Source organism: Kribbella sp. NPDC020701 (assembly GCF_055562215.1).
The window spans coordinates 55698-164794 of the sequence record NZ_JBVHFT010000017.1 but is presented as its reverse complement, the minus strand read 5'-3'; the positions used below and the strand labels follow the sequence as shown (position 1 = coordinate 164794).

Annotated in this window: 113 protein-coding genes, 4 tRNA genes and 3 pseudogenes (2 of these 120 cut by a window edge); 64 read left to right on the top strand and 56 right to left on the bottom strand. The window is 68.1% G+C overall.

The genetic code is table 11. The features are described from left to right. Nucleotides 1-274, top strand: the 3' portion of a protein-coding gene (locus tag ACZ3HV_RS34415) for a cupin domain-containing protein (protein WP_465690578.1). The gene continues 158 nt to the left of window position 1, outside the view; the window shows 274 of its 432 coding nt (coding positions 159-432); the start codon falls outside the window, past its left edge; it ends in the stop codon at nucleotides 272-274. 420 nt (nucleotides 275-694) lie between these two features. Here the strand turns inward: ACZ3HV_RS34415 and ACZ3HV_RS34410 are convergent, their stop codons facing one another. After that, nucleotides 695-1144 carry a hypothetical protein gene (locus ACZ3HV_RS34410; protein ID WP_465690576.1) on the bottom strand — a complete coding sequence of 150 codons (450 nt, stop codon included), beginning with the start codon at nucleotides 1142-1144 and terminating at the stop codon, nucleotides 695-697. Nucleotides 1145-1652: 508 nt separating this feature from the next. On the opposite strand from ACZ3HV_RS34410, the gene ACZ3HV_RS34405 reads away from it, so the two are divergent. Then, a complete protein-coding gene (locus ACZ3HV_RS34405) occupies nucleotides 1653-2045 on the top strand; it encodes a tyrosine-type recombinase/integrase (protein WP_465690704.1) in 393 nt (130 codons plus the stop codon). Here the strand turns inward: ACZ3HV_RS34405 and ACZ3HV_RS34400 are convergent. Further along, a tRNA-Val gene (locus tag ACZ3HV_RS34400) sits at nucleotides 2005-2076 on the bottom strand. The two genes, ACZ3HV_RS34405 and ACZ3HV_RS34400, sit on opposite strands and share 41 nt — an antisense overlap. A 124-nt stretch (nucleotides 2077-2200) precedes the next feature. Between ACZ3HV_RS34400 and ACZ3HV_RS34395 the strand changes: the two genes are divergently transcribed. Beyond that, the gene (locus ACZ3HV_RS34395; RefSeq protein WP_360381052.1) at nucleotides 2201-2767 is read left to right on the top strand and encodes a CGNR zinc finger domain-containing protein; all 567 of its coding nucleotides are present in this window, start codon (nucleotides 2201-2203) and stop codon (nucleotides 2765-2767) included. Nucleotides 2768-2809: 42 nt separating this feature from the next. Here the strand turns inward: ACZ3HV_RS34395 and ACZ3HV_RS34390 are convergent, their stop codons facing one another. Then, complete coding sequence (locus tag ACZ3HV_RS34390; protein ID WP_465690573.1) at nucleotides 2810-3295, bottom strand: MarR family winged helix-turn-helix transcriptional regulator; 486 nt, start codon at nucleotides 3293-3295, stop codon at nucleotides 2810-2812. Nucleotides 3296-3305: 10 nt separating this feature from the next. Beyond that, nucleotides 3306-4124, bottom strand: a complete 819-nt coding sequence (locus ACZ3HV_RS34385; RefSeq protein WP_360381054.1) for an aminotransferase class IV — start codon at nucleotides 4122-4124, stop codon at nucleotides 3306-3308. Between the two features lie 176 nt (nucleotides 4125-4300). Between ACZ3HV_RS34385 and ACZ3HV_RS34380 the strand changes: the two genes are divergently transcribed. The 4 genes from ACZ3HV_RS34380 (at nucleotide 4301) to ACZ3HV_RS34365 (ending at nucleotide 6207) form a co-directional block, all read left to right on the top strand. After that, a tRNA-Gly gene (locus tag ACZ3HV_RS34380) sits at nucleotides 4301-4373 on the top strand. Nucleotides 4374-4405: 32 nt separating this feature from the next. Continuing rightward, nucleotides 4406-4476: transfer RNA gene (locus tag ACZ3HV_RS34375), tRNA-Cys, on the top strand. Nucleotides 4477-4496: 20 nt separating this feature from the next. Then, nucleotides 4497-4568 (top strand) — tRNA-Val (locus ACZ3HV_RS34370). Between the two features lie 643 nt (nucleotides 4569-5211). Then, the gene (locus tag ACZ3HV_RS34365) at nucleotides 5212-6207 is read left to right on the top strand and encodes an NADPH:quinone oxidoreductase family protein (protein WP_465690571.1); all 996 of its coding nucleotides are present in this window, start codon (nucleotides 5212-5214) and stop codon (nucleotides 6205-6207) included. Here ACZ3HV_RS34365 and ACZ3HV_RS34360 read toward each other — a convergent pair. Further along, nucleotides 6197-6805: a formylglycine-generating enzyme family protein gene (locus ACZ3HV_RS34360; RefSeq protein ID WP_465690569.1), complete on the bottom strand. Its 609-nt coding sequence runs from the start codon at nucleotides 6803-6805 to the stop codon at nucleotides 6197-6199. The genes ACZ3HV_RS34365 and ACZ3HV_RS34360 overlap by 11 nt on opposite strands. Before the next feature lie 18 nt (nucleotides 6806-6823). Further along, nucleotides 6824-8284 carry an ArnT family glycosyltransferase gene (locus ACZ3HV_RS34355; protein WP_465690567.1) on the bottom strand — a complete coding sequence of 487 codons (1461 nt, stop codon included), beginning with the start codon at nucleotides 8282-8284 and terminating at the stop codon, nucleotides 6824-6826. Nucleotides 8285-8533: 249 nt separating this feature from the next. Between ACZ3HV_RS34355 and ACZ3HV_RS34350 the strand changes: the two genes are divergently transcribed. The 4 genes from ACZ3HV_RS34350 (at nucleotide 8534) to ACZ3HV_RS34335 (ending at nucleotide 13583) form a co-directional block, all read left to right on the top strand. Continuing rightward, nucleotides 8534-9613 (top strand): GntR family transcriptional regulator, encoded by a 1080-nt coding sequence (locus ACZ3HV_RS34350; RefSeq protein WP_465690565.1) that lies wholly within the window; start codon nucleotides 8534-8536, stop codon nucleotides 9611-9613. A gap of 47 nt (nucleotides 9614-9660) precedes the next feature. Continuing rightward, nucleotides 9661-11235: a sensor histidine kinase gene (locus ACZ3HV_RS34345; RefSeq protein ID WP_465690563.1), complete on the top strand. Its 1575-nt coding sequence runs from the start codon at nucleotides 9661-9663 to the stop codon at nucleotides 11233-11235. Then, nucleotides 11232-11897 carry a response regulator transcription factor gene (locus ACZ3HV_RS34340; protein WP_465690561.1) on the top strand — a complete coding sequence of 222 codons (666 nt, stop codon included), beginning with the start codon at nucleotides 11232-11234 and terminating at the stop codon, nucleotides 11895-11897. The genes ACZ3HV_RS34345 and ACZ3HV_RS34340 overlap by 4 nt, the downstream gene beginning before the upstream one ends. A 171-nt stretch (nucleotides 11898-12068) precedes the next feature. Beyond that, nucleotides 12069-13583 carry a MinD/ParA family ATP-binding protein gene (locus ACZ3HV_RS34335; RefSeq protein ID WP_465690559.1) on the top strand — a complete coding sequence of 505 codons (1515 nt, stop codon included), beginning with the start codon at nucleotides 12069-12071 and terminating at the stop codon, nucleotides 13581-13583. A 24-nt stretch (nucleotides 13584-13607) separates the two neighbouring features. Here the strand turns inward: ACZ3HV_RS34335 and ACZ3HV_RS34330 are convergent, their stop codons facing one another. Genes ACZ3HV_RS34330 through ACZ3HV_RS34320 form a run of 3 tightly spaced genes read right to left on the bottom strand, consistent with a single transcriptional unit; the run spans nucleotide 13608 to nucleotide 15924 of the window. Continuing rightward, on the bottom strand, nucleotides 13608-14360 hold the full coding sequence (locus ACZ3HV_RS34330) for an ABC transporter permease (protein WP_465690557.1): 753 nt from the start codon (nucleotides 14358-14360) through the stop codon (nucleotides 13608-13610). Next, nucleotides 14357-15004, bottom strand: a complete 648-nt coding sequence (locus ACZ3HV_RS34325; RefSeq protein WP_465690555.1) for a DedA family protein — start codon at nucleotides 15002-15004, stop codon at nucleotides 14357-14359. Before ACZ3HV_RS34325 ends, ACZ3HV_RS34330 begins: the two co-directional genes overlap by 4 nt. Next, on the bottom strand, nucleotides 15001-15924 hold the full coding sequence (locus ACZ3HV_RS34320; RefSeq protein WP_465690553.1) for an ABC transporter ATP-binding protein: 924 nt from the start codon (nucleotides 15922-15924) through the stop codon (nucleotides 15001-15003). Before ACZ3HV_RS34320 ends, ACZ3HV_RS34325 begins: the two co-directional genes overlap by 4 nt. Nucleotides 15925-16101: 177 nt before the next feature. Here ACZ3HV_RS34320 and thrS (ACZ3HV_RS34315) point away from each other — a divergent pair, with 177 nt between their 5' ends. Beyond that, nucleotides 16102-18123: a threonine--tRNA ligase gene (gene thrS / locus ACZ3HV_RS34315; protein ID WP_465690702.1), complete on the top strand. Its 2022-nt coding sequence runs from the start codon at nucleotides 16102-16104 to the stop codon at nucleotides 18121-18123. Between the two features lie 14 nt (nucleotides 18124-18137). On the opposite strand, the gene ACZ3HV_RS34310 is transcribed toward thrS (ACZ3HV_RS34315), so the two are convergent. Further along, complete coding sequence (locus tag ACZ3HV_RS34310; protein WP_465690551.1) at nucleotides 18138-19334, bottom strand: RNA-guided endonuclease InsQ/TnpB family protein; 1197 nt, start codon at nucleotides 19332-19334, stop codon at nucleotides 18138-18140. A 95-nt stretch (nucleotides 19335-19429) separates the two neighbouring features. Between ACZ3HV_RS34310 and ACZ3HV_RS34305 the strand changes: the two genes are divergently transcribed. Beyond that, entirely contained in the window at nucleotides 19430-20014 is a 585-nt protein-coding gene (locus ACZ3HV_RS34305) for an HIT family protein (RefSeq protein WP_465690549.1), read from the top strand. A gap of 45 nt (nucleotides 20015-20059) precedes the next feature. Here ACZ3HV_RS34305 and ACZ3HV_RS34300 read toward each other — a convergent pair whose 3' ends face one another. From ACZ3HV_RS34300 to ACZ3HV_RS34290, 3 genes are read right to left on the bottom strand one after another with little or no spacing between them, the layout of a single operon-like run. After that, the gene (locus tag ACZ3HV_RS34300; RefSeq protein WP_465690547.1) at nucleotides 20060-20374 is read right to left on the bottom strand and encodes a hypothetical protein; all 315 of its coding nucleotides are present in this window, start codon (nucleotides 20372-20374) and stop codon (nucleotides 20060-20062) included. After that, nucleotides 20374-20541, bottom strand: coding sequence for a hypothetical protein (locus tag ACZ3HV_RS34295; protein WP_465690545.1), 168 nt, complete (start codon nucleotides 20539-20541; stop codon nucleotides 20374-20376). The genes ACZ3HV_RS34300 and ACZ3HV_RS34295 overlap by 1 nt, the downstream gene beginning before the upstream one ends. A 60-nt stretch (nucleotides 20542-20601) precedes the next feature. Next, nucleotides 20602-21549 carry a hypothetical protein gene (locus ACZ3HV_RS34290; protein WP_465690543.1) on the bottom strand — a complete coding sequence of 316 codons (948 nt, stop codon included), beginning with the start codon at nucleotides 21547-21549 and terminating at the stop codon, nucleotides 20602-20604. 106 nt (nucleotides 21550-21655) lie between these two features. Between ACZ3HV_RS34290 and pgsA the strand changes: the two genes are divergently transcribed. The 3 genes from pgsA to ACZ3HV_RS34275 are packed head-to-tail and all read left to right on the top strand — an operon-like array spanning nucleotide 21656 to nucleotide 24308. After that, nucleotides 21656-22324, top strand: a complete 669-nt coding sequence (gene pgsA / locus ACZ3HV_RS34285; protein WP_465690541.1) for a phosphatidylinositol phosphate synthase — start codon at nucleotides 21656-21658, stop codon at nucleotides 22322-22324. Between the two features lie 3 nt (nucleotides 22325-22327). Continuing rightward, complete coding sequence (locus ACZ3HV_RS34280) at nucleotides 22328-23197, top strand: phosphatidylinositol mannoside acyltransferase (RefSeq protein ID WP_465690539.1); 870 nt, start codon at nucleotides 22328-22330, stop codon at nucleotides 23195-23197. 10 nt (nucleotides 23198-23207) lie between these two features. Continuing rightward, nucleotides 23208-24308, top strand: coding sequence for a glycosyltransferase family 4 protein (locus tag ACZ3HV_RS34275; protein WP_465690537.1), 1101 nt, complete (start codon nucleotides 23208-23210; stop codon nucleotides 24306-24308). Here ACZ3HV_RS34275 and ACZ3HV_RS34270 read toward each other — a convergent pair. Beyond that, nucleotides 24284-25246, bottom strand: a complete 963-nt coding sequence (locus tag ACZ3HV_RS34270) for a helix-turn-helix transcriptional regulator (RefSeq protein ID WP_465690535.1) — start codon at nucleotides 25244-25246, stop codon at nucleotides 24284-24286. The genes ACZ3HV_RS34275 and ACZ3HV_RS34270 overlap by 25 nt on opposite strands. Before the next feature lie 62 nt (nucleotides 25247-25308). Between ACZ3HV_RS34270 and ACZ3HV_RS34265 the strand changes: the two genes are divergently transcribed. Beyond that, complete coding sequence (locus ACZ3HV_RS34265; RefSeq protein WP_465690533.1) at nucleotides 25309-26451, top strand: epoxide hydrolase family protein; 1143 nt, start codon at nucleotides 25309-25311, stop codon at nucleotides 26449-26451. Here ACZ3HV_RS34265 and ACZ3HV_RS34260 read toward each other — a convergent pair whose 3' ends face one another. From ACZ3HV_RS34260 to ACZ3HV_RS34245, 4 genes are read right to left on the bottom strand one after another with little or no spacing between them, the layout of a single operon-like run. Further along, a complete protein-coding gene (locus tag ACZ3HV_RS34260; RefSeq protein ID WP_465690531.1) occupies nucleotides 26452-26685 on the bottom strand; it encodes an anti-sigma factor family protein in 234 nt (77 codons plus the stop codon). Beyond that, nucleotides 26682-27284 carry an RNA polymerase sigma factor gene (locus ACZ3HV_RS34255; RefSeq protein WP_360377505.1) on the bottom strand — a complete coding sequence of 201 codons (603 nt, stop codon included), beginning with the start codon at nucleotides 27282-27284 and terminating at the stop codon, nucleotides 26682-26684. The genes ACZ3HV_RS34260 and ACZ3HV_RS34255 overlap by 4 nt, the downstream gene beginning before the upstream one ends. Before the next feature lie 4 nt (nucleotides 27285-27288). Beyond that, nucleotides 27289-28479: an MFS transporter gene (locus ACZ3HV_RS34250; RefSeq protein ID WP_465690528.1), complete on the bottom strand. Its 1191-nt coding sequence runs from the start codon at nucleotides 28477-28479 to the stop codon at nucleotides 27289-27291. Between the two features lie 60 nt (nucleotides 28480-28539). Then, nucleotides 28540-28944: an HIT family protein gene (locus ACZ3HV_RS34245; RefSeq protein WP_465690526.1), complete on the bottom strand. Its 405-nt coding sequence runs from the start codon at nucleotides 28942-28944 to the stop codon at nucleotides 28540-28542. 65 nt (nucleotides 28945-29009) lie between these two features. Between ACZ3HV_RS34245 and ACZ3HV_RS34240 the strand changes: the two genes are divergently transcribed. The 3 genes from ACZ3HV_RS34240 to ACZ3HV_RS34230 are packed head-to-tail and all read left to right on the top strand — an operon-like array spanning nucleotide 29010 to nucleotide 31590. Further along, nucleotides 29010-29459, top strand: a complete 450-nt coding sequence (locus tag ACZ3HV_RS34240; protein ID WP_465690524.1) for a hypothetical protein — start codon at nucleotides 29010-29012, stop codon at nucleotides 29457-29459. Beyond that, nucleotides 29456-30331: a tetratricopeptide repeat protein gene (locus tag ACZ3HV_RS34235; protein WP_465690522.1), complete on the top strand. Its 876-nt coding sequence runs from the start codon at nucleotides 29456-29458 to the stop codon at nucleotides 30329-30331. The genes ACZ3HV_RS34240 and ACZ3HV_RS34235 overlap by 4 nt, the downstream gene beginning before the upstream one ends. Continuing rightward, nucleotides 30328-31590: an AAA family ATPase gene (locus tag ACZ3HV_RS34230; RefSeq protein ID WP_465690520.1), complete on the top strand. Its 1263-nt coding sequence runs from the start codon at nucleotides 30328-30330 to the stop codon at nucleotides 31588-31590. Before ACZ3HV_RS34235 ends, ACZ3HV_RS34230 begins: the two co-directional genes overlap by 4 nt. A gap of 15 nt (nucleotides 31591-31605) precedes the next feature. On the opposite strand, the gene ACZ3HV_RS34225 is transcribed toward ACZ3HV_RS34230, so the two are convergent. Then, entirely contained in the window at nucleotides 31606-33741 is a 2136-nt protein-coding gene (locus ACZ3HV_RS34225; RefSeq protein ID WP_465690519.1) for an elongation factor G-like protein EF-G2, read from the bottom strand. A 120-nt stretch (nucleotides 33742-33861) separates the two neighbouring features. On the opposite strand from ACZ3HV_RS34225, the gene ACZ3HV_RS34220 reads away from it, so the two are divergent. Next, on the top strand, nucleotides 33862-35742 hold the full coding sequence (locus tag ACZ3HV_RS34220; protein WP_465690518.1) for a DUF2207 domain-containing protein: 1881 nt from the start codon (nucleotides 33862-33864) through the stop codon (nucleotides 35740-35742). Between the two features lie 20 nt (nucleotides 35743-35762). On the opposite strand, the gene ACZ3HV_RS34215 is transcribed toward ACZ3HV_RS34220, so the two are convergent. The 3 genes from ACZ3HV_RS34215 to ACZ3HV_RS34205 all read right to left on the bottom strand — a co-directional run bounded on the left by ACZ3HV_RS34215 (nucleotide 35763) and on the right by ACZ3HV_RS34205 (nucleotide 39381). Then, nucleotides 35763-36290, bottom strand: coding sequence for a ferritin (locus ACZ3HV_RS34215; protein ID WP_465690517.1), 528 nt, complete (start codon nucleotides 36288-36290; stop codon nucleotides 35763-35765). Nucleotides 36291-36338: 48 nt separating this feature from the next. Next, the gene (locus ACZ3HV_RS34210) at nucleotides 36339-38246 is read right to left on the bottom strand and encodes a DUF2264 domain-containing protein (protein ID WP_465690516.1); all 1908 of its coding nucleotides are present in this window, start codon (nucleotides 38244-38246) and stop codon (nucleotides 36339-36341) included. Nucleotides 38247-38364: 118 nt separating this feature from the next. Beyond that, on the bottom strand, nucleotides 38365-39381 hold the full coding sequence (locus ACZ3HV_RS34205) for a hydroxyacid dehydrogenase (protein WP_465690514.1): 1017 nt from the start codon (nucleotides 39379-39381) through the stop codon (nucleotides 38365-38367). A 173-nt stretch (nucleotides 39382-39554) separates the two neighbouring features. Between ACZ3HV_RS34205 and ACZ3HV_RS34200 the strand changes: the two genes are divergently transcribed. The 3 genes from ACZ3HV_RS34200 to thrS (ACZ3HV_RS34190) all read left to right on the top strand — a co-directional run bounded on the left by ACZ3HV_RS34200 (nucleotide 39555) and on the right by thrS (ACZ3HV_RS34190) (nucleotide 42826). Beyond that, complete coding sequence (locus tag ACZ3HV_RS34200) at nucleotides 39555-40469, top strand: proteasome assembly chaperone family protein (RefSeq protein ID WP_465690512.1); 915 nt, start codon at nucleotides 39555-39557, stop codon at nucleotides 40467-40469. A gap of 56 nt (nucleotides 40470-40525) precedes the next feature. After that, nucleotides 40526-41371, top strand: coding sequence for an acyl-CoA thioesterase (locus tag ACZ3HV_RS34195; RefSeq protein WP_465690510.1), 846 nt, complete (start codon nucleotides 40526-40528; stop codon nucleotides 41369-41371). A gap of 177 nt (nucleotides 41372-41548) precedes the next feature. Continuing rightward, nucleotides 41549-42826 carry a threonine--tRNA ligase gene (gene thrS / locus ACZ3HV_RS34190; protein WP_465690508.1) on the top strand — a complete coding sequence of 426 codons (1278 nt, stop codon included), beginning with the start codon at nucleotides 41549-41551 and terminating at the stop codon, nucleotides 42824-42826. Here thrS (ACZ3HV_RS34190) and ACZ3HV_RS34185 read toward each other — a convergent pair. Genes ACZ3HV_RS34185 through ACZ3HV_RS34165 form a run of 5 tightly spaced genes read right to left on the bottom strand, consistent with a single transcriptional unit; the run spans nucleotide 42768 to nucleotide 47332 of the window. Beyond that, the gene (locus tag ACZ3HV_RS34185; RefSeq protein ID WP_465690506.1) at nucleotides 42768-43052 is read right to left on the bottom strand and encodes a GlsB/YeaQ/YmgE family stress response membrane protein; all 285 of its coding nucleotides are present in this window, start codon (nucleotides 43050-43052) and stop codon (nucleotides 42768-42770) included. The genes thrS (ACZ3HV_RS34190) and ACZ3HV_RS34185 overlap by 59 nt on opposite strands. A gap of 56 nt (nucleotides 43053-43108) precedes the next feature. Further along, entirely contained in the window at nucleotides 43109-43966 is an 858-nt protein-coding gene (locus ACZ3HV_RS34180) for a MaoC/PaaZ C-terminal domain-containing protein (RefSeq protein WP_465690504.1), read from the bottom strand. A gap of 1 nt (nucleotide 43967) precedes the next feature. Beyond that, nucleotides 43968-45314, bottom strand: coding sequence for a 3-oxoacyl-ACP reductase (locus ACZ3HV_RS34175; protein ID WP_465690502.1), 1347 nt, complete (start codon nucleotides 45312-45314; stop codon nucleotides 43968-43970). Nucleotides 45315-45323: 9 nt separating this feature from the next. Next, nucleotides 45324-46601 carry an acetyl-CoA C-acetyltransferase gene (locus ACZ3HV_RS34170; protein WP_465690500.1) on the bottom strand — a complete coding sequence of 426 codons (1278 nt, stop codon included), beginning with the start codon at nucleotides 46599-46601 and terminating at the stop codon, nucleotides 45324-45326. Then, entirely contained in the window at nucleotides 46598-47332 is a 735-nt protein-coding gene (locus tag ACZ3HV_RS34165; RefSeq protein WP_465690498.1) for a TetR/AcrR family transcriptional regulator, read from the bottom strand. The genes ACZ3HV_RS34170 and ACZ3HV_RS34165 overlap by 4 nt, the downstream gene beginning before the upstream one ends. Before the next feature lie 102 nt (nucleotides 47333-47434). Between ACZ3HV_RS34165 and ACZ3HV_RS34160 the strand changes: the two genes are divergently transcribed. The 8 genes from ACZ3HV_RS34160 (at nucleotide 47435) to ACZ3HV_RS34125 (ending at nucleotide 54731) form a co-directional block, all read left to right on the top strand. Then, nucleotides 47435-48751 carry an acyl-CoA dehydrogenase family protein gene (locus ACZ3HV_RS34160; protein ID WP_465690496.1) on the top strand — a complete coding sequence of 439 codons (1317 nt, stop codon included), beginning with the start codon at nucleotides 47435-47437 and terminating at the stop codon, nucleotides 48749-48751. A 964-nt stretch (nucleotides 48752-49715) separates the two neighbouring features. After that, on the top strand, nucleotides 49716-50165 hold the full coding sequence (locus ACZ3HV_RS34155; RefSeq protein ID WP_465690494.1) for a hypothetical protein: 450 nt from the start codon (nucleotides 49716-49718) through the stop codon (nucleotides 50163-50165). Nucleotides 50166-50190: 25 nt separating this feature from the next. Further along, a complete protein-coding gene (locus ACZ3HV_RS34150; protein WP_465690493.1) occupies nucleotides 50191-51051 on the top strand; it encodes a phosphotransferase in 861 nt (286 codons plus the stop codon). A gap of 142 nt (nucleotides 51052-51193) precedes the next feature. Next, complete coding sequence (locus tag ACZ3HV_RS34145; RefSeq protein ID WP_465690491.1) at nucleotides 51194-51892, top strand: arsenate reductase/protein-tyrosine-phosphatase family protein; 699 nt, start codon at nucleotides 51194-51196, stop codon at nucleotides 51890-51892. After that, nucleotides 51889-52557 carry an arsenate reductase ArsC gene (locus tag ACZ3HV_RS34140; RefSeq protein WP_465690489.1) on the top strand — a complete coding sequence of 223 codons (669 nt, stop codon included), beginning with the start codon at nucleotides 51889-51891 and terminating at the stop codon, nucleotides 52555-52557. The genes ACZ3HV_RS34145 and ACZ3HV_RS34140 overlap by 4 nt, the downstream gene beginning before the upstream one ends. Further along, complete coding sequence (locus ACZ3HV_RS34135; protein ID WP_465690487.1) at nucleotides 52554-53303, top strand: MIP/aquaporin family protein; 750 nt, start codon at nucleotides 52554-52556, stop codon at nucleotides 53301-53303. The genes ACZ3HV_RS34140 and ACZ3HV_RS34135 overlap by 4 nt, the downstream gene beginning before the upstream one ends. Then, nucleotides 53300-53701 (top strand): arsenate reductase ArsC, encoded by a 402-nt coding sequence (locus tag ACZ3HV_RS34130; RefSeq protein ID WP_465690485.1) that lies wholly within the window; start codon nucleotides 53300-53302, stop codon nucleotides 53699-53701. The genes ACZ3HV_RS34135 and ACZ3HV_RS34130 overlap by 4 nt, the downstream gene beginning before the upstream one ends. 46 nt (nucleotides 53702-53747) lie before the next feature. Further along, nucleotides 53748-54731, top strand: a complete 984-nt coding sequence (locus tag ACZ3HV_RS34125) for a metalloregulator ArsR/SmtB family transcription factor (RefSeq protein WP_465690484.1) — start codon at nucleotides 53748-53750, stop codon at nucleotides 54729-54731. On the opposite strand, the gene ACZ3HV_RS34120 is transcribed toward ACZ3HV_RS34125, so the two are convergent. The 3 genes from ACZ3HV_RS34120 to ACZ3HV_RS34110 form a co-directional block, all read right to left on the bottom strand. Then, nucleotides 54732-55766, bottom strand: a complete 1035-nt coding sequence (locus ACZ3HV_RS34120; protein WP_465690482.1) for an ArsO family NAD(P)H-dependent flavin-containing monooxygenase — start codon at nucleotides 55764-55766, stop codon at nucleotides 54732-54734. An 11-nt stretch (nucleotides 55767-55777) separates the two neighbouring features. Beyond that, nucleotides 55778-56257, bottom strand: coding sequence for a three-helix bundle dimerization domain-containing protein (locus ACZ3HV_RS34115; protein ID WP_465690480.1), 480 nt, complete (start codon nucleotides 56255-56257; stop codon nucleotides 55778-55780). Between the two features lie 92 nt (nucleotides 56258-56349). Continuing rightward, nucleotides 56350-56709, bottom strand: a complete 360-nt coding sequence (locus tag ACZ3HV_RS34110; protein ID WP_465690478.1) for an ArsR/SmtB family transcription factor — start codon at nucleotides 56707-56709, stop codon at nucleotides 56350-56352. Nucleotides 56710-56837: 128 nt separating this feature from the next. Between ACZ3HV_RS34110 and ACZ3HV_RS34105 the strand changes: the two genes are divergently transcribed. Beyond that, the gene (locus ACZ3HV_RS34105; RefSeq protein ID WP_465690476.1) at nucleotides 56838-58244 is read left to right on the top strand and encodes an FAD-dependent oxidoreductase; all 1407 of its coding nucleotides are present in this window, start codon (nucleotides 56838-56840) and stop codon (nucleotides 58242-58244) included. Further along, nucleotides 58244-59479 (top strand): MFS transporter, encoded by a 1236-nt coding sequence (locus tag ACZ3HV_RS34100; protein WP_465690474.1) that lies wholly within the window; start codon nucleotides 58244-58246, stop codon nucleotides 59477-59479. The genes ACZ3HV_RS34105 and ACZ3HV_RS34100 overlap by 1 nt, the downstream gene beginning before the upstream one ends. Here the strand turns inward: ACZ3HV_RS34100 and phoU are convergent. From phoU to ACZ3HV_RS34065, 7 genes are all read right to left on the bottom strand, one after another. Continuing rightward, nucleotides 59451-60101: a phosphate signaling complex protein PhoU gene (gene phoU / locus ACZ3HV_RS34095; protein ID WP_465690473.1), complete on the bottom strand. Its 651-nt coding sequence runs from the start codon at nucleotides 60099-60101 to the stop codon at nucleotides 59451-59453. The genes ACZ3HV_RS34100 and phoU overlap by 29 nt on opposite strands. A gap of 21 nt (nucleotides 60102-60122) precedes the next feature. Continuing rightward, nucleotides 60123-61478, bottom strand: coding sequence for an FAD-dependent oxidoreductase (locus ACZ3HV_RS34090; protein ID WP_465690471.1), 1356 nt, complete (start codon nucleotides 61476-61478; stop codon nucleotides 60123-60125). A gap of 77 nt (nucleotides 61479-61555) precedes the next feature. Then, on the bottom strand, nucleotides 61556-62371 hold the full coding sequence (locus tag ACZ3HV_RS34085; protein WP_465690469.1) for a response regulator transcription factor: 816 nt from the start codon (nucleotides 62369-62371) through the stop codon (nucleotides 61556-61558). A gap of 5 nt (nucleotides 62372-62376) precedes the next feature. Then, complete coding sequence (gene pstB / locus ACZ3HV_RS34080; protein WP_465690467.1) at nucleotides 62377-63276, bottom strand: phosphate ABC transporter ATP-binding protein PstB; 900 nt, start codon at nucleotides 63274-63276, stop codon at nucleotides 62377-62379. Nucleotides 63277-63302: 26 nt separating this feature from the next. Continuing rightward, nucleotides 63303-64193, bottom strand: coding sequence for a phosphate ABC transporter permease PstA (gene pstA, locus ACZ3HV_RS34075; RefSeq protein WP_465690465.1), 891 nt, complete (start codon nucleotides 64191-64193; stop codon nucleotides 63303-63305). Then, nucleotides 64193-65107, bottom strand: coding sequence for a phosphate ABC transporter permease subunit PstC (pstC, locus tag ACZ3HV_RS34070; RefSeq protein WP_465690463.1), 915 nt, complete (start codon nucleotides 65105-65107; stop codon nucleotides 64193-64195). The genes pstA and pstC overlap by 1 nt, the downstream gene beginning before the upstream one ends. Nucleotides 65108-65175: 68 nt before the next feature. Next, a complete protein-coding gene (locus ACZ3HV_RS34065) occupies nucleotides 65176-66156 on the bottom strand; it encodes a PstS family phosphate ABC transporter substrate-binding protein (RefSeq protein ID WP_465690461.1) in 981 nt (326 codons plus the stop codon). A 305-nt stretch (nucleotides 66157-66461) separates the two neighbouring features. Here ACZ3HV_RS34065 and ACZ3HV_RS34060 point away from each other — a divergent pair, with 305 nt between their 5' ends. Then, on the top strand, nucleotides 66462-68579 hold the full coding sequence (locus tag ACZ3HV_RS34060) for a PhoX family protein (protein WP_465690459.1): 2118 nt from the start codon (nucleotides 66462-66464) through the stop codon (nucleotides 68577-68579). Nucleotides 68580-68713: 134 nt separating this feature from the next. Continuing rightward, complete coding sequence (locus ACZ3HV_RS34055) at nucleotides 68714-69091, top strand: ArsR/SmtB family transcription factor (protein ID WP_465690458.1); 378 nt, start codon at nucleotides 68714-68716, stop codon at nucleotides 69089-69091. On the opposite strand, the gene ACZ3HV_RS34050 is transcribed toward ACZ3HV_RS34055, so the two are convergent. Further along, nucleotides 69088-70134, bottom strand: coding sequence for a flavin-containing monooxygenase (locus tag ACZ3HV_RS34050; RefSeq protein WP_465690456.1), 1047 nt, complete (start codon nucleotides 70132-70134; stop codon nucleotides 69088-69090). The genes ACZ3HV_RS34055 and ACZ3HV_RS34050 overlap by 4 nt on opposite strands. Before the next feature lie 62 nt (nucleotides 70135-70196). Here ACZ3HV_RS34050 and ACZ3HV_RS34045 point away from each other — a divergent pair, with 62 nt between their 5' ends. After that, nucleotides 70197-70541, top strand: coding sequence for an ArsR/SmtB family transcription factor (locus tag ACZ3HV_RS34045; RefSeq protein WP_465690454.1), 345 nt, complete (start codon nucleotides 70197-70199; stop codon nucleotides 70539-70541). Nucleotides 70542-70605: 64 nt separating this feature from the next. On the opposite strand, the pseudogene ACZ3HV_RS34040 reads toward ACZ3HV_RS34045, so the two are convergent. From ACZ3HV_RS34040 to ACZ3HV_RS34015, 6 genes and pseudogenes are all read right to left on the bottom strand, one after another. Further along, nucleotides 70606-70812, bottom strand: a pseudogene (locus tag ACZ3HV_RS34040) (YnfA family protein); the annotation flags it as partial. Between the two features lie 53 nt (nucleotides 70813-70865). Then, nucleotides 70866-71213 (bottom strand): annotated as a pseudogene (locus tag ACZ3HV_RS34035) (hypothetical protein); the annotation flags it as partial. 26 nt (nucleotides 71214-71239) lie between these two features. Then, complete coding sequence (locus tag ACZ3HV_RS34030; protein ID WP_465690452.1) at nucleotides 71240-72070, bottom strand: ABC transporter permease; 831 nt, start codon at nucleotides 72068-72070, stop codon at nucleotides 71240-71242. After that, complete coding sequence (locus ACZ3HV_RS34025; RefSeq protein WP_465690450.1) at nucleotides 72067-72726, bottom strand: ATP-binding cassette domain-containing protein; 660 nt, start codon at nucleotides 72724-72726, stop codon at nucleotides 72067-72069. Before ACZ3HV_RS34025 ends, ACZ3HV_RS34030 begins: the two co-directional genes overlap by 4 nt. Nucleotides 72727-73027: 301 nt before the next feature. Further along, a complete protein-coding gene (locus ACZ3HV_RS34020) occupies nucleotides 73028-74236 on the bottom strand; it encodes a cation diffusion facilitator family transporter (protein ID WP_465690448.1) in 1209 nt (402 codons plus the stop codon). A 23-nt stretch (nucleotides 74237-74259) separates the two neighbouring features. Then, the gene (locus ACZ3HV_RS34015; RefSeq protein WP_465690446.1) at nucleotides 74260-74646 is read right to left on the bottom strand and encodes an ArsR/SmtB family transcription factor; all 387 of its coding nucleotides are present in this window, start codon (nucleotides 74644-74646) and stop codon (nucleotides 74260-74262) included. 56 nt (nucleotides 74647-74702) lie between these two features. Here ACZ3HV_RS34015 and ACZ3HV_RS34010 point away from each other — a divergent pair, with 56 nt between their 5' ends. Next, entirely contained in the window at nucleotides 74703-75884 is a 1182-nt protein-coding gene (locus ACZ3HV_RS34010) for a trans-sulfuration enzyme family protein (protein ID WP_465690444.1), read from the top strand. A gap of 48 nt (nucleotides 75885-75932) precedes the next feature. Here the strand turns inward: ACZ3HV_RS34010 and solA are convergent, their stop codons facing one another. The 6 genes from solA to ACZ3HV_RS33980 are packed head-to-tail and all read right to left on the bottom strand — an operon-like array spanning nucleotide 75933 to nucleotide 81907. Beyond that, nucleotides 75933-77084, bottom strand: coding sequence for an N-methyl-L-tryptophan oxidase (gene solA, locus ACZ3HV_RS34005; RefSeq protein ID WP_465690442.1), 1152 nt, complete (start codon nucleotides 77082-77084; stop codon nucleotides 75933-75935). After that, nucleotides 77081-78154 (bottom strand): tartrate dehydrogenase, encoded by a 1074-nt coding sequence (locus ACZ3HV_RS34000; protein ID WP_465690440.1) that lies wholly within the window; start codon nucleotides 78152-78154, stop codon nucleotides 77081-77083. Before ACZ3HV_RS34000 ends, solA begins: the two co-directional genes overlap by 4 nt. Further along, nucleotides 78154-79626, bottom strand: a complete 1473-nt coding sequence (locus tag ACZ3HV_RS33995; protein ID WP_465690439.1) for an NAD-dependent succinate-semialdehyde dehydrogenase — start codon at nucleotides 79624-79626, stop codon at nucleotides 78154-78156. Before ACZ3HV_RS33995 ends, ACZ3HV_RS34000 begins: the two co-directional genes overlap by 1 nt. Next, entirely contained in the window at nucleotides 79623-80843 is a 1221-nt protein-coding gene (locus tag ACZ3HV_RS33990; RefSeq protein WP_465690437.1) for an aminotransferase family protein, read from the bottom strand. The genes ACZ3HV_RS33995 and ACZ3HV_RS33990 overlap by 4 nt, the downstream gene beginning before the upstream one ends. 51 nt (nucleotides 80844-80894) lie before the next feature. Continuing rightward, entirely contained in the window at nucleotides 80895-81338 is a 444-nt protein-coding gene (locus ACZ3HV_RS33985; protein WP_465690435.1) for a hypothetical protein, read from the bottom strand. Next, on the bottom strand, nucleotides 81335-81907 hold the full coding sequence (locus tag ACZ3HV_RS33980; protein ID WP_465690433.1) for a GNAT family N-acetyltransferase: 573 nt from the start codon (nucleotides 81905-81907) through the stop codon (nucleotides 81335-81337). The genes ACZ3HV_RS33985 and ACZ3HV_RS33980 overlap by 4 nt, the downstream gene beginning before the upstream one ends. Nucleotides 81908-82280: 373 nt before the next feature. Between ACZ3HV_RS33980 and ACZ3HV_RS33975 the strand changes: the two genes are divergently transcribed. The 9 genes from ACZ3HV_RS33975 to ACZ3HV_RS33935 are packed head-to-tail and all read left to right on the top strand — an operon-like array spanning nucleotide 82281 to nucleotide 91981. Further along, a complete protein-coding gene (locus tag ACZ3HV_RS33975; protein ID WP_465690431.1) occupies nucleotides 82281-83825 on the top strand; it encodes an ABC transporter substrate-binding protein in 1545 nt (514 codons plus the stop codon). A gap of 38 nt (nucleotides 83826-83863) precedes the next feature. Further along, nucleotides 83864-84538 carry a haloacid dehalogenase type II gene (locus ACZ3HV_RS33970; RefSeq protein ID WP_465690429.1) on the top strand — a complete coding sequence of 225 codons (675 nt, stop codon included), beginning with the start codon at nucleotides 83864-83866 and terminating at the stop codon, nucleotides 84536-84538. A gap of 4 nt (nucleotides 84539-84542) precedes the next feature. Further along, nucleotides 84543-85820, top strand: a complete 1278-nt coding sequence (locus ACZ3HV_RS33965) for an NAD(P)/FAD-dependent oxidoreductase (protein ID WP_465690427.1) — start codon at nucleotides 84543-84545, stop codon at nucleotides 85818-85820. A gap of 28 nt (nucleotides 85821-85848) precedes the next feature. Then, the gene (locus ACZ3HV_RS33960; protein WP_465690426.1) at nucleotides 85849-86793 is read left to right on the top strand and encodes an ABC transporter permease; all 945 of its coding nucleotides are present in this window, start codon (nucleotides 85849-85851) and stop codon (nucleotides 86791-86793) included. After that, the gene (locus ACZ3HV_RS33955; protein ID WP_465690424.1) at nucleotides 86780-87700 is read left to right on the top strand and encodes an ABC transporter permease; all 921 of its coding nucleotides are present in this window, start codon (nucleotides 86780-86782) and stop codon (nucleotides 87698-87700) included. The genes ACZ3HV_RS33960 and ACZ3HV_RS33955 overlap by 14 nt, the downstream gene beginning before the upstream one ends. Before the next feature lie 32 nt (nucleotides 87701-87732). Further along, nucleotides 87733-88461, top strand: a complete 729-nt coding sequence (locus ACZ3HV_RS33950; protein ID WP_465690422.1) for a GntR family transcriptional regulator — start codon at nucleotides 87733-87735, stop codon at nucleotides 88459-88461. Nucleotides 88462-88507: 46 nt separating this feature from the next. Next, nucleotides 88508-89506, top strand: a complete 999-nt coding sequence (locus ACZ3HV_RS33945) for an ABC transporter ATP-binding protein (RefSeq protein WP_465690420.1) — start codon at nucleotides 88508-88510, stop codon at nucleotides 89504-89506. Continuing rightward, nucleotides 89503-90543 (top strand): ABC transporter ATP-binding protein, encoded by a 1041-nt coding sequence (locus tag ACZ3HV_RS33940; RefSeq protein WP_465690418.1) that lies wholly within the window; start codon nucleotides 89503-89505, stop codon nucleotides 90541-90543. Before ACZ3HV_RS33945 ends, ACZ3HV_RS33940 begins: the two co-directional genes overlap by 4 nt. Continuing rightward, nucleotides 90521-91981, top strand: coding sequence for an aldehyde dehydrogenase family protein (locus ACZ3HV_RS33935; RefSeq protein WP_465690416.1), 1461 nt, complete (start codon nucleotides 90521-90523; stop codon nucleotides 91979-91981). The genes ACZ3HV_RS33940 and ACZ3HV_RS33935 overlap by 23 nt, the downstream gene beginning before the upstream one ends. Nucleotides 91982-92002: 21 nt before the next feature. On the opposite strand, the gene ACZ3HV_RS33930 is transcribed toward ACZ3HV_RS33935, so the two are convergent. Further along, complete coding sequence (locus ACZ3HV_RS33930; RefSeq protein WP_465690414.1) at nucleotides 92003-92980, bottom strand: cation diffusion facilitator family transporter; 978 nt, start codon at nucleotides 92978-92980, stop codon at nucleotides 92003-92005. A 243-nt stretch (nucleotides 92981-93223) separates the two neighbouring features. On the opposite strand from ACZ3HV_RS33930, the gene ACZ3HV_RS33925 reads away from it, so the two are divergent. From ACZ3HV_RS33925 to ACZ3HV_RS33910, 4 genes and pseudogenes are all read left to right on the top strand, one after another. Continuing rightward, nucleotides 93224-93562, top strand: coding sequence for an ArsR/SmtB family transcription factor (locus tag ACZ3HV_RS33925; protein WP_465690412.1), 339 nt, complete (start codon nucleotides 93224-93226; stop codon nucleotides 93560-93562). A gap of 12 nt (nucleotides 93563-93574) precedes the next feature. Then, nucleotides 93575-94597 carry a cytochrome c oxidase assembly protein gene (locus ACZ3HV_RS33920; protein ID WP_465690410.1) on the top strand — a complete coding sequence of 341 codons (1023 nt, stop codon included), beginning with the start codon at nucleotides 93575-93577 and terminating at the stop codon, nucleotides 94595-94597. Nucleotides 94598-94641: 44 nt separating this feature from the next. Further along, nucleotides 94642-95139: an ATP-binding cassette domain-containing protein gene (locus ACZ3HV_RS33915; protein ID WP_465690408.1), complete on the top strand. Its 498-nt coding sequence runs from the start codon at nucleotides 94642-94644 to the stop codon at nucleotides 95137-95139. A 162-nt stretch (nucleotides 95140-95301) separates the two neighbouring features. Next, nucleotides 95302-95538 (top strand): annotated as a pseudogene (locus ACZ3HV_RS33910) (ABC transporter permease); the annotation flags it as partial. 30 nt (nucleotides 95539-95568) lie between these two features. Here ACZ3HV_RS33910 and ACZ3HV_RS33905 read toward each other — a convergent pair. Genes ACZ3HV_RS33905 through ACZ3HV_RS33895 form a run of 3 tightly spaced genes read right to left on the bottom strand, consistent with a single transcriptional unit; the run spans nucleotide 95569 to nucleotide 97427 of the window. Further along, entirely contained in the window at nucleotides 95569-96474 is a 906-nt protein-coding gene (locus ACZ3HV_RS33905; protein ID WP_465690406.1) for a M56 family metallopeptidase, read from the bottom strand. After that, the gene (locus ACZ3HV_RS33900) at nucleotides 96471-96845 is read right to left on the bottom strand and encodes a BlaI/MecI/CopY family transcriptional regulator (RefSeq protein WP_465690404.1); all 375 of its coding nucleotides are present in this window, start codon (nucleotides 96843-96845) and stop codon (nucleotides 96471-96473) included. The genes ACZ3HV_RS33905 and ACZ3HV_RS33900 overlap by 4 nt, the downstream gene beginning before the upstream one ends. 48 nt (nucleotides 96846-96893) lie before the next feature. Continuing rightward, on the bottom strand, nucleotides 96894-97427 hold the full coding sequence (locus ACZ3HV_RS33895) for a methyltransferase domain-containing protein (RefSeq protein WP_465690700.1): 534 nt from the start codon (nucleotides 97425-97427) through the stop codon (nucleotides 96894-96896). A 508-nt stretch (nucleotides 97428-97935) separates the two neighbouring features. Here ACZ3HV_RS33895 and ACZ3HV_RS33890 point away from each other — a divergent pair. Both ACZ3HV_RS33890 and ACZ3HV_RS33885 read left to right on the top strand, forming a co-directional pair. Next, nucleotides 97936-98367, top strand: a complete 432-nt coding sequence (locus ACZ3HV_RS33890; RefSeq protein ID WP_465690402.1) for a hypothetical protein — start codon at nucleotides 97936-97938, stop codon at nucleotides 98365-98367. Nucleotides 98368-98543: 176 nt separating this feature from the next. After that, on the top strand, nucleotides 98544-98663 hold the full coding sequence (locus tag ACZ3HV_RS33885; protein WP_465690401.1) for an acyl-CoA dehydrogenase family protein: 120 nt from the start codon (nucleotides 98544-98546) through the stop codon (nucleotides 98661-98663). 524 nt (nucleotides 98664-99187) lie between these two features. Here the strand turns inward: ACZ3HV_RS33885 and ACZ3HV_RS33880 are convergent. Continuing rightward, a complete protein-coding gene (locus ACZ3HV_RS33880; RefSeq protein WP_465690399.1) occupies nucleotides 99188-99400 on the bottom strand; it encodes a DUF1918 domain-containing protein in 213 nt (70 codons plus the stop codon). A gap of 255 nt (nucleotides 99401-99655) precedes the next feature. Between ACZ3HV_RS33880 and ACZ3HV_RS33875 the strand changes: the two genes are divergently transcribed. The 11 genes from ACZ3HV_RS33875 to ACZ3HV_RS33825 all read left to right on the top strand — a co-directional run bounded on the left by ACZ3HV_RS33875 (nucleotide 99656) and on the right by ACZ3HV_RS33825 (nucleotide 108984). Then, complete coding sequence (locus ACZ3HV_RS33875; protein ID WP_465690397.1) at nucleotides 99656-100096, top strand: hypothetical protein; 441 nt, start codon at nucleotides 99656-99658, stop codon at nucleotides 100094-100096. 14 nt (nucleotides 100097-100110) lie between these two features. Next, on the top strand, nucleotides 100111-101022 hold the full coding sequence (locus ACZ3HV_RS33870) for a hypothetical protein (protein WP_465690395.1): 912 nt from the start codon (nucleotides 100111-100113) through the stop codon (nucleotides 101020-101022). Further along, the gene (locus ACZ3HV_RS33865) at nucleotides 101009-102328 is read left to right on the top strand and encodes a V-type ATPase 116kDa subunit family protein (protein ID WP_465690393.1); all 1320 of its coding nucleotides are present in this window, start codon (nucleotides 101009-101011) and stop codon (nucleotides 102326-102328) included. The genes ACZ3HV_RS33870 and ACZ3HV_RS33865 overlap by 14 nt, the downstream gene beginning before the upstream one ends. Next, nucleotides 102325-102705: an ATP synthase subunit C gene (locus ACZ3HV_RS33860; RefSeq protein ID WP_465690391.1), complete on the top strand. Its 381-nt coding sequence runs from the start codon at nucleotides 102325-102327 to the stop codon at nucleotides 102703-102705. The genes ACZ3HV_RS33865 and ACZ3HV_RS33860 overlap by 4 nt, the downstream gene beginning before the upstream one ends. Beyond that, entirely contained in the window at nucleotides 102702-102923 is a 222-nt protein-coding gene (locus ACZ3HV_RS33855; protein ID WP_465690389.1) for a hypothetical protein, read from the top strand. Before ACZ3HV_RS33860 ends, ACZ3HV_RS33855 begins: the two co-directional genes overlap by 4 nt. Then, nucleotides 102920-103447, top strand: a complete 528-nt coding sequence (locus tag ACZ3HV_RS33850; RefSeq protein ID WP_465690387.1) for a V-type ATP synthase subunit E family protein — start codon at nucleotides 102920-102922, stop codon at nucleotides 103445-103447. Before ACZ3HV_RS33855 ends, ACZ3HV_RS33850 begins: the two co-directional genes overlap by 4 nt. Then, nucleotides 103435-105162, top strand: a complete 1728-nt coding sequence (locus tag ACZ3HV_RS33845; protein ID WP_465690385.1) for a V-type ATP synthase subunit A — start codon at nucleotides 103435-103437, stop codon at nucleotides 105160-105162. Before ACZ3HV_RS33850 ends, ACZ3HV_RS33845 begins: the two co-directional genes overlap by 13 nt. Further along, the gene (locus ACZ3HV_RS33840) at nucleotides 105159-106544 is read left to right on the top strand and encodes a V-type ATP synthase subunit B (RefSeq protein WP_465690383.1); all 1386 of its coding nucleotides are present in this window, start codon (nucleotides 105159-105161) and stop codon (nucleotides 106542-106544) included. The genes ACZ3HV_RS33845 and ACZ3HV_RS33840 overlap by 4 nt, the downstream gene beginning before the upstream one ends. Next, nucleotides 106541-107152 carry a V-type ATP synthase subunit D gene (locus ACZ3HV_RS33835; RefSeq protein WP_465690381.1) on the top strand — a complete coding sequence of 204 codons (612 nt, stop codon included), beginning with the start codon at nucleotides 106541-106543 and terminating at the stop codon, nucleotides 107150-107152. Before ACZ3HV_RS33840 ends, ACZ3HV_RS33835 begins: the two co-directional genes overlap by 4 nt. Further along, the gene (locus ACZ3HV_RS33830; RefSeq protein ID WP_465690379.1) at nucleotides 107149-107589 is read left to right on the top strand and encodes a universal stress protein; all 441 of its coding nucleotides are present in this window, start codon (nucleotides 107149-107151) and stop codon (nucleotides 107587-107589) included. Before ACZ3HV_RS33835 ends, ACZ3HV_RS33830 begins: the two co-directional genes overlap by 4 nt. A gap of 237 nt (nucleotides 107590-107826) precedes the next feature. Continuing rightward, nucleotides 107827-108984, top strand: coding sequence for an ABC transporter permease (locus ACZ3HV_RS33825; protein ID WP_465690377.1), 1158 nt, complete (start codon nucleotides 107827-107829; stop codon nucleotides 108982-108984). Between the two features lie 81 nt (nucleotides 108985-109065). Here ACZ3HV_RS33825 and ACZ3HV_RS33820 read toward each other — a convergent pair whose 3' ends face one another. Continuing rightward, nucleotides 109066-109097, bottom strand: partial view of a hypothetical protein gene (locus ACZ3HV_RS33820; RefSeq protein ID WP_465690375.1) — the 3' portion only. It continues 862 nt past the right edge of the window; 32 of the gene's 894 nt are visible here — the last part of the coding sequence; the start codon falls outside the window, past its right edge; it ends in the stop codon at nucleotides 109066-109068.

Sequence of the window (109097 nt, the reverse complement as noted above, 5' to 3'; positions counted from 1 at the left end):
CACCATGCTCTTCCGCCTCGGCGACAACCTGACCACAGTGGGCAAGGGCGGCCTGGTCATCATCCCGCCCGGCACAACCCACGTCTTCGGCGCAGCAGAAGGCCAAACGGCCGACGTCTTCGTAGTACTCAGCCCTGGCATAGAACGCTTCGGCTACTTCGAACAACTAGCCGCCATCAGCCGCGGCGAAGCAGTCTTCGAGTCCCTCATTCCCGAACAAGACCGCTACGACGTCCATTTCGCCGACCTCCCCAATTGGCGCACAACCACATAACAGCCACGCCGGCCCGCGACCGCAGACTGCGCCCCCGTGGCCAACTGATCGCCGACATGCTGAACCGTTCGCGGGGCTGCGCACCCCTCCTGGTGACCAAAGACAAGCAATAACCTGTCCAAGCCCACCAGTTCCTGTCCCCTCACCCGTTCCGCGGCAGCAACCACAGCAGCCGAGCGAAGCGAAGGCCCAGGGGGTGCTGGTGGCGGAGCCCCCGCTCGCGGCAAGCGAAGCGCAGCCGCACAAATGGCGCAGGCGACCCGGTCCGAGCCGCGCCGCCTCCACCTCTTGTGCTTGCGAATAGTGCGGGTGGACCGGTTGGCCCGTGTCGGACTGGTGTCGTTCAACTCGCGGATGCGTGCTGCCACGGACGGGACTGCCTCGCCTCCATTTAGCCAACAGCCGTGGGAACTCGCCGCGTCACAGCGCGGCGGCCAGTACAGCCCGGGCTACCTCCGCGACCGGTGATTCGGCCGACACGTCGAAGTCAGCGACCCTCGCATCGTCCAGGATCCGTTCCAATTCCGTCGCGCGGCTCAAATGCCAGCGCAGGCCTGCCTCATCGTTGACATGATTGCCGTCGATGTGACGCCCGACAAGCCGACGGCGAATCGTCTCGGGCGCGGCGCGTAGCCGGCATACCGCCAATTCGACACCGAGCGCTTCGCGATATCGCAGCCGATCCTCACGGCTCTCCACCACGCCAGCCAGCACCAACCAGGCGGCGCCGGCGTCGAGGTAATTCCGGGTCACCGCGCGCAGATTCCGCAGCTCCAGCGCGAGGTTGAACCGATCGTCCGGCGGCGCGGGCCACGCTGAGGCCAGTCCATCGAGATCGATCACCGCGCCGGGGACATCGACCTCGGCCAAAGCTGCGCCCAGCGCGCCCGCGACCGCGGTCTTACCGATCCCGACCGGGCCGGTGATGAGGAGTGCACGTGGGGCAAGAGTCTCCTGTGGGGGAATTGAGTTCACATGGCATCATGGCCCGAATCTCCAGCAAGTGCTTGAGCTCTGTCGGAATTCTCGTCATCACCCATGACCACTCGAATGCGTCGGCGACGCGTTCCCCGGTTCCGCTTTCGAGCGGCGCGAGCGACTGAGCAGAGCCATCATGCGGATCGACGATGCCCACACCTGCGTACCGCAGGACCGCGAGCGACGCGAGCAGGCCGGGTGGCCTGCGAGATCGTGCTTTGCGAACGGCACCGCAATCGTCGGAGTCCGTGCGCCAAGTGCGGCGCACAGCGTGGTGAGCGATAGGTATTCGCGTTCCCATTGGCCCACGAGTTGAGGGTGTTGAAGGTGGGTGGGGACGACGGCGACGGCGTCGGCCGGTGGGGTGCGGCGTGGTTCGTCTGGGGTGCGGTTGCCGGTGATGACGGGGGCATCTCGTAGGTCCTGGTCGGCTAGCCAGGGGAGTGCGGCGTCCGTGGGGATGAGGTACGGGTCCCAGCCTGCCGCGCGGGCGGCGCGGACGCCGTCACCGGCCCGGGAGGCTAGGGGGTCGTATGCGTCGTGGCTGATCACCTCGGCTGTGCCGGTTCCCGACGTACAGCGGGTGATGGGGCACGAGCGGCCGACGACGACGCCGGCGATCTACACACACGTCCAGGGAGGCTCCCAAGGGCGGCTCTTGCTGCCCTTTCGCTGGCTGACGAGGACTGAAACGACGAGAGCGGGGACCCGGCTGGTGCTGGGTTCCCGCTCTGACCTGCGTGTACTTCGGGTGGGCGATACTGGGTTCGAACCAGTGACCTCTTCGGTGTGAACGAAGCGCGCTACCACTGCGCCAATCGCCCGTACAGTTGGTGCTGTTGTTGCCTTTGGTGCCTTGCGGGTGAAACCTTAGCGCATCATTGAGCGACGATCTAATCCGGCCGGGCTACTCTTGCTGCAGGACGGAGACCCCGTCGCGTTGGAGACGTGATTGTGACTTTCTCGCACGACACCGAGCAGGCGCTCGGCACGCTGGTCCGGCTGGTCAATACCCTGCCCGGACCGAACAGCCAGGTCGACACGATGGAGACGATCGAGGAGCTGGAGAAGTTCGTCCACGAGCGCGAGTTCAGTGCGGTCGACACGCTGACGGAGAAGGACCTGGCCGAGGTCCGCGATCTGCGGCCGTTGTTCTCACCGGTGTTCACCACGGACTCCGACGCGACGGCGGCGGCGATGATCAACGCGATCGTCGCGCGCGGTACGACGACGCCGCGGCTGACGAATCACGACGGGCACCCGTGGCACATCCACTACTCGCGGGACGGCGCGTCGCTGGCGTGCCGGATCACGGTGGAGTGCGGGATCGCGCTGGCCCAGGTGATCTCCGCCGGTGAACGCGAACGCCTCCGTCGCTGCGAGGCTCCGGACTGCGACGACGCGCTGATCGACCTGTCCCGCAACCGTTCCAAGCGGTACTGCGACGCGCGTACCTGCGGCAACCGTTTGCACGTCGCCGCCTACCGCGAACGCCGCAAAGCCTCCGGGGAGTAATCCTTCGGTAGGCCGGGGGAGTCCGTACGTCGCGCCGCCTGGCTACTCGCTTGGTTTGAGGGCTGTCACCACGTCGCCGGTCAGGCCGAGGCTGAACGCCAAGGCATCAAGAGCGGTGCTGAGTCTGGCGAAGTCCTGCTTGCTCAAGGCATCGACGAACAGTTCGCGCACCAGTCCACGGTGATCGATTGCCGTCTCGCGGAGTTTGGCCCAGCCTGCGTCGGTCAGGCCGGCGATGATCCCGCGATCGTCGGTCGCACACGGGCGACGCCGTACGAGACCAGCCTTCTCCAGTTGGGTCACCTGGTAGCTCAGGCCGCTCTTCGACGTCAGCGCGACGCCGGCGAGCTCGGTCATCCGGAGCTCGCCGTCGGGTGCGTTGGCGAGTCGCGCCAGTACCTCGTACTGCGGGTGCGACAGCCCGGCCTTGTCCTTCAGTTGCTGCTCGACCTGGTGGTTGAGCAGCGTCGAGACGCCTAGGAACGTTCGCCAGGTCTGCAGTTCGCGTGCGCTGAGTCCGTCCGGCATGCGGCCATCCTTAGGGATTGGGCTCGTCGGCGGAGCGGTCCGCGAAGATCTTGGCGACCTGGGCGGTGACGGTGCCCGGGGCGGGGAGGTCCCGGTCGTCCGCGCGGTGGATGCCTTGGATGTCGCGTGTCGTCGACGTGAGGAAGACCTCGTCCGCCTCGAACAGCCGCTCCAGCGGTACGTCGCGCTCGATCGCGCCGAACCACTCGATGACGAGCGCACGGGTGATGCCGGCGAGCGCGCCGGACTCCAGGGTCGGCGTGACCAGCTCACCGTCGTACACGCAGAAGATGTTCGAACCCGTGCCCTCGCAGAGGGTCCCGACGGTGTTCGCGAAGATCGCCTCGCTGCCGCCGCGCTCCTTGGCGTAGGCGAGGGCGCGCACGTTCTCGGCGTACGACGTCGTCTTGAGGCCTGCGACCGCACTGCGTTCGTTGCGGACCCACGGCACGGTGACGATGGCCGAGGTCGGCGACGGTCGCTTGATCGCCTGGGTCGCGACCAGGATCGTCGGTCCCGACGTACCGCGATCGGACGACAACGGTGAGACACCACCCGTGTACGTGATCCGCAGCCGGCCGAACGGGATGTCCGGATCGGCCTGCACGACCGCGGCGATGCCCTCCTCGACCCGCGCGACGTCCGGCGTGGGCAGGCCGAGACCGACCGCGGACCGAACCAGCCGCTCGAGATGCCGCGTCACCGCGAACGGGCGGCCGTCGACGATCTTGATCGTCTCGAACACTCCGTCACCGGTGGTGAGCCCGTGATCCAGGGGCGAGACCGTCGCCTCGTCGCCCTGCAGGGTGCCGTTGAGCCAGATACGCATGTGGTGCTCCTTCCGCGGATCACCTTAGTGCTAAGGCGATCCGGCCCCGCCGGGCAGTCCGAAGGTGACCGGACGATGACGGTACGTCGATGTCCGGTGGACCCCGGTTTTTGAACTCCGGCGCTGATGGGCTAATGTTCTTCTCGCGCCGGGGGAAACACAAAGTCGGTCGCATTGCGGACGTAGCTCAGTTGGTAGAGCGCAACCTTGCCAAGGTTGAGGTCGCCGGTTCGAACCCGGTCGTCCGCTCGGAGAGGGTTCGGCAGGCCAGCTTTCTCACTGGTGGAGTGGCCGAGAGGCGAGGCAACGGCCTGCAAAGCCGTGTACACGGGTTCGAATCCCGTCTCCACCTCGAGAACCCTTGAAGAGTTTGGACGATTGGCGCAGCGGTAGCGCGCTTCCCTGACACGGAAGAGGTCACTGGTTCGATCCCAGTATCGTCCACGAAGGCGAGAGGCGAGGTGTGTCCGCGGAACGCGCGGACCATCTCGCCTTCGTCGTTTGTGCGGCTGCGCTTCGCTTGCCGCGAGCGGGGGCTCCGCCACCCGCACCCCCTTTGCGCCTTCGCTTCGCTCGGCTGTTGGGGTTGCTCGCCGCTGACACGGTTCCGGCTGGGGCTGGGCGCCGCGTCGACGGTTCGGACTGGGGTTGCTCGCCGCGTCAACGGTTCCGGCTGGGGTTGCCCGTGTCTGCACAGCTCCTGGCTGGGGTTGCTCGCCGCGTCGACGATTCCGGCTGGGGGTGGGCGCCGCGTCGAGGGTTCCGGCTGGGGCCGGGCGGTCTTGCACGGTTGTGGGCTCGGGGTTGCTTGCTCCTGAACGGCTCAGGTCGGGGTCGGCCGCCGCCCGACAGTTTCCGGGCTGGGTTGCTTGCCGCTGGACAGTTGCCGTTGCGGCTCTCGGCCTGCGCGGTTGCCGGTTCGGGTTGCCCGCGTCGGAGCAGTTGCCGGATGCGGCGGGCGGGCGGCGGTTCATCTACCCGGTCCGCGGATCTGTCTGAGCGGTCGGTGGATCTGGCTGACCGCTCGATGGATCTGGCTGGGATGTACGATGGGCGTCTAATTTGACGGCTATCGAAGGAGACTGGGGTGGGCGGGCTTCCCGAGGTGATGCGGGGGTTGGAGCAGCCGACGTTGGATGGGCCTGGAGTTCTGCGGCTCGTGGATGCGATTGGGGTGCCGGTCGCGGGGGCCGGGGAAGTGTTGGTGCGGGTGGGGGCGGCGGGGGTGAACTTTGCGGATGTGATGCAGACGCGGGGGACGTATGACGGTGGGCCGCAGGCGCCTTATCTGGCTGGGTTTGAGGCCGCGGGGGAAGTGGTTGCGCTCGGGGAAGGGGCGACTGGGGTCTCGGTCGGGGATCGGGTGATCGGGACTGGGTATGGGGCGTTCGCGGAGTACATGGTGATGGGGGCGGGCTCTGTGGCGGCGGTGCCCGCTGGGTGGAGCGATGAGCAGGCGCTGGGGCTGGTGTCGAACTGGGCTACCGCGCTGGCGGCGTTGCGGCCGTTGGGGAGGTTGGGTTTGGGGGAGACCGTGTTGGTTCACGCCGCGGCGGGTGCGGTGGGGCAGGCGGCTGTGCGGATGGCGAAGTACTACGGGGCGAATGTGATCGCGACGGCCTCTGCTGAGAAGCATGAGGTGGTACGGCGGTTGGGGGCTGATCACGTGATCGACTGCCGGACCGCGGATCTGACGGGTGAAGTACTGCGACTCACTGGCGGCCGGGGCGTCGACGTCGTACTCGAGTCCGTTGGGGGCGAGACGTTCCGTCAGAGTGTGGCTGTGGCGAAGCGGGTGACGGGGAAGGTGATCGTGTACGGCGTCGCGGGTGGGGAGGCGTCGATCAGCAACCGGGAGCTGAACTTCAAGCACCAGGTGCACGTGATCGGACTGCACATCGGCGTACTGATTCGGCAGGCGCCGGAGATCTTCGCCGAGTTGATGGACGAGCTGAACCGTCTGATCGCATTGGGTGTCTACCCGCCGGGGGAGCCAACTGTGTACGACTTGGCCGATGGTCCGAAGGCGCTGGCCGAGTTGGAGGCGCGCGCGACGGTCGGGAAGATCGCGCTCAGGCCGTGACGGACTGAGCCACGCGGAGGCCCAGGTCTTCGATGGCGAAGGTTGGGTGGGAACGGCGCCGGACGGTGGAGCCCACGGAGCGTTCGGGGTCGTCGAAGCCGCCGCCGCGGAAGATGCGGTAGGAGCCGTACGTCGCTGGGTCGTAGAGGTCCCAGCACCATTCCCAGACGTTGCCGAGCATGTCGTGCAGTCCCCACGCGTTGGGAGCCTTCTGGCCGACGGGATGCGCTCGCCCACCCGCGTTGTCGGCGTACCAGGCGATGTCGTCGAGGGGGCCGTAGCGGTACGCCGGGATGCCTGTGGTGCAGGCGTGTTGCCACTCGGCCTCCGTTGGCAGGCGGTAGCCGGGCGAGGTCCAGTCGCACGTGATCTCGTCACCATCGATCGCATACGCGGCGGAGACACCGTCGTCGGCGGACAACTTGTTGCACAGGGCAACTGCGTCGTACCAGCTGATGCCGGTCAGCGGTCTGTTGTCAGTTCCGACGACCGGGTAGCGGGCGAGTCGGAAGTCGGACAGCGTTACCTGCCAACGGGTGTTGAGGCGGTCGTCCCGGAGGGCGATGGTGCCCGCTGGGATGTCGACCATGGGATGCATCGTCCAACCGTACGTGCGTCAGTAGTACCTCCTCAGCTTCGGCCACAGCGTGGACCAGGGCTCGGCGGTCCCGGCGCACAGGACGATCACCGTGCCGTCCTCGTCGTTGGAGACGATGTTGTCGATCGTGCCCACCTGTGAGCAGTCCCGGAAATGGTCCTCGAATGACGGGGTCCGCTCCATCTCGACGAGAAGGACCGGTCCGGTGTTGGTGTCCGGCGGGCTGCCCCAGTCGGCGAAGCTCATGTGACCTGAGTACGCCGGGGGTAGTCCGTGCGACGGCCCGTAGCGGAGTAGCGCGCCGGCTTCGCCGTAGTTGCCGGCGACGATCGTGGCTGACGATCGTTGTTCCGGTCGGATTCGCTCCCACGCGGTTGCGACGGCGGTCGTCAACGTCGGCCAGCCGATCTGCTCGCCTTGCTCCTTGTTCACCGGGATCACGAAGTCGACGGCCGACGCTGGAAGCACTGGCAAGGTGAACAGGGCTGAGGTCAGAGCGGTGAGTACGAATCCGACGATCGCAGCAGTCCGGTGGCGATCGATCCAGCCGAGCGCTGGCTCGCAGCCGGCTGCTACGAGTACGAGCAACAAGGGCAGGGCGTAGTACGACTTGCCGCCGACTGCTAGCACGACGGCGCAGAGCAGGGGATAGGCCAAGGCGACGGATCGGGCCCACGGCATCCGCCACAGTCGGAGGAATCCGGCTATCCAGATCGGCACTAGGAACGGTGACAGTTGTAGGAGTTGGAGGGGGATGAACATGATGCGGTTCTCAGTGCCGTCGTCTTCGCTGATGCCGCCTGCGACGGTGAGTTGGGGCCAGTCGTGCTGGAACTGCCAGATCACGTTCGGCAGGGCGACCAGGCCGGCTACCGCGATGCCGGCCGGCAACCACCAGGACCGCAGCACGTCGCGGGGACCGACGGCAAGCAATGAGATGAGCAAGGCGGCGATTGGGAGTACGACGAGGTACTTGTTCTCCAAGGCGATGCCGGCTGTCAGGCCGAGCGCGAGCCACCAGCGGGCGTCGCCGGTCCGGAGGAGCTTGACCGCGAAGAGGCCGATCAGCATCCATGCCAAGAGGTCGTACGTCGCGGTCGATACGAGGTGACCGACGCCAACCACGAACCCGGACACCGCGGCGCAGACCGCGGCGAGGAGTTGGCCGCGGCGGTCGCTGCCGAACTCCCTTGCGATCAGGGCCACGATGATGACTGTGACCACGCAGCTGATGGTCGACAGCACGCGGAGGCCCATCACGGTGTCGCCGAACACGGTGGTTGAGAGCCGTGCGAGTAGTGGGGTCAGTGGTGGCTGGTCGATGTATCCCCAGGCGAGGTGGCGGCCGGCGGCCATGAAGTAGAGCTCGTCGCGGTGGTACCCGTACCGCCCGGACAGGGCCGTCAGCACGAGGCCGACGATGACCGCGACGGACACGACGGGGCGAGCTGCGAAGGCAGGCACTGGTGGGCGGGTCATGCGGGGAATGTTGTCAGCCGATCGGGTCCCTCGCCAGGAACTGATTCGGAACTTCCAGGGACGCCACCGACAGAAGCCGCCGGCTGCCACCGGGAGCAACTGCAGGCGGTCACCAGCAGTAGCTCACACCACCCGCGCAGAGTAGCCCGCCGGCGGTAGGCCACGCCGCGCACGGAGAGTAGCTGGGAGCGGACACTGTCAGTGAGGGATGATTTGATATGTCAACCGGACAACAGGTGAGGTGACGGCGTGGCGTTGCTGTACGAGCGGATCTGCGCGGAGGTTCTGGAGCAGATCCGGCGCGGTGTTCTCCGGCCGGGCGATCGGGTGCCATCGGAGATGGAGCTCGCCGCGCAGTTCCAGGTCAGCCGGATCACCTCGAAGCGAGCCCTCGAGGTGCTGCGGGAGGCCGGGCTGGTCGAGCGCATCCGCGGCAAGGGGACGTTCGTCGTACGACGGCTTCCCGATCTGACCGGAGTCACGGTGCCGCTCCGGGGGCGCCCTCGGCAGGAGGCCCGCTCCATCGCGCTCATCGTGCCGGACATGTCGGAGGCGTACGGCCTCGACCTGCTGAACGCGATCGAGGAGCGCTGCGCGGAGTACGGCGCCCACCTGGTCATCCGGCGAACCCACGGGCGGCAGACCGACGAGGAGAAGGCCGTGGACTCGCTGGTGACGTCCGTGGACGGCCTGATCGTGTTCCCGGTGCACGGCGACTTCTACAACGCCAGCCTGCTCCGGCAGGTGCTGGCCGGCTATCCGGTGGTCCTCGTCGACCGCCATCTGTCCGGGATCCCGGTCTCGGCGGTGCACACCGACAACGTGGCGGCCGCACGGGCGCTGACGTCACGCCTGCTCGACCAGGGGCACCAGCACATCGCCTTCCTCTCCCCACCGCCGGTGAACACGTCCTCGATCGAGGAACGGCTGGAAGGGTTCCGATCCGCGTTCGGAGAGCGCGGACGGGCCTACGAGTTGACCGATCTGCGCAGCACACTGCCCGGCTCGACCACCACCGAGAGCGTGCGGGCGGACATGGAGGTGATCCGCGCGTTCCGCGACCGGCTGCCGGAGGTGACGGCGTACTTCGCGTGTGAGTACAACCTGGCCCGGATGGTGGATCGTGCGTTGGGCGGCGACCAGGTGATCGCGTGTTTCGACTCACCGGGGGACTCCATCGGCGGACCGCCGTACCTGCACGTGAAGCAGAACGAGACGGAGATGGGGCGGCGTGCGGTCGATCTGCTGCTCGCTCAGCTGCGTGGCGAGGCGGTGCCGAACGTGTCCATGGTGCCGTTCGAGATAGTCGATGCCGTCGGCAACACCTGACTTTCGGCAGTACGGCGGTAGCCGTGCGACTGTGTAGCGTCTGGGGCATGAGGTGGCGGCGCCTGGGAGATATCGGCCTATGGGCCGCGCTGAGCTTCCTCGTGCTCGCGGAGAGCGGTGCCCGCAGCGATCCGTACTGGTTCCAGGCCGCATGCATCGGCGTCCTGTTCCTCGCCACTTCCAACCGCCGCAGGTGGCCGCTGGCGTCCCTGACCGTGATCGCGCTGGCGGAGATCCTCATCCTCGCGTTCGCTCTCGGTACGACGAACGGCGTCCAGATCGCCCTTGTCCCGGCGATCACGTTGCTGAGCTATCTGGCTGGACGGCGAGAGACACAGCTCAAGCACTTCGTGATGGTGTGCAGTTGGTCGCTCACCGGCATGCTCGTGCTCGCACTCCTCATCCAAAGAGACACTCAGGTCACCGAAGCGATCCTGAGCTGGTTGCTGATGCTCCTGCTTGCGCTGCTGGTCGTCGTGCTGCCGTGGCTGATCGGCCGGTACCGCGCACAGCAGGCGTTGCTCGCCACGGCCGGCTGGGAGCGGGCCGAGCGGATCGAGCGTGAGCAGCGGATGGTGATCGACCAGGAGCGGTTGCGAGAGCGCTCTCGGATCGCCGAGGACATGCACGATTCGGTCGGCCACGAGCTGAGTCTGATCGCACTGCAGGCTGCTGCTCTGGAGCTCGATCCCGCACTGCCGGAGCAGCACCGAAGCGCCGCAACGTCCTTGCGCGAGGCGGCGGCCACGGCGACCGAGCGGCTCGGCGAGATCGTCAGCGTGCTGCGGGAGGCGGATGCGGACGCGCCGGTGATGCCGCACGACGAGACTGTCGGCGCACTGGTCGACCGGGCTGCCGCATCCGGGCTGGCGGTGCGCCTGATCGAGGAGGGCGACGGGGAGTGTTCTCCGATGGTGGATCGGGCCGTGCATCGCGTCGTCCAGGAGTCGCTGACCAATGCCAGCAAGCACGCACCGGGTGCGGCAGTGACGGTGACGGTGACGTCCACTGAGGACGACGTACGCGTTGCGGTCGTGGACACCGGAGCGACGCGGGCCCTCCAGTCCAGGTCCACGAGCGGCCGTGGACTGGAGGGGCTGAGAGAGCGGGTCCGGCTGGTCGGCGGATCGTTGACAGCCGGGCCGCGAGATAGCGGTGGCTTCGAGGTGGTCGCGACGATGCCCCGAGCAGGTGGCCGTCCGGAGCCGCCGGCGGTTCCCACTGCGGCGGTCGAACGGGCCACGGTACGCCGGAGTGCCCGGCGCGGCCTGATCACCGCCATCGCCGCGCCGCTGATCCTCGGCGCAGTCGTCGGTGTGGTTGCCTTGGGCTACTACCTGGTGGCCGGCTACAGCTCGATCCTGCGGCCGAGTCAGTACGACGCCCTGACCCTCGGGCAGTCCGAGGACGAGGTGCGCAAGGCGCTTCCCGCGATGCAGATGATCGACCCGCCCACCGAGCGCTATGACCCGCCGGTCGGCTGGAGCTGCCGCTACTACCGTCCGGACGGTCCCTTCTCGATCAACTACGCCTACCGGCTGTGCTTCAGCGACGGCGTCCTCGTCGCCAAGGCGATCGCGCAGACCGGCTCAGTGCCACCGACACCGGAGGGGAACGGATGATCAGGGTCATGCTGGCCGACGACGAGGCGATGGTGCGGGCCGGCGTCCGCGCGATCCTCGGCACCGACGACGCGATCGAGGTCGTTGCCGAAGCAGCCGATGGGGTGGAGGCAGTGGAGGCGGTACGGCGGCATCGGCCGGACGTCGCCGTACTCGACATCCGGATGCCACGGATGGACGGACTGGCCGCGGGTGCCGAGATCCGGCGGATCGTGCCCGAGACGGCGGTGGTCATGCTGACGACGTTCTCCGAAGACGCGTACATCGCCCGAGCGCTCGGCGACGGCGCGAGTGGTTTCCTGCTGAAGTCCGGCGATCCACGGGAGCTGATCGCCGGACTGAAAGCTGTCGCGGAAGGCGCCGCCTATCTGTCGCCACGCATTGCCCAACGCGTGATTGCCGAGCTCAGCGCCGGATCCGGTGGCGGAGCGATGGCCCGGGCCGCGGCTGCGAAGGAACAGGTCGCCGTACTGAGTCCGCGCGAGCTGGAGGTGCTCGGACTGGTCGGTGCCGGATTGTCGAACGCCGAGATCGCCGGACGGCTCTTCCTGGTCGAAGGGACCGTGAAGGCGTACGTCAGCGCCATCCTGCTCAGACTGGCGGTGAAGAACCGGGTCCAGGCCGCGATCGTCGCCTACGAAGCCGGTCTGGTGACCTCCTGAGCAGTCAACTGAGGTCGGCGCACTCGTCGTGGCGACGCTCCGGGTCGTGACATGGTGAGGACACCGGGTCATGGGATAGTGGTCCCTCCCGGAGCCGTCACCTCCGGAACGCACCCAGCAGAGCAGCCTCCGGGGGCACCGCCCCCTCTCAGAGAATCGGGGATCCAGGTCGTGACCGACTCGCATAACTCCGGACAGCACAAGGACCGGGAAGCGGCGGCGGCCGAGGTCCGGAGAATGTGGCAGCCGACCCCCTCCTGGAGTCAGCCGGACCCCAACCATGACGCCGACCCGGAAGCCGCCGAGACCGACGAGAAGCCGGACGCGCTCTCCCCGGAGTTCCAGAGCGACTCGTGGTCCCGTCAGGCCGGTCAGCAGGCGCCCTGGACCCAGCCTCAGACCCCGCCCCCGGCCCAGCCGCCGACCCCGTCCTGGACGCAGCCGGCCGCGGAGTCCAACGGCTCGTGGACCCAGCCGGCCGCCGAGTCCGACGACTTCGACGAGTCGGGCGACACCGAGGCCGCCGAAGCCACGCCGGAGCAGGCTGACGGTCAGACCGACGTCGGAACGACGCCTCCCGCGCCACAAGGACCTAACACGCCGGTCTTCGGCGGCTCGTCCTTCCACGGCTCTGGCTCAGGACAGAGCCCGGCCGGTGGCCCGGCGCAGGGTGGTCAGCAGCTGTCTCCGGCTGCCCAGCACTTCTTCCCGCAAGGCATCCCCGGTCAGCACCCTCCGCAGCAGCAGCGCGAGGTGTCCTACCGCACCGACGAGCTGATGCAGGCACTGCCGCTGCCGCGGGAGGCTCCGGCCGAGCGCGGCGTACGGAGTGTGCTGAAGCTGCGTCCGGGCACCTCCGAGCGGTCGGAGCGGATCGCGCGGGCGACTGCCGCGACCGCGTTCCGCCGCCCGGTGACGATCGTCGTCGCGAACCCCAAGGGTGGCTCCGGCAAGACGCCGACCACGCTGCTGCTCGCCGGTGCGCTTGGTCAGGCCCGCGGTGGCGGTGTGGTCGCGTGGGACAACAACGAGCTGCGCGGAAACATGCACCTGCGCACACACGACACGAACGCCCGGTCCACCGTCACGGACATGCTCCAGGCGATGCAGATGCTGACCCAGCCGGACGCCCGGCTCGGCGACGTGGCGGCGTACCTGCGGCACCAGGTCGCCGGTCAGTACGACGTCCTGACCTCGGCAACCACGACGTACGCGCAGATCGAGGCGAAGGACTTCGACCAGATCCACCGGCTGCTGAGCCGCTTCTACAAGGTGCTCGTGATCGACACCGGCAACAACGAGGGCTCCAGCAACTGGCGCGAGGCGATGAAGGCGGCCGACGCCCTCGTCATCCCGATCAAGTGGAAGAGCCTGTCCTGCGCGGCCGCGGTGCAGATGCTCGAGGAGCTCGACAACCAGGGCCCGGAGGCGCAGCGCCTGATCCGCCGCGCGGTGATCGCGGTCTCGAACGGTCCCGGCGACGTGAACAAGGAGGTCGAGAAGCAGCTCCGCCCGTACTTCGAGTCCCGTGCGGCCGCTGTGATCGACATCCCGACCGACATGCACATCGCCGCCGAGGGTCCGCTCGACCACTCCGCCCTCCAGCCGGCCACCCGTCGCGCCGGCCTGGAGTTGGCGGCCAAGGTGTCCGAGCAGGTCACGATCGCCCTGAACGTTCCTCGCTGAGGACGGCCGGCGCGGGGCGTGATCTCAAGCGTCGCGTTTCGTCAGAACGCGACTGCCGAGCGTTAGACCGCCTACCGCCCAAAGGATGAGCACTGCGGCGCTCAGAGTGGGGGAGAGCGGGTCGGTGGTGCCGGTCAGGTAGTTCTGGCCGGCACCGCCCGGCAGCAGGGCCGCAAGCCAGACCAGCGGGCGCAGTGAGCTCTGGCTGAGCATCAGCGGGACGACCAGGAGCAGCAGGAACGCCACGGTCAGAGTCCCGGCCGTACTGCGGACGACCCACGCGATCCCAGCGGCGAACAGTCCGGCCGCGGTCGTGTAGAAGCCGACCGACAGCAGGTCCGCCGCGAACGAGCTCCCGTCCCAGTCGGCCCAGGAGCCCGCAGCCAGTCCGCCCACAACGGATGCGACCGCGGCCAGCAGTAGTCCGTAGCCGAACAGCACCGGTGCCAGTACGACCGCCTTCGCCAGTACGACGTTGCGCCGTACCGGAGTCCACTGGAGCGTGGAACGGATGCTGCCCGTTGCGTACTCGGACGTCACGGTCAGCAGTGCGAAGGCGGCCACGACCACCTGCACGATCAGGATGACCGAAGAGCCGAAGCCGCCGACCGCCTGCTTCTCCGCGAGATCGCCCGGCTCGAGATGGGTGTTCTCGTAGGCGAGGTTGAAGCCGTACTGGAGGCCTAGGAGCGCCGTCAGCAGTGCGGCCGAAACGATGTTCAGCCAGCTGGACCGGACTGTCCAGAGCTTGGTCCACTCCGAGCGGACGGCGTTCATCGCTTCCCTGCTTCCATGAGTTGGGGCTCTACCTGAGCTTGAGGTTTCCGTCGTCGCAGCCGATGCCGGACGAGCTCGACGATGAGGGTCACCATGAGCGCCAGACCGATGCCGAGGATCACGCCCTTGAGCGGGTTGTCCTCGAAGGCCTTGCCGCCGATGTAGCCGACCAGGGTGCAGTACAGACCCCAGCTGGTGGCAGCCAGCGCGGCGTACGTCGAGAACTTGCGCAGGGGGTAGCGCATCGACCCCATCGTCAGCGTGACGGCGGTGCGCCCGCCGGGCACGTACCGAGCGACAACGAGTACCAGTCCGCCCCGCTCAGCCAGCGCACGCCGTGCCCACAGCACGGCCGCGTGCCGTCTGGTCCCTGGCTTCATCCGGTCCAGGAGCCGTCCACCGGCGCCGCGGCCGAGCGCATAGGACACGTGGTCGCCGATGAACGCGCCGATCGCCGCGGCCACGATCACGGCGTACAGGTTGGGTTCGCCATTGGCCGCTGCGAACACTCCCGCGGTGACGACCAGCGTCTCGCTCGGGATCGCCGGGAAGAACCCGTCCAACGCAGCGAAGCCCCACAGTGCGAGGTAGATCCACCACGAGGACATCAGCTCTTCTGCGAAGTGCAGGAGCTGGTCACTCACGATGCCACCGCCACGCCGTACTGGACGCTGTCCGCGGTGAGCTCCATGTAGGCCTCCTCCAGCGAGGCCCGCTCGGTGTGCAACTCGTGCAGCCGTACGCCGAGCTCGTGAGCCAGATCGCCGACCCGCTCCACCGGTACGCCGGTCACGACCAGCCGATCATCCGAGGACGTGGACTCCACTCGTTCCGCCTCTCCGATCAGCCGGTCCCGCAGGACGGCGCGCTGCCCGTGATCGGGGACGCGGATCGCGACCGTGGTGCGGGAGGACCCCGCGATCACCTCCGCCACCGGTGCGTCGGCGATCAGCCGCCCACGGCCGATCACGACGAGCTGGTCGGCGGTCAGCTGCATCTCACTCATCAGATGGCTGGACACGAACACCGTCCGGCCCTCGGCCGCGAGTGAGCGCATCAGCTGACGGACCCAACGGACGCCGTCGGGGTCGAGGCCGTTCACCGGCTCGTCGAACATCAGCACCTCGGGATCACCGAGCAGTGCGCCCGCGATGCCGAGGCGCTGGCCCATACCGAGCGAGAACTGCCCGGACCGCTTCTGGGCGACCGAGTCCAGGCCGACGACCGACAGGACCTCGTCGACCCGGCTGACCGGGAGGCCGTTGCTGCGCGCCATCGAGATCAGGTGGTTGCGGGCCGTCCGGCGCGGGTGGAGGGCCTTGGCATCGAGCAGAGCGCCGACTTTGGTCAGTGGTGCCGGCCAGGCGGCGTACGGGCGTCCGCCGACCAGCGCGGTGCCTTCGGTCGGGGTGTCGAGGCCGACGATCATCCGCATCGTGGTCGACTTCCCGGCGCCGTTCGGGCCGAGGAAGCCGGTCACCCGGCCGGGGGAGACGGTGAGGTCGAGCGAGTCCACCGCACGGGTCTCGCCGTACCTCTTGGTGAGTCCTTCGAGAGTGATCACGCTCTTGAACCTAGGAATTCGGGCACCCCGGCCACATCGGACCAAGGGCTGGCCCGACCCCCGACTTTCGTCAGGTCCCGCGAGCCTGTGGATACGCCGTCAGGCCGTGGCGCGGGAGTCGATACCATCTGTGGCGTGACCGGCAATCGGCCGGCCACGCGGACCCGAGGAGTGAACGTGCCGGAAGTCAAGGTCCATCTGATCGGCGTCGAGGGCGAGGCTGAGCGGAGTGTGACCGAGACGACGACGATCGGGGAGCTGTTCGCCGAGATCTTCGGCCAGGACCGCTCCGCCATCGCCGCCCGCGTCAACGGTGAGCTGCGGGACCTGTCCCGGGTGGTCGCGGACGGCGACGAGATCGAGCCTGTGAAGGCATCGTCGGAGGACGGCCGGGCGATCATCCGGCACTCGACCGCGCACGTGCTCGCGCAGGCCGTGCAGGACCTGTTCCCGGACGCCAAGCTGGGCATCGGCCCGCCGGTGGAGAACGGGTTCTACTACGACTTCGACGTCCCCACGCCGTTCACACCGGACGACCTGGGCAAGCTCGAGAAGAAGATGCAGCAGATCATCAAGGAGCGGCAGCGGTTCAGCCGCCGGGTGGTCTCCGACGACGACGCGCGGACCGAGCTGGCCACCGAGCCGTACAAGCTCGAGCTGATCGGCATCAAGAGCTCCGCGGCCGATGCGGCCGAAGGGGCGAGTGTGGAGGTCGGCGGCGGCGAGCTGACGATCTACGACAACGTCCGGCGTGACGACAGCGTCGCCTGGAAGGACCTGTGCCGTGGCCCGCACGTCCCGGCCACGGGGTACCTGGGCAACTTCAAGCTGATGCGGACGGCCGCGGCGTACTGGCGGGGGAGCGAGAAGAACCCGCAACTCCAGCGGATCTATGGCACGGCCTGGGAGTCCCGCGACGAGCTGAAGGCGTACCTGACCCGTCTCGAGGAGGCGGCCAAGCGCGACCACCGCAAGCTCGGCAGCGAGCTCGACCTGTTCAGCTTCCCGGACGAGATCGGCTCGGGGCTCGCGGTGTTCCACCCCAAGGGCGGCGTGCTGCGGAAGGTGATGGAGGACTACTCCCGCCAGCGGCACGTCGAGGACGGGTACGAGTTCGTCTACTCACCGCACATCACCAAGGCGCAGCTGTTCGAGACCTCGGGCCACCTGGACTGGTACGCCGACGGCATGTACCCGCCCATGCACCTGGACGAGGAGCGTGGCGCGGACGGGCAGATCCGCAAGCAGGGCCAGGACTACTACCTGAAGCCGATGAACTGCCCGATGCACAACCTGATCTTCGCCGCCCGCGGCCGGTCCTACCGGGAGCTGCCGCTGCGGCTGTTCGAGTTCGGCACGGTCTACCGGCTGGAGAAGTCCGGCGTCGTGCACGGCATGACCCGGGCCCGCGGTTTCACCCAGGACGACGCGCACATCTACTGCACCCGTGAGCAGATGCGCGACGAGCTGCGCGACCTGCTCACGTTCGTGCTCGGCCTGCTCGCCGATTACGGCCTGGACGACTTCTACCTCGAGCTCTCGACCAAGAACCCGGACAAGTTCGTCGGGTCGGACGAGGTCTGGGACGAGGCCACCGAGACCCTGCGGGAAGTTGCCGAGGGCTCCGGTCTCGAGCTGGTCCCGGACCCGGGCGGTGCCGCGTTCTACGGTCCGAAGATCTCGGTCCAGACCAAGGATGCGATCGGCCGGACCTGGCAGATGTCGACGATCCAGCTGGACTTCAACCTGCCGGAGCGGTTCGAGCTGGAGTACACGGCGCCGGACGGTTCCCGGCAGCGGCCGGTGATGATCCACCGCGCGCTGTTCGGCTCGATCGAGCGCTTCGTCGCCGTGCTGACCGAGCACTACGCCGGCGCCTTCCCGCCCTGGCTGGCCCCGGTCCAGGTGATCGGCATCCCGATCACCGACGGCCACGTCGACTACCTGTACGACGTCGCCGCGCAGCTGAAGGCGCAGGGGATCCGGGTCGAGGTGGACTCCTCCGACGACCGGATGCAGAAGAAGATCCGGAACGCGCAGAAGTCCAAGGTGCCGTACATGCTGATCGCCGGTGACGAGGACATGGCCGCCGGGTCGGTGTCCTTCCGCTACCGCGACGGCACGCAGAAGAACGGCATCCCGATCGCCGACGCCGTGGCCGAGATCATCGAGTCCGTTCAAAAGCGCATCCAGGTTTGACATCCACCCGGCCGTCAGCCGGGTTCGACCACAGACCGGGAGGTCGAGCGGTGAGGTTCGCGGTTCACGGGCCAACCTGTTGGTCGGCCTCCCCGCGCAGCCACGGCATGCCCTGCCGCGATGTTCTTTGCCGCATTGATGTCGGCGTGATCGGCGTAACCACATGCTGTGCAATGAAAAACCGCTTGGCTCTTGCGGTTCTCGCGCGTGGTATTTCCGCAGCTATGACACGTCTGCGACGTGAACGCGGCTTTGACTTGCTCGACGCGACCAGGCGCCTTTTCGTGCAGGCGGCGGGCGAACTTTGCCCAGCAATTGGCGCGTATCGCACGATTGAGCTGCGATTTACGGCGCACCCCTCGCCCTGGATGCTCCCGGTTTCCGCGGGCCGAGCGCGTCATCTGACCGACTCGAAGATTCTCGATCCGGATGGTGTCGAAGTTGCGCGCGATGGCAGTCGTCGTCTTCTCGACCCAGTCATTGGTTCGGTCGGCCTGGCGGGCCAACGTCCTCGCTATCGCCAGCTTGATCCTCCGCCGTCTGTTGGAGCCCGGCTCCGCTCGTGCCAGCCGTCGCTGCAGGTGCAGCAGGCGGCGAAGTTCGGTCGGCCCGGGCTTCGGGGTGCGCAGAAGTTCACCGGTCGACAGGGCAGCGGTGACGGCTATACCGCGGTCGATGCCGACGACCAGTCCGTTGCCTGGCGCCGGGATCACACCGGGAATGGTCGCGAAGGCCAGATGCCAGCGCTGCGACCGATCGAGAGTGATTCTGTACGACTTGGCCGCGGCGGGCGGCCGGCTCCAACGAAACCTCACCCAGCCAACCTTCGGGACGCGGACCGCGCCGGTGTTCTTGCTCAGTCGACGCACATGCGCCGGCTGAAATGCAACGATTCGGAAGCCCTCGTGAACGCCGGCCTTTCGCCATGTTGGCCGACCGTGGGTCCCGGCGAAGTAATTCGTCATCGCCTGGCTGAAGTCTCGCAGCGCTTGCTGCTGAACCATTTGGGATCCGGCGCGCAGCCAATCGCAGGCGCGTCGAGCTTCGGTCAGTTGTCGTGCCTGTTCAAGGTATCCAGGCGCCGGCTGACGGTCAGGTGTCCAGTAGGCGTGTTGCTCGACGGCCAGGTTCCACACGTAGCGGGCGTCTCTGCACAGAAGCAGGAGCGCGTCCGCCTGCTCAGGTGTCGGCTCCAGGCGGAATCTACTCATGCAGGAACTGTTTCATCGGTCACCGACAGTTTCCGTGGTTCCGCCTGTCGATCAGAAGATGGATGTTCCGAGGCGAAGAGGATCTCCGGTGGAATATGAGTGACGCAGGCATACCGGACTCGCCGTACGTGCCGGATGACCTCGAGGTGCAGGACGGGGTCGGGGTACCGGATCCGTTCATGCGGTTGTGGACACCGCATCGGATGGCCTATATCGAGGGTGAGAACAAGCCGACCAGTTCGGAGGCCGGCTCGGGGTGCCCGTTCTGCCGGCTGCCGGGTCTGCCGGATGCCGATGCGCTGATCGTGCACCGGGGCGAGGCGGCGTACGCGGTGCTGAATCTGTATCCGTACAACCCCGGTCACCTGATGGTCGTGCCCTACCGGCACGTCGCCGACTACACCGAGCTGACAGCCGACGAGATCACCGATGTCTCCACGCTCACCCGGCAGGCGATGCAAGCGATCCGGACGGTGTCGGGAGCGCACGGCTTCAACATCGGCATGAACCAAGGCGAGATCGCCGGCGCCGGGATCGCGGCCCACCTGCACCAGCACGTCGTACCGCGGTGGGCCGGCGACACCAACTTCATGCCGGCCATCGCCCACACCAAGGTCCTGCCGCAACTGCTGCCGGACACCAGAGCGTTGCTCGCCAAGTCCTGGCCCAGCGAGCCGTAAACGCAGATCGCCCCACCCGAAACAGCGGGTGGGGCGACCGTCGAGCTACTCGCCGGCCAGGTGCGGGTCGGCGAAGTTGGCCCAGCGGAAGTACACCGGGTCGGTGAACGTGACGGGGAACTTGCCGATGCCCTTGATCACGGTGGCGGAACCGTTGGCGTGGCCGAGCTGGTACATGTACCCGGCGCCGGTGTCCTTGTCGATGCCGAGCAGCAGCGTGCCGGTGCCGCACGGCGCCGCCACCAGCGTCTCGACTCCCTGCCAGGTCGAGCCACGGACCTGCTTCACGACGCCCGGGATGATGTGCCCGCCGGCCAGCGGCAGCCGCGCGGTGTACAGCTTGCCGCTGGTGAGCGTCATCAGGAAGGTGTGGCGGTCACCGACCCGAGGTTGATCCGGCAGGAGGCTGTGGCATCGCTCGCCCCGGTCGTGCTCCTCGGATGCGCTGACGCCGGGCCGGTCGTCAGGAGCCCCGCGCTCAAGAGGCCGGCGGCCAGAATGCCGCCGTACTTGGTCCAACTGGTCATACGATCCACCCCCGGTTGCTGTTGTCGGGCGTTGGACGCCGGACTGGACCGGAAAGTTGGTCAGCGCAGGAACAGTGGCAGCAGCGGGTCGACGATCCCCATCAGGGTGTCCAGTGAGACCTCGCGCGCGGGGTTGGTCAGGCAGGTCACCCGGACGACGCGGCGGCCCTGGCGGAAGACGAGCTCGCCCTGCTCGGGCAGGTAATAGCCGGGTTGGCCGATCGGGGCGAGGCGAGGTGGGGGCGTTCCCTGGGCCTCCGGGATGGTCGGCTGGTCGAACGCCTCCACGATCGACACCGTCGCGTCGAACGTCCCCCAGATGCAGGTCAAGGCGCCGTTCACCCGGTAGTCCCGCCGCAGTTGGACGTGCAGCCCGACGAACCGCTCGGCCGCCGAGTTCGACACCTGGCACGCCGCGTCCGCCTGCCGCGCCGGCCGAAGAGACCTGGGTACGGCGTCCCGCGCAGCTGCCGCGATCTCGACAGCCTTGGCCCGGTCGATTCCGTCCGCGGTACTGCGGTCGATCCCACCGGCCGGGGTGATCCGCACAGCCCGGTCGCCGACGCGGAAGACCAGGCGCGACTCTGCGATCCGGGCCTCCGGGCCGAGCTCGGACAGCGGCTCGACGGTGCCGGCGTCGGCCATCAGCCGGCTGAGGGAGTCGGGCTGGCTCGGGAGCGCACTGACGCCGATCGTCACGACGCGGTCCTGGACGAGCAGGGTGCACAGGTCCATCGACGGGAGGCCGCCGTCGTTCCAGGCGTTCGGCTTCGCGGTGACGGGGACGCGGAGTTTCGCGGTCAGCGTGCGGGTGATCGCCGTACACACCTGCGGTCCGGGGGCGCCCGCCGTACCGTCCAGCCCTTCGGCCTGTGGGGGAGCGATCACGGTGGGCACGACCGCTGGGGCCGCTGTGATTCGTGGCTGAGAGTGGTCGGCCTTCCGCGCAACCGAGCACCCGGCGGTCGCCACCAGCACGGCGACCACGCCCGCCAGCACCCGTCGCATCCGGCACCTCCCTGCCTCCAGCATCGCGCGACTGCAGGTCTCTCGCAGGCCGAACCGGGTGGCTTGTCACCGGATGGTGATCCGGCTGGACTACGATCGCGTCGCCATGCTTAACAGATTCCGGCAGTTCTGGACCAAGGTGATCGCCCCGATCGCCAACCTCCTGCTCAAGCTCGGCGTGAGCGCCGACGCGGTCACGCTGGTGGGCACCCTCGGGGTGTCCGCCGCTGCGCTGATCTTCTTCCCACGCGGCCAGATCTGGCTGGGCGTGGTGATCATCACCTGCTTCGTGTTCTCCGACATGATCGACGGCTACATGGCCCGGACCTCGGGGACGTCGTCGAAGTGGGGTTCGTACCTGGACTCCACGCTGGACCGGCTCGGCGACGGCGCGATCTTCGGCGGCCTGGTGATGTACTACGCCAACGCGAATGCCGGCGACTCCACGCTGATGGCCGCGGTCACCCTGTGGGCGCTGGTGATGGGCGCGACCACGTCGTACGCGCGGGCGAAGGCGGAGAGCCTGGGCCTGACGGCGAGCGGCGGGCTGGCCGAGCGGGCGGACCGGCTGGTCTCGGTGCTCGTGGTCGGCTTCTTCTCCGACGTCTTCAACCTGCCGATCCTGCTGAAGATCGTCCTCTGGGCGCTCGCCGTCGCCAGCACGATCACGGTGATCCAGCGGACGCTCGGAGTCCGCAAGCAGGTCCTGGCCGACCCGGCCAACGCGGGCCTGGACACGCCGCCGCCGCCGGCCGAACCCGACGCGAAGAGCTGACGGGTGGACAGCCTTCGCCAGCGGGCTGTCGATCTGGCTTTCGCCCTCGCATGGCTCCTGGTACGACGCCTGCCCGAGCGGACCGTCACCTGGCTGTTCCGGCACGCCGCGGACCGCGTCGTACGGCGCGACGGCCGGGGCGTACGGCGGTTGCGCGGCAACCTGGCCGTGGTTCGTCCGGAGGCGAGCCCGAGCGAGCTCGATGCCCTGACACTGGCGGGGATGCGCTCGTACCTGCGCTACTGGCAGGAGGCGTTCCGGCTGCCGGAGTGGACGGACGAGGAGATCGTCGGCAGTGTCCAGACGGTCAACGAGAAGCTGCTGCGCGATGCCTACGCCGCCGGTCGCGGGGTGATCTGTGCGCTGCCGCACCTGGCGAATTACGACCACGCGGGCGCTTGGGCGGGCCTGACCGGGATGCCGGTCTCCACCGTGGCCGAGCGCCTGCAACCCGAGTCGCTGTTCGACCGCTTCATCGCCTACCGCAAGAAGCTGGGCATGGAAGTCCTCCCGCTGACAGGCGGTGACCACGACGTCACCGGCGTACTCGCGGAGCGCCTGCGCGCGGGTGGATTCGTCTGCCTGGTGGCCGATCGGGACCTGTCCGAGAGCGGTGTCCCGGTGACCTTCTTCGGCCGCCCGTCCCGGATGCCGGCCGGCCCAGCCGCCCTCAGCCTGCGAACAGGCGCACCGCTCATCCCGGCCACTCTGCACTACGACGGCCCCGACCTCGTCATCACCTTCCACGACACGATCGACCCCGAAGGCGGCACGAGCGCGATGACCCAACGCTGCGCCGACGCCTTCGCCGCCGGCGTCGCCGCCCACCCCCAGGACTGGCACATGCTGCAGAGGATTTTCCTCGACGGGTAAGAATCGTTCCGTGAGGATCGGTGTGGTGTGTCCGTACTCGCTGGGGACGCCTGGTGGGGTGCAGAACCACGTTCGCGATCTTGCCGAGGCGCTGCTCCAGGTGGGGCATGAGGTGTCGGTGCTGGCTCCGGTGGACGCTTCCGACCGGGTTCCGCCGTACGTCGTCTCGTCGGGCCGGGCGGTCGGGGTGCCGTACAACGGGTCGGTCGCGCGGGTCACGTTCGGGCCGCGGACGGCCGCCCGGGTGAAGAGCTGGCTGGCCGAGGGTGACTTCGAGGTGGTCCACGTGCACGAGCCGACCACGCCGAGTGCGTCGATCATCGCGCTCTGGTCGGCCGGTGGGCCGTTCGTCGCGACGTTCCACACCTGGCAGGTTCGGTCGCGTGCGATGAGTGCGGCGTCCAGCCTGCTGCGGCCGGCGCTGGAGAAGATCGATGCCCGGATCGCCGTCTCGGAGAACGCCCGGTCGATGATGGTTCAGCACATCGGCGGCGAGGCCGTGGTCATCCCGAACGGGCTGTACACGGACCGCTTCAAAGGCAGCCCGCGCCGCGAGTGGCAGGGCGCCGACGGCACCATCAGCATCCTCGGTCGTCTGGACGAACCCCGCAAAGGACTCGGCGTCCTGATGAAGGCGGTCCCCGCCCTGGTCGCCGAGCGGCCTGGCCTGAGGGTGCTCGTCGCCGGCGCGGGGCAGGCCGACGACGCTCGCCGGGTGCTCCCGGCGCATTGTCGCGACAACGTCCGGTTCCTGGGCGCCGTCGATGACGAGGCCCGTGCGGACATGCTGGCCGGTTCGGATCTCTACATCGCGCCCCATCTGGGTGGTGAGAGCTTCGGCATCGTGCTGCTCGAGGCCATGGCAGCCGGTGCTCCGGTGCTGGCGAGTGATCTGGCGGCGTTCCGTCAGGTGCTCGACGGTGGTGCGTTGGGGGAGATGTTCGAGCCGGGCAACGTACAGGAGCTCACCGCGTGCGCACTGCGCCTCCTGGACTCACCCAAGGAGCGTGACCGGCTCCGCGCTGCCGGACTGAGCGCCGTATCGCGCTATGACTGGTCAGTGCTGCTCCCAGAGCTGATGTCCGTCTATGAGCTCGTGGCTCGGCGGTAGCGCTCCGCCAGCACCTGCAGGTACTCCGTCAGCTCCGGAGGCCCATCGCGTACGACGAAGTCCGCGTCGAGCAGACTCAGGTGGACCGCCAGGCTCTGCACCGTGTCCGCCCCAGTCTCAAGCAGACACGTGCGCGAGTCGATCGGCTCGACCACCCCAACCGCAGGCGTCAGCCGTTCGGCCAGCGCAGCCGCCGGAACATGTACGACGACCGCTGCGCGGTACCGCCAGGCCGCTGCGGACACCCGCCGGGACACGTACGCTGCAACGTCGCCACCCTCGGGCAGGTCACGCGGACTGAACCGCGGACCGGTCGGGATCCGCAGCTGTACCCGATCGACCCGAAACGTCCGCCAGTCCTGTCTCTCCAGGTCGAACGCGACCAGATACCAGCGCCGACCCCAGTTGACCAGCCGATGCGGCTCTACCCGCCGGAGCGTCGACTCACCGCCGTGAGCCGAGTAGTCGAACCGCAACTGCTCCCTGTCCCGGCACAGCCCAGCCAACTGCGTCAGCAGCTCAGGATCGACCTCTGGACCAGCCAGGTCGGACGGGACCTGCACGGTGTAGCTGGCCAACGCACCAACTCGCCTGCGTAGCCGAGACGGCAGCACCTGCTCCAGCTTGGTGAGGGCGCGCAGTGACATCTCCTCGACACCCGCAACGCCTGCTGCCTTGCGCAGACCTATGACGACCGCCACCGCCTCGTCGTCGTCCAGCAACAGCGGTGGCAGCGTCCCGCCGGCGCCCAGTCGGTACCCGCCCACAGAGCCACGTGCCGCGTCGACCGGGTAGCCGAGCGCCCGCAGCCGCTCGATATCGCTCCGGACCGTCCGCGGACTCACCTGCAACTTCTCGGCGAGCTCAGCACCGGTCCAGTCGCGGGGCGACTGCAGCAAGGTCAGCAGCTTCAGCAGTCTGGCGGAGGTTTCGATCATGTCCGGAAGTCTGCCAGGTCATTAGGAATCTAACCCGCCTAATGGGCTTCTAGCGTTGAGACATGACGAACAACACCGAGATCCGACCCTTCCGCATCGAGATCCCGCAGGCCGACCTGGACGACCTGCGCGACCGGCTGGCCCGGACCCGCTGGACCGGCGAGCTCGACATCGACTACACCGGTGCCGTCCAGACCGGACCGCTCCCGCCCGAGTGGGAGTACGGCGTACCGCTGTCCTACGTGCGGCGGCTGACCGAGCAGTGGCTGACGACGTACGACTGGCGTGCGTGGGAGGAGCGGCTGAACTCCTACCCGCAGTTCGTGACCGAGATCGACGGGCAGACGGTGCACTTCCTGCACGTCCGCTCGGCCGACCCGGACGCGATCCCGCTGATCCTGACGCACGGCTGGCCGAACACCTTCCTCGAGTACGTCGACCTGATCGAGCCGCTGACCGCGCCGGCCAACGGCGAGCAGGCGTTCCACCTGGTCATCCCGTCCATCCCGGGCTTCGGCTTCTCCGGACCGACTCACGAGCGAGGCTGGAACCGCTACCGCACCGCGGCCGCGTGGGCCGAGCTGATGCGCCGGCTCGGCTACGAGCGGTACGGCGCTCACGGCAACGACGGTGGTTCGTACGTGTCGCCGGAGGTCGGCCGCGTCGATCCCGAGCACGTGATCGGCGTACACGTGACGCAGCTGTTCTCGTTCCCGAGCGGGAACCCGGACGAGTTGGACAACCTGACCGCGGAGGAGGAGGGGTACCTGCAGTTCCTGCAGTTCTTCAACGACAACATGGGTGGGTACGCGAAACTGCAGGAGCAGACCCCGCAGAACGTCGCGCACGCGCTGGCCGATTCGCCGACCGGGCAGCTGGCGTGGGTCGCGCAGCTGCTGAGCGGCTGCAGCGACGAGCACGTGCTCACCAACGCGACCATCTACTGGCTGACGAACACCGGTGCGTCCTCGGCTCGCTTCTACTATGAGGACAAGCACGCCGACCACCCGAAGGAGCCGACCACCGCGCCGACCGGGCTGGCCAGCTTCGCGTTCGACTTCCGGCCGCTGCGCCGGCTCGCCGAGCGGGATCACGCGAACATCGTGTCCTGGCACGAGTTCGACCGCGGCAGCCACTGGGCGACGCAGGACGCGCCGGATCTGCTGCTGCAGGACCTTCGGGAGTTCTTCGCGGCGCTGAAGTGATCAGCGGCGAGTACGGAAGGCATTGAGGAGTGCACTGCGGGCGTCACCCGGCAGGGCGTCGGCGGGCAGGCCGGTGAGGGCCTGTGCCGTCTGGCGCATCTGCTCGAGGTAGCGCCCGCAGCCGTCGCACAGGGCGAGGTGGTCGATGAAGTCCTGCTCCGCCTCAGCGCTCAGGGCGCCCTCGAGGAACGCCGTCACCTGCTCGACGAACTCACGACATTCCAATTCGCTCATGAGTAATAATCCTCCAGTTTGCCGCGCAGGAACGCACGCGCTCGATGCAACAGCACCCGTTGATTGGCCGGCGTGATCCCGAGCAGTTCGCAGACTTCGTCGTACGGGCAGCCCTCGATGTCTCGCAGTACGACGACGACCCGCTGGCGCTCGGGGAGCTCGGCCAGGGCCTCGGTCAGGTACGCGCGGACCTCACCACTCAGCAGACCCTGCTCGGGCGACGGCCAGGCCGCCGGAAAGTCCCACCAGTGGCCCGGGAACGGGTCGCCGGCCGGGCGGAAGCGGCTCGGGTCCACGGTCGGGCCGGAGTCGTCGACGCTGCTCATCGGAACGACCTTGTACTCGCGGACGCCGCGGCGCTTGGCCGTATTCGTGAGGATCCGGTAGACCCAGGTCTTGAGCGAGGAGCGGCCTTCGAACCGGTCGATGCCCTCGATGACCGCGAGCCATGTCTCCTGCACGACCTCCGCAGCCGACTCCTCGGTCGACACGAACGACCGGGCCAGCCGCAGCATCCCGCCGGACCACCCGTCCAGCAGCGTCGCGAACGCGTCCTCGTCCCCGGTCCGCAACCGTTCGAGGAGGACGTCGTCAGCCATCGGCTCAGCGTAGCGGGACCGCATGCCGCTGAACCCAGACGAGTGCGGCACCGGCCAGGGCGACCGCGCCGGTGATCATCCAGCCGGACACGTAGACGCCGGCCTGCTTGCTCAAGGCACCGAAGACGAGCGCGAACGGGGTGAACAGCAACCACGAGACCGCACTGATCCCGGAGGCCACGCCGGTCCGGATCGTCGACGGTACGGCGTCGTGCAGCAGGTGGCTGAGGTGGATGCCGATGACCACCAGCAGGAAGGTCAGCGCGACCATGGCAGCGGTGAGCGCGGCCAGGCTGCGACTCGTCGTCATGGTCAGACAGGCCGCGATCATGATCAGTACGACGAGTGCCACCGAGAGCAATCGGTCGAGGTGGAGCCGGCTCGCCAGCAGGCCGCCGATGCCGAGCGTCCCGACCAGGAGCGCCCAGAACGGTCCGTAGTACGAGGCCTGTGTCTTCAGGGTGATCAGCCACAGGGGACCGAACTCGAACATCGCTTGCAGGAGCATCGCTCCCATGACGGTGGCCGCCGCGATCGGGACGAGCCGGCCGCGATGGGTGATCGCGCGGTAGGTGACGACCAGGTGGTCCCGCAGTGAGGTCCGCTCGCTGACCTGGTGCAGCCTGGGCTCGCGGAACCGGCTCAGCGCGACGAGGTAGAGCAACCCGAACGGCAGCGTCAAGAAGTACGTCGCCCGTGGCGAAAGCGCAGCCGCGATCCATCCACCGGCCAAGGCGCTTCCGACCAGCGCGACACTCTCGACGAACCGCACCCAGCCGATCCGCCGCTCGTACTCCGCACTGTCCCCGGTCTCCTCGAGCACCACGTCGTACACGATCGCCTCGACGGTTCCGGAGTACATCGCGAAGTAGATCCCGAGGATCAGCGCCGCGACGATGTACGTCACCACGTTCTGGCTGATCGCGCCGATGAACACGCTCACCAGCAGCGCCACTCCGGCCACCATCAGTACGCCCCGCCGCGACCACCGATCCGCCAGCACCCCGGAGACAACCTCCGCCACCGGCACCAGCGCCGCGTACGCCGCGGCCATCAGGCCGATCGTCGCCGCGTCGAAGCCGATCCCTACCAGGAACAACTTCTCGACCGGCACCCAGAACCCGACGCCCTGCAGGAAGCCGGCAACCCACAAGGGCACGAGCCGTGCACCCACGTGCGGACGAGTCTGCAACATGACAACTCCAGGGCTGAGTGGATCCGGTCAGCCCTGCAGTGTCATGAGGGTGGAGAAGCGTTACACCAGCTTCGCGGCGGTGGCGTTGATCGCGTCGAAGTCGCCGGGCGCCGGGTGCCAGGGAAGCTGCAGCGGGTCGTCCTGGTAGCGGGGGATGACGTGCAGGTGGGTGTGGAAGACGGACTGCCAGGCAGCCTCGCCGATGCAGCTCAGGAGGTTGGCGCCGTCGGCGTCCAGGCGCTCGATCACCCGGCCGACCAGCGACTGCGCGAGCAGAGTCGCGGCGATGAGGTCCTCGGCATCGGCCTCGCGGAGGTCGGTGGAGTGGGCCCGCGGGAGCACCAGCAGATGCCCGGCGGTCGCCGGGTTGATGTCCATGAAGGCGATCGCCCGGTCGGCCTCGGCCACCCGCGTCGACGGAATGGTGCCGGCCACGATCCCGCAGAAGAGACAGTTCTCGCTCATCGGCCCAGGCTATACACTGCGCGAGCCGAACCCTGCCCATCCTTGGGCCCACCTCGAGGAGCCCGATGTCGGACGAACTCCTGCGGCCGACCATCGCGGCCGCGGCCCGATCCACGGCCCGCCCGTGGCGGCTGCTGTACCTGGGGTACGTCGCAGTGCTCGGCGGGATCCTGCCCGTCACGTGGCTCTCGTTCGTGAACAGCCGCCGCCTCGGAGTCAGTCCGGCCCGGCGACTGCTGATCGTGGTCATCGGGTTGGCCGGACTCGTCGCCGAGATCCTGGTGGCCGGCTGGCTGTTCGGCGGCGACGACGGCCAGGCTTTGGCGCGGCTGACGCCGGTCCGGGTGATCGCCGCGCTGGCCTACCTGGTCCAGATGCGCCTGCAGCTCCCGATGGAGCGTGCGTTCCAGTTGCGTGGCGGCGAGCACGCGACCCGGTTCGGCGCCGGCCACATCGTCCTGATCGGAGTCGGTGTAATGGCTGAGGTCCTGATCGTCTTGGTGGCCGGATCATGACCGAACCGGCGGAGTCCCGCCTGCAACTGGCCGGCCACTGGCTGCAGATCGGCCGTCCCGAGCGAGCGCTGGGCGAACTCGACGCGCTGCCCGGCGACGCGGCGCTCGACGTCCGCGCCTATCTGTTCCGCGGTACGGCGCTCCACCAGCTGGATCGGAACGCCGAAGCCATCGACGTACTGCAGGACGGGCTCGGCCGGCACGGACCGTTCCCGCCGCTGCTGCAGGTGCTGGGCTACGCGCTGCGGGCCGAGGGCCGGTTGTCCGAGGCCGAGTCGGTGTTCCTGCAGGGGCTGAGTCTCGACCCGACCGACCCGGATCTGCTGATCGGGTACGCCCGCGTGTGCCTGGCCGCCGGACAGGTGGAGAAGGCGAGCGCGCTGGTCGAGCGGGCGGCGTCGCAGGTCCCGGAGAGCGTCGTGGTCTCGGCGGCCCGGGCCGAGGTCGCGTTCGCGCTCGGCAAGGACCGGGACATGCGCCGGCACAGCGTGGAGGCGCTGTCGCACGATCCCGAGGACCCGCACGCGCGGGCGTTGCACGGCACCGCCTCGATGCTGACGGGTGACGCCCGCGCCGGGTACGACTCGCTGCGGTCCGCGGCCGCGTCCCAGCCGGGTGATGCCGACCTGCGTGCCGCTGCTCGTGAGGCCAAGCTGGTCAACCATCCGCTGATGCTGCCGCTGCGCCCGTTCGCGCGGTTCAACCCGCTGGTCGTCTGGATCGGCGCGGTGGCGATCATCTACGGTCTCCGGATCGCCGGTCTGGGTCCGCTGTCGTTCGTCTTCGCCATGGTCTGGCTCGCCTTCTGCGTCTATTCCTGGGTGGTCCCACCACTCGTCCGCCGCTGGATCAGCCGAAAGTGGGGCCAATGACCAACGACCGGATTGCCGCGTTGCGGAAGGCGGTTGAGGCTACGCCGGATGATGTGCTGCTGCGGCTGGTGCTGGCTGAGTCGCTGGTGAACGCGGAGGCCACGGAGGAGGCCCTCGACCAGTACGTCGTCCTGCTCGATCAGCACGGTCTCCCGGATGACCAGTTCGTGCCGGTGGGCGAGTTGGCCGCGGCGAACGGGCGGCTCGCCCTCCTGCGCAACCTGCTCGAGGCGGCCCGGCAGCAGGGTGTGGTCGAGGGGACAGGCCGGCTTCAGCAGCTTGTCGACGGCATGATCGCCGAGCGCAGCGGCGTACGGATCAAGGTCGGCCCCGAGGAGGAGCTGGACCCCCTGACCGCGGACACCGCCAAGGAGACCACCACCTTCGACCAGGTCGGCGGGATGGAGGACATCAAGCGGGTCATCCACCGGATGGTGATCCTGCCGCTGAGCCGCCCGGAGCTGTACGAGAAGTACGGCCGGAAGTCGGGCGGCGGCGTGATGCTCTACGGCCCGCCCGGCTGCGGGAAGACGCTGCTCGCGCGGGCGACCGCGGGGGAGTGCGGCCTGCCGTTCATCAACGTCCGGATCGAGGACGTGATGGACCCGTACCTCGGCGTCTCCGAGCGGAACCTGCACGCCGCCTTCGAGCGCGCCCGGGCGAACGCGCCGTGCGTCCTGTTCCTCGACGAGCTCGATGCGCTGGCCTTCGCGCGGCACAAGCACGGCGGATCCGAGGCTCGCCGGCTGGTCGACGTACTGCTCCAGGAGCTCGACGCGATCGGCTCCGAGAACGAGGGCCTGCTCGTACTCGCGGCAACCAACGCACCCTGGGACGTGGACGAAGCGATGCTCCGGCCGGGCCGCTTCGACCGGGTGATCTTCGTCCCGCCGCCGGACGCGGCCGCCCGCGCCGACATCCTGTCCGTGCTGGTGAAGGACGTGCCGGCCGACGGGCTGGATCTCAAGGCCCTCGCCGGCCAGACGCCGATGTTCAGTGGTGCGGACCTGCGCGCGCTGATCGAGCGCGGCGTCGACCGCGTGATCGACGAGGCCCTCTCGTCCGGTGGCGAGCCGCCGTTGGGCACGCAGCACCTGGCCGAGGCGCTCACCACGGTCAAGCCGTCCACACTCGAGTGGCTGCACCGCGTGCGCTCGTACATCGAGTTCGCCAACCAGAGCGAGCGGTACGACGACGTCGCGGCGTACCTGAAGTCACGCGACGTCCGCCGCCGGCTCAGCCGAGACACCAAAGGCTGAGCCGGCGCGGACTCGTCAGGAGGACGACTTGACCTTCGTCGCCGCGGAGTCCGGCATCGGTTCGTAGCGGGCGAACTGCCGGCTGAACGACGCCGAACCATGTGACAGCGAACGCAGGTCGATCGTGTAGCGGGTGATCTCCACCTGCGGCACTTCCGCCTTCACCAGTGTCCGATCTTCGCCGACCTTGTCGGTCCCGAGGAGGCGCCCGCGCCGGCCGGACAGGTCACTCATCACCGCGCCGACCAGGTCGTCCGGAATCAGCACCGACACCAGGTCGACCGGCTCCAGCAGATTCACCTTCGTCGCCGCCGCGGCCTCGCGGAGCGCGAGCCCGCCGGCCATTTGGAACGCCATGTCCGACGAGTCGACGCTGTGGGCCTTCCCGTCGAGCAGCGTGACGCGGATGTTCACCATCGGATACCCGGCGGAGACCCCCCGCTCCATCTGCGCCCGGACGCCCTTCTCGACACTCGGGATGAACTGCCGCGGTACGGCGCCACCGACCACCTTGTCGACGAACTCGAACTCCGCTCCCTGCGGCAGCGGCTCCACCTCGATGTCGCAGACGGCGTACTGACCATGGCCGCCGGACTGCTTCACGTGCCGTCCGTGCCCCTTCGCCTTCCCACCGAACGTCTCCCGCAGCGGCACGCGCAACTCCACGGTGTCGACGGTGACGCCGTACCGGCTGGACAAGGCATCGAGTACGACGTCCGAGTGAGCCTCACCCATGCACCAGAGCACGATCTGGTGCGTCTCCGGGTTCTGCTCGATCCGTAGCGTCGGGTCCTCGGCGGCGAGCCGCTGCAACCCGACACTCAGCTTGTCCTCGTCGGTCTTCGCATGGGCCTGGACAGCGATCGGCAGCAACGGCTCGGGCATGGTCCATGGCTTCAGCAGCAGCGGATCGGCCTTGTCGGACAACGTGTCACCGGTCTCGGCCCTGGTCAGCCGTCCGATCGCGCACAGGTCGCCCGCGACCACGGCCGGCGCCGGTCGCTGCACCTTGCCGAGCGGGAACGACAGCGTGCCGATCCGCTCGTCCTCGTCGTGGTCGGCGTGCGAGTTGTGCTCACCGAAGAACGACGTGAAATGGCCCGACACGTGAACCGTCGTGTCGGGCCTGATGGTGCCGGAGAACACCCGGACCAGGCTGACCCTGCCGACGTACGGATCCGACGTCGTCTTCACCACCTCGGCGAGCAGCGGCCCGTCCGGGTCGCAGGTCAGGCCCTTGCGTGCTACTCCGTGCGGCGTGAAGACCTCGGGCAGTGTGTGCTCGGGCGGTGACGGGAAGCCGCTGGTGGCCACCTCCAGCAGCTCGAACGTGCCCACGCCGGAGGCGCTGCAGACCGGGATGACCGGGAAGAACGAGCCGCGCGCGACCGCGTGCTCGAGGTCCTCGATCAGCACCTTCTGGTCGATCTCCTCGCCCTCGAGGTACCGGTCCATCAGCGACTCGTCCTCGGACTCCTCGATGATCCCTTCGATCAGCGTGCCGCGGAGTTCCTCGATCTCGTCGCCGTACGACGGATCCGGGGCCGAGGGCGAACGTTTGCCGTCCACGTAGCCGAAGTACGACTGCGACAGCAGCCCGATCAGCCCGTCACCAGCGGGCAGGTAGAGCGGCAGGACCTTGTCGCCGAACGCGGCCTGCGCCGCGGCGAGCGCGGTCTGGTAGTTGGCCCGGGCATGGTCCAACTTGGTGATCACGACGGCGCGGGGCATCCCGACCTGGTCGCACTCCTGCCAGACCGACTTGGTCGGTTCGTCGACGCCCTCGCTCGCCGAGATGACGAACAGCGCGCAGTCGGCGGCGCGCAGCCCGGCCCGCAGTTCGCCGACGAAATCGGCGTACCCGGGGGTGTCGATCAGGTTCAGCTTGACGCCGTCGTGCGGCAGCGAGGCGAGCGACAGGCCCACCGAGCGTTGCTGCCGGATCTCGGCGTCGTCGAAGTCGCACACCGTGGTTCCGTCCAGGACGGTGCCGGGTCTGTTCAGGACGCCGGAGGCCACCAGCAGGGCCTCGACAAGGGTGGTCTTGCCGGACCCGGACGGGCCGACCAGCACCACGTTGCGGATGGCGTCCGGGCTGTCCACAGCGGGCGCGGCTCCGGTGCCATGGGAAGTGTTCGTCTTGTCTGCCATGACGTTCCTCCTGGTCCACCCACCATTCCCCCAACGGCCACTTCGCACAAGAGCCATCACGTTCCGGATTCGCCGCGGGCATCCCACGCCCGGACCCCCGCGCTCGGTAGTGTCGCCGCCATGCGAAGGGCACTCGGGGTCGTCATCAGCACGCTCGTCGCCGGTCTGGCGATCGCCGGGTTCGCGGTTCCCGCTTCGGCCGCCACCGTCGACGTGGTGAAGTCGTTCACGATCGACTACACCGTGACCCCCGACGGCGTGCTGCAGGTGAAGGAGACCATCGCCTACACCTTCGACAGCACCGGCCGGCACGGGATCTACCGGGACCTGGTAACCCGGGAGCCGTACACCGACGACGATTCGAAGGACCAGAAGTACGAGGTCTCGAACATCAAGGTGTCTGCGAGTCCGGGAGTATCCGACGAGTTCAGCACCGAGACGACCTCGTCCAACCAGGGCCGGTACGAGGAGTTGCGGATCAAGATCGGCTCGGAGAACGAGACGATCCCCGGGTACGACGCGACGTACGTGATCACGTACGACGTCCGCGGCGCGCTCCGGCACTTCGCGGACCACAGCGAGCTCTACTGGGATGCGACCGGATCGGCCTGGGCCGCCGAGATGAACCAGGTGACGATCAACGTCACGGTGCCGGACGGTGTGCAGCAGACGCAATGCTTCCAGGGCGTGGCGGGCTCGACGCAGGAATGCTCGGCCACGGTGACCGGCGGGAAGGGTGTCTTCGGCGCCACCAACCTTCCTCGGGGCGAGCAGTTGACGATCGTCGCCGGGATCAAGGCCGGCGTGGTCAGCAACGACGCGCCGATCGTGGTCGACCCGCCGAGCTGGATGGAGCGGAACGGGGTCTCCTGGCTCGCGCTGGCCGGTTCGGGCGCGGTCAGCCTGGCCGCGATCGTCGTCGCCGCGCTCTATTCGAAGAACGGGAACAAGGACCAGCGGTACGCCGGGATGCCGCCGGGCACGTTCCCGCCGGACGGGGTCGCGGCGCAGCCGGTGAAGGACGAACTGCGCGAGGACCAGCTCCCGGTCGCGTTCGCGCCGCCGAAGATCCCGGTGGCCGAGGGCGGCCTGCTGATCGACGCGAAGGCGACCACCACGGAGACCGCGGCGACGCTCATCGACATGGCGGTGCGCGGCGGCGTACGGATCGAGAACACGGGCAACGACCAGAAGGCGGTGCTGGTGAACGCGGCGGTCGCGACGGCGCCGCATGAGCAGATGCTGCTGTCAGGGCTGTTCCCGTCGCTGCAGCCGGGGTCGGAGGTGCTGCTGCGCCGCGGAGCGGTGGGCGATCACACGATGCGCCAGGCGCATGACGGGATGATCCGGGCGTTGCGGGACCAGGTGAAGCAGCGCGGGTGGTACGTGCGGATGCCGCGGGCGGGTGGCGGTTCCGCGTTCAAGAACGGCACCGGCTGCGCGTGCGTGGGGATGATCGCGATCTGGGTGTTCGGCGCCGGCCTGGCCGGGACGATCACCGGGGCGGCGACCGGCGGGCTCGGCCGGGCGGTGCTGATCGTGGTCCCCGTGATCGCGGTGATCGTTGCCATCGGCATCTGGATCGCGAAGCGCGGGAAGGGGCAGCGGAACCCGGCCGGGCGGGCGGTGACCGATCAGCTGGTCGGCTTCCGCCAGTACCTGGCCACCGCGGAGGCGGATCAGTTGCGCTTCGAGGAGGGGGAGGACATCTTCTCGAAGTACCTCCCGTGGGCGATCGCCTTCGGGCTGGCCGACCGCTGGCAGAAGGTGTGCGAGCAACTCGTCGCCGCCGGGCGGCTGACGCCCGACCCGTACTGGTACGTCGGCCCGTCCTACTACAGCTCCGGCTGGACCGCCGGCGCCGTCAGCTCCACGGTCGCCCACACCTTCGACCCGCCGCCCGCCCCGGCCAGCAGCGGCGGAGGCGGCGGCAGCTCCTCCGGCTTCAGCGGCGGCTCCTCAGGCGGCGGAGGAGGCGGCGGCGGAGGCGGCAGCTGGTAGGCCCCGCCGCAGCGCGAGCGTCAGGCAGTTCCGCCGGCTGCCGGGGGAGCTGTGGGGTCGTTGCCGCCGTCTCCGATGACCTCGCGGGCGAGGAAGTCTTCGAGGTGGAACAGGTTGTCACCGGCCCGCTTCGCGACGTTGACGAGCGTCTTCATCGCGGCGACCTCCTCGACCTGCTCCTTCAGGAACCACTGCATGAACTGCTCGCCGATGTAATCCGACTCGTCCCGCGCCGTCCGGGCCAGCGTCTCGACCTGCTTGGTGACCGTGATCTCCTGCGCCAGCGCCAGTTCCAGCGGGTCCAGCGCGGTCTTGAAGTCCGACCGGACCTCGCCGACCGACGGGATGTGCGGCCGGATGTCCTTGTCCAGCAGGTACTGGACCATCATCATCGCGTGGTTCCGCTCTTCCAGGGACTGCTTGTAGAAGTGCGACGCGAGCTGCGGAAGGTCCTGCTCGTCGAACCAGACAGCGACCGCGACATACTGCTGGGACGCGGTGAATTCGTTGCGGATCTGTTCTTGCAGAAGTTTCTCGTACGTGCTCATTGCGTCAATCTAGTGGCCTCGACCGGATTTCACACGCTTGGCGCTGACCTAACCGTCGAGATTCCGTCCCAGTTCGTGCACCTCGATGCCACCGCCGGGCAGGCTGATCCGCACCGTCGACCCGTCCACCGCGACATCGATGCCCTCGGCAAGCGCTTGCGGCCGGAGCGCGTCCCGCGTCAGCAGTACGGCGCTCACGAGCACGAGCGGCTCGCCGTGGTGCGGAGCCGTCAGGTACGGCGTCGCCGAGTGCACACCGAACGGGTTCGCCCCGAGACCCCGATGCACGCCGGCTTCGTCGAACCCGTGCAACCCGACGACCGCGGACAGCACCCCGTCCTCGTTCCGCGCCGACGCGGACACCGAACCGGCTGTTGCCTCAGGCAAAGACTCTCCGGCGACCGCGAAGCCACCGCTGCGCACCATCGAGCCGGCCGGTCCTTCCACCAGGGCGCACCGGATCTCCCAACCCGCGTGGACGACCGACGCCGTCTCGATCCGCCACGGTCCGTCCGTACCCAGCCATGCTTTGTGCCAGGAGGACGCCGTACGCCCGCTCACGCCGATCCGCCGGATCCGCCCGCGCGAACTCGACCGTCCGTCCGCGTCGACGAGCGAGATGAGGTTGTCGATGCGCGGCGCGTGGTCGGACAGCTCCGGCCCGGCGTGGTTCGCGTACGCCAACCGGTTGTAGTGCGCGTCGCCCTCCGGCTCCACACCCTCCGGCTCGGCGAGCGGCGCGTGGTCGGCGCCATGGTTGACCAACTGCACGATCTGGTCGTGCCGGCTCGCGTGCACGATCCACCCTGGCGCGGGCATCGCCCGTACCTGGTCCGCGTCGTCGAGCGGGATCGAGTCCTCCGGGTCCGTCCACACCGGGTGCTCCGGCGGGAGGACCAGCCCGATGAACCCCTTCGATGCCCAGTACGGCGAGCCTGGACCGGAGTACTGCTGGGTGGTCGGCAGGAAGGTGTCGTACCACCCGAGCGTCAGCAGACCACGCTCATCCGGCACACCGTGCTGCACGAAGTGCCTCGCAATGCCCGAGCAAATCCGCCGCGTCTGACCGGGCGACAGGGGAGTGGCGTCCAGCACCGCGCCCATCCAGTACGGCGTCGCTGCGGCCATCCGATAGGTCAGAGAGCGACCCTGGTAGATCGGTGCGCCGTCGTTGCCGACCAGGTGCACCGCGTCTTCCAGGAACAGCCGGAGCCGATCCCGGTACTGCGTCAACCGGTCCTCGTACGCCGCACCCGGCGTGGCAGCCGCCATCCGCGCCCACAGTCCGGGGTAGAGGTGCATGGCCCAGCCGATGTAGTTGTCAAAGTTCTGTCCGTCGCCATCGGAGTACCAGCCGTCACCGACGTACCAGTCCTCGATGCGGTCCAGCCCGCCGTCGATGTCGTCCTGTGAGTACGGCGCTCCGACCGACGCGAGGAACTGCTCACTCACGACCTGGAACAGCCGCCAGTTGTTGTCGTGCGTCGTGGAGCCGTTGAAGCCACCCAGCCACTCCGCGACGTGTTCCTGCGCGCGGGTGTCGAGCCGGTCCCAGATCCACTCCCGCGTCTCGTGCAGTGCGACCGCGATCGCTGCTGCCTCGACCATCTGCTGTGAACGCGGGGTCAGCCGCAGCCACGCCTCCGGGTGGTCGGGATTCGCTCCGTTCGCGACACCCCGCGCGTACCGCTCGATCAGTTGCTCGCAGCCCTTGCCCTGCACGCCGGCGATGCGGAACGCGGCCAGCATGAAGGACCGCGCGAAGCCTTCCAACGCGTCCGAGTCCGTACCCGACCGACTCGGCCGGCCGGGCAGTGCGATCAGCGAGGCGCCGGGGGAGAAGTACGGCACCAGCGAGTCGAGCAGGTGATCCGCCAGCACCTCCCAGTGCGCGCGGCTCCACCCAGTCTGACGAGACAGGACGCGGTCGGTGTGAGGTAGTACGAGGCGGGTCATGGGGCCTCCCGGTCTGGAATGAGGAGTGAAGGGAGCGAAGCGACTGGAACGACGAGGGAAGACCGGGAACGGAGGCTCCATGACCCCGCCTGCGCCGAAGGCCCGGCGAAAAGCACTGTCATGCGAGTCTCCCGAGTTCGGTTTGGCTGATGGCGTGCTGTAGTGGCTTGCCGGCAGCGAGGCGTTCGAGCTCTCCGACGGCGAGTTCGCCGAGGCGGGCGATCTCGTTGCCGACGGCGCCGGCGACGTGCGGGGTGACGAAGACGTTCGGCAGGTCGAGCAGCGGCGAGTCCGGCGGCAGCGGCTCCGGGTCGGTCACATCGAGTACGGCGTCGATCCGGCCGGAGACGCACTCGCGGAGGAGCGCGTCGGCGTCGATGATCTTGCCGCGGGCCGTGTTGATCAGGACCGCGCCGTCCTTCAGCAGACCGAGCAGACGGGCGTCGACCAGGCCGACGGTCTCCGGGATCAGCGGCGCGTGCACGCTGAGGATGTCGCTCCGGCGGAACAGCGTGTCGTTGTCGACCAGCTCCGCACCGAGCTCGGCCGCCTCGGCCGTGGTCAGGTACGGGTCGCTGATCAGCACCTGCAGATCGAACCCTTGCAGCCGCTCGGCCACCATCTTGGCGATCCGCGACGCCCCCAGCAGGCCGACCGTCGAACCGTAGCTGCCCGGCATCCCGTGCGGGTCCGCCTTCCGCCGTTCCAGCCGGTACTGCGCCGCCAGCCGGAAGGCCCGCTTCCCGGCCAGCACGATCGCGGCGACCGTGAACTCGGCCACCGGCAGCGCGTTCGCGGTGGCCGCCGACGACACCTGGATCCCGCGGTCGAACGCGATCGGGTCGACGATCGCTTTGACCGATCCGGCGGCATGCAGGATCGCCTGCAGCTTGGGCGCCGCGTCGAGCACCTCCGGCCCGATCCGCGGGCAGCCCCAGCCGGTGACCAGGACGTCGACCTCCGGCAGCGCGGCCCGGATCGCGGGGTCGGCCAGGAAGCTGGTCCCGGGACCGACCGGCAGCACGGTCGCGACCGCCTCCAGGCGCTCGCGGACGCGCGGGACCAGCACGCGGTCCCGGCTGGCGTCGTTCATCGCCAGCATCACGGTCAGGGCGGAATCTGGTTCGTCGCTCACGAAGCCAACCTAGCAAGCGCTTTCCGAAGCTGTCTTCCCGGCGGCCGAATCTTGGAAGATGCTGAAAGATTCCGGTCGCCGGAATGTGGGCCCGCACGTTCGGCGTTATGCGGTGAAAGGGCAGGATAGAGGAGCCCACCCGCCCTGCTGGCCACTGTATGAAGGAGACGACGATGCTGCGACCGGACGACCTCTACGAGATCGTCGACGAGTCGGTGGCGACCGGCCCGGCGGCGACGCCGAAGGTCATGGTGCACTCGCTGGACGGGTTCATGGACGCGGGCCAGGCGGGCCGGGTGACGGCCGATCACCTGCTCGAGGTGCTGGACAGCCGGCTGATCGCGCGGTTCGACGTGGATCTCCTGCACGACTACCGGGCCCGGCGGCCCGAGGTGACGTTCGCCGAGGACCGGTTCATCGACTACACCCCGCCACAGCTGAATCTGCACCTGCTGACCGATGACGCGGGCGTCGAGTTCCTGCTGCTCGAGGGTGTCGAGCCGGACAACCACTGGAACCGGTTCGCCGGCGCGGTCCGGCAGCTGATCGAGCTGTACAACGTGACGCTCACGATCGGTGTCCACGGGATCCCGATGGGCGTCCCGCACACCCGTCCACTCGGCCTGACCGCGCACGCGACCCGGCCCGAGCTGGTCACCCGGTCGAACATCTGGGACGGCCAGATGCGTCTGCCCGCGAGCGCCGGCACGATGCTGCAGGTGCGCCTGGGTGAGGCCGGCAAGGACGCGATGGGCTTCGCGGTGCACGTCCCGCACTACCTGGCCGAGAACCGCTTCCCGGGTGCCGCGCTGGCCCTGGTGCACGCAATCTCCGCCGCCACCGGCCTGCTCCTCCCTAGCAAGGCCCTGCTCGACGAGGCCGCCGTCACCGGCCGGCTGGTCGACGAGCAGGTCGAGGCGTCGGAGGACGCGTCCGCGGTGGTCAACGCCCTCGAGACGCAGTACGACGCCGCCGAGGGCTCACTGACCCGCAAGAGCCTCCTAGCGGACTCCACCCCGTCCGCCGAGGAGCTAGGCGCCGAGGTCGAGCAGTTCCTGGCCGACCTGAACCGCGAAGACGACCAGTAGTCTCCCCTCCGGGAGGGTACGGCGCGTGTGGCGGGCGGGTGCTGTCAGGATGAGGCATGCCTGAGTCGCTGGAGGATCTGGTCGAGCTGCTCGACCTGGAGATGATCGACGTCGATTTGTTCCGCGGCCGTCAGCCGCAGACGTCGATGCAACGGGTGTTCGGCGGTCAGGTGCTGGGCCAGGCGCTGGCCGCCGCGAGCCGGTCCGTGGACCCGGAGCGGGTGGTGCATTCGCTGCACGGCTACTTCCTGCGCGCCGGCGACACCGCCGTACCGATCGTCTACCGTCCGGAGCCGACCCGGGACGGCGGTTCGTTCAGCAGCCGCCGGGTGGTCGCGTCGCAGAACGGGAAGCCGATCTTCTACATGTCCGCGTCGTTCCAGCGGCCGGAGCCCGGGCTCGACCACCAGGATCCGATGCCGGACGACGTCGTACCGCCGGAGGAGGCACCGCGGCTGGCGACCGTCCTCGAGGCGCGCTCGGGCCGGCCGGCCGCCGACTGGGACAAGGAGTGGGCGGCCCTCGATGTACGCCTGGCCGGACTCACCGGCCGGCAGTTCTGGATCCGGGCCGCAGGCAAGCTTCCCGACGATCCCGCCTTGCATGCTTGCGTTCTCGCCTACGCCAGCGACCTGACGTTGCTCGGGGCAAGCTTGTTGCCACACGGCATCGTGATCGGCGACCGCCGCATCCAGCCGGCCTCCCTCGACCACGCCCTGTGGTTCCACCGCCCGTTCCGCGCCGACGAGTGGCTCCTTTACGACCAATCGTCCCCCTCCGCCTCCGGAGCCCGGGGCTTCGCCACCGGCCGCCTCTACACCGAATCCGGCAGCCTGATCGCCTCCGTCGCCCAGGAAGGCCTGATCCGCCCCGTCGGCCTCGACCTGGACACCTCGAAGTAGCTTTCCGCTCCCGATTCCTCTGATACCGTGGAGGCATGTCGAAGCGCGCTGTAGTCACGACGACGCCGGAGTTCGTCCCGGCGCGCTGACACCTGACTGTCTGACAAAGCCCCGGGGCGAGTGCCCCGGGGCTTTGTCGTGCTCCGTGGTTACTCGCCCCGAACCATGGAGGAAATCATGTACGACCACCGCAAGCTCGGCCGCGAACTCGGCCTGTTCGACTCCGACCCGCTGATCGGCGCCGGTCTGCCGTACTGGCTGCCCGCCGGTGCCGCCGTCCGGCACGCCTTGGAGAGCTACATCGCCGAGGTGGAACGAAGAGCCGGCTACCAGCAGGTCTACTCACCCGTGCTCGGCAAGCGTGAGCTGTACGAGATCTCGGGCCACTGGGCGAAGTATCACGAGGACATGTACCCACCGATGGATCTGGGCGGTGAGCAACTGGTCCTGCGGCCGAGCATCTGCCCACACCACGCGCTGATGTACCGCTCCCGCTCGCACAGCTACCGCGAGCTCCCGCTCCGGTTCTCCGAGCTCGGCGGGCAGTACCGCGCCGAACTCTCCGGCGCGATCGGCGGCCTGAACCGGGTCCGCGCGATGCAGCTCAACGACGCGCACATCTTCTGCCGCCTCGACCAGGTCGCGGGAGAGGCCGAGAGTGCTCTCCGACTGATCAATCAGGCGTACGCCGATATGGGCATCAGCGCGTCCCGCTACGTTCTCGCCCTCCCGTCGGAGGACGCCGACTTCAACGACCCGTCGAGCAAGTACGTCGGTGACGCCGCGAGCTGGGCGCAAGCCGCCGGCCTGCTGCGCGACGTGCTGAAGAACGCCGGCATCGACTACCAGGACGCACCGGGCGACGCCGCGTTCTACGGACCGAAGATCGACATCCAGATGATGGATTCGGCCGGCCGTGAGTTCAGTCTGTCGACCATCCAGATCGACTTCCACCAGCCCGAGGCGTTCGGCCTCGAGTACATCGGTGCTGACGGCAACAAACATCGCCCGGTGATGGTGCATCGCGCGATCGTCGGCAGCATCGAGAGAGCGGTCGCTCAGCTGATCGAGGTGCACGGCGGAGCGTTCCCGGCCTGGCTCGCGCCGGTGCAACTCGTCGTACTCCCGATCTCCGACGACGAGGAGAAGCTCGCCGTCGAGGTCGCCCGGCGGGCGTCGGACCGGGGGCTCCGGGTCGAGGTCGCGCACGCGGACGAGGGCAACCTCGGCGCACGCATCCGCGAGAACCGGCTGGCGCCGTACCAGGCGGTCATCGGCGCGCGCGAGGCCGCTGCCGGGCTCATCGCCGTACGCCGACGGGACGGTCAGCAGGTCGCCCCGGCGGAGATCGGGATGGCCCTCGACGAGCTCCGGGACAGCTGCCGACCACCCGCGCTCAGGTCGGCGTGTGTGAGCGCCGGCGCAGGATCCAGGTCGCGATCGGTACCACGATGATCGTCCCGATCAGGGCGCTCAGGAGTCCGCCCCAGTCGAAGATGTCGTCGTCACCGATGCCGAGGCCCAGCGTGAAGATCACGTAGCCGAGCAACGCGCCGAGCAGGCCGAGTCCGATCGACACCAGCCAGGACTTCGGCCCGCTCATGTGCCGGAAGGCGTCACCGGGCACGAGCATCCTGGCCAGGACTCCGCAGACCAACCCGAGTAGCACTGCTCCTATCATGTCCACCCCTCCTATGGTTCGGAGTGTCCTCCACGTTCCCGGCGGAGTCGAGTGGGTCAGCTCTCCTGCAGCTGTCCGATCAAGTGGGTGAGCTCGCGCTTCTCGTCGTACAGGGCGAAGTCGGTGGTCTTGCCGGACTGCTCGAAGCCGAACTGCACTCGCGACGGCAGCAGCAGCGGTTTGCGGAAGTCGACGCGCACTGTGAAGGCGTCGGGCAGCTTTCCGGCGCGCTCGATCGAGGCGAGCGCGGCGGCCTTGGCCCACATACCGTGCGCGATCTGGCGCGGGAACCCGAACGCCTGAGCGGTCAGCTTGAACAGGTGGATCGGGTTCCGGTCGCCGGACGCCCCGGCGTACCGGCGGCCGAGGTTGCCGCGCAGGTCCCACCACGCGGTGGGGTCGAGCTCGGGGTCCTTCAGCAGGTCGACGTGCGCCGACTCCGTCCCGGACGAGCGGCTCAGCAGTGTGGTGAGGTCGGTCCACACGACCTCGCCGTCGACACTGACCTCGCTGACCACGTCGAAGACCGTGCCCTTGGGATGCGGGCGCTCCGCCGTACTGTGCACCCGGATGGCCGGCTCGGCGTGGATCGGGATCGGCTGCCGCTGGGTGATCGTGTTGGACAGGTGCACGATCCCCATCGGCTTGTACGGGAACGACGGGTCGGACATCAGATCCAGGTGCAGCGGGAACGCGAGGACATGTGGGTACGTCGTCGGCAGCGCCGGGCCGGCCGGGAACCCGGTCACATCCCGGTACGCCGACAGGTGGTCCTGGTCGATCGCGGAGCGGGGGAGCTCCAGCGTGAGGCCGTCGGCGTCCGGCTCGTAGTCGGCCCGACGCAGCGTGGCTTTGACCGTCCGCGCGTAGAGCGAGCCGAATCCGGGGGTGTCGTCGTACCGTCGGGTCGGCATGTCAGGCGCCCAGCATGCTCTGGCCGCACACCCGGACCACGTTGCCGGTCACGCCCGCCGACGCTGGATCGGCGAACCAGGCGATCGTCTCGGCCACGTCGATCGGCCGCCCGCCCTGTTGCAGCGAGTTGATCCGGCGGCCGACCTCGCGGATCGCGAACGGGACCTTCGCGGTCATCTCGGTCTCGATGAAACCGGGCGCGACCGCGTTGATCCGGATGTTCCGATCGGTCAGCGTCGGCGCGAGCGCCTGGACCAGGCCGATCACGCCGGCCTTCGAGGTGGCGTAGTTCGTCTGTCCGTTGTTGCCCGCGATCCCGGCGATGCTGGCGACGCCGACGATCGAGCCGCCGTCCCGGAGCGCACCGGACTCCAGCAGATGCTTCGTGATCCGCTCGGGGGCGCGCAGGTTGACGTCGAGGACGGCGTCCCACGCGTCCGTGCGCATGTTCACCAGCCGCTTGTCCCGGGTGATGCCGGCGTTGTGGACGACGATGTCGAGGCCGCCGTGCTGCTCCTGCGCATGCGCCGCGATCCGCTGTGCGGCGTCGACGGCGGTGACGTCGAGGAGGAGCTCGCTGCCCCCGATCTTCGAGATCACCTTGCGCAGCGCGTCCGCGTTCTGCGGTACGTCGACGCCGATGATGGTCGCGCCGTCCCGGGCCAGCGTGCCCGCGATCGCCGCGCCGATCCCACGAGCCGCGCCGGTCACCAGGGCCACCCGGCCTGCGAGCGGCCGAGCCGGGTCGTTGCTGACCAGGGGGCCGGTCCCGATCCGGGCGACCTGTCCGTCGACGTACGCCGACTTGGGGGAGAGGAAGAAGCGGAGGGTCGAATCCAGCTGCTCGTGCGCGTCGGGAGCGACGTACAGGAGATTGACCGTGGCGCCGCGCTTCACCTCCTTGCCGAGGCTTCGCGTGAAGCCCTCGAGGGCGCGCTGCGCGATCTGCTGCCCGGTGGACTGCGCGAGCTCCGGCGTACGGCCGACAACGATCACGCGGCCCGCCGCCGCGAGCTGGCGGACGACGGGGGAGAAGAAGCGCTGCAGGCTGGTCAGGTCGGCCGTCGAGGTGGCTCCGGTCGCGTCGAAGACCAGCGCCTTCGGCCGGATCTCGCTCGACGCGATGCCCTCGGTCGCCGTACTGAACGAGGCTCCGATGTCCCGCAGCAGCGCCTGGATCGCCTTCCCGGCGTCGGTCTCGGAGATCGCGCCGAACACCACCGGCCCGTCGATCACCGGCGAACCCTCGGTCCAGCGTTGCAGTGGCGTCGGGTCGGGCAGACCCAGGTTCTTCACCAGGGTCTGGCCGAGCGGCGTCCGGGTGAAGGTCTGGTAGCGATCCGTCATTCTCTGCTCCTACTTCTCGAGGATGGCGACGACACCTTGGCCGCCCGCGGCGCAGATCGAGATCAGGCCCCGCCCACCGCCGTTCTCGTCCAGTTGCTTGGCCAGTGCGGCGACGATCCGTCCACCGGTCGCGGCGAACGGGTGACCCGCCGCCAGCGAGCTGCCGTTCACGTTCAGCTTGTCCCGGTCGATCTCGCCGAGGGGCGCGTCCAGGCCGAGCCGTTCCTTGCAGAAGATCGGGTCCTCCCACGCCTTCAGGGTGGACAGCACCTGGGACGCGAACGCCTCGTGGATCTCGTAGTAGTCGAAGTCCTGGAGGGTCAGCCCGGCTCTGGCCAGCATGCGCGGTACGGCGTACGCGGGGGCCATCAGCAGCCCCTCGGCGCCCTTCACGTAGTCGACCGCCGCGGTCTGCGAGTGGGTCAGGTAGGCGAGCGGCCTGAGGCTGTGCTTTTGTGCCCATTCCTCGGTCGCCAGCAGCACGGTCGACGCACCGTCAGTCAGCGGGGTCGAGTTGCCGGCCGTCATCGTCGCGGTCTCGCCCTTGCCGTACACCGTCTTGAGCTTGGCCAGCTTCTCCAGACTCGTGTCGGCGCGGAGGTTCTGGTCCTTCTCGAGGCCCAGGTACGGCGTGATCAGATCGGTCTGGAAGCCGCGATCGTACGACTTGGCGAGGTTGACGTGGGAGCGGTACGCCAGCTCGTCCTGCGCCTCCCGGGTGATGCCCCACTCGAGCGCGGTCAGGGCCGCGTGGTCGCCCATGGACTTCCTGGTCCGCGGCTCGGCGTTGCGGGGGATCTCGGGTACGACGTCCTTCGGGCGGACGCGCGCGAGCACCTTGAGTCGATCCTGGAAGGTCTTGGCCCGGTTGAGGTCGAGCAGGATGTTGCGGAGCTTGTCGTTGACCGCGATCGGCGCGTCGGACGCGGTGTCCACGCCACCCGCGATACCGGCGTCGATCTGGCCGAGGGCGATCTTGTTGGCGACCAGGATCGCGGCCTCGAGCCCGGTGCCGCAGGCCTGCTGGATGTCGTACGCCGGGGTTGTCGGGGCGAGCTTGGAGCCGAGAACCACCTCGCGGACCATGTTCCAGTCGCGGGCGTGCTTGAGGACGGCACCGGCGACCACTTCGCCGAGCTCCTGACCGCCCAGGCCGGTCCGGTCGACCAGGCCGTTGAGCGCGGCGGTGAGCATGTCGGAGTTGGAGGCGTGCCGGTAGGTCTTGTCCTGCCGGGCGAACGGAATCCTGTTCCCGGCGACAACGGCCACCTTGCGCGGTTCGGTCACGGTTTCTCTCCTGCTCTGCTGGAGCGGGTGGTGCTTCTGGGAAGGGCTTTTCGACCTACTGCGGTCGCGAGGGTGGCGGTGATCGCGGTCGCCCGGACGGTGGCGACATCGGCATGATGCACCACCGGATGCCCCGGCTGCCCGCTCGACACGATCAACCCGACCCTTGCCATGTGCAACGACCCGAGGGTCTGCATGTAGAGGTGATTGGCCAGGTACGCCGTGTCGACCCCGTCGAACACCCCGGAGCGCTGACCTGCTTCGAGGATGCCGGCGATCCGCGCCAGCGCCGCGGCCATCGCCGTACCGAGTTTGGTCATGACCGGCTCGGTGATCTCGCCGAACAGTTCGTCGCCGGTCCGTCGGAGCAGGCTCATCGCGCAGTCGGCGAAGGCCGGATACTCCAGGCAGAAGTCGACGAAGACCTCGGACAGGGCCTTGAGACGGTTCAGCGGCGCCCGGCGCGGGTTGTCGACTTCGTCGAGCCTTTCATCGAGCTCGCCCAGATAGTCGACCAGGGTGAGCGCGAACAGCTCCTCCTTGCCGGCGAAGTGCCGGTAGATCAGGGCCTTGTTGATCCCCACGCGCTTGGCGATATCGTCGATCTGTGCGTCGATCGTGCCCCGCTCGTCGAACAGTTCACGGGTTGCGCGGATGATGTCCCGCTCCCGGTCGCGACGACGCTCCGCCGTGGTCCGGCGGCGTCCGATCGCGAGCAGCGCGGAGCTCATGGATCGATCTTAGCCATAGCGGTACCCCTTGGTGCAAACGACGGTTACACTCGTCGGTAACATTGCGCTGTCGTGTCTTCTTCGCCTCGGAGGCTGAAAGATATGTCCGATCCCAAGGCCGCAGTCTCGGCCGACGTGATGACCCTCGCCGGTGAGCTCGGCGCCGAGCGGTCGAAGGCAGGCTGGAACACCTTCTCGCTCGCGCTGAACGACGAGCAGAAGGAGATCCGCGACTGGGCCCACACCTTCGCCGCCGAGGTGATCCGTCCCGCCGCGGCCGAGTGGGACGAGCGCGAGGAGACTCCGTGGCCGGTGATCCAGGAGGCCGCGAAGATCGGTCTGTACGGGCTCGACGCGAACGTGAACCTCTTCGTCGACCCCTCCGGCCTGCTGATGCCGCTGGTCCACGAGGAGTTGTTCTGGGGTGACGCCGGCATCGCGATGTCCCTGAAGGGAACCGGTCTAGCGTCGTCCGCGATCTTCTCCAACGGCACGCCTGAACAGTGGAGCCAGTGGATGGGACGGTGCTACGGGACGCCGGACGACGTGAAGGTTGCCGCATTCTGCTCGTCGGAGCCGGGGGCGGGGTCTGATGTGTCCGCGATCCGTACGCGCGCGACGTACGACCCGCGGTCTGACGAGTGGGTCATCAACGGGCAGAAGGCGTGGGCGACGAACGGCGGGATCGCCGACATCCACGTGGTGGTCGCGACGGTCGATCCGGCTCTCGGGACCAAGGGGCAGGCGGCGTTCGTCGTACCCAAGTCTGAAGTGCGCGGGCTGGAGCAGGGCACCAAACTGCGCAAGCACGGCCTGCGCGCGTCCCACACCGCCGACGTCTTCTTCGACAACGTCCGCATCCCGGCTTCCAATGTCCTGGGCGGAAAGGAGAAGCTCGACGAGCGCCTCGCTCGCGCCCGCTCGGCTGACGGTCGCCAGGGCCGCAACGCCTCGATGGCCACCTTCGAGATCACCCGCCACATCGTCGGCGCCCAGGCCATCGGCATCGCCCGCGCCGCCTACGAGGTCGCCCTCGACTACGCCAAGACCCGCGAACAGTTCGGCCGCCCGATCATCGACAACCAGGGCATCGCCTTCAAACTCGCCGACATGGCCATGGAAATCGACGCCGCCCGTCTCCTGGTCTGGCGAGCCGCCAACATGTCCGCCGCCCTGATGCGCGGCGAAACCCCCGACTACCGCCACGGCGAAGGCTCCATGGCCAAACTCAAAGCCGGCGAGGTAGCCGTCCGCGTCACCGAGGACGCCATCCAAATCCTCGGCGGTAACGGCTACACCCGCGAGTACCCGGTCGAACGCATGCACCGAGACGCCAAGATCTACACCATCTTCGAAGGCACGTCCGAAATCCAGCGGCTCGTCATCGCCCGAGCCATCTCTGGGATGCGGATCAGGTAGTACAGCCCACGCGCGCAACGCACGCGCTCCGTCGCTCCGCTCCTCCCGCGCCTGCTACGCGTGCTCCCCACCCACCCCCCCGGCTTGTCGCCGGTGCAGCCGTGCCGGCTGCGCCGGCGACCTGCGGGCTGCCGCCCGCGGTTTGGAGTCAGACACAAATCGGAGCCCGCACCTTTCAATCCCAGGGCGAGGTCTCGGAGATTCTCAACGGCCGCCAGGTCAAGGCGTACGACGTTCTTGAACGTATCGCCGACGCATTCGACATTCCGCGCGGCCGAATGGGGCTCGCATACAGCTCATCCGGCCAAGGGGACAGCGACAAGTCGAGTGAACTGACCAGCGACGATCGCAGGAACTTCGCCGGCGCGGTTGAGAGCGTCGCGTTCGGTTCAGTCAATGACCAGGCACGGAAATGGCTACCCGAGTTGCCGAACAGTGTGGCCGCAGTACCGCCTGTGATCACCGAATCTGACGTCGAACAAGTAGGGTCGATGACCCTGGAGTTCCGGAAGCTCGATCAGCGTTACGGCGGGGGAGCAGCGGTTGACGCGGCGCGCGGTTTCTATGGCTACGCACGGCGGATGATCCACTCGACCGCGGACCAACGCACCCACCGGGACCTCAAGGTGTCGCTGGCGGATTTCAGCAGCATGCTCGGTTGGTCGTTCCACGACATCGGCGATCAAGCCGCGGCTCGGCGCTTCCTGATGAACGCTCTCGTCCTTGCCAAAGATGCCGACGAACCCTCGCTCGCAGCTTCGATCCTGTACCGGCTCGGTCGGGTCAGCATGCAAGAAGCCCAACCAGTCGAGGCACTGAAGATGCTCCAGCTTGGCCAGCTCGCGGCGCAGGACGCGGGGATCCAGCCGAGGTCGCACGACTGCACGCCAACGAAGCGCTCGCCTACGCGATGCTCGGCAAGCACGATCACGTTCTCGACGCACTCGCTCGTGCGGATCATGAGATGGGCCGTGCCGACAAGAGCCGGGTGTCACCGTGGACGACGCTGTACTTCACGCCCGGCGACTACACCGGGCATCAGGCGCTGGTGTACAACTCGCTGTCGGGCTACGCAAAGGACGAGGCGCAAGCCCGCCAGTACGCCGTGCGCGCCGTCGAATTCGCGCAACAGGCCATCACCGAGTCCGGCCCCGACAGATCGCGCCGAAGCCGAACCTTCGACCGGATCATCTTGTCGACGAACCTGCTGCGTACGAACGAACTGGACGCCGGCGTCGACGTAGCTCGCGATGTGATCAACGAAGCCCAAGTCCTCCGCAGTGGCCGTGGCCTCAGCCGCCTCGCGGAGATCGGCGCCGCAGCTTCATACCATTCCGGTAGTCCCGACGCCGTGGACTTGCTCCACCAGCTCGAATCCGTCCGCATAACCGCGCCGAAGGCCCTCACCGCATGACGAACCTGTCCCCAGAGCTCGACCAGTGGCTCAAGCACGCCCTCAAGGGAATCTGCCAAGAAGCAGGCCTTCTCCCGGACGAAGCCGAACTCATCAAGTACACGAACAACGCCGTGTACCGACTTCCCAGCCAAGGCGTCGTCGTCAGATTCGGAGCAGGCGCCTCGCCAGCCAACGCGCCGACCACGTCGCACGAATCGCCACCTGGCTCGAGCAGCATGATGCGCCGGCCGTCAGGCTCGCTCCAGATCTGACCCAGCCCGTCCTGTTCGAGAACTACTCGGCCACCATCTGGCAGCTGCTCGAAGGCGGCAACCCCGCGTGGACCGGCGCGGCGCTGGCAGCACCATTACTCGGCTGGCACAAACTCGAACCGATGCCCAACCTCAAGCCCTGGGATCCCTTCAGCAGCGCGCGCAGCCGCCTCGCCATGGCCGACGGTCTAACTGCTGACGACCACGCCTGGCTCACCGAACAATGGGCCAACACCGAGGCCGACTACCGAGACCTCACTCCCGACCTCCGGATGGGCCTACTCCACGGGGACGCCTACATGGGCAACCTCCTGAAGGAGCCGACCGGTCGCTTTGTCCTTTGCGACTTCGACGGCACCAGCATCGGCCCTCTCGCCTACGACCTGGTAGTAGCCGCTGTCAGCGCCCTCCGCTTCGGCGCTACCCAAGACCACGAAGCCCTAGCCACCACCTACGGCCTAGACGTGACGACCGACCCGTCCTGGCCGACGCTCCGCCGCATCAGAGAACTAGTGCTCGTCACCAGCGTCATTACAGACCTCCGCAACCGCCCCGACATCGCCAAGGTCCACGCCCATCGGCTGGCCACCCTCAGATCGGGCGCCAACGAACTGTGGCACCGGTACAAGTAGTTGTACGCACCGATTTAGAAGAGGGGCGCGGCTGGTTCCTCGGCCGCGGTGTCTGTCGTGGGCTTACGGACTGTGGCATCCATGAGTTCGGCGAGTGGTCGTCGTGTTGACACGGTGAAGTCGCTCAGTGAGGATTGAGGCAATGAATGTTGAGCGGACTTCTTTGGTGGAGCGGGCGCGGGTGCATGCGGCGCTCGGGGATCCGGCGCGGCTGGCGATTGTGGATGCGCTGGGGGTGGGAGACGCGGCGCCGGGGGAGTTGGGGGCGGTGCTGGAGATGCCGACCAACCTGGTGGCGCATCACCTGAAGGTTCTGCAGGACGCGGGGCTGGTGGTAAGAGGGAGGTCCGAAGGCGATCATCGCCGGACCTACGTGCGGCTGGTGCCGGAGACAATGGCGATGGTGGCGAGTCCTTCGTTGACCGATGTGCCGCGGGTGGTGTTCGTCTGCACGCAGAACTCGGCGCGGTCACAGTTGGCGGCGGCGATCTGGTCGCGACGGAGTCATGTGCCGGCAGTGTCGGCTGGGACTCAGCCGGCGGAGCGGGTGCATCCCCGGGCAATCAAGGTGGCACGGCGGCGCGGGCTGGACCCGGATCGATGGCGCACCTCTCAGATCGCCGACGTGGTGAAGCCGGATGACCTGGTGATCGCGGTGTGCGACATCGCGTACGAGCATCTACCGGCCGAGGCGCGGCCGCGGGTGCATTGGTCGGTGCCGGATCCGGCACCGGTGGACACGGATGCGGCCTTCGACGCGGCGTACGACGAGATTGCCGGCCGGATCGAGCGGTTGGCGCCACTGGTTTCACAGAGCAAGGCGAAGGGGACGAGAGCATGACCGAAGTCGCTGGGTATCACCGCGAGGATTTGTCCATCGATCAGCAGCTTGCGCTGCGTACGGCGGCGTCCCGGCTGGGGGAGCAGTTCGCCGGGATCTACGGACCGGAGACGATCGAGCGCTTCCTGCACTCGAGCTACGACCAGTTCGCGACCGGCAGCACGATCCCGAACTTCCTGCCACTGCTGGCTGAACGCTTCGCTCGGCAGCGCTTGACGGCGCTGGCACGGGTGGAAGGACACCACAACGACGGTCGTCCGGTCGTGCTCTTCTTGTGTGTGCACAACGCGGGTCGCAGCCAGATAGCGCTGGGCTTCTTCGAGCACCTCGCCGGTGACAGGGCGATCGGGTGGTCGGGCGGATCGGAGCCGGGTGTCGAGGTGAATCAGGCCGCGGTCGCGTCGATGGCTGAGCGCGGCATCGACATTTCGACCGAGTACCCGAAGCCGTGGACGGACGAGGTGGTCCGGGCGGCGGACGTCGTCATCAGCATGGGCTGCGGTGACGCGTGCCCGATCTTCCCCGGCAAGCGGTACGAAGACTGGGTCCTGGATGACCCCAACGGTCTCGACGTCGCGGACATCCGCCCGATCCGGGACGAGATCGAGCGCCGGGTCCGCGAGTTGCTCGACGAAGTCGGCGTACCTGCTGCGAGCGGCCGGTGAACACCGCTCCACTCTGGCGACGGGCAGTTGCCGAAGGCATCGGAACCGGTCTGCTGGTCACCGTCGTCGTCGGCTCGGGGATCGCCGCCGCGAAACTCTCGGCCAACGACGTCGGACTCCAGTTGCTGGAGAATGCGTTCGCGACCGCGCTCGGGCTCGCCGTACTCATCCTGATGATCGGTCCCGTGTCAGGTGCGCACTTCAACCCGGTGGTGTCGGCCGTCGACTGGTGGCTCGGCCGAGCTACCGGCGGCGGTCTGACCTCGCGTGATCTCGGTGCCTATGTTCCGGCGCAGATCGTCGGCGCGGTGCTCGGCGCCATATTGGCGAATCTGATGTACGGCGAGGCCGCGGTGTCCTGGTCCACGACCGAACGCAGCGCCGGGCATCTGTGGCTCGGCGAGGTGGTCGCGACGGCCGGGTTGATCGTGCTGATCTTCGCGCTGGCCTCATCCGGCCGGGCGTTCCTCGCGCCGGCCGCGGTCGGTGCGTACATCGGGTCGGCGTACTGGTTCACATCCTCGACGTCGTTCGCCAATCCGGCGGTCACGATCGGGCGAGCTTTCAGCGACACCTTCGCCGGGATCGCCCCGGCGTCCTTGCCGGGCTTCGTGATTGCGCAGATCGTCGGCGCTACTGTCGGAGTGGGTCTGCTGGCCCTGCTGTACCCGAGAGCCGGACGAGCCGCGGACGAAGTCGTAACTCCCCACATCGACACCACTGCGAGTACTGGAGCATCCAAGTGAGCAAGCCGAGTGTTCTGTTCGTCTGTGTCCACAACGCCGGCCGGTCGCAGATGGCCGCGGGCTGGTTGAGGCATCTGGCGGGCGACACGATCGAGGTCCGGTCGGCCGGATCGGAACCCCGCGACCAGATCAACCCGGTCGCGATCGAAGCGATGCAGGAAGTCGGCATCGACATCACCGGCGCGGTGCCGCAGCGGCTGGAGACCGAGGCCGTTCAGGAGAGCGATGTCATCGTGACGATGGGCTGCGGTGACGCCTGCCCGATCTTCCCCGGCAAGCGCTACGAGGATTGGGAACTGACCGACCCGGCCGGGCAACCGATCGAGGTCGTGCGCCAGGTTCGCGACGACATCCGCGGCCGGGTCGAAAAGCTCGTCGGCGAACTGCAGACCACCTGAAGCCTGACGCATTGACCACTATATAGACGGCTGTAAACATAGACCTATGTCGAATCCGGGGGGACAGCGGACGGTGGTCGTGCCGCTGTCACGGGAGGACGCCGAGCGGCGCGCGGCCCAGCTGAGCGTCGTCGCGGATCCGACCCGCCTGCGCCTGATGAGTCTCGTACTGACGCATCCGGCCGGGGAGGCGAGCGTGGGGCAGCTCGCGGCCGAGTTCGATCAATCGCACACGACGATCAGCCATCACCTGCGGCTGCTCTGCGAGGCGGATCTGCTGACCCGTGAGCGTCGGCAGTCGTTCAGCTACTACCGGCCGACCCATCAGGCAGTTGCCCAGTTGGCGACCTTGCTCGGGGTGGAGGTGCCCGAGCAAGGTCCGGCACGCGAGCCGGCGTTCGATCTGAGCGCGGCGGTAGTCGATCGGCAACTCGAGAACATCGCGGGGCAGCTGGCGACCCGCTTCACCGGCGTCTTCTCGCCCGAGACCGTACGGCGCTATGTCGGGGAGAGCTACGACATGCTGGCCGCCCGATCCCGGGTGCGGAGATTTCTGCCGTCGCTGACCGCCAACTTTGCGGCCGAACGGCTGACCGCTCTGGCGAAGGCCGAAGGTAAGACACACCCCACCGTGTCCGAGGTGCTCTTCGTCTGCGTCCGCAACGCCGGCCGGTCGCAGATGGCTGCGGGCTTGCTGAGCCAGCTGGCCGGCGATCGCGTACTGGTGAGGTCGGCCGGCTCGTTGCCGGTGGCACTCGTCGACGCGAACGTGGTCACCGCGATGGACGAGATCGGCGTTTATCTCGGTGGTGCCTATCCCAAGCCGTTGTCCGACGAGATCGTCCGGGCCGCTGACGTCGTGGTCACGATGGGCTGCGGCGATGCTTGCCCGGTCTACCCCGGCAAGCGCTACCTCGACTGGCCGGTCGAGGACCCGGAAGGTCGGCCGCTTCCGGAGGTGCGGCGGATCCGCGAGGAGATCCATCAGCAGGTCAGGGAGCTTGTCGCCGAGTTGCTCGCGGTGGCGTGATCAGAGGTTGGCGACCAGGTCACGGGCGGTGCGACCGGCGCCGACGAGTGTGGCCGAGGCAGGCCCGGTCCAGTCGCCGTATCCGATCAGGTGCAGGCGTGGTTCCTTGATCGCCTGAGTGCCGTCGGTCGGGATCAGACCGTCCGGTCCGCGCAGGCCAAGAGCTGCCAGGTGACCGAGTGCCGGCCGGAAGCCGGTGCACCAGATGATCGTGTCGAACGAGGTTTCCGAGCCGTCGTGCCAGCGAACGCCATGGTCGACCAGACGGACGAACGGTCGGCGAGCGTGCAGTACGTCGCGGTCGCGGGCTTGCCGAACACTCTCCACCATCACGATGTCACCGAGGCCTGAAACACCGCCGACGGCGGGCTCACCGAGCTGCCGGGCTCGGTGCCGCTTGGTCGCGATCTCGAACAAGGCTCGTCCGTCGACGTCGTCAGGAAGGAAGCGCGGCGCGCGCAGTGTCACCCAGGTGATCTCGGCGACGAGCGACACCTCGGCCAGGATCTGCGCGGCCGAGTTGCCACCACCGACGACCAGCACGCGCTGACCGGCGAAGTCGGACGCCCGCCGGTAGCCGGCAGTGTGCACCTGCCGACCGGCGAACGAGCCTGGGTACCTCGGGACGAATGGCCGCGACCATGTCCCGGTCGCGGAGATGACGTGCTCGGCCGGCCAGTCGCCGTCGTCGGTGTGGACGACGAGGTGCCCGTGATCGCCCCGACTGACGGAGCCGACCGAGACAGAGCGTCGTACGTCGAGCTCGTAGCGCTGCTCGTACCGCGTCAGGTAGTCGACGACATGATGAGCAAGCGGATAGCCGCTGTCGCCGGTCCACGGAGGCATCATCCAGCCGGGCAGCGAGGAGTACTGGGTGGGAGAGAAGGTCCGCAGCGTCGGCCACATTCGCGCCCAGGCACCGCCCGGTTGCTCAGCCGCGTCGAGAATCACGAAATCCTGTCCAGGGACCAGACCGGCGCGACGCAGGTAGAACCCGGTGGCCAGACCCGCCTGGCCACCACCGATCACAACCACACGTGTGTCGCTCAGCTGACCGGCACCAGTTCTGCGAGCAGCGCACGGACCTTGCCGTCGATTTCGTCGCGGATCCGGCGTACGACGTCTTCCGGCCGGCCGGCCGGGTTCTCGATGTCCCCCGCGGGCCGGGAGCCGGCGGACCGGACGACCACCTTGCCGTCGGCGTAGTGGGTCAGGAGTGCCTCGGCCATCTGCGAGCGGCCGGCATTGGCCACGCAGAGGAACAGCACCTGCGGCATCGGGCTGGTGATCGCACCCTTGGCATGAGCGAGGGCCGTGAGCCGATCGGTCGCGAAGTGTTCGGCCAGAGCCGGCAGGTGACGACGGACCTTCGCAGTGCGGAACAGGGCAACGTACGACTCGTGGACGTAGCGGTCGATGGTCTCCAGCCCGAAGACTCCGGGGAAGCGGTCGGACAGTCGTTCGGCCGCGCGGGTCAGCACGGTGTCGACGTCGAGAAGAGCCAGGTCTTCCGCGGACGCGGGCATGGTGAGCTCCTGACGTAGAGGTCGTTGCATCAGGCCCTAGATTGACGGACGTCGATGAATAACCGGTGACGCGTGGCTGCCGGCGCAGCCATTCAGCGAGCTGTGGCGGTGGGCACGGCCAGCAGAGTCGACAGCCAGGTCAGGCGATCGGGTAGGGGCCAGTAGTAGACCCAGGTGCCGCGGCGCTCGCAGTCGACCAGGCCGGCCTCGCGGAGCACCTTCAGGTGGTGCGAGATCGTCGGGCCGGAGACGTCGAACTGCGGCGTGATGTCGCAGACGCAGACCTCCTCGCCGGCCGACGCGATGATCGACAGCAGACGTAGCCGGATCGGGTCGGAGAGTGCCTTGAAGACGGCCGCACCCTCGGCCGCCCCGGCGCTGTCGAGGGCGGCGTCCATGATCGGCGTGCAGCAACCGCCGATGGGCTGGATGACGACATCCTGTTTTGACATGCGTCTATATTGACTTATGTCTAATCAAGAGGCAAGGTGGACGTCGTTGATTAGATGAGCATCAACTCAGCCGGTCGGCGCGGCTTCCGGGCGCCGGCGAGCTACTCGCAGAGTTTTGGAGACAAGCAATGAGCGTTCCATCGAAGGATCTGCCGGTTGTCGTGATCGGGGCCGGGCCGGTCGGTCTGGCGGCCGCGGCTCACCTGGCGGACCGTGGGCTGGAGTTCGTCGTCCTTGAGGCGGGTCCGAGCGTAGCCGCAGCGATCGAGGAGTGGCGGCACGTCAAGCTGTTCAGCCCGTGGCGTTACGACATCGACGGCGCCGCCCGGCGTCTGCTGGAAGAGACCGACTGGATCGAGCCTGACCTGGGTGAGCTGCCGACCGGTGGTGACCTGATCGAGGCATACCTGACTCCGCTGGCGAAGACCCCGCAGCTCGCGGACCGGATCCAGTACGGCGCCGAGGTGTCTGCCGTGACGCGGGTCGGATTCGACCGCATCCGCACCGCGGGCCGCGATGAGGCGCCTTTCTTGGTGCGCCTAACCGACGGCGAGGAGTTGCTTGCCGCGGCCGTGATCGACGCGGCCGGGACCTGGCGTCGGCCGAACGTCCTCGGCGGCTCGGGGATCTCCGCCCGGGGCGAGGCCGAGGTCGCGGACGCCATCTCGCCCGCGCTGCCGGATGTCCTCGTGCGTGACCTCGAGCGCTTTGCGGGTCGCCGTACGGCGGTCGTTGGTGCTGGTCACTCGGCTGCGACGACCTTGCTCGAGCTCGGCGATCTGGTCGCTAGGGAGCCCAGCACCGAGGTGCTCTGGGTGGTTCGTGGCGCAGACCAGGCTCGGACCTACGGTGGTGGTGAGGCTGACGAGCTGCCGGCGCGTGGAGCGCTCGGCGCTCGGCTGAAGGCGTTGGTGCAGTCCGGCCGGGTCGAATTGATGAGTAACTTCCGGATCGAGTCGATGTCGCGTACTGCGGATGGCCGGGTCGAGCTGGCTGCGGGGGAGCGCCGGGTGGTGGCGGACACGATCGTCAACTCGACCGGCTTCCGCCCGGACCACGACATGGTCGGCGAGCTGCGTCTTGACCTCGACCCGATTCTGGGTTCGACGCGGGCGCTGGCTCCGCTGATCGACCCGAACCAGCACTCCTGTGGCACAGTCCCGCCGCACGGTGTCGACGAACTGCAGCACCCTGAGCCGGGGTACTACGCGGTCGGCGCGAAGTCGTACGGCCGGGCGCCGACGTTCCTCCTGGCCACCGGCTACGAGCAGGCCCGCTCGGTGGTCGCAGCCCTCGCCGGGGACTGGGAAGCTGCCCGTGACGTCCAGCTCAACCTGCCCGAGACCGGTGTCTGCTCGTCGAACCTCGCATACGGCGACTCGTCGGATGAGTCCGCGGGCGGCTGCTGCGGTCCCGCTCCGCAGGCCATCACGATCGGCGCTCTCGCGGGCCGTGGGCTGGCCACTGGAATCAGCGGCGGCCTGCTGACTGTGGTCGAAAGTGAGTCGAGCACGCAGTCGGGCTGCTGCAACTGATGTCGCTCAGTCCAGGTCTGGCCGCCGAGGCGTCGGCCGGCGCCAGACCTGGACCACAGCGGCTGGTGAGAGCGCTGGCCGTGACCCAGACGGTCGGGTACGGCGTTCTGTACTACGCGTTCAGCGTGATCCTCGGCCCGATGAGCCGGGACCTGGGCATCTCGAACGCCACGGCTGCTGGTGCACTGACGACCGCGGTGCTGGTGTCGGGGCTGCTGTCGATACCGGTCGGGCGCTGGCTGGACGCGCGTGGCGGTCATGCGCTGATGACCATCGGGTCGGCCCTGGGTGCGACAGCGGTGCTGGGATGGTCGCAGATTGACTCTGTCGCCGAGCTGTACGCGGTCTTCGTGTTGATCGGTGTGGCTTCTGCGATGGTGCTCTACGAGCCTGCGTTCGCGGTGGTTGTCGCCGCCACCGATCCGGCACGGCGGGCTAAGGCACTGCTCGGCATCACCTTGGTGGCCGGGTTCGCCAGTTCGATCTTCATCCCGCTCACCGGGCAGCTGGTGGCCAGGCTGGAGTGGCGTTCCGCGTTGGTCGTACTCGGAGTTCTGCTCGCCGTCGTCACAGTCCCGCTGCACGGCGTGGCGCTGCGGCAGACGACGTCGGCCGGTGATCGCGGTCAGCGGCACCGACGCCCATCACCCGGCCGAGCACTCCGTGATCCCGCGTTCTGGTTGCTTGCGGCAACGTTTGTCCTGCATGGTGCCGCGCTCGCGGTGATCGCCGTGCACCTCGTGCTGTATCTGATCAGCCTGGGTCATCCGGCCACCCTGGCCGCGACCCTCGCCGGATTGCTCGGACTCCTTTCGGTCACCGGACGCGTCGTTGCCACGCTGTCGACCCGATGGTTGCCGATGACCACCATCGCTGGGTCGATCTTCATCGTTCAGGGGATGGCGCTGTCGTTACTGCCGGTCGTCGGCCGGCAGGTGGCCGGGGCGATCGTCTGCCTGGTCCTGTTCGGTCTCGGCTTCGGGATCGCCTCGATCGCGACGCCCGCGATCTTGCTGGATCGGTACGGCGCCACCGGCTACGGCACCATTGCCGGAACGCTGGCCGCGCCCGTGCTCGTCGCGAGAGCGTCGGCGCCGCTCGGCGGCGCAGTGGTCGCGGCAGTCGCAGGCTACGGACTTCTCGTTGTGCTGGTGGCGTCAGCGTGTGTTCTTGCCGGTGCTCTTCTGCTGGTTGTCGCGCGGCTTCCTATTGCGCGGCCGGCATCTCACCCGTGACCAGGAAGATGACGCGCTGCGCCATCGATACGGCGTGGTCCGCGATGCGTTCGTAATAGCGGCCGAGCAGAGCGAGATCGACGGCGACCTCGACGCCGTGTGGCCACGAGTCGTCCATCATCAATCGGAACTGGCTGCTTCGCAGCTTGTCCATCTCGTCGTCGGTCGTGGCGATCCGCTGTGCGGCGGAGACATCCCGGCTGTTGATGACGTCGCCGGCCTGGTCGACCATTCGTTGCGCGACCTGTCCCATCTCCTCGATCAGGCCGTGAAGGTCGGCGGGGATCGCCGCTCCCGGGTACCGGAGCCGGGCGATCTTGGCGATGTGGGCGGCGAGGTCTCCCATGCGCTCGAGGTCGGCGACCATCCGGAGTGCGGCGACGAGCATCCGGAGCTCATCGGCCACGGGTGCCTGGCGGGCGATCAGTGTGAAGATCTGCTCTTCGAGGGTTTCGCCGATGGCATCGAGTTGGGAGTCGGCGGCGATCACCTCTTCGGCGGTCCCGAGGTCGGAGGTCAGTAGCGCGGCGGTCGAGCGCCGGACGGTGCTCGAGACCGTCCGGGTCATCCGCTCGAGTAGGGGCAGGATGTCGTCGAGCTGTTCGTGGTAGATGTTCCGCATGTCGGCCTCCGGTAGTGCCGGTTATCGCGCTGCGAGCCAGTGCTGCGCGGCGAGCTGGATGGCGTCCCATGGGCTGCCAAGGGGTGGGGTGTAGGCGAGGTCCAGGTCGAGGAGTTGTTCGACGGTGAGGCCGGTCTGCAGCGCGACGGCGTACGTGTCGACGCGCTTGGCGATTTCGGCGCCGTGGGTGCCGACGAGTTGGGCGCCGAGTAGCCGGCCGGAGTTGCGGTCTCCGGTGAGGCGGATCTGGATCGGCGTGGCGCCAGGGTAGTAGCGCTTGTGGTCGTCGGCGGTGGTCTGCACGGTCAGCGGTTTGTATCCGGCGCCGGCCGCCTCCTCGTCGCGGAGTCCGGTCGCGGCGACAACCCGGTTGAAGACACGGACAACCTGGGTGCCGACGATCCCTGCGAACTCCTTGTCTCCGCCGACCGCGTTCTCTCCCGCGACCCGGCCTTGTTTGTGCGCGGTCGTCCCAAGCGGAACATACGTCGGTTCCGGTAGCAGTGCGTGGTGCGTGTGAACACAGTCACCGGCCGCCCAGATGTCGGGGAGGTTGGTGCGCATCTGGCGGTCGACGATGATCGTGCCGCGGTCGTTGACCTGTACGCCGGCCGATACGGCTAGCGCACTCGATGGTGTGACACCGCTGACGACCAGTACGGCGTCGGCCGCGCGCTTACCGTCGGCGGCGACGACGGCGAGTTGGCTGCCGTCGCGGATGATCTCAGTGACTGCGGTCCCACTGGTCACCTCGACGCCGTGACTCCGGAGCTCGGTGGCGATCTCGTCGGCGAGCTCGCGGTCGAGAGTCCGGGGCAGGACGCTGTCGAGGCGTTCGAGCACGGTGACGCCGATGCCGCGGGTGGTGAGTGCCTCGGCCATCTCGATGCCGATGTAGCCGGCGCCGATGATGACCACGTGTCGCGCATTACGTCGTTCAAGATCGGCATCGAGTTCGCGGGCTTCGTCCATGGTGTGCAGTAGATGGACGCCGTCTGCGGGTCCGAGGGTTTCGAGGCCGCCGATCGGTGGGCGGAGCGGTTCGGCGCCGGTCCCGATCACCAGGCGGTCGTAGCTGAACTCGGCGCTGCCGTCAGCGGTCGATGCGGTGACGACCTCGCGGGCTGGATCGATCGCGGTGACCGTGTGGTCGATCCGGACCTGGATGCCGGTGGCCTCGATCTCGTCGAGGGTCCGGTGGGCCAGGTCGTGCCAGTCCGGGACCTCACCGGAGAGGTGGTAGGGGATCCCGCAGATGGAGAAGTTCGGGTACGCGTCGGCGACCAGCATCGTGACCGTGCTGTCCGGTGAGACCTCCCGCGCCCGCAGCGCCGCGCTGATGCCTGCGTCGGAGCCGCCCACCACCAGAATCTGCATCGTCCCAACTCCCGTCGTCACCGGTGACTTGCCTCAGGCAAACAAACCGCGGCAACGCGCGGTTCCCCGGCGGGACATCATTGGGCAAACTCCTGGTCGACAGCTGGTGCCGACGCAGGCTTCGGCGGAACCCTGAACTGGTAGCCGACGCGGCGGATCACCTTGATCCAGGGCGAGCCCTGGTCGTCGTCCATGAGTCGTTTGCGCAGCCGCATCATGTGCACGTTGAGCGTGTTGCTGCGGACTGTGACGCCCCTGCCCCAGACCGCGTCGAGAAGCTCCTGCCGCGTCACCAGCTCGCCAGGACGCTCGGCGAAGAAGCGCAGGATCAGGAACTCCATGTGCGGCAGCTCGACCTGGCGCCCGTCGAGCCACATCTGGGGTACGGCGCCGTCGACGCGGAGGCGACCGAGGTCGAGGGCCATGGGCCGCAGATCGACCTGGTTCGGCACCGGAGCGAGCGAGTTGATCAGGGCCAGGAGTTCGCGGACCCGGTACGGGCGTGGGACCACGGCGCTGGCACCGGCGTCGCTGGCCCGACTGGTGAACTCGTTGCAGCCTGCGTCCGCGCCGACGACGATCGGCTGCTGCGGATCGTCGGTGCGCACGATGGTGAGGAACTCGATGGGGTCAAGGCGTCCGGCGCAGGGGCCGAGGATGACGACATCCGGGCAGAGCTTGCCGACGTGCAGCAGTGCCTCCGCTGCGTCGGCGCAGGTGTGGATGTCGAACGGCTGGCCGGCCGCCGCGGCCAGGAGTTCGTCGACGTCGGCGCCGTGATCGACGACCAGCACCGAGATGCGGACCTGCAGCTTCCGGTGGGCCGGCTGACCGGACCGTCGGCGCGGGTGGACGTGGGCCGGTTCCGGGGCGTTCATCATCGGGGCGGTCATTGCGATCAGCCGAACCGGCCGGTGATGTAGGCCTCGGTGCGTTTGTCGGACGGGTTGCCGAAGATCTTGCTGGTGTTGTCGAACTCGACCAGCCGGCCGGTGCGCTGTCCGTGTTCGTCGGCGGCTGCGGTGAAGAACGCCGTACGGTGGGAGACGCGGGCGGCCTGCTGCATGTTGTGGGTGACGATGATGATCGTGTAGGTCTTGGCCAGTTCGACCATCAGGTCCTCGATCTTCGCGGTGGCGATCGGGTCCAGCGCCGAGCACGGTTCGTCCATCAGGATGACTTCGGGGCTGGTGGCGATGGTGCGGGCGATGCAGAGCCGCTGCTGCTGCCCGCCCGACAGCCCGTAGGCGCTCTGCTTGAGTTTGTCCTTCACCTCGTCCCACAAGGCCGCGCCGTGGAGGGACTGCTCGACCACCTCGTCCATGTTCTTGGGTTTCATTCCGGTGACGCGGGGGCCGTAGGCGACGTTGTCGTAGATCGATTTGGGGAACGGGTTCGGTTTCTGGAAAAGCATGCCGATCCGGCGCCGTACCTCGATCACGTCGACGCTCGGGTCGTACATGTCGACGCCGTGGAACGTGACGTTGCCCATGACGTGTGCGCCGGGGACGAGGTCGTTCATCCGGTTCAGGCAACGGAGGACAGTCGACTTGCCGCAGCCCGAGGGGCCGATCAGCGCGGTGATCTCCTTGCTGCCGAAGACCATGTCGACACCCGAGACGGCGAGGAACTTGTCGTAGTAGACCTCGAGGTCGCTCAACTCGATCACGCCGTCGGGTTCTGCCAGGGGCGATCGGTGGTTGCCGCGGTCGGTGAGTTCGACGTGGATCTCGTGCGGAGCGCCAGGTGCGCCGGCGGTCTGCGGCACGGTGGCAAGGTCTGTTTCTGCGTTCGTCATGGGCTGGTCTCCCGAGGTGGTCATGGTCACCAGCGACGCTGGTAGCGGTTGCGCAGCCAGATCGCGACGGCGTTCATGGCCAGCAGGACGGCGATGAGGAGCAGGATGGCGGCGTACGCGAGGTCGCGGAACGCGTCGCGGTCCTGCGGGACGAGGTTGTAGATCTGCACCGGCAACGTCGTGTACTTCGAGAGCACGCCGTCGGGGTTGAAGGTGACGAACGTGGTGGCACCGACGAGGATCAGCGGTGCCGCCTCGCCGATAGCTCGCGACATCGCCAGGATCGAGCCGGTTGCGATACCCGGTACGGCGGCCGGCAGCACCTGGCGCCAGGTCGTTTGCCACTCGGTCGCGCCGAGCGCGAGGGAACCATCACGGATCTCGCGCGGTACCGCCCGCATCGCTTCCCTGGTGGTGATGATGATGACCGGAAGGATCAGCAGGGCCAGCGCGATGCCACCGGCCATCACGACCGCGCCGATCGACACCGGGCCACGGACGACGAATCCGAGGGTGAGGATCCCGTAGATCACGGCTGGAACGGCGGCCAAGTTCTGGATGTTGAGCTCGATCGCCCGGTTCCACCACCTCGCCGGGTTCGCGTACTCCTCCAGGTAGACGGCGGCGGCGATGCCGAGTGGCAGTGCGATCAGGGCGGTCATCGCGCCGACCCAGAGGGTGCCGAGCAAGGCGGACTGCACCCCGGCCGTCTCCGGGCGGATTTTCGATGGCTGGTGCGTGATCAGATTCGCGTCGAAGCGGGCGAACCCCTTTTGCACGATCACGGCGAGGATGAAGAACAGGAACACACAGATCAGTGCCAGGCACAGCCAGAGGACCGCCGCGAACACCGCCGAGGCAATGTCTCGACGTCGGCCGCGCGTCAGCGTGGTGCGGGTCGCGGTTGCTGTGGTCATCAGTAGACCTGCCTGTACTTGCGCACCAATCGGATGCTGGCCAGGTTGATCAGGAACGTGATCGCAAACAGCAGAGCGCCCACCGCGAACAACGAGTAGTAGACCGGCGAGCCCTGAGGCGCGTCGCCGCTGGCGACCTGGGCGATGAAGCCGGTCATCGTCTGTGCGCCCTCACGGGGATCGAAGGTCAGTTGAGCCCGGCTGCCGGCGGCGATGGTGACGATCATGGTTTCGCCGACGGCCCGGGAGAACCCGAGCACGATCGCCGCGACGATCCCGGACAGCGCGGCTGGGAACACCACCCGCAGCGTGGTCTTCATCCGATTCGCTCCGAGGGCGTACGACCCCTGTCGCAGGGCCAGCGGTACCGCGGACATCGCGTCCTCACCGAGTGACGCGATCGTCGGGACGATCATGAATCCCATCACGATGCCCGGCGAGAGCATGTTGTGGATGGTGTCGAATCGCACCAAATGCCCCAGGATCGGCGTGAAGATCGTCAGCGCGAGGAATCCGTAGACGACCGTTGGGATGCCGGCCAGCACTTCAAGCACTGGTTTGAGCACCTTGCGCACCCGCTCGGAGGCGTACTCGCTCAGATAGATCGCCGCCCCCAGTCCCAGCGGTATGGCGACGGCCAGGGCGATCAGCGTCACGATCAGGGTGGCGACAACCAGAGGCAGGACGCCCCACGCCTTGTCGGTCCAGCTGAACTTGTCGCCGAAGCCACCTGTCCACTCCGTCCCGGTCAGGAACTTGCCGAGTCCGACGTGGGTGAAGAACGTGACACTGGGCGCGAGGAGTGATACCACAATGCCGATCGTCACCGCGACCGACAGCCAGGCCGCCGCGATCAGGAGAGCCTTGATGATCCGCTCGCCGACGCGCGCATTCTGTTGACGCAGGTCGACCATCGGCCCACGCCAGGCCGGCGGCCGGCCGCTCCCCCCGGAGAGACCGGCCGCAGTCGCTGAAGTGGGGCTCACTGACCGGCCTTGGCCTTCAGGGCGTCGAGCTCGGTCTTGGCCTTCGCCTTCTGTGGGTCGGTCAGCGGAATGAACTTCGCCGCCTCGACGATCTCCTGGTTCTTCTCCAGGTAGAACTCCACGAACTTGAGGACCTGCGCCTTCTTCAGACCCGCGTCGGACGGGTAGATGAACAACGGCCGGGACAGCGGCGAGTAGCTGCCGTCCTGCGCGGCCTCGACCGAGGGGCCGACGCAACCCTTGCCGCTGTCGATCTTCAGCGCCTTCAGCTTGTCCTCGTTCTCCTCGAAGTACGAGTAGCCGAAGTACCCGAGCGCACCCTTGGCGCCGGCCACACCCTGGACGGTGACGTTGTCGTCCTCACTCGGGTTGTAGTCGGTCCGGCTGTCGCCCTCCTTGCCGTTGATCACTCCGGTGAAGTAGTCGAAAGTTCCAGAGTCCGACCCCGCGCCGTACAACGGAAGTGGCTCGTTGGGGAACTTCGGGTCGATCTGGTTCCAGGTCTTGACCTTCGAGCCCGGCTCCCACATCTTCCTGAGCTGGGCAACGGTCAGGCAGTCGACCCAGTCGTTGTCCTTGTTCACGACGACGGTGAGCGCGTCGTTGGCGACCTGCAGCTCGGAGAAGGAGATGCCCTTGGCATCGCACAGCTTCTTCTCCTCCGGCTTGATCGGCCGCGACGCGTCGGAGATATCCGTCTCGCCGGCACAGAACTTCTTGAACCCTCCACCGGTGCCGGAGGTGCCAACGGCGACGTCGACGTCCTTCTGCTCCTCCTTGAAGAGCTCCCCGGCCGCGGCAGTGAGGGGCTCGACGGTACTCGAGCCATCGGCGACTACCTGACCGGACAGTGCCGCCGCACCGCCGCTGTCACCGGAGGCGGAGTCGTTGTTGTTCCCACCGCAGGCGGACAACGCGAGCAGGGCAGCCGCCGAGACGGCGAGGTAACGCATGTGCTTGACCGGGCGGATGACCACCGGGCAACCCTCCAAGTAGTAGGTCCCGGCAAGCCGGGACACCGCGAGCTGTCACGCGTCCACGCAACAACTAGATCGAAGAGTTTCGATGTAAACGCCAGGTGAACAGATGGTGATCAATTCACGCTAGATAGACGAATGTCGATGTATCCGCCGCGACTCGTGATCAGTCTGCTCCGATCCGTAGCGCCTCGGCTTCCGTTCACCTGATGGTCACCGGCTGGCCACGGGTCACTACATAGATGAACCACAATGTAGTTGTTAGCGTCGCGGCGACCGCTTCGACTTCCACGAGGAGACGCTTCATGACGCTCGCTGACGAGCCGCGCCGGCTGCTGCCGCTGGCCGACGGCCATGGTGGCCGCAGTTCGATGACCTGTCTCTACCGGTGCGGGAACGCCTGCGCGCACCCGGCACCGAACACCTCCGACAATGCGTACTTCGGTGACGCCGTGAAGGCTGAGGTGTCCCGCCGGGGCATCTTCAAGGCCGGCGCGGTTGGCGCCTTCGTGATCGGGGCGGGTGCGGCAGGCGCCGTACCCGCCGCTGCCGCCCCGGTCGGCTCCGCTGTCCCCGGCTCGTCGGCGTTGGGAGGCGGCCCATCCGGCGCTGGGCTGACCTTCAAGGCGATCCCGCCGAACACCCTGGACGCTGTGATCGTCCCCAATGGGTACGACGAGAAGGTCCTGATCCGGTGGGGTGAACCGATCCTGCCGGGCGCACCGGCGTTCGACATCGACAAGCAGAGCCCGGCCGCGCAGGCCGGCCAGTTCGGCTATAACAACGACTTCCTGGTCGTCGTGCCGCTCGACCGGAAGTTCACCCGGGGCCTGTTGGTGGTGAACCACGAGTACACCAACGAGGAGCTGATGTTCCGCGGCTACGCGGGCGGTGCCACGGCGACGGTGCGGCAGATGCAGATCGCCCTGGCGGCGCACGGCATGAGCGTGGTCGAGGTCGAACGCGGCGGGCGCACGGGGGAGTGGCGCGTCGTGTCCCACGGCCGGCGCGCCTACAACCGCCGGCTGACCGGCTACACGCCGATGAACTTCACCGGCCCCGCGGCGGGGTCGCCGTTGCTGCGGACGGCTGCGGACCCTCGCGGCGTACGGGTCCTCGGTTCGCTGAACAACTGCTCGGGTGGGCTCACGCCGTGGGGGACCGTGCTGTCCGGCGAGGAGAACTTCAACCAGTACTTCGTCGGTGGCGACGGCGCACCGGCAGGCGCCAGGCCCGCGCTCTCGCGCTACGGCATTGACGTGAGTAAGCGCTACCCGTCGGGGAGCCGCTACTGGGACAAGGCGGACGAGCGCTTCGACGTCTCCAAGAACCCACAGGAGCCCAACCGGTTCGGCTGGATCATGGAGGTCGACCCCTACGACCCGCACTCGACGCCGCGGAAGCACACCGCACTCGGTCGGTTCAAGCATGAAGGTGCCGCACTCGTCGTGGCGAAGACCGGTCAGGTGGCCGCATACATGGGTGACGACGAGCGCTTCGACTACATGTACAAGTTCGTGTCCGACCGCAAGCTCCGGAATGGGGACTCGAAGGGCGATCGGGAGAACAACAGGCGCCTGCTGGAGTCGGGCAGCCTGTATGTCGCCAAGCTCGGCTTCACCAGTGCCGGGGAGATCGACGGTACCGGCAAGCTGCCGAGCGACGGCGCGTTCAACGGCACCGGCACGTGGATTCCGTTGACCCGTGGTGGCAAGTCGATGGTCGCTGGAATGGCGATCGACGAGGTGCTCGTGCACACCCGCCTCGCCGCCGACACAGCCGGCGCGACCAAGATGGACCGGCCCGAGGACATCGAGGTCAGCAAGCTGACGGGCAAGGTCTACGTCGCGCTGACGAACAACAGCAACCGTGGAGCCGCTGGTCAGGCTGTGCCGGACGAGGCCAACCCGCGCAACAGCAACAAGCACGGTCAGATCCTCGAGATCGTCGAGGACGGCGGGAACCACGCCAGCGAGACCTTCACCTGGTCGCTGCCGATCGTCTGCGGTGACCCTGCGGATCCGGCGACGTACTTCGCCGGCTACGACAAGACGAAAGTCTCGCCGATGTCGTGCCCGGACAACCTCGACTTCGATGCCCACGGCAACCTGTGGATCTCTACCGACGGCAACGCGCTGGTGGACCACGCCGGTACGAACTTCAACGACGGTCTGTTCGCGGTTGCGGTCGAAGGACCGGAACGGGGTAAGGCGAAGCAGTTCCTGTCGGTTCCGCACGGTGCCGAGCAGGCGTCGGCGTACGTCGTACCGGACAACAAGTCGGTGGTTGTGTCGGTGCAGCACCCGGGTGAGATCACCGGCGCCTCGGTGGACAATCCGGCGAGCACCTGGCCGGACGGCGACTTCGCGCGGCCTGCGGTGGTCGTCACCTGGCGCCCCGATGGCGGCGAGATCGGCGCCTGACACCGATGCTTTCTGACCGGTCGCCCCGCTGCCCGTGGTCGGGGCGGCCGGTTTCAGTTCTGTACGGGTGTCTGGTGATGAACATATTCGGCGCCAATACGTTTTCTGTGCCGGTGGCGATCTACACTTCAGTGGTGAGTACCCGTCAAAGCGCCGCGAGAGTCGGTGTGTCGAGCAACGAGAGTGCTCACTCTGTGACCGGCGTCGCGATCGATCGCGACGAGGCCGAGCGGCTGGCCGTCGTCCTCAAGGCGCTGTCCGATCCGACCCGCCTGCAGTTGCTTGCGATGATCGAGTCGAGCACGAACGGCGAAGCCTGTGTCAACGACTTGACCGAGCCGCTCGACCTCAGCCAGCCGACGATCAGTCACCACCTGAAAATCCTCGTCACCGCGGGGATTCTGCACCGCGAGAAGCGCGGACTCTGGTCGTGGTACTCGATCGTCCCGGAGCAACTGCAGACCCTGCGCGCTCTCCTTCCCGGACCCACGTTCCTGCAGAACGGCCGCTAGCTTCGGCGCATGAGCGCTTTGACCACGTAGGCCGCGTCGCGCGCGACGCCACGCAGCGTGTTCGACGAGAAGGATCGCTGGAACTCCAGTCCGAGGTAGACGAGCCTGGGGTGGGTCAGTGAAACGCCGTGTTTGTGTAGCGGTATCCCGGTGTCGTCGAGTGCACCGAGGGTGTGCAGGTACGGGAGGTTCGGTCGATAACCCGTCGCCAGGATGATGGCGTCGACGGGCTCCTGACTGCCATCGGTCCAGATGATCTGGTCGCCGTCGAATCGCGTGAACATCGGCCGCTGGTCGAGCAGGCCGGAGTCGAGTGCGTTGCGGTAGATGCCGGTGTCGAAGACGGGGGTGCCGCGGATGAGCTTGCCCAGCACCGACGGCGGCAGGAGGTCCAGTCGGAGTGTGTGCAGCCAGTAGTGCATGTCGTGGCCGCCGCGGACTTGGGGTACGAACTGGACTGGGCGTCGTACCGCCAGAGTCACGTTGGCGACCTCGGCGAGCTCGTAGGCGACCTGGATCGCGGAGTTTCCGGCGCCGACCACGACGACCCGCTGGCCGGCGTACTGCTTGGGGCTGCGGTAGCCCGCCACGTGCAGGAGCTGTCCGTCGAAGCTGCCCGGGATCGTTGGAATGTGCGGGTTGGCGAACGATCCGCTGGCGCAGATGACACCGGCCGCCTGGAACTCCTCTCCGGTGTCGGTCCGTACGACGAAGCCCGGGCCGTCCTGTTCGACGGCCGTGGCGCGTGTGTTGGTGTGGATCTCGGAATCGAGGCGCAAGGTGATCCGCTCGAGATAGGCGACCACCTCGTCCCTGGTCGGGTAGCGATCCGAGTCACCAGGGAACGGCGTACCGGGGAACCCGCTGTATCGGGCGGGGGAGAAGAGTTTCAGGCTGTCGTAGTAGTCCGGCCAGGATCCGACCGTCCGATCGCCGGCCTCCAGGAGCACAGGGCGCAGCCCGGCGTCACGGACCGCCAACGCGCCGGCAAGCCCGGACTGCCCGCCGCCGATGATCACAACAGAGTCAGGTGTGGAAGTCATGTGCCGAACATATCGTAATATCCCGATATGACGAAACGACGATATTGGCTAGTCTGGACACCATGGCAGAGCGCGTTGGGGGAGCAGACACGCAGGCAGCCGCCAGCGCCCCCGGGGAACCGGTCGAGCTCCGAGCCGCCACCCACGACTTCCTCAAGGCCCTGTCGAGCCCGACCCGCCAGCGCATCCTGCTCCTCTTCGCCCGAGGCGCCGAACTCTCCGTCAACGAGGTCGCAGACCAGGCCGGCATCGGCCAATCCACCGCCTCCCAGCAACTGGACCTCCTCCGCCGCGGCGGCATCGTCACCTCCCGCCGAGAAGGCAAAACAGTCCTCTACCGAGCCGACAAAGACGGCGCCTCGGCTGCCCTGTCAGACCTTCAGACGTACCTGAAGAACTGCTGCTGAGTGCAGGGGTCTGTCAGGTCTTGTGTAGGAGTCCTGGCTCGGGTGAGGCGCTCGAGAGTGCGATCTAGCCATTGGGTGCGTACATGATCATGCCAACGTCGAGGAGGCAGATGACGGCTCCGGCGAGGTCGTAGCGGTCGGTTCGGAATCCGTCGAGCAAGACGCCCCAAAGCAGCGATCCGGCGACGAAGATGCCGCCGTAGGCGGCGAGGATCCAGCCGAAGTTGGGGTCGGGCTGGAAGGTGGTGACGAAGCCGTAGGCGCCGAGCGCGGCATGCCGCGGGCGAGGTCGGCGTCGGTCTCGGCGTGCAGGCGGCGGTGCAGCTTGTCGACCACGCGGTCGAACATCGCGATCATCTGCTCTGGCCCGAGCGTATTCCCCGCGACGTACGACCCGAGGAAGTTGATCACATCAAACGGCTTGGTTCCCGCGTTCAGCAGCCGCGCGTATCCCCGGCTGACCAAGCCGGCAGCCGCCCGAACAGCCGAACCAACCTGAGCAGTGCCTGGATGATCAGATACCCAAGCAGCATGTGAAACAGCAGTTGCTGGTTGTCCCATCCGTGTGCCGCTGGTCGGTCTCCGCAGACTTGACGCATCCGCATGATTTACGAGGTGGTGAAAGTCTTGTCGAGCGCGTTCGAGTTCGCTGTGCACCTGGCTCTTGCCCATCGTCGTTCACCGCGGTGTCGAGGTGATCAGGCTGTTGTCGCGCGCCGGTAGCGGAGTACGGCCGTGGGGATGGTGAGTGCAAGCAGCCCGGCAATCCAGACGAAGGCATGTGCGACAGGCTCGGCGGTCGGGCCGCCGAGGACGAGGGCGCGTAGGGCATCGACGATGACCGTGATCGGGTTGATCTCGGCGAAGGTCTGCAGCCAGTTGGGCATCGTGGCGACCGGTACGAAGGTCGAGCTCGTGAACACCAGGACGATGACAGGCATCAGGCCGATGAGGCCAGCCGACTCGGCGTCGTGAACGAGCAGCCCGATCAGCGCGTTGATCCAGGAGAAGACGATGCCGACCAGGACTGTCAGCCCGATGGCGGCTGCTGCAGCTGGGGCGCCGGCATGGAAGCGGAATCCGATACTCGCTGCGACTCCGGTCATCAACAGTACGACGAAAACGTTGCGGACGGCATCGGCCAGGGTCCGCCCGGCGAGGACGGCCGAGCGAGTCATCGGCAGCGCGCGGAACCGGTCGATCATCCCGGTAGCGAGATCATCGGCGATCGCCACGCCGGTCTGTGAGGCGCCGAAGGCGATGGTCAGCACGAAAAGCCCAGGCAGGAGGAAGTCGACGTACCTGGTGACGCCTGGGGGGTGGATCGCGCCACCGAACACATAGGTGAACAGCAGCACGAACAGAACGGGCTGCACGGTGGCGAACGCTATGAGGGTCGGCAGCCTGAGAAGTCGGCAGAGGTTCCGTCCAGAGATCACAGCAACGTCGCCCAGGAGCCAGCGCACTCCTCGAGTGACGGGCGCTTCTGGTGCAGGGCCTGAGACGACGCGCGTGGTGGTCGGGGTCATCGCGGACTCCGGATCTCGGCAAGGTTCGCGGTGTCGGTCGCAGACTGCCCGGTGAGGGTGAAGAAGACGTCGTCTAGTGACGGGCGGCGAAGCGCCAGCTCGGTCACTGGTACGCCGTATGTCCTCAAGCGAGTCACGACGGCTGCAACCGCGTCCAGCCCGTCGCTGATCGGCAGCACCATCGTGCCCTCGACCTTGTCGATCATCGGAGAGGCGGAAGCCAACTCCGCGAGTTCGGCGGCCAGCGCGTCCGGATCGGCACCTGGTGGGATCCGCAGTTCCACTCGATCGCCACCAACCAGTGCCTTGAGTTCGTCCGCGGTACCGGTCGCGATCAGCCGACCAGTGTCGATCACTGCGATAGTGTCGGCGAGTTGGTCGGCTTCCTCCAGGTACTGCGTCGTGAGCAGCACCGTTGTGCCCTCCGACGCCAATGTGGAGATCGTCGACCACAGTCCGATCCGGCCGCGCGGGTCGAGGCCCGTGGTCGGCTCGTCGAGGAACAGCACGGACGGCCGCCTCAGCAAGCTCGCCGCCAGATCGAGCCGTCGCCGCATTGCACCCGAGTAGCCGCGAACAACACGATCTGCCGCGGAGGCGAGCTCGACCGTGTCCAGCAGTTCGTCTGTTCGCTGAGCCGCATGTCTGCGGCTCACGCCTCTATGCCCGGTGAGGTACGCCGCCAGCTCCCTCACAGCTCCGTCAGACGTTCGCAAACGACGATCACGGTCGAGTAGCGCCGAGAGACAAACGTGCAGGTCAGAGGCCGATTTGGCTCCTGGCCATGGATCGCCGTCGAGGCAGCAAAAGATCTGCAGCATCTTCGAAGGCCCCTCCGCGCGCCATGAGGTTTCAGGTGAAGCAGGGATGCATTCAAGGGTGTGCCCCCGCCGGCAGGGGTGGGGGCACAGGTTGGGTACGGCGGCTGACCGGGGCGGAGGCTCGGTCGCCGGGGCGTCAGTGGTGGGTGACCAGGGCGTGGGCGGGGGTGGCGTCGTGGGGGAGGGGTTCGGTGTGGATGGTGGCGGAGGTGAGGCGGCGTACGCCGTGGACAAGGTCGTGTTCGACCTGGTGGCTGAGGTGGTGGGCGTCGACCAGTGACAGGTCGGTGTCGACGGTGATGCTGGCCTCCGCGCGGAGGGAGTGGCCGAGCCAGCGCAGTTGGACGCCGGACACGTCGACGACGCCGGGGGTGGAGCGGATGACCTGTTCGGTCTGGTCGACCAGAGCGGGGTCTACGGCGTCCATCAGGCGGCGGTAGACCTCGCGGGCGGCGTCGCGCAGGACGAAGAGGATGGCGATCGTGATGAGCAGGCCGATGATCGGGTCGGCGAGCGGGAAGCCGAGCCAGGCGCCGGCGGCGCTGAAGACGACGGCCAGGCTGGTGAAGCCGTCCGTGCGGGCGTGCAGACCGTCGGCGACCAGGGCTGCGGAACCGATCCGGCGGCCGGTGCGGATCCGGTACTGGGCGACGACCTCGTTGCCGATGAAGCCGACCACGCCGGCAGCGACGAGGACACCGAGGTTGCGGACGTCGCTGGGGTGGATGAAGCGCATGACGGCCTCGTAGCCGGCGTAGGCCGATGACGCGGCGATCAGCACGACCACGATGATGCCGGCGAGGTCTTCGGCGCGGCCGAATCCGTAGGTGTAGCTGCGGGTCGCGAGCCGGCGGCCGACGATGAACGCAATTGCGAGCGGGATCGCGGTGAGCGCGTCGGCATAGTTGTGCAAGGTGTCGCCGAGCAGCGCGACCGAGTTGGTGAGGAACACGACCACTGTCTGGATCAGCGCGGTCAGGATCAGGCCCGCGAAGCTGATCTTCAGGCAGCGCATACCGTCCTTGCTGGCCTCCAGGGCGGAGTCGATCTTGTCGGCGCTGTCGTGCGAGTGCGGGACGAAGATCTCCTTGAGCTTGCCGAGGAACCCGTCGTGGTGGTCGTGGCCGTGACCATGTCCGTGACCATGTCCGTGACCGTGCCCATGACCGGCGTCGTGGCCGGGCGCCTTGTCGTGCCCATGACCGTGGCTGTGCTCCTGGTCGGCGGCGTGCGTACCACCAGGCTTCTCGTCACGCCCGTGCCCATGCCCGTGACCGGCCTCGTGCTCGCCGTGGTCGGGCCCGGATCCGTGGGGGTGCTTGTGCTCGTGTTCCGTGGTGCTCATCGGCTCTCGTGTCCTCTGCTCTGTCAGGTGCCGGTGGCTGGATCGAGGTGGCTCACCGCACCGGGTGCCCGGTGATGTTCGGGAAAGCCCTCGGTGGAGTGCTCGGCGTGGTAGATCGCGTCCTGGACGAGCTGGCCGGCGTGGGAGTTCTCGATCCGGTAGAAGACCTGGTTTCCCTGCTTCCGGGTCCGGACCAGCCGTGCCAGCCGCAGCTTGGCCAGATGCTGGGAGACCCCGGCCGGTGATTTCCCGACCGCGTCGGCCAGGTCGTTCACCGCCATCTCGCCGTCCAGCAGCGCCCAGAGCAGCCGGACCCGGGTGGGGTCGGACAGCATCCGGAAGACCTCCACGGCCAGTGCGACGTGGTCGTCGCCCGGTGTCGATCTGCTTGATTGCGTATCTGCGCGCATACGTAGATACTAAGAAACATCCCGACCCGCCGCAAGGCCACAACGAGGAGGATCCGATGGTGGAAGGCAGACCCGCCCAGTCCGAGCGATTCAGCCCCAGGACCCGCCCGGTGGTGCCGCCGATCCACCACTCGGTGACCTACTTCCTGGACGACGAGGCGTACAAAGACGTCCAGGACGGCGGACTCGACGAGATCTGGTACGGGCGCTTCCGCAACCCCACCGTCGATGTCGCGGCCGACGAGGTACGGCGGCTCGAGGGCGCGGAGGCGGCGTTCATGACGTCGTCCGGGATGGGAGCGATCGCGACAACCTTGCTCACGCTGTTGTCCGCGGGCGACCGCGTGGTGGCCGCGCGGCAGGTGTACGGCGACACGCGGGATCTGCTGGTGCGTGATCTGCCGGCGTGGGGTTTCGACGTCGTTCAGGTGGACGCGATGGACCTGTCGGAGTGGCAGGCAGCGGTGGCCGAGAGTCCGACCGCTGTCGTCTATGTCGAGACACTGGCGAACCCGCAGTTGGATCTCGCGGATCTTCCGGCGATCGCGAGGATCGCGCACGAGGCGGGTGCGCGGCTCGTCGTCGACAACACCTTCGCGACGCCGTACTGCGTGCAGCCGCTGGGACTGGGCGCCGACGTTGTGTTGCACTCGGCAACGAAGTTCCTCAATGGTCACTCGGATGCGATCGCGGGGGTGGTGGCCGGCTCGTTCGAGCTGGTGCGTGAGGTGCAGCGCCGCGTCATCACGTTGGGGACCTGTCTGGATCCCCATGCGGCGTACCTCGTCTGGCGTGGACTGCAGACCTTCGATGTCCGGTTGGCACGTTCCTGTGCCACTGCTCGGGCGCTGGCCGTGGCCCTGGCAGCACGCGATGACGTCGTACATGTTCGCCATCCGTCCTTGCCGGGCTACGAGCGCGCCGAGGTTGCTGGGAGGGTACTGCGCCGGGACGGCGACGAGCTCCGGGCCGGCGGCATGGTCTCGTTCACGGTCGCCGGTGGTGACGAGCGAGCGTTGCGGGTGATGCGGCGACTGCAGGTGGCCTGTGAGGCCACCAGCCTGGGCGGCGTCGAGACCTTGGTCAGTACGCCGTTCAACTCGTCGCACTTCTCGTTGACACCGGACGAGCGCCGGGCTGCACGAATCGACGACGGGATGATCCGGGTGTCATGCGGTGTCGAGCCGGCGGACGTGCTCATCGCCGACTTCCTGCGTGCGCTGGACGAGACGGCCTGATGTCTCGCCTCGTCGACGTTCGAGTGCTCAGGATCGTTCCGACGTGCGTCAGCTCGCATCGAGCGAAGTCGCCGCCAGATGGCGGTCGGGCGTCAGGAAGGACACATCGCGGACGGTCGAGCCGGTTGTTGCGAAGTCGGCCGCGATATCTCCCATCACCGGCGCGAACTTGAAGCCCGCGCCCGAGAATCCGCACGCCACCACGATCCGTGGGTCCGTCGGTGCCGGCCCGACGAGTGGTTGGTCGTCCGGGCTGTATCCCTCGATCCCGGTCCGGAGGCTGACCGGATCGGGGTAGAGCCCGGGGAGGAACTGGTGGATGACGCCGCCCACCCGGCGTAGGTGCTCGGCCGAAACTGACCGGTCGACGTTGCCGAGATCGTGGATCACCGGATGAGCTTCGAACTTGACGCCGACCTTGACGGTCACACCGTCGAGCGACGGGAAGCCGTAGGCGGACACGTCGCCGACGCGTTCGAAGACGGCGAAGACGTCGGGGCTGTAGTCGCTCGGCGGGCGAGCGAGATACCAGGCCTGCACCAGCCGACGCGGTACGACGAGCCCGGCCGCTCGTGGCACCACTTCGCCGGCCCATGCGCCTGGCGCCAGGACCACTCGCCCGTAGGTCTGCTCCCCGTCTCTGGTGAGGACGGCGACTCCGTCTGCTCGTGACTCCACCGCGACAACCTCGGTGTCGAGGCTCGCAGTCGCGCCCAGGTCGCCGGCGCGCTCGACTGCTGAGGCGATACTCATCTCGGGCCGGAGGTACCCTGCGAGCGGATCGGTGAGCCCGACATCACTGCCCCGGACGACGTGCTGCGGGAACCGCGATCGCAGCGTATCCGCCCAGAGCAACTCGTGGGGGAGTTCGTTGTCCTGCGCGGACGCGAGGGCTGCGGCGATGGCCGGGGTGCCCTGCGGCCCGATGATCAGGCCTCCGGTCTGGCGGAACAGCTCGCGGCCGGAGAGATCGGCGAGCTCGTGCCACAGGCCGAGTGCCTCGACGGCGAGTGGCGTGAAGCGAGGCTCGCGCTGACTCTGCAAGGAGAACCGCCGCGTCTCGCCGGCCGACGCCCCACGATCGTGCGCCACGCCGAACCGTTCGTAGCCGTGTACGCGTACTCCACGTTCGGCGAGTCTCCACAGTGTCATCGACCCGATGGCACCAAGTCCGATGACGGCGACGTCTGCTCGGCTCATCTGCTGACTCTTTCCTTCAGTAGCAGGGATGCGACGAAGTCGGTGACGTCGCCGGTCGACGCCGTACCGCCGAGATCGGCCGTGCGGGTCCGTGGATCGCGCAGTGACTGCTCGATGGCGGCCATCAAAGCGGTCGCCGGTTCGGGGAGCTGGAGGTGTTCCAGCATGAGTACGACGGACCAGAGCATGCCGATCGGATTGGCCAGCCCTTGGCCCGCGATGTCCGGTGCCGAACCGTGGACAGGCTCGAACATCGACGGACCCGGCCCGTCCGGGGCCAGGTTCGCCGACGGTGCGATGCCGATGCTGCCGCAGACGGCGGCGGCCAGGTCGGAGAGGATGTCGCCGAGCAGGTTCGACGCCACCACGACGTCGAAGTCCGTCGGGTGCATCACCATTCGGGCCGCCATCGCGTCGACGTGCTCGCGCGCCACCCTCACAGCCGGGTGCCGGGCGGCGACTTCGTCGACGACCTCGTCCCACAGGGTCATCGTGTGGATGATGCCGTTGGACTTGGTGGCGGACCGGACCTGCCCGCGCCGGTTCTCCGCCGCCGTCATCGCGTACTCCGCGATCCGCTCGACCGCGACGCGGGAGAAGCTGCTCTGCTGCAACGCGACCTCGGACGCGCCCTGGCCGATTCGGCCGCCGACCTCGCTGTACTCGCCCTCGGAGTTCTCCCGGACGACGACGAAGTCCGCGCCCGCGGCCAGTTCGGGCCGCACGGGCGTCGGCACTCCGTCGAAGACGCGCATCGGGCGCAGGTTCACGTACTGATCGAAGGCTCTGCGGATCGGGATGAGGAGGCCCCACAACGACACATGGTCGGGAACACCTGGCCAGCCGACGGCACCGAGCAGGATGGCGTCGTGCCGGCCGAGTACGTCGAGACCGTCGGCAGGCATCATCGACCCCGTCCGGTGGTACCGCTCGCAGGACCAGTCCAGTTCGGTCATCCCGAAGGTCACGTCGTACGTCGCCTGGACCGTGGCGAGCACCTGTTTGGCGGAGTCCATCACCTCCACCCCGATGCCGTCACCGGGGATGAGGGCAAGACTGACCCCGGCCATCAGAGCTGGAAGCCCGGTGACGAGAGGTACTTGAACTGCAGGTATTCGTGCAGCCCCTCAGGTCCGCCCTCACGCCCGAGGCCGGACTGCTTCACGCCGCCGAACGGCGCCGCCACGTCGGACACGAGACCGCGGTTGATGCCGACCATCCCGGACTGAAGCCGCGAGCTCACCCGCCGGGCGCGCTCGGTGTCGCGGGTGATCACGAACGCCGCCAGGCCGTGCTCGGTGTCGTTGCCAGCAGCAATGGCTTCGTCCTCGGTGGTGAACCTGCGGATCGCGGCCACCGGAGCGAACACCTCCTCACGCAGGATGCCGGCGTCCGCGGGCACGTGGTCGAGAACGGTCGGCGCGACGTAGTGGCCCGGCCCGTCCGGGATCGGTGTGCGGGCTACCACCACCGCGCCTTTGGCGACGGCATCGTCGACCAGCCGGTTCGCCTTCGCGACCGCGCGGTGATCGACCAGCGGGCCGAGATCGCTGTCCTCGTCGGCAGGGCGGCCGACCACAACGGCTGCCATCTCCGCGGCGAGGCCATCGACGAAGGCATCCGCGATGCCATCGGCAACCAGGAAGCGGTTGGCCGCCACACAGGACTGCCCGCCCAGCCGCATCTTCGCGATCATCGCCTCGCGGACGGCGACCTCGAGATCCGCGTCGTCGAAGACCAGGAAAGGAGCGTTCCCGCCCAGCTCCATCGACGTTCTCAGCACCCGGCGACCGCTCTGCTCGAGCAGCAGCCGGCCGACCTCGGTCGATCCGGTGAACGAGACCTTGCGGAGCCGTGGATCAGCCAGCAGCGGTCCGCTGACGTCGGCAGGCCTACTCGTGGTCACGACGCTCAGCACGCCCGGGGGAGCGCCCGACTCGAGCAGCAACTCCCCGAACACGAGAGACGAGAGCGGGGTCAGTTCGGCCGGCTTCAGTACCGCGGTGCACCCGGCGGCAACCGCGGGTGCGACCTTTCGGGCTGCCATGGCGAGCGGGACGTTCCACGGCGTGATGAGCAGACACGGCCCGACTGGTTCGGCAACGGTCACGATGTGGTTCCGGCCGTCGGGTGAGACGGTGCTACGGCCGTGCGGCCGGACGGCTTCCTCGGCGTACCATCGGACATAGTCGGCTGCGTAGGCCACCTCGCCTCGCGCTTCCTTGATGGTCTTGCCGACTTCCAGTGTGAGGAGCTGAGCCAGTCGCTCCTTGTTGGCCAGCAGTGCGTCGAAGAGCCGGTGCAGTACGTCGGCTCGCTCACGAAGTGTCGAGGACGTCCAGGCGGGCGCCGCAGCGGCCGCCGCATCGAGGGCGGCGAGGGCGTCCGCGGGTCCGCAATCGGCGACAGCGGCGATCGGCTGCTCTGTCGACGGGTCGAAGACCTCGAACGTCGCGCCTGTGGTGGCCGGTCGCCAGTCGGTCGAGAGGAATCCGGTGGGCACCGACTGCAGCGCGTCGGTTCCCCAGGCGATCGTGGTCATGCGGCGGTCCTTTCCTCGACGGCATCGAGGGCCGCCGCCATCACGTCCGCGGCGAAGCGGAGCTCGTCAGGGGTGATCACGAACGGAGGACATACGTGCAAGGTGTTGCCGGCGAGCAGACGGGTCAGCACACCGCGCTCGCGGCACCCGCGGATCACCTCGTCGGCCGGTACGTCGGGCAGCAGCTGAACTCCCGCCATCAGTCCGACCGCACGGACCTGCTGGACCAGCGGCGATTTGACGAGCGCGCCGAAGGCTGCGGCCAGCACAGGTTCGAGCGTCCGCACCCGTGCGAGCAGGTCCTCTTCTTCCAGTACGTCGAGATTCTCCAACGCCACCGCGCACGCGGTCGCGTGGCCGGAGTAGGTGATGCCCTGGCGGAAGATCGGCGCATCCGCTGCCGACATGAAGGGCTCGGACACTCGTCCGGAGACCGCTACGGCGCCGAGTGGCAGATAGCCCGAGGTGATGCCCTTGGCCATCGTCATCAAGTCGGGCTCGATACCCCACCGATCGCTGGCGAACCACTGGCCGGTCCGGCCGAACCCGGTCACCACCTCGTCAGCCACGAGAAGGATGTCGAACTCGCGGCAGAGCGCTTGAAGGCCGGCCAGATATCCGTCCGGCGGTGGATGCACGCCGCCGGTGCCGACCACCGGCTCGGCGACCAGTGCGGCGATGCGCTCCGGACCGATCCGCTCGATCACCGTCCGCGTGGTGGCGAGATCCGCCAGTGGGACCCGGGCCGTTTCGGGGATGAGTGAGTCGGTGCCGTAGCCGGCCCGGTTGAAGTCCAGGCCGGCTATCGACGTACCGAAGCCGTGCAGACCGTGATAGCCACCTGTCCTGCTGAGTACGACGGTCTTCGCCGTCCGCCCGACCTGCTGCCAGTAGCGCCGGGCGAGCTTGCAGGCGACGTCGATCGCGTCGGACCCGCCGGAGGTCAGGATGAACGACGCGTCGGCGACCGGAACGAGGCCCCGCAACCGCTCGGCCAGGTCGAGCGCCGGACGGTTCGCGTGGATGCCGAACAGGTGGTAGGTCTCCAGCGTCGACATCTGCCGCGCCGCGGCCTGCGCGATCCGCTCACGACCGTGACCGATATTCGCGTACCAGAGCCCGGCCGGCAGATCGAGGAGTCGGTCGCCGTCCTCGGTGGTCAGCCACGATCCGCTGGCGGACGCGATGACGACGCGCTCCCTGACTGTCGTGGGCATGTGCGCCTGTGGATGCCACAGGGCGGGTGGCGTGCTCACGGTTCCGTCCCGCTAGTGAGTGCCGGCTGCGACCGGAGCCGTCTCGGTGCTGAACTCGTCAGCAACGGCCGCGTGGATGTGCAGCATCCGTGCGAGCAGGCCGTTCCCGCGGGTGAAGTTCAGCGGGTTGTCGCCGCCGTTCTTGATCGTGTCCTTGGTGCCGTCGAAGAACGCCGTGCCCTGATCCGGTGACGAGTCGCTCTTGTCGTCGGGATAGAGCGGATTGACCGTGTTCTCGATCTTCGGCCACAGCGCCCGCGCGGCCTCTGTCGACTCGAACTCCAGCAGCATCACGAGGGTGTCCGGGATGAGCTCGCCGGCCACTTCCTCGAGGACGGACCCGCCCAGGTAGCCGGGGTGCCCGTCGAGCGACCGGAGCCAGTCGCCCAGATAAGCCTTCGCCTCGACGGCCTTGCCGGGTTGCGGGACGAAGATGAAGATGTCGCGTCGTTTCACAGCGATGTCCTTTCGGTTCGGTTCAGCGGGAGTTCGAAGAAGACCGCCCTGGTCATGCCGTCGACGTCGTTCTCGACGACCTCACAACCAAGTGACTGCCAGAACGGCAGCGCTCCTGGCGAGTGCGGGTAGGTGTGCAGGGCGATGGTGTCGTAGTGGCCTTCGTGACGGGCGCGGTCCACGGTCGCCTGGACGAGCGCCCGGGCGATGTGCCGGCGACGATGTTCCCGCAGGACGTACACGCGGACCAGTTGGCCGGTACGCCCGTCGCGGTAGCGGTCGACCAGATGCTGCGGGCTCAGGCCTTCCTTGAGAGCGCCTTGCCGGACTCCGCAGGTGGCGATGACCGCCCTGGTGGCAGCGTCCTCGGCCACCAGCATGAACGGTCCTTCCGGCTCGATGTACCACCCGGCGATGTCGTCGATGTCGGCGTGCACAACGGGGTTGTGCGACTCACCGAAGTCCTCGACGACGGAGCGCATCATCACTGCTTGCGCGGCGGGGATGTCGGCCTTGGTCAGCTCCCGGATCAGGATGCCTTCTGGGCCGGGATGAGCGTCGGTTGTCATGTCCAGTCCTCTCCGGCCGCAGAGCGGGCGCGGCCTCCGGTCTGCAGCCCCGGAGTGCCTCCCGGGGCCCGGACGTGGATTCATCATGACTCCATCAGAGATTGTTGACAACCCCCAAATTCACGTAACACCGCTGTCATCAGAGCGACATCTGCAACCCTCACCGAGTGTGATCAGGTCGGCGAAAGCCTCGCAAAACAAGGGGATTGGAGATCCATTGAGATGTTTCGAATGGCGAGTGGTCAGTCCGCAAACAGGTCGACATTGCATTCGATGTGTGCGAGTTGTTGACAATCGTGGCAAGCCGCTCCTACCTTGCTGGGAACGCACCAGAGCCGATTCGACGGCTCCCTACCGACCCAGGTGGTGTCGCATGCGACCGATTCGTCCCCTGCTAGGCGCTGCGCTCTGCATCGCCGCACTTCTCGCGGCTCCGGCCTGCGGGAGCTTCACCGGTTCAGGCAACGCCGCGAACGTCGCGGACCGCAGCCTGACCATCGCTCTGCAGTTCACTCCCAAGGCCGGCTACGCGCTGGAGACCGACGACGCTTTCGTGCTCGCCCAGGTCGGCTGCCTGGAGACCCTGGTCAAGTACGACTTCGAGTCCGGCGAGCTGCAGCCCTTGCTCGCGACCAAGTGGACGCAGACCAGCCCGACCGCTTGGGACTTCACCCTCCGCGAAGGTGTGAAGTTCCAGGACGGCACCGCACTCGATGCGGAGGGTGTCGCGTTCGCTCTGAACAAGCTGCTGAAGTCCGCCACGCCGCCGCGCGCGTTCACCCCGAAGGTGATCAGCGGCGTGCAGGCGGTGGACGCCTCGACAGTCCGCATCACCACGCCGACGCCGAGTGCGTTGCTGCCGTATCGCGTGGCCAGCGTCAACACCGGCATTCTGGCCAAGGCGGCGTACGCGGGCCGCGGCACCGACGTGGTCAAACACTGCACCGGTCCGTTCACCATCACGGCGCAGAAGCCGCAGCAGTCGATGTCGCTCGAGCGCAACGACAGCTACTGGGGCACCAAGGCCACGCTGGCCAAGGCCGAGGCGAAGTTCTTGCCCGACGGCAACGCGCGGGCTACTCAGGTCCGCACCGGTGAGTCCCAGATCGCCCTCGGGCTTCCGTCCGCGAGCCTGAAGGAGCTGTCCGGCGACAAGAGCATCGTCGTCTCGGACGCGGCGACGCCACGGACCACCGGTTTGTACATGAACTACGGCAAGGCGCCGTTCTCCAACCCTGATGTCCGCAAGGCCATCCAGATGACCGTCGACCTGGACGCGATCGCGAAGACGATCTACTCCGGCACGGTCGAGCCGGCGTTCGGCCCGTTCGCGGCGAACGAACCGTGGGCTCCGAAGGGCGTCCAGCCGGTCGCCACCAACGTCGAAGCCGCGAAAGCCCTGCTGCAGAAGGCCGGATACGGTCCGGGCAAGCTGACGTTGTCGCTGCGGGCCTACACCGAGCGGCCGGAGTTCGCCGATCTGGCCGCGGTGGTCCAGGAACAGCTGAAGCAGATCGGCATCACCGTGAAGGTCACGATGACCGACTACGCCGGTATGGAGCCGTCCCTGCTCAGCGGCAACTACGACCTCGCTCTGCTGTCACGGAACCACCTGACCGACATCGCCGACCCGATCGGGTTCCTCGAGGCCGACTACACCTGCAAGGGCACCTACAACATCAGCCACTACTGTGATCCGGCGTTCGACGCGAAGCTCGCGCAGGCCAACGGCGAGAAGGATCCGGCCGCCCGGTACACGATCTACGCCGCGCTGGCCAAGCAGCTGCAGGAGCAGGCGATCACCGCCTACCTGATCACCGACAAGACCATCGCCGCCCGGCGTGCCGGTGTACAGAACTTCGTCGACGACCCGCTGGCCCGGTACGCCCTGACCCCCCAGCTCTCGCTCACCGACTGACCCCTTCCGTCCAACGCCGCCAGGAGAGGAACGACTCGATGGAACTCCTCGGGTTCAAGCCGAAGTACATCACCTTCGACTGCTACGGAACGCTGACCAACTTCCAGATGAACGAGGCCGTCCGGCCGCTGATCGCGGGTGTGATCCCGGCGGAGCGGACGGACCGGTTCCTCAAGGACTTCCGGGCGTACCGGATCGACGAGGTGCTGGGGGCGTTCAAGCTCTACCCGCTGGTGCTGCGCGACTCCTGGCAGCGGACCTGCAATCGGTGGCGGATCCAGTTCAAGCCGTCGGACGTCGATGCGATCGTCGCGGCGGTCGGGACGTGGGGCCCGCACGCCGACGTACCCGAGCCGCTGGAGAAGCTGGCGGCGCACTATCCGCTGGTGATCCTGTCCAACGCGGTCGACCACATTCTGGCCGGCAACGTCGCGAAGCTCGGCGTCGACTTCCATCGCGTCTTCACCGCGGAGCAGGCGGGCGCGTACAAGCCGCGCTACCAGGCCTTCGAGTACATGCTCGACCAGCTCGGCGCCGACCGGGAGGAGATCCTGCACGTGTCGTCACACATCTGGTACGACGTGATCCCCGCCCATGAGCTGGGGATCAAGCACAAGGTCTACGTCAACCGCGGCTACGACCCGTCGACGCCGTACTACGAGTATGCCGAGACCACCGACCTGACCGGCGTACCTGGCCTGCTGGGGCTCTGACGCCGTGAAGCTGACCTCGTACTGGCTCGACACCGCCAAGCCCGCCGGCGACTTCCGGCACCAGGAGTTGCCGGCGTCTGTGGACGTCGCCGTCGTGGGCGGCGGCTTGACCGGCCTGTCCACCGCGCTGCACCTGGCCCGGCAGGGCGCGAGCGTCGCCGTCCTCGAGGCCCACACGCTGGGCTGGGGTGCGTCGGGGCGTAACGGCGGGATGGCGACGACCGGATTGGCGATCGACTTCACCAAGGCGGTCAAGCGGTACGGCCTGGACAGCGCGACCCGGATGTTCTCCGTGTACAACGACGCGATCGACACCATCGAGGACCTGGTCCGGACCGAAGGGATCGACTGTGACTTCGAGCGCGTCGGCAAGCTGAACCTGGCCTGCAAGCCCGCCCACTACGAGGAGTTCCAGCGGTCCGCCGATCTCCTGGCGCTGCATGCGAAGCACGAGATGACCCTCGTTCCGCGCAGCCGGATCAGGGGCGAGATCGGCAGCGACTTCTACCACGGCGCGATGATCGACCCGCTCGCCGCGGGCGTCCACGTCGGCAAACTGTGCAGCGGTCTGGCGATGGCGGCGTCGCAGTACGGCGCCTCGTTGCACGAGGACTGCGAGGTCGTCTCGCTCGAGCGACTCGGGCAGCGCCGCCATCGGGTCGTCACCTCGCAAGGATCGTTGCTCGCCGACGACGTGGTGGTCGGGACCAGTGGGTACTCCGGCAAGCTGCTCCCGTGGTTGCGTCGGCGGATCGTCCCGATCGGCAGCTTCATCGTCGTGACCGAGCCCTTGGATCGTGCGGTGATCGACGCACTGCTGCCGCACCGGCGCGTCGCCTCGGACAGCAAGAACCTGGTCTACTACTTCCGGGTCACGCCCGACAACCGCTTGCTCTTCGGTGGCAGGGCGCGGTTCGCGATGTCCAGTCCGGGTTCCGATCTCCGGTCGGGCGACATCCTGCGCCGGGCGATGACCGCCGTGTTTCCGCAGTTGCATGGCGTCGGAATCGACTACTGCTGGGGTGGGCTGGTCGACATGTCCATCGACCAGATGGTCCACGCGGGCCGTCGGGACGGGGTCTTCTACTCGGTCGGCTACAGCGGACACGGCGTGCAGATGGCCACCCACATGGGCAAGGTCGTCGCGCAGGTGCTCGGTGGAGACCGCAACGCCAACCCATGGGGTGAACTGCCGTTCCACGCGGTTCCCGGCCATGTGGGTCCGCCGTGGTTCCTGCCGCCGGTCGGCGCGTATTTCCGCTTGCTGGATCTGGTCAAGTAGGTCCACAGAGAGGATCGGAGGGTTCGGCATGCGCTTCCTGCTCAGGCGGTTGACGGTACTGGTCGCCGCGCTCCTGGTGGTCTCGTTCCTGGTGTTCCTGATTCCCTACCTGACGCCAGGCGACCCGACCCGGAAGATCCTCCGCGGCCGGGTGAACGCGATGGAGATCGACCCGGCCCAACTGGCTTCGTTGCGGACGCAGTACGGCCTCGACCGTCCGGTCCTGGTCCAGTACGCCGACTGGCTCGGCTCGGCGCTGCACGGGGACTTCGGGTTCTCGTACACGAGCCAGGCCGCTGTGATGCCGCAGATCGGGACGGCGGCCATGGTGACGCTGGTGCTGGCCGTCGGAGCCCTCGGACTCGCCATCGTGATCGCGCTGCCGTCGGGCATCCTGGCCGCGATGCGGCGTGGTGGCCCGATCGACACGGCGATCACGACGATCACGCAGGGCTTCGTCGCGGTCCCGGAGTACTGGCTGGCCCCGCTGCTGATCCTGGTGTTCGCGGTCAAGCTGGGCGCTCTTCCGTCCGCAGGATGGGCCGGTCCGGCGTGGATGATCCTGCCCTGCGTGACGCTGGCGCTGCGGCCGATCAGCTACTTCACCCAGATCACCCGGGCGTCGATGGCCGAGGTGCTCGACTCGCCGTACATCGTCGGCGCCAGGGCCCGCGGCCTCGGCTACCACCGGACCATCCTGCGGCACGGCATCCGGAACGCGCTGATCCCGGTCGTCACCCTGTTTTCGGTGTGGCTGGGTGGTTTGCTCGGTGGATCCGTCGTGGTGGAGGTCATCTTCGGCATCCCGGGGATGGGCCGGCTGGTCTACAACGCGGTCCACAACGGGGACATCCCGATGATCCAGGCATCGATGGTCACCATCGTCACGATCACCGTCCTGCTGGCGACCGTGACCGACGTCCTCTACACCGTGATCAACCCGACCGTGAGGGGGAGCCATGTCGGTTCTTGACGGCCCCAAGACCATCACACCCAGCCCGAGCGGGGACGTGCTCGCTGCGGACAGCGTGTCGGTCGAGTCGGGCGCGCGGCGGAAGCGGTCGGCCCGAACGCTGTTCCGGCAGCCGTGGCCGCTCGTCGCCGGTGGCGCGATTCTGACCGTTGTGGTCGTGGTCCTGCTGCTGACGCCATGGATCGCTCCGGCGGACCCGACGCAGCAGGACCTGACCCAGCGACTCGTCGGCAGCAGCGCGGAGCACTGGCTGGGCACTGACCAGCTGGGACGCGACCTGTTGTCCAGACTGATGTACGGCGGCCGCTTCTCGGTGACGATCGCAGGGATCACACTCGTGATCTGCGCCGTCTTCGGCACGCTCCTGGGCATCCTGTGCGCCCGGGTCCGCGGTGCCTTCGACGAGCTGGTCATGCGCGTCTGCGACGTACTGCTGGCCTTCCCTGAGATGATCGTCGCGATGTTCGTCGTGTCGATTCTGGGGGCGAGTAAGACGACGTTGATCGTCGCGCTGGTGGTCGGTGGCTGGACGCCGTTCGCGAAGCTGGCGCGCGGTGTCGCGCTCGAGGTCGACGCACGGGGCTTCATCGAGGCCGCCCGGGCACTGGGCTGTTCGCGCCGGTTCATCGTGCTGCGGCACCTGCTGCCGAACTCGTCGAACCCGCTGATGGCGCACGCGGCGCTCCGGTTCGGGCACAAGCTCATCACGGTCGGGGCGCTGTCCTACCTGGGACTGGGCGTCCAGCCGCCGGCGGCGGACTGGGGCTCGATGCTCGCGGCGGGGCAGCCGTTCCTGAGCCAGGCACCGCACCTGGTCATCTATCCCGGCCTGGCGATTTTCGTGACCGCACTGAGTGTGACGATGATCGGCCAGGGGATCAACGCGCGTCGAGGGGGCCGGTCATGACTCGGCCGGTCGCGGTTCGGAGAGAGGACGGAATGGCCAAGAACTCAGAGGTGCGCAAGCGCCCGTCGCGGGTGCCGAAGCCGACGCTGGCAGCAGTTGTCGCCGGCGAGCTGCGGGAGGCGATCGTCAGCGGGCGGATTCCGCCGGGCAGCCAGATGAACGAGGTCGAGCTGGCCGCGCGGTTCTCGACCAGCCGCGGGCCGGTGCGGGAAGGGATGCAGCGCCTCGTGCAGGAGGGCCTGCTGGTCAGCAGCCCACACCGCGGCATCTTCGTTCCGGTGCTGTCCGCCGCTGATGTGCAGGACATCTACTTCGCCCGCTACGCGCTCGAGCGTGCGGCGATGCTGCGCATCGCCGAACGGGGCATCTCCGCCGCGACGATCGCCGCTCTCGAACAGATTCTCGGAGAGATGGACCTCGCGCTGGCTGATGGTGACACGCCTGGGGTGGCGGCGACCGATCTGCGCTTCCATGAGGTGCTGGTCGCGGCAGCGGGGAGCGCGCGGCTCGAGCAGATGTACCGCGCGCTGCTGGGACAGATGCGGCTCGGTCTGAACCTGGTGATCGACACCTACGCCGAGCGGTCCGACCTGCTCGACCAGCACGGCATCATCCTGCGTCAGCTGAAGGCCGGCGATCGGCGCGCGCTGATGGAGACGATCGACGACCACTTCGACGTGGCCGCGGAGGACTTGTCCGACGTGCACGGCCACGGACATCGGCACGGTGGAGACACTGAGCGCGTGACCAGCCGGACCTGATCGATCGCCGGGCGGCCGCCCCGCCCGGCGAGGAACCGAGGCAACTATGGAACCCCTGCTCGAGATCGACAGCCTGACTGTCAGTACGCGGACGACATCCAAGCGACTGCTTGACGGAGTCAGTCTGCGGGTGGCGCCCGGCGAGGTGCTCGCGGTCGTCGGAGAGTCCGGTTCGGGGAAGAGCCTGACCGCGCTCTCGATCATGCAGATGCTGCCGCAGGCTCTGGAGATGTCCAGCGCGAGGATGACGCTGGACGGCACTGATCTGACCTCGCTGCGGCGGCGGGACATCGACACGTTGCACGGCGGCCGGATCGGAATGCTGTTCCAGCAGCCTCGACGGATGCTCGATCCCACGGCCACCGTGGGGAGTCAGGTGGCCGAACCGCTCGTCAGGCACCTGGGCATGAGCCGCCGGGACGCGCGGCGGCGAGTGCTCGAGCTGCTGGCGGATGTGGGTATCGACGAGCCGGCCCGGCGGGCACAGGTCTATCCCCACCAGCTCTCCGGTGGGCTCGCGCAGCGGGTGATGATCGCGACCGCACTGGCGGCGTCGCCGCCGCTGCTGATCGCCGACGAGCCGACCACGGCGCTGGATGTCACGGTCGAGGCGCAGATCCTGCAACTGCTGAAGCAGAAGAAGCGCGAGCTCGGCATGAGCGTGCTGTTCATCTCCCATGACCTGAACGTCGTTTCCTCGATCGCCGACCGGATCGCGGTGATGTACGCCGGCCGGATCGTCGAGGTGGGCGCCGCGGACGAGATCCTCACCCAGCCCGAGCACCCGTACACCAAGGCACTCATCGAGTGCTCGACGCTTCGGCTCGACGCCAGTGGGCAGCTGTACGTCATCCCGGGTGGCAGCGACACCGCGCGCGAACTCGATCACGGCTGCCGCTTCCGGCCGCGATGCGGTCTCAGCCAGGAGGCGCGGCTGGAGAAGGTGTGTGACGCCGACGAACCCGTGCTGCTGTCGATCGGGAAGTCACCGGCCGAACACCAATGCCGCTGCTGGGGAACTGCCGAACACAAGGAGGGCGCATGAACGACACCGTCGCGGCGCCGGCTGCGACCGCACTGGTGAGGCTGGAGAACGTCGTCAAGCACTTCCCACTGCGCCGGCGCGGATTCGGCCGCCGGGAGTTCGTCCACTCCGTCGACGACGTGACCATCAGCCTCGACGGCGGGCGGTCACTGGGCATCGTCGGTGAGTCCGGATCGGGCAAGAGCACACTCGCCCGGATCATGCTCGGACTGCAGACACCCGACTCGGGACAGGTCGACGTGGCCGGCGTCCGGGTCACCGGCCTCAAACGCAAGGATGACAAGGCGTTCCGCCGCCGGGCCCAGATCGTCTTCCAGGATCCACACTCCGTGATGGACCCGCGCATGACGATCCGGCAGAGTCTGATCGCCGTACTCACGCAGCACCGAATGGGGGACAGTGGCGGGCGGGAGGCCCGGGTCCTCCATGCACTCCGGGAGGTCGGCCTCGAGGCCGACTATCTGGACCGGTATCCCGCCGACTGCTCCGGTGGCCAGTTGCAACGGATCGTGATCGCCCGGGCACTGTTGCTCGAGCCCACCTTGCTGGTGTGCGACGAGCCCACGTCCGCCCTCGACGCTTCCGTGCAGGCGAAGGTGCTCAACCTGATCAGCCAGCTACGACGCGACCGCGAGCTGACCATGGTGCTGATCTCGCACGATCTCCGCGTGGTCCGGCTGACCAGTGATCGCGTCGCCGTGATGTACCTCGGCCAGATCGTCGAGACGGCGGACCGTGAGCCGCTCTTCACCGGCGCGCGCCATCCCTACACGTTGGCACTGCTCGCGGCGGCTACCCACGTCAGGGGCGACGAACTGGTCGCGCAAGGTGAGCCACCGTCGCCGGTGCACCCGCCGGCCGGGTGCCGCTTCAACACCCGCTGTCCGTTGGCGACCGATGGCTGTCGGCAGGAAGCGCCGCAGCTGACCGAGATCGCGCCGGGGCATCAGGTGCGCTGCCATCGCTGGAGCGAGAGCCGCGAGTTGCTCGCAACCGTCACCGGATCGGAGTCGCATGACGTCAACGACGGCGTCTGAGGCTTGGTCCGTGGTCTTCTGGCCGCCCGGTGGGATGTACGTCGAAGGTCAGTGGACCTCGGGTCCCTGGACGCTCGACGTCACCGATCCGGAGACCGGTCGGGTCGTCGACGTCGTCTCCGACGCGGGGGCAGCGGAGGCTGATCGGGCCGTCGCGTACCTGGCCCAGGAGTATCCCCGGTCCCGCTGGCCGCTCTGGGCCCGGCGGGAGGCGCTGTCGACGGCGGCCCGGCTCGTTGCGGAGCGGGCGGCGGAACTCGCCGCCGTGATCGCGGAGGAGTCGTCGAAGACGATCCGCGAGGCAAGGTCTGAGGTGAAGCGTGCGGCCGAGACGCTTCGGCTGTCTGCCGAAGCGGCCTCGACTCTGGAGGGGCGGACGGTTCCGTTCGGCAACAGCGAGCGCGGCGCCGGCTGGGTCGGCTGGTACACCCGTGAACCCGTCGGGATCGTGGCGGCGATCACGCCGTACAACGATCCGCTGAACCTGGTGGCCCATAAGCTCGGACCCGCCTTGCTGGCCGGGAACGCCGTCGTACTGAAGCCGTCCGAGCTGACCCCGTTGTCGGCGTTCGCGCTGGCCGGCATCTTGCTCGAGGCCGGAGTTCCGGGATCACGTCTGGCTGTGCTGACGGGCTTGGACGCAGCCCGCGCACTGGTCGCGGACGACCGAGTGGACGTTGTGTCGTTCACCGGAGGGCGCCGTACCGCTGACCAGATCGCTGGGCATGGGCGCGCCCGCAAGCTGCTGATGGAGCTGGGTGGAAACAATTCATTGATCGCCTGCGCAGACTCCGATCCTGCAGAGGTTGCGACGGCCATCGTGGACGGTGCGTTCGGTGTGGCCGGCCAGAACTGCCTGTCCGTCCAACGCGCTCTCATCGCCCGGCCGCTGTACGACGACGTCCTGGATCGGGTCGTTGCCTTGGCCTCGGCGTTGCGGGTGGGCACCAAGTCCGATCCGGACACCGACCTCGGGCCGATGATCACCGAGGAGTCGGCGATCGAGGTGATCCGGCGGCTGACCGCGGCCGTCGAGGACGGCGCCATACTGTGCACCGGAGGCCGACGCGACGGCGCGTTCGTCACGCCGGCCGTACTCACCGGCGTGCCGCACGAGTCCGGCCTGTGGCGCGACGAGGTCTTCGGGCCAGTAGTGCTGCTCGAGCCGTGGGATGAGATTGCGTCGGCGATCGAGGCCGCGAACGACCTGGACACCGGCTTGCAGGCCGGCGTCTTCACACGCGACATCGACCAGGCACTCGACATCGCGGAGCGGCTCCGCGTCGGCGCGGTCCTGATCAACTCCAGCTCAGATTTCCGCATCGACGCGATGCCGTTCGGCGGCTTCAAGAGCTCGGGCGTCGGTCGGGAAGGTGTCACGAGTGCCGTCGAGTCCTACTCCGAGCCGAAAGTCGTCGCCATCCGCCGGACAGCCTGAGCGGGAGCCAGGCCGTGGCGGCTACCGCCCGACGGCCTCGCGGTGGTGGTCGAGGGCGCTGTGCTGCTCGTCGCCGGCGTGGCCGGCCGGGCTCACGTGCACGGTGGCGGAGATCAGCCGTGGTACGCCATGCAGGAGGGCGTGCTCGGCCTCGACCGCGACGGCGTGGGCGGCGACGATGTCGAGGGAGGGGTCGACGGTGACGCTGGTCTCGGCGCGCAAGCGGTGGCCGGTCCAGCGCAGCTGGAGGTTGGTGACCTCGTGGACGCCCACCACGCCACGCAGTGAGCGGTCGGCGGCGTCGACCAGCTCGGGCTCGACGGCATCCATCAGCCGGCGGTAGATGTCGGTGGCAGCGCCCTTCAGGACGACCAGGATGGCGACCGTGATCAGCAGACCGATGATCGGGTCCGCCAGCGGGAAGCCGGCCATGACACCGAGCGCGGCAATGACGACCGCGAGCGAGGTGAATCCGTCGGTCCGGGCGTGCAGGCCGTCGGCGACGAGCGCGGCCGAGCCGATCTTCCGGCCGACCCGGATCCGGTAGACGGCGACGAGCTCGTTGCCGGCGAAGCCGATCAGACCGGCGGCGAGCACGACGCCGGTGTTCGTGATCGGCTGCGGTTCGAACAGCCGGCGGATCGACTCGTAGCCAGCGATGATCGCGGACAGCGCGATCATCAGGACGATGAAGACGCCGGCCAGGTCTTCGGCCCGGCCGAACCCGTAGGTGTAGCGCTTGGTGGCGACGCGGCGCCCCAGGACGAAGGCGACCCAGAGCGGTACGGCGGTGAGCGCGTCGGAGAAGTTGTGGATCGTGTCGGCGAGCAGCGCGGTCGAGTCGGTCAGGATGACGACGACGAGCTGCGCGACGGCTGTGATGCCGAGACCCAGCAGGCTGATCTTGAGTGCGCGGATGCCCTCGCTGCTCGCCTCGAGTGCGGAGTCGATCGAGTCGGCGGTGTCATGGCTGTGCGGCTTGAAGATCGAGAGGAACAACGCACGGACCCCGCCCGGGTGATCATGCCCATGCCCATGTCCGTGGCCATGGCCGTGACCGTGCCCATGGCTGTTTTCGGGCGTGTTTCCGGCATCATCGTGGTGACCGTGGCCATGTCCGTGACCATGGCCCTGCTCGGGATGGGAGTGCGTCATGAAAACCTCGCGAGGTGAGTGTCGCGGTGTGGTGCGCCGACACTCCAGGTTACCATCTCGTATGCGCATGTGCGCATGGATGCAATCATGAAGTCCGACGAGGAGCTGGCCGCTCCGACGGACGATCAGGTCGTCGTGGCCGTCGACACCTTCCGCCTGTTGGCGGACCAGACCCGGCTCCGGCTGCTCTGGGCGCTCGCGGAGGGGGCCGAGTTGGATGTGAGCACGCTGGCAGAGCAGGTGGGGATGTCGCAGCCCGCGACCTCGCAGCATCTTGCCCGGCTGCGGTTGTCCGGTGCTGTCGACGTACGGCGGGATGGTCGCAGATCGCTGTACTCCATCCGCGGTGTCCACCTGCGCCGGGTCATCGCCGAAGCTCTGTTCCACGCCGATCACGCCGTGACCGGCGAACCGCCTCACAACTGACAAGGACGTACAGTGCCCGACCCGACCCCGCCACCGGCCGATCCCCACGCAGGCCACCAAGGCCACGGGAGCCACGGTGGCGTGCAGATGCCGATGGGGGAGGGGCGCGATCCCGGCCCTGTCGGCGATGTCGTGCGCTTCGAGGATCTCGCCTCCTGGCAGCCGAGCACGGGATGGCTCGCCGCGATCGTCGTGCTGGCCGTGACCTACGCGGTCGGCGTCGTGCTGCTTCGCACCAACGGCGTGTACTGGCCGATCGGCCGGGTGGCCGGATGGTTCCTCGGCCTGCTCACGCTGCTGGGGGTGACCTGTACGGGCGTCGGGCACCTGGGGATGGTGCTTTTCAGCGTGCACATGGCGCAGCACATGGTGCTGTCCATGCTCACCCCGATCCTGTTGTTGCTCGGGGCACCTATCACCCTCGCGTTGCGCGCCCTCCCTGCCACGAGCGCAGTACGCCGAGGGTTGCTGGCGGTGCTGCATTCACGATTGGCCCGGCTGATGTCACATCCCGGCGTGACAGTGCCGGCGTTCGTCGTCAGTTTGTTCGGACTGTACTTCAGTGGGTTGTTCGACCTGGCCATGTCCAGCCATCTCGGCCATCAACTGATGCTGATCCACTTCCTGCTGGTCGGGTTGTTGTTCTTCGGCCCGATCCTGCGCGTCGACCCGTGGCCGCGTCGTACGGCGCCCGGCCTGCGACTGGTGGAGATGCTGATCGCAGTGCCGTTCCACGCCTTCTTCGGCGTCATCGTGATGCAGGCGGCGGCTCCGCTGAGTGCGACGATGGCCGAGTCGACCCGTCGCCTCGGCGTCGATCCGCTGTCCGACCAGGCGACGGGCGGTGGCGTCGCGTGGGGATTCGGCGAGGCACCGATCGTCCTCGTCACCTTGGTGGTCCTCGTGCAGTGGCTTCGCTCCGACCGTCGCGAGGCAGCCAGGCTCGACCGGCAGGCGGCCCGCGACGGCGACGCGGCCTTGGCCGCCTACAACGCGAAACTGCGGCGCCTGCACGAGTTGTCGTCCCAGCAATGAGCCCGCACACCTGGCGGTAGTGTCTACTACGGCTGGAGGTGAATATGGTAGCGGTGTTCGAACTCGAGCGAGTCTCCGTCGACCGCGGGCAGGCCCTGCTCCTGGACTCGATCACCACCCAGGTCCGCGCCGGAGTCTGTACGGCGTTGGTCGGGCCGTCGGGAGCGGGGAAGTCGACCCTGCTCCGGCTGCTGAACCGACTCGGTGAACCTTCCGGTGGCCGGGTCCTGATGAACGGCCGCCCGACGGCGGGACTCTCCGGCGGCGAGGCTCAACGGGTCTGCCTGGCGCGAGCGCTCGCTGTCGAACCTGAGGTCCTGCTCGCGGACGAGTCGACGTCGGCGCTGGATCCCGCGAGCACTGCGACAGTCGAAGCGGTATTCAAGCAACTGGTGGCGGATGGGATGACGGTGGTCATCGTCAGCCACGATGCCGCCCAGGCCCGCCGGATCGCCGACGAGGCCGTCGTACTGACCGCCGGACGATTGGTCGAGCACGGCCCGGCCGGCGAGGTCGCCTACCTACAGGGTGATGCGGAATGAGTCCACAGATTCCTTCCTGGGCGGGAGTCGCAACCTCGGCGGCCCTGGTGGCCGTCGCCGTACTGGTGGTCTGGCAGCAGTGACTGAAACTGTCTCGCGAAGTGCTGGTCGCGGCCGTCCAAGCCGCCGTACAGCTGATCGCGATCGGCGCGGTCACTCCGCACCGCTTTGATCCCATCGGTCGACTCGACCCGGGTGGTCGGCCTGATCAGCCTCCCGGGTGCGATGACCGGCCTGATCCTGGCCGGCGTCGACCCGCTCACCGCGATCCGCTACCAGATCGTCGTCATGTACATGATCCTGGCGGCGGCCGCCCTCGCCGCACTGATCGCCGGCCGCCTGACCGAGCGAGCACTCTTCGACCACGCCCACCGCCTCCGGGCGATCGGCACGCGGTAGTTTCGCCGAGCTGTGGGCGGTGCCTTTCACTCAGAAATTGGCGCCGGCTGGGAAGGTGGCCAGCACGAGAGGTAGACCGACGAGGAGTGGCGTCACCGCAGCCGCGCCGATCAGGACGGGCGGCCACAGCCGGGGTGGAGGTTCGAGCAGTCGCTCTACGCGGACCAGGGCCTGGCCGCCGACCGCTGCCAGGCCGCCGTCGGGTGCATCGCGGCCGAGCAAGGAGATCGCGCCGGCCAGGCTGCCGCCGTCGACCTGTCGCAAGGCCCGGTCATCAGCGAGCAACTCGACCAGATTTGTGGTGGCCTCGCGAAGCCGGCACAGAACCGCGATGCCGGGGAACGCATCGGCGAGCAGCGTTGCCCAGGTGACCAGCCAATGATGGCGACCGGTCAGGTGGGCGCGTTCGTGCGCGAGTACCGCTGCCACCTGGTGTGGCTCCAGGACTTTGAGGGCGTGTTCGGTGATCACCACCCGGTTGGTACCGGCGACGCAGTACGCGGCTGCCGTCTCCGACGGGATGACGGTCGCGTCGAGCTCTGGGTCGTGGCGTCCGAGCACCGACAACAGGTCGAGATGTCTTCGGCGCATAGTGCGCTGCGCTCGGAGGAGGCGGGTGGCCGCCTGCAGGAGGCAGGCGGACGCGAAGACGACGACGAACAGACCCATCGCTACTGTCGCCAGAGTCTCGACGGTCGACATCGCGTGATCGTGTGCGTCAGGTCGTCCGATCGGCAGGAAACGGGCAGTGGAGATGAGCTTCACCGCCGCCAGGCTGATGGCGAATCCCGCGGATCCGATCGATGCGTGCCACAACGCCATCGCCAGTCCTGGTGACCGTCTCGACAAGGTCGAGTCCGACAGCAGGCGTGGCGCGCAAGTCGCAACAGTCGCCGCATAACCGGTCAGCAGGAGCACGTGTGTCGTGACGTTCATGATTCACGCTTGTCGTCGCGACGCCGACCCTGCAGCGCCTCCCGTACAGCCGTGGCCTCCTGATCGGTCATGCGGTCCACGAATCGCAGCAGGGTGGCGACCTCGTCGCCGCTGCCGGCGAGCACCTGCCGTATCAGTTCCGCGCTGTACTCCTGCCGCGACGACACAGGCCGGTACCGGTAGGCCTTGCCGTCCAGCTCTCTGGTCAGCCAGCCCTTCCGGTACAGGTTGTCCATCACGGTCATCACCGTCGTGTAGGCCAGACGTCGTTCCTCGGCCAGGTCATCGAGCATCTCGCGGACCGTCGCGGCGTGCTCCCAGCTCCACAGGCGGTCCATGATCACCGCTTCGAGGTCACCGAATCCCCGCACGCCTACCTCCTGCTGGCCTGTTTGTCGCCCCCACCACCAGCTGACAGCTCATGGACACCGAAAGACGAGCAGTTCGGTTCGCCCACCACTCAGTGGCACGAACTGACTTCCGGCCGGCTCCAGGCCACGTCGCGCCAGGAAATCCTGCACCCAGTCGCGTGGCGTCAGCGTGTAGATGGTCGCACGCGAAGGCTCGTGGAGCCAGGTTTTCGTCACCAAGTCGTCCAGACACTGATCGGTGATCAGGTCGAACGCGACCACGCCACCCGGACGCACCACCCTGGCCATCTCCGCGATATACCCGAGCGCGGTGACGAACGGGATGTAGCAGAACAACTTGTGCGAATGAACCAGATCGACCGAAGCAGACGGAGTTGAAGCCAGCGAATGCCCGTCGGCGGGCTGGGCGATGATCTCCGGTCTGATCTGCTGCAAGTAGCGCAGCCAGTCCGGCGCCGTTTCATAGATCTCGTAGGCCTTCGGTTGCAGCGTGTCCATCACTCTGGTCATGTATCGCCCCGACCCTGGGCCGATCTCGCACACCCGGTCCACTGTGTTGCCCAACTCACCGAGCCGGAGCATTGCCTCGACCGTTTCGGCTGTAGCGCCGGGCTCCGCACTGAACCCGTCCAGGTAGTCCCCGACTGATAGGCCCGCCTTGTTCGCCGCCGAAATCGTCTTGCCAGCAGGCAGAAACGGGCTGATCCCCGGATCCGTGCTGTATCCCCTGACAAGTTGCACCCCGGCGGGTCGAAGAGCTCGATTCACCCCGGACCGCACAGTTCCCAGCAACGACATGACGCCCCCTAGATCAGCGGCCGTCAGCGGCCGCGCCCCGGCCCGTCCAGGTCCCCACCACGGACGAACCATCTACGATCCCGTATCGTACTAAGAATCATAGTTGATACAAGTGCCCTCTCGATGCGCAAGATGTCGACGGTCCGGCGCCGCACGCTACGCTGACCGGTGATGAACACGCTGTGGCTGTCCAACCGGCTGAGCCTGGTGCGCTTCCTGGTGGTCCTGTGCGCGGTCATGGGCGTGTTCGCTGCTCGGCACGATCGCACTCGCCGTTTTCGTACTCTTCGTCATGGCCACGTACTCCGGGGCGACGATTCTGGCCGGACGGCTGTCGAACAGCTCGCGCACCGCGCTGCCGGGCTTGTTCGCCCACTCAGTGGTGCCGATCGTGCTCGGCTACGTCATCGCGCACTACTTCACCCTGCTGGTGCTGGAAGGTCAGCGGACCTTGATCTTGCTGAGCGATCCACTCAGCAATGGCTGGAACCTGTTTGGCACCGGCCTGTTGGGCGTCAACGCCGGCATCGCCGACCACACCACAGCGATCGCGACGATCCAGGTCGGCGCAGTGGTGATCGGCCACCTTCTCGGGGTCGTGTCCGCCCATGATCGCGCGGTCGCACTGTTCCCGCGCCGCACGGCCCTGGCCGGCCAACTCCCGCTCCTGATAGTCATGGTCGCCTACACGGTCGGCGGCCTCCTGCTCCTGTTCTCCGACTAACCACCCGATCGACACTCTCGGAGGTAACCGGAGATGAGCTCAACGCCAACGCACAAACGTCATTCGGAAGCGTGGCGGCCAGCGGATCCAGCTCCGTCACAGCTCCGTGAGACATCGGCAATCGACGATCACAGTCGAGCAGCGCTGAGAGACAAACACGCAGGTCGGAGGCCGATTTGGCCTCCAAGACGCGAACCGCCCACGAGGCAGTAAAGATCTACACCATCTTCGAAGGCACCTCGGAGATCCAGAGGTTGGTCATCGCCCGCGCGATCTCAGGCATGCGAATCCGCTGACGTTTCCGCAGGTCAGAGCCCGATTCCAGGGTCTTCGAGGTGCGGGCCGCCGTCCGGCTCCCAGGACCGAGTAGGGGAGTAGTCGGCGGCCTGTTCCGTGACTGTTCCGTGATGAGCGGAGAAGAGGCGACCCAGGCGCGTGTCCACGGCTTTCCGTGCCCGCTCGTGCGAGGACGGGAGCATGTGGGTGTACAGGCGGAGGGTGAAGCCTGGGTCCCCGTGGCCCGGTACTCGGCCAGCTCTTTGATGTTGACGCCGTCGGCGAGGGCGATAACGCGTAGCGGTGTCGCAGCGCGTGCATGCCGTTCTCACGGCTGGATACGCAATGCCGTCTGTGTCGCGCGTCCTTCGTGGGCATCGGGATGATGTGGGCTTCGGCGAGCGCCGGCTTCCAGACCAGTTCGTCGTACGTCCAGGCCCGGACGCGGAACCGAGGGGATCCCCAGTGGGCTGCTGAAGAACGGCAACGGCAGGGCGTAGGTCAGGCTCAGGCTCGGCTGTTTCCCCACGTGCTGGTCCGCCGTTCAGGGGCCCTGGGCCTGCCTCATCTGTTCGGCGGTCAAGATGTGGGCGCCCGTGCTCGGGATGACCAGCGTCTCGGTCTCTGTGTCGTCCCAGCGGACGAGGTACGGCGGCGATCCGTCGGGGCCGTGGACCTCCAGGATCAGGCCGTGACGTTTCTGGTCGTTGAGGTGGGTGCCTTCGATCATCAGCCAGTCGCCAGGTGCCGCTTTCATGATCGTGCTCCTCCCGCTGCGTGGCTGCCGGCCGTCCGGCGGCGCGCCTACCTTCAGGTGACACCTGCCCCGGGCGCGGCGGCAGGGGCCAAGTTCCCGCCGGCAGGGACCGAAAGGCCCTCGCCCGGCTGGAGGTCCCTTGTCCGGGGTGGTCGGGACCTTGGGCCCTTGGGAGGGCCGGCACCGCGCGGCCAGGATGCTGATAGACCCGGCGTGAGGTGCCCCGGGACCCGTGACAACCGAACGGGGAGTGCAATGAGCCTGATGCTGGACCGGCTGCGTCGCTTCCGTCCCGTCGGGGCTCCGGGAGGTGCCGGTCCGGTCGGCGTACCCGAGGACCGCCACTCCGGTGTGCCCGCCGAACTGGTCGCGGTCTTCGACGCCCTGGACGGTGTGATCGCCGAGTGCCGGGAGATCCGGACGCGTGCCGAGGACGAGGCCGCCGAGCTGATCGGTACGGCGCAACGCGAGGCGGCCGGTCTGGTTGCCTCCGCTGCCGCCCGCGGACCGGCCGAGCGCGCGGAGGCGGCGGCCGCGATCACGGCCGGTGGGGATGCTGTGGCCGAGCGCACCCGGACCACCGCGACAGCCGAGGCCGAACTGCTGACCCAGCGCGGCCGGCAGCGGATGGACGAGCTGGTCGCCCTGATCCTGGATCGGGTTCGCGCCGACGCCGGACGAGCCGGAGCGGCGTGATGGGTGGAGGCTGGGTGGCCGCTACGGTACGGGCGAAGGCGATGGCGCGCCGGCGTCTCGGGGCCGGTGCGGCCCGGCGGATCGCGCTCGCGCCCAGCCTGCCGGATGCGCTCGGTCTGCTCGCTAGTACGGCGTACGCGAAGGCCTCGGCGCCGGGCACATCCTTGCCGGCGGCGGAACGGCTGATCGCGGCCGCGGAGCTGTGGCAGTTGCGGGTGCTGGCGGGCTGGCTGCCCAGATCGGCGGTCGGGCTGGCCCGGGCACTGGGCGCACGCTACGAACGCGCCAACATCGAGGCTCATGCGCGGAGTCTCGCTGAGCCCGGCCGGTCCGCGCAGTACTACGAGCTCGGCAGCTTGGCGTTGTCCTGGCCGCGGCTCGCGGTGACGACCTCGTCACAGGCTCTGCGGGAAGCGCTCGCGGCCTCGCCCTGGGGCGATCCGGGCGCCAACACCGTGGAGGCGTTGCATGACGTACTGGCGCTGCGCTGGCTGCGGATGGTGGCGGGCGAGGCGGCACCGGCGATCGAGTGGGTGAGCGGTGCGGCGGTCCTGCTGGTCGCCAAACAGCTGCTCGTGGCGACTGCTGGACCGGCCGAGTGGCTGGTGCGGGCTGCGGCCCCCTTGGTCGGGACGGACTGGGTGCGGGCGAGCTCGGTGGCCGCGCTGCGTGAGACGGTCCCGTCCGCTGGGCGTTGGGTCCTGGAGGGTGTGGACTCCCCGTCCGCCCTCTGGCGCGCTGAGACAGGTTTGGCTGTCCGGGTCGAGTCGGAAGGGTTCCGGCTGCTGCGGCACGGAACGCCAGGGGTGGAACCGTTCCTGGGCGCGGTCGCCGTGCTGGCGGTGGACGGCTGGCGGGTGCGGGTCGCGCTCGGGGACGCAGCACTCGGAGCCGGACCGGGGGAGGTGCTCGATGTCCTGGCGTGATGCCGTGCGGCCGGTGCGGATGCAGCGTGTCGGTCTGGTCGTCCCGGCCGAGCACACACGTGATCTGCTGGCGAGGCTGGATGCGGCCGGGGTCGTGGAACTCGATCCGGTGCAGCCCGAGGTCGAGTTGGCCGTCGCAGCCGAGCGGCAGCCGGACTGGTCCGCGCGCGAGACGGAGTTCCGGCGGCGAACGGATCAGGCGGTCGGCCACGGACCTGTCACGGCCTGGCTGGGCTGGACGCCGAGTGCGGCCCTCCCGGAGCTGGCGAACGCGCTGGCATCGATCGGCGGCGCCGTCGTACCTCTCCCGCATCCGCCGGGCATCCAGCCGCCGACGTTGTTGCGGCAGAAGGGTCGCGGCCAGTCCTTCGAACTGCTCGTGCAGACCTACACGACGGTGCCGTACGCCGATGTGGATCCGTCGCTGGTCGCCGGGATCGTCTACGTGGCGATGTTCGGGATGATGTTCGGCGACGTCGGTCACGGCCTGCTTCTGCTGATCGGCGCGGCGGTCGTCCGCAGCGGCCGGTTCACCCGGCTCGCGAAGATCCGGCGCGCATGGCCGTTCCTGGCCGGGGCGGGCGTGACCAGTGTGGTTTTCGGATTCCTGTACGGCGAGATGTTCGGTCCGACCGGAGTGGTACCGGTGCTCTGGCTGTCTCCGGTCGACGACGTCATCACCTTGCTGCTGACCGCGATCGGCGTCGGCGCGGTACTGCTCGGCGGTGCGTACGCATTAGGAATCGTCAACCGCTTCCGCGAGGGTGGCTGGGGTCTCGCTCTGTACGCCCGAACCGGCATCGCCGGCAGCCTGCTGTTCGTCGCGCTCGGTGGTCTCGTCGCCGGCATCTACTTCGGCAGCGGCGGCGTCGTGCTGGCAGCCGTTCTGCTCGCGACCGCCGGCTTGGTGCTCACCTTCGTCGGCCTGCTCGTGGTGGCCGGTGGCGGCGCCGCCGGAGTGCTGCAGGCGGTAGTCGAATTGTTCGACGTGGTCGTCCGGCTGGGATCGAACGTTGTCTCGTTCGCCCGCCTGGCCGCCTTCGGCCTGACCCATGCGGCCCTCGGTGCGATCGTCTGGCTTGGCGCTGTCGCCCTATGGGACGACGGTTCGCTGTCGGGCCGGACGGGTGCCGTCCTGGTGCTGCTCGTCGGGACCGCCGTCGCGTTCGCGCTGGAGGCGCTGGTCGCAGGCATCCAGGCGCTTCGTCTCGAGTACTACGAACTGTTCTCCCGGGTCTTCGAGTCGGACGGGCGGCCGTTCCGTCCGTGGCGACTGCCCGCGGAGGACGTGGAGGTGACACCGTGAGAACCTTCCTTCGCAGGCATCCCTGGGCGGCGGCCGTGCTGACTGTGGTGAACGTCGTCCTGCTGACGGCCGCAATCGCCCTGCTGATCACCATCGTGACCGCGGACTGGGGGTTCGCGGCGCCCGCGGTGGCCACTGCGGGCCAGGCGACCGCGGCCACGGCCAACGGGTCCGCCCTGCTCGGCGCCGCCATCGCGGTCGCCGGCTCGGCGATCGGAGCCGGTGTCGCAGTCGCCTACACCGGCGCCGCCGCCTTGGCCGCGATGAGCGAGCGGCCGGAGCTGTTCGGCCGCGCGATGGTGGTGGTCGGGCTCGCCGAGGGCATCGCGATCTACGGGCTCATCGTCGCCATCATCTTGGTGGGCGAGGCCAGATGACCACGGTCGCGGTGCTAGGAGAGCCGGTCCGCACGTCCGGCTACGGGCTGGTGGGCGCACAGTTGCTCACCGCAAGTACACCCGAGGAGGTACGGCGCTGGTGGCACCAGTTGCCCGCCGATGTCGGGGTGGTGCTGCTCACGCCACAGGCCGCCGAGGCGCTCGGACCCCAGGTGCTCGAGTCCGCAGCAGTGCTGACGGCGGTGTTGCCTCCATGAGTCGTCCGCTCACGTCGATCGCCAACGCTGCCCTGGATCCGGTCCGAACGGCGTTGCGCGCGGCTGCCCACGCCGATGCCGCGGAGGCGCTTCGGCAGGCACACCAACGCACGGACGAGCTGCTCGCCGATGCACGACGTACTGCCGACGAGATCCTGGCCACCGCCCGCGCGGACGGCGAGGCCGAAGCCACTGCGGCCGTGAACGTTCGGTTGGCTCAGAGCCGCCGGGACGCGCGGCGGAGTATGCTCACAGCGCAGCGAGAGCTCTACGACGAACTGCGTCAGCGGTGCCGTGCCGCTGCGACGGCCCTGGCCGAAGGTCCTGGATATGAAGAGCTCCGGGCCCACCTGGCCGAACGAGCGCTGGCCCAGTTGGGTTCCGACGCGACGGTGACGGACTGTGCCGACGGCGGTGTGCTGGCGTCGGCCGGTGACCGACGGCTGGATCTGACGCTTCCGACCTTGGCGGAGCGTGCTCTGGAGCGGTCAGGTGCGGAGGTGGCAGAGCTGTGGACAGCGTGACGCAGCCAGGGCGGATTCGGCGCATCAACGGTCCGCTGGTCGAGGTCCAGGACGTGCCGGACACCGCGATGTACGAGGTGCTGGAACTCGGTGAGCTCCGCATCCCGGCCGAAGTGGTCGCGATCAGCGGTGGCACCTGCACCTTGCAGGCCTTCGAGTACACCGGAGGCCTGAGGGCCGGCGGGTCGGTTCGCCGCACTGGGCGCCCGCTGTCCGCCCGCCTCGGTCCAGGCCTGCTCGGACAGGTCTTCGACGGATTGCTGCGTCCGTTGTCGACGGCACCGACCTGGCTGTCCCCGCAACAATTGGTCTCGGACGATTCCACGGCGGCACGCTGGCACTTCGTGCCCGGTGTGGAGCCGGGACACCAGATGCGGCCGGGCACCGTGCTCGGGGTCGTGACAGGTTCTGGAGCGATCGAGCACCGGGTCTTGGTGCCGCCGGGAGTGAGCGGGGAACTACGATTCCTCGCCGATGCCGGCAAGGTGCCGGCCGACGCGACGGTGGCCCGCGTCGGGGATGTCGACGTGGGTTTGTTCGAGCAGTGGCCGGTCCGACGGCCGCGGCCGTTCGAGCGCCGCGAGGAGACCTTCGTCCCGCTGCACACCGGGCAGCGGGTGCTGGATCTGCTCTTCCCGATCGGTGCAGGGTCGACGACCGCTGTGCCCGGCGGATTTGGCACCGGCAAGACCGTGTTGCTGCAACAGCTGGCGAAATGGTGCGACGCCGACGTCATCGTGTACGTCGGGTGTGGCGAGCGCGGCAACGAGATGGCGGACGTACTCGGTGAGCTGGCCGAACTCGCCGATCCGCGCACCGGTGGGCGGATGATCGACCGCACGGTGATTCTCGCCAACACGTCGAACATGCCGATGATGGCGCGAGAGGCCAGTGTGTTCACCGCTGTGACGGTGGCGGAGTACTTCCGGGACATGGGGTATCACGCGGTCGTCGTGGCAGACTCGACCTCGCGGTGGGCCGAGGCGTTGCGGGAGTTCGCCTCCCGGACCGGAGCGCTGCCCGCGGAGGAGGGATATCCCGCCGACCTGTCCTCGGCATTGGCCGCGTTCTACGAACGAGCCGGCCGGGTCCGGACGCACGGCGGCCAGGTCGCCGCCGTCACGGTGGTCGGTGCCGTGTCCCCACCTGGTGGTGACCTGACCGAGCCGGTCACCACCGCGACCGAGCGATTCGTCCGCGGCGTCTGGTCGCTGGACCGCGACCTCGCGTACGCGCGCCACTATCCGGCGGTCAGCTGGGCGGCGTCGTACTCGCACGACGTGGCCGCCGTGGGTGCGTGGCACGCCGGTCATGGGAACCAGGGCTGGGCCGCGCGGCGAGCCCGGGCGATGAGGTTGCTGGCGGAGGCGGCGCGATTGACCGAGCTCGCTGAGATCGTCGGCACCCGGACGCTGCCGGGACGGGAACGCATGACGATCCTCGGCGGTCGGCTGCTGCGCGAAACGGTCCTCGCGCAGAGCGCACTCAGCGCGGTGGATGCCAGCTGCACTGTCGAGCGTGGTGCTGAACTGCTGCAGCTGGTGCTGGATGTCGTCGACCGCTGCCTCGCGTTGGTCGACCGGGGAGCGGCGGCGACGGAGCTGGAGGAGTTCGACTTCGGCGCGCTGATCAGGGCGCGGGAGGAAGCTCCCGAGCGGGCGGACCTCGACCGTTGCCGCACCGAGATCCTGACCGCGTTGGAGGCGCTGCCATGAGTACGGGTTCAGACCTCGAGTACGGCGCTGTCGAGTCTCTGCGTGGCTCGCTGCTGGTGGTGCGTGGGGTCCGTGACGTGGGTTGGGACGAGTCGGCCGTCGTACGCCTGGACGACGGCACCGAACGCCACGGCGTCGTGCTGGAGGTGGCCGACGACCTCGCCGTACTGCACGTGCTGGAAGGCACGGACGGGATGCGCCTCGGCGGGGTCCGGGTCGGGTTCAGCGGCAGCCCGTTCCGGATCCCGCTCGGTCCGGGCTGGCTCGGCCGGATCTGTGACGGGCGCGGCGAGCCGCTGGACGGTGGCCCGCCGGTGCTCGGCTCGATGACCGCGCCGGTGAACGGCTGGCCGCTGAACCCGGTCGAGCGCGAACCACCGCGGCAACCCGTGCTGACCGGGGTGTCCGGGATCGATGCACTGACTACGCTGGTCCGCGGGCAGAAGCTGCCGATCTTCTCTGTACCCGGCCTGCCCCACTTGCAGCTCGCGGCGCAGATCGCGGCCCAGGCGTCCGCGGTCGGCGACCCGTTCCTGGTCGTCTTCGCGGCGATGGGGCTGCCACATGCCGACATCGACTTCGTTCGGACGGCGCTGGAGGGGCGGGCCGCGGCGGGAGAGCTGGTGATGTTGCTGAACAGCGCGGACGACCCGGTGATCGAACGATTGCTGACGCCTCGGATCGCGCTCACGGTCGCGGAGCACCTGGCGTTCGATCTGGGCAGCCACGTGCTGGTGGTGATGGCCGACATGACCACCTACTGCGAAGCGGTGCGGGAAGTGGCGGCGGCACGTCAGGAGATCCCGGCCCGGCGTGCCTATCCGGGCTATCTCTACAGCGATCTGGCCTCGCTGTACGAGCGGTGCGGCCGAATCCGGGGCCGGCCCGGATCGGTCACGATCATGCCGGTACTGACGATGCCGGCCGGTGACATCACCCATCCGGTGCCGGATTTGACCGGGTACATCACCGAAGGACAGGTCGTGCTCGCCGAGGACCTGCATGCCCGCGGCCTCTACCCGCCGCTCGACATACTCAGTTCGCTGTCCCGGTTGATGCGCCACGGTGCCGGCCCGGGCCGGACCCGAGCCGACCACCTGGACCTGGCCGCCCAGGCGATCGCGGCACTCGCCCAGGCCCGGCAGGCAGCCGAACTGGCAGACCTGATCGGCGGCAGCGCGCTCAGCGACATCGATCGCGGCTATCTGGCTTACGCCACCGCGCTAGAGGATTCGCTGCTGCGGCAGCGGGTTGACGAGGCGCGGAGCTTCGACGAGACACTGGATCGGCTGTGGCAGGCCGTGTCCGTCTTGCCCCGGCGCGAACTCACGATGCTGTCGCGCGCTTCGCTGGCCGAGCATCTGCCAGGCGGCGAACGGTGAGCGGCACGGCGGTCAGCGGCCGCGCCGGACGCCTCGTACTGACGGCCAGGTTGTCGACCGCACGGCGTGCCGTCGAGTTGCTGGATCGCAAACAACGAGCACTGGCGGTGGAATGCGAACGGCTGGAGCTGGCCGCCGCCCGAGCTGCCGAGACCTTCGAGCACGAATCGCGCGCCGCGGCGGGCTGGCTACGGCGATGCATCGCCCTGGACGGTCAGCGCGGCGTGCAGGCGTCGATCCCGTCGGCTCTCACCGACGTCGTGATCGGGTACGACGTGACGATGGGCGTGCGGCATCCGACCCGTGCCGAGGCCGAATTCGCTCCGCTGCCCGAGCCGGCCGGAAGCTCCGCCTTGGCCTACACCGTCCAAGCTCACCGCGCGGCGCTCGTGGCCGGCGTACGGCTGGCCGCCGCGCAGCGCGCGGTCGCCCTGGTCTCCGCCGAGCTGGTGCTGACCCGCCAGCAGCAACGTGCGCTCGAACAGCGGTGGATCCCCAGGCTCGAACGGCGCCTGGCCGAGGTGGTCCAGCGCCTCGACGAGACCGAACGTGAGGAGAACCTGCGGCTGCGCTGGGCCGCGGCGCACGCGTCCCGGGAGCACCCATGACGGACCGGTACCTGGTCGTGGTGGACGATTCCGCGGCGGCCCTGCACGCAGCCCAAGTGGCGATCGACCTGGCCGCGGCGGCCGGCGCGAGGCTCACGCTGGTCACGGTCGTCGAAGATCACGTGCTCGACGCTCAGCTCCGTGCGGCAGCGATCCCGGACGTCGCCGGGCGGCGGGTTCAGGGGGCGGTGGCCATGGTGGCCCGGGTGGCAGCCATTGCGAGCCACCAGGGCGTGTCGGCCGAGACCGAGGTACTGTCCGGGCACGGTGCCGAGCAGGTGTTGGCGGCAGCCGGCCGATGCGGCGCGAACCTGATCGCGGTCGCCCGGGAGCCGCGGCTCCCCGTCGGCAGCCGCACGCCACCGGTGAACGTCGAACACCTGCTGGAGTTCGCCGACGTACCGGTCCTGGTGGTGCCGCCCGCACCGCAGCGATAACGGCCGGCGTCGTCAGGACGGGCTCGGCTCCGGCAGCGCCGGGGACGGCGAAGCGAGGTGCACCGTGCATGCCCCGATGTCGCGGTCACCGAGCGGCTGGAACATCCGCTCGCGGTCCATCGGATCGACACCAGGACCCGATCGACGACCCGGACCTCGACCTGGCCGGCGTGATAGCTCGCGGCGACCAGCGGCGGCGCACCCTCAGGGCTGAACCGGAGGGCAAAGGGCCGCCTCATGACAGCTCTGGCTGTGGCCGGCGCGTCGCTGCGGCGGATGCTGCGGGACCGGACGGCGCTGTTCTTCGTGGTGCTGTTGCCCGTTCTCGTGATCGCGATCATCGGCACCGTCGTACGGAACCCTGGCGGCTTCCGGATCGGCGTTTTGTCAGAGCAGACCTCCGGCGGTCCCCTTGCCGCCACCTTGGCCGAGGACCTCGCCGCAGCCGGTCCGGTCCATCCCCAGACCGATGAGCAGAGCGCACGTACGGCGTTGCGGCGCGGCGAGTTGGACGCGGTGGTCCTGGTCCCGACCGGCCTGGAGGCGGCCTTGCTGCGGGGAGACAGCGTGGTGATTCCGGTGCTGGCCGGTGGTGCGGAGTCGACGCAGAGCGCCGTACGGTCCGCTGTCTCCGCCGCGGTCGCACGGCACGCCGAGCGGATTCAGGCGGCCGCGTTCGCCGCCCGGAAGACCGGCAGTACCGTCGCCGAACAGTTGCCTAGGGCTACTGCACTGCAGCAGGTGACCCCCGCATCACGGTCAGCACCGAGAATGTGGCCAGCGACAGTGACTACCTGCCCCTGGGGTTCGGGTACAGCGCGCCGACCATGCTGGTGCGGTTCGTGTTCATCAACGCGTTGGCCGGTGGTGCGACGGTCGTACAAACCCGCCAGCTCGGCATCTACAGCCGAGCGCTCGCGGTGCCCGTCCGGGCGCGGGACCTGGTGTTCCGAGACTTTTTCCTACCTGGCGTTCTCGCTGCTGCAGTCGGCGCTGATCATCGGCACCGGTTCGCTGCTGTTCAGCGTCGGCTGGGGCAACCCGGCGGCGGCCTTCGCACTGGTCGCGACGTGGGCACTGGTCGGCACCGGAGCCGGCATGCTCAGCGGTGCGGCCTTCAAGAATCCCGACCAGGCGTCGGCGATCGGGCCGGTGGTCGGTATCGCGTTCGCCATGCTCGGCGGCTGCATGTGGCCCCTGGAGATCGTGCCGGACACGGTCCGTACCCTCGGCCATGCGACACCGCACGCCTGGGCGGTCGACGCCTGGATCACCGTGCTGTCCCGCGCTGGCGGCGTCGTGGACATCGCCACGGACCTGACCGTACTCGCCGGATTCTCCCTCGGAATGCTTGGGCTGGCCTCGATCCTCCTCGAGCGCCGCCTCAGCAGCTGAACCCAACACCACGGACCCGTCCCGCCCCGACCGCAGCCCCTGGACCGATACCTCCTCACGAGCTGCACCCGCGTGGGGTGGTCAGTTGGCCGGTGCCGGACGTACTCCGGTGA

Coding starts and splice junctions, on each gene's coding strand:
- ACZ3HV_RS33945 (WP_465690420.1), top strand. CDS start 88,508: ATGGAACCCCTGCTCGAGATCGACAGCCTGACTGTCAGTACGCGGACG.
- ACZ3HV_RS34255 (WP_360377505.1), bottom strand. CDS start 27,284: ATGGCTGACGACGTCCTCCTCGAACGGTTGCGGACCGGGGACGAGGAC.
- ACZ3HV_RS33960 (WP_465690426.1), top strand. CDS start 85,849: ATGCGCTTCCTGCTCAGGCGGTTGACGGTACTGGTCGCCGCGCTCCTG.
- ACZ3HV_RS34100 (WP_465690474.1), top strand. CDS start 58,244: ATGTCGCTCAGTCCAGGTCTGGCCGCCGAGGCGTCGGCCGGCGCCAGA.
- pgsA (WP_465690541.1), top strand. CDS start 21,656: ATGCTTAACAGATTCCGGCAGTTCTGGACCAAGGTGATCGCCCCGATC.
- ACZ3HV_RS33950 (WP_465690422.1), top strand. CDS start 87,733: ATGGCCAAGAACTCAGAGGTGCGCAAGCGCCCGTCGCGGGTGCCGAAG.
- ACZ3HV_RS34085 (WP_465690469.1), bottom strand. CDS start 62,371: ATGACCGCCCCGATGATGAACGCCCCGGAACCGGCCCACGTCCACCCG.
- ACZ3HV_RS34265 (WP_465690533.1), top strand. CDS start 25,309: ATGACGAACAACACCGAGATCCGACCCTTCCGCATCGAGATCCCGCAG.
- ACZ3HV_RS34385 (WP_360381054.1), bottom strand. CDS start 4,124: ATGCGTATCTGGCTCAACGGCACCCTGCAGGGCGACGAGGCGACGGTC.
- ACZ3HV_RS34295 (WP_465690545.1), bottom strand. CDS start 20,541: ATGACCAGTTGGACCAAGTACGGCGGCATTCTGGCCGCCGGCCTCTTG.
- ACZ3HV_RS34180 (WP_465690504.1), bottom strand. CDS start 43,966: ATGCCGACCCGACGGTACGACGACACCCCCGGATTCGGCTCGCTCTAC.
- ACZ3HV_RS33830 (WP_465690379.1), top strand. CDS start 107,149: ATGACGGACCGGTACCTGGTCGTGGTGGACGATTCCGCGGCGGCCCTG.
- ACZ3HV_RS34300 (WP_465690547.1), bottom strand. CDS start 20,374: ATGACGCTCACCAGCGGCAAGCTGTACACCGCGCGGCTGCCGCTGGCC.
- ACZ3HV_RS33980 (WP_465690433.1), bottom strand. CDS start 81,907: ATGACAACCGACGCTCATCCCGGCCCAGAAGGCATCCTGATCCGGGAG.
- pstB (WP_465690467.1), bottom strand. CDS start 63,276: ATGACGAACGCAGAAACAGACCTTGCCACCGTGCCGCAGACCGCCGGC.
- ACZ3HV_RS33990 (WP_465690437.1), bottom strand. CDS start 80,843: ATGCCCACGACAGTCAGGGAGCGCGTCGTCATCGCGTCCGCCAGCGGA.
- pstC (WP_465690463.1), bottom strand. CDS start 65,107: ATGGTCGACCTGCGTCAACAGAATGCGCGCGTCGGCGAGCGGATCATC.
- ACZ3HV_RS34245 (WP_465690526.1), bottom strand. CDS start 28,944: ATGAGCGAGAACTGTCTCTTCTGCGGGATCGTGGCCGGCACCATTCCG.
- ACZ3HV_RS33895 (WP_465690700.1), bottom strand. CDS start 97,427: ATGCTCCGGCTCGGTGAGTTGGGCAACACAGTGGACCGGGTGTGCGAG.
- ACZ3HV_RS34330 (WP_465690557.1), bottom strand. CDS start 14,360: ATGAACGCCGTCCGCTCGGAGTGGACCAAGCTCTGGACAGTCCGGTCC.
- ACZ3HV_RS33905 (WP_465690406.1), bottom strand. CDS start 96,474: ATGAACGTCACGACACACGTGCTCCTGCTGACCGGTTATGCGGCGACT.
- ACZ3HV_RS34060 (WP_465690459.1), top strand. CDS start 66,462: ATGACGCTCGCTGACGAGCCGCGCCGGCTGCTGCCGCTGGCCGACGGC.
- ACZ3HV_RS33875 (WP_465690397.1), top strand. CDS start 99,656: ATGAGCCTGATGCTGGACCGGCTGCGTCGCTTCCGTCCCGTCGGGGCT.
- ACZ3HV_RS34220 (WP_465690518.1), top strand. CDS start 33,862: ATGCGAAGGGCACTCGGGGTCGTCATCAGCACGCTCGTCGCCGGTCTG.
- ACZ3HV_RS34050 (WP_465690456.1), bottom strand. CDS start 70,134: ATGACTTCCACACCTGACTCTGTTGTGATCATCGGCGGCGGGCAGTCC.
- ACZ3HV_RS34010 (WP_465690444.1), top strand. CDS start 74,703: ATGGTGGAAGGCAGACCCGCCCAGTCCGAGCGATTCAGCCCCAGGACC.
- ACZ3HV_RS34045 (WP_465690454.1), top strand. CDS start 70,197: ATGGCAGAGCGCGTTGGGGGAGCAGACACGCAGGCAGCCGCCAGCGCC.
- ACZ3HV_RS33855 (WP_465690389.1), top strand. CDS start 102,702: ATGACCACGGTCGCGGTGCTAGGAGAGCCGGTCCGCACGTCCGGCTAC.
- ACZ3HV_RS33955 (WP_465690424.1), top strand. CDS start 86,780: ATGTCGGTTCTTGACGGCCCCAAGACCATCACACCCAGCCCGAGCGGG.
- ACZ3HV_RS34015 (WP_465690446.1), bottom strand. CDS start 74,646: ATGCGCGCAGATACGCAATCAAGCAGATCGACACCGGGCGACGACCAC.
- ACZ3HV_RS33915 (WP_465690408.1), top strand. CDS start 94,642: ATGGTAGCGGTGTTCGAACTCGAGCGAGTCTCCGTCGACCGCGGGCAG.
- solA (WP_465690442.1), bottom strand. CDS start 77,084: ATGAGCCGAGCAGACGTCGCCGTCATCGGACTTGGTGCCATCGGGTCG.
- ACZ3HV_RS34165 (WP_465690498.1), bottom strand. CDS start 47,332: ATGAGCTCCGCGCTGCTCGCGATCGGACGCCGCCGGACCACGGCGGAG.
- ACZ3HV_RS34340 (WP_465690561.1), top strand. CDS start 11,232: ATGATCAGGGTCATGCTGGCCGACGACGAGGCGATGGTGCGGGCCGGC.
- ACZ3HV_RS33935 (WP_465690416.1), top strand. CDS start 90,521: ATGACGTCAACGACGGCGTCTGAGGCTTGGTCCGTGGTCTTCTGGCCG.
- ACZ3HV_RS33995 (WP_465690439.1), bottom strand. CDS start 79,626: ATGACCACGATCGCCTGGGGAACCGACGCGCTGCAGTCGGTGCCCACC.
- ACZ3HV_RS34310 (WP_465690551.1), bottom strand. CDS start 19,334: ATGAGTAGATTCCGCCTGGAGCCGACACCTGAGCAGGCGGACGCGCTC.
- ACZ3HV_RS34210 (WP_465690516.1), bottom strand. CDS start 38,246: ATGACCCGCCTCGTACTACCTCACACCGACCGCGTCCTGTCTCGTCAG.
- ACZ3HV_RS34215 (WP_465690517.1), bottom strand. CDS start 36,290: ATGAGCACGTACGAGAAACTTCTGCAAGAACAGATCCGCAACGAATTC.
- ACZ3HV_RS33880 (WP_465690399.1), bottom strand. CDS start 99,400: ATGAAAGCGGCACCTGGCGACTGGCTGATGATCGAAGGCACCCACCTC.
- phoU (WP_465690473.1), bottom strand. CDS start 60,101: ATGCGGAACATCTACCACGAACAGCTCGACGACATCCTGCCCCTACTC.
- ACZ3HV_RS33925 (WP_465690412.1), top strand. CDS start 93,224: ATGAAGTCCGACGAGGAGCTGGCCGCTCCGACGGACGATCAGGTCGTC.
- ACZ3HV_RS33970 (WP_465690429.1), top strand. CDS start 83,864: ATGGAACTCCTCGGGTTCAAGCCGAAGTACATCACCTTCGACTGCTAC.
- pstA (WP_465690465.1), bottom strand. CDS start 64,193: ATGACCACAGCAACCGCGACCCGCACCACGCTGACGCGCGGCCGACGT.
- ACZ3HV_RS34345 (WP_465690563.1), top strand. CDS start 9,661: ATGAGGTGGCGGCGCCTGGGAGATATCGGCCTATGGGCCGCGCTGAGC.
- ACZ3HV_RS34175 (WP_465690502.1), bottom strand. CDS start 45,314: ATGACGGATCGCTACCAGACCTTCACCCGGACGCCGCTCGGCCAGACC.
- ACZ3HV_RS34235 (WP_465690522.1), top strand. CDS start 29,456: ATGACCGAACCGGCGGAGTCCCGCCTGCAACTGGCCGGCCACTGGCTG.
- ACZ3HV_RS34110 (WP_465690478.1), bottom strand. CDS start 56,709: ATGTCAAAACAGGATGTCGTCATCCAGCCCATCGGCGGTTGCTGCACG.
- ACZ3HV_RS34360 (WP_465690569.1), bottom strand. CDS start 6,805: ATGCATCCCATGGTCGACATCCCAGCGGGCACCATCGCCCTCCGGGAC.
- ACZ3HV_RS33865 (WP_465690393.1), top strand. CDS start 101,009: ATGTCCTGGCGTGATGCCGTGCGGCCGGTGCGGATGCAGCGTGTCGGT.
- ACZ3HV_RS33940 (WP_465690418.1), top strand. CDS start 89,503: ATGAACGACACCGTCGCGGCGCCGGCTGCGACCGCACTGGTGAGGCTG.
- ACZ3HV_RS34240 (WP_465690524.1), top strand. CDS start 29,010: ATGTCGGACGAACTCCTGCGGCCGACCATCGCGGCCGCGGCCCGATCC.
- ACZ3HV_RS34270 (WP_465690535.1), bottom strand. CDS start 25,246: ATGATCGAAACCTCCGCCAGACTGCTGAAGCTGCTGACCTTGCTGCAG.
- ACZ3HV_RS34160 (WP_465690496.1), top strand. CDS start 47,435: ATGTCCGATCCCAAGGCCGCAGTCTCGGCCGACGTGATGACCCTCGCC.
- ACZ3HV_RS33825 (WP_465690377.1), top strand. CDS start 107,827: ATGACAGCTCTGGCTGTGGCCGGCGCGTCGCTGCGGCGGATGCTGCGG.
- ACZ3HV_RS34225 (WP_465690519.1), bottom strand. CDS start 33,741: ATGGCAGACAAGACGAACACTTCCCATGGCACCGGAGCCGCGCCCGCT.
- ACZ3HV_RS34260 (WP_465690531.1), bottom strand. CDS start 26,685: ATGAGCGAATTGGAATGTCGTGAGTTCGTCGAGCAGGTGACGGCGTTC.
- ACZ3HV_RS34145 (WP_465690491.1), top strand. CDS start 51,194: ATGAATGTTGAGCGGACTTCTTTGGTGGAGCGGGCGCGGGTGCATGCG.
- ACZ3HV_RS34020 (WP_465690448.1), bottom strand. CDS start 74,236: ATGAGCACCACGGAACACGAGCACAAGCACCCCCACGGATCCGGGCCC.
- ACZ3HV_RS33850 (WP_465690387.1), top strand. CDS start 102,920: ATGAGTCGTCCGCTCACGTCGATCGCCAACGCTGCCCTGGATCCGGTC.
- ACZ3HV_RS34090 (WP_465690471.1), bottom strand. CDS start 61,478: ATGCAGATTCTGGTGGTGGGCGGCTCCGACGCAGGCATCAGCGCGGCG.
- ACZ3HV_RS34230 (WP_465690520.1), top strand. CDS start 30,328: ATGACCAACGACCGGATTGCCGCGTTGCGGAAGGCGGTTGAGGCTACG.
- ACZ3HV_RS34115 (WP_465690480.1), bottom strand. CDS start 56,257: ATGCCCGCGTCCGCGGAAGACCTGGCTCTTCTCGACGTCGACACCGTG.
- ACZ3HV_RS34250 (WP_465690528.1), bottom strand. CDS start 28,479: ATGTTGCAGACTCGTCCGCACGTGGGTGCACGGCTCGTGCCCTTGTGG.
- ACZ3HV_RS34000 (WP_465690440.1), bottom strand. CDS start 78,154: ATGGCCGGGGTCAGTCTTGCCCTCATCCCCGGTGACGGCATCGGGGTG.
- ACZ3HV_RS34390 (WP_465690573.1), bottom strand. CDS start 3,295: ATGCCGGACGGACTCAGCGCACGCGAACTGCAGACCTGGCGAACGTTC.
- ACZ3HV_RS34355 (WP_465690567.1), bottom strand. CDS start 8,284: ATGACCCGCCCACCAGTGCCTGCCTTCGCAGCTCGCCCCGTCGTGTCC.
- ACZ3HV_RS33890 (WP_465690402.1), top strand. CDS start 97,936: ATGGCCACGTACTCCGGGGCGACGATTCTGGCCGGACGGCTGTCGAAC.
- thrS (WP_465690508.1), top strand. CDS start 41,549: ATGTACGACCACCGCAAGCTCGGCCGCGAACTCGGCCTGTTCGACTCC.
- ACZ3HV_RS34185 (WP_465690506.1), bottom strand. CDS start 43,052: ATGATAGGAGCAGTGCTACTCGGGTTGGTCTGCGGAGTCCTGGCCAGG.
- ACZ3HV_RS34405 (WP_465690704.1), top strand. CDS start 1,653: ATGACGGGGGCATCTCGTAGGTCCTGGTCGGCTAGCCAGGGGAGTGCG.
- ACZ3HV_RS34290 (WP_465690543.1), bottom strand. CDS start 21,549: ATGCGACGGGTGCTGGCGGGCGTGGTCGCCGTGCTGGTGGCGACCGCC.
- ACZ3HV_RS33975 (WP_465690431.1), top strand. CDS start 82,281: ATGCGACCGATTCGTCCCCTGCTAGGCGCTGCGCTCTGCATCGCCGCA.
- ACZ3HV_RS34155 (WP_465690494.1), top strand. CDS start 49,716: ATGGGCCGTGCCGACAAGAGCCGGGTGTCACCGTGGACGACGCTGTAC.
- ACZ3HV_RS34105 (WP_465690476.1), top strand. CDS start 56,838: ATGAGCGTTCCATCGAAGGATCTGCCGGTTGTCGTGATCGGGGCCGGG.
- ACZ3HV_RS34125 (WP_465690484.1), top strand. CDS start 53,748: ATGTCGAATCCGGGGGGACAGCGGACGGTGGTCGTGCCGCTGTCACGG.
- ACZ3HV_RS34305 (WP_465690549.1), top strand. CDS start 19,430: ATGAGTGACGCAGGCATACCGGACTCGCCGTACGTGCCGGATGACCTC.
- ACZ3HV_RS34200 (WP_465690512.1), top strand. CDS start 39,555: ATGCTGCGACCGGACGACCTCTACGAGATCGTCGACGAGTCGGTGGCG.
- ACZ3HV_RS34140 (WP_465690489.1), top strand. CDS start 51,889: ATGACCGAAGTCGCTGGGTATCACCGCGAGGATTTGTCCATCGATCAG.
- ACZ3HV_RS33840 (WP_465690383.1), top strand. CDS start 105,159: ATGAGTACGGGTTCAGACCTCGAGTACGGCGCTGTCGAGTCTCTGCGT.
- ACZ3HV_RS34195 (WP_465690510.1), top strand. CDS start 40,526: ATGCCTGAGTCGCTGGAGGATCTGGTCGAGCTGCTCGACCTGGAGATG.
- ACZ3HV_RS34030 (WP_465690452.1), bottom strand. CDS start 72,070: ATGACCCCGACCACCACGCGCGTCGTCTCAGGCCCTGCACCAGAAGCG.